The 112,088-nt window shown below is 67.2% G+C and carries 106 protein-coding genes, 2 tRNA genes, 7 pseudogenes and 1 riboswitch (2 of these 116 cut by a window edge); of the genes and pseudogenes, 50 read left to right on the top strand and 65 right to left on the bottom strand.

Features of this window, described 5'->3' with window-relative positions; translation table 11 throughout:
* The 3 genes from aspS to hisS all read right to left on the bottom strand — a co-directional run.
* Positions 1-663: the 5' portion of an aspartate--tRNA ligase gene (gene aspS / locus ACQCSX_RS05385; protein ID WP_427018040.1), read on the bottom strand. 1,113 nt of this gene lie to the left of the window's left edge; the window shows 663 of its 1,776 coding nt (coding positions 1-663); it begins with the start codon at positions 661-663; its stop codon lies off the left edge, out of view.
* Between the two features lie 171 nt (positions 664-834).
* Positions 835-1,923 (bottom strand): IS630 family transposase, encoded by a 1,089-nt coding sequence (locus ACQCSX_RS05390; RefSeq protein ID WP_427015746.1) that lies wholly within the window; start codon positions 1,921-1,923, stop codon positions 835-837.
* A gap of 47 nt (positions 1,924-1,970) precedes the next feature.
* Entirely contained in the window at positions 1,971-3,332 is a 1,362-nt protein-coding gene (gene hisS / locus ACQCSX_RS05395; RefSeq protein ID WP_427018041.1) for a histidine--tRNA ligase, read from the bottom strand.
* Positions 3,333-3,521: 189 nt separating this feature from the next.
* On the opposite strand from hisS, the gene ACQCSX_RS05400 reads away from it, so the two are divergent.
* From ACQCSX_RS05400 to ACQCSX_RS05415, 4 genes are all read left to right on the top strand, one after another.
* Positions 3,522-4,325 (top strand): peptidylprolyl isomerase, encoded by an 804-nt coding sequence (locus tag ACQCSX_RS05400; RefSeq protein ID WP_427018042.1) that lies wholly within the window; start codon positions 3,522-3,524, stop codon positions 4,323-4,325.
* Between the two features lie 112 nt (positions 4,326-4,437).
* Positions 4,438-5,838, top strand: a complete 1,401-nt coding sequence (locus tag ACQCSX_RS05405) for a DUF349 domain-containing protein (protein WP_427018043.1) — start codon at positions 4,438-4,440, stop codon at positions 5,836-5,838.
* 189 nt (positions 5,839-6,027) lie between these two features.
* Positions 6,028-6,864: an alpha/beta fold hydrolase gene (locus ACQCSX_RS05410; protein ID WP_427018044.1), complete on the top strand. Its 837-nt coding sequence runs from the start codon at positions 6,028-6,030 to the stop codon at positions 6,862-6,864.
* Positions 6,865-7,085: 221 nt separating this feature from the next.
* Positions 7,086-7,676, top strand: coding sequence for a hypothetical protein (locus ACQCSX_RS05415; protein WP_427018045.1), 591 nt, complete (start codon positions 7,086-7,088; stop codon positions 7,674-7,676).
* Positions 7,677-7,837: 161 nt separating this feature from the next.
* Here the strand turns inward: ACQCSX_RS05415 and ACQCSX_RS05420 are convergent, their stop codons facing one another.
* The 9 genes from ACQCSX_RS05420 to pdxT all read right to left on the bottom strand — a co-directional run bounded on the left by ACQCSX_RS05420 (position 7,838) and on the right by pdxT (position 17,881).
* Positions 7,838-10,114, bottom strand: coding sequence for a RelA/SpoT family protein (locus tag ACQCSX_RS05420; RefSeq protein WP_427018974.1), 2,277 nt, complete (start codon positions 10,112-10,114; stop codon positions 7,838-7,840).
* Positions 10,115-10,430: 316 nt separating this feature from the next.
* Positions 10,431-11,453, bottom strand: coding sequence for a protein translocase subunit SecF (gene secF / locus ACQCSX_RS05425; RefSeq protein ID WP_427018046.1), 1,023 nt, complete (start codon positions 11,451-11,453; stop codon positions 10,431-10,433).
* Complete coding sequence (secD, locus tag ACQCSX_RS05430; protein WP_427018047.1) at positions 11,453-13,225, bottom strand: protein translocase subunit SecD; 1,773 nt, start codon at positions 13,223-13,225, stop codon at positions 11,453-11,455. The genes secF and secD overlap by 1 nt, the downstream gene beginning before the upstream one ends.
* Positions 13,226-13,344: 119 nt before the next feature.
* Positions 13,345-13,737: a preprotein translocase subunit YajC gene (gene yajC, locus ACQCSX_RS05435; RefSeq protein WP_427018975.1), complete on the bottom strand. Its 393-nt coding sequence runs from the start codon at positions 13,735-13,737 to the stop codon at positions 13,345-13,347.
* 171 nt (positions 13,738-13,908) lie between these two features.
* Positions 13,909-14,973 (bottom strand): Holliday junction branch migration DNA helicase RuvB, encoded by a 1,065-nt coding sequence (gene ruvB / locus ACQCSX_RS05440; protein WP_427018976.1) that lies wholly within the window; start codon positions 14,971-14,973, stop codon positions 13,909-13,911.
* A 52-nt stretch (positions 14,974-15,025) separates the two neighbouring features.
* Positions 15,026-15,667, bottom strand: coding sequence for a Holliday junction branch migration protein RuvA (ruvA, locus tag ACQCSX_RS05445; protein WP_427018048.1), 642 nt, complete (start codon positions 15,665-15,667; stop codon positions 15,026-15,028).
* Between the two features lie 125 nt (positions 15,668-15,792).
* Positions 15,793-16,383, bottom strand: coding sequence for a crossover junction endodeoxyribonuclease RuvC (gene ruvC, locus ACQCSX_RS05450; protein WP_427018977.1), 591 nt, complete (start codon positions 16,381-16,383; stop codon positions 15,793-15,795).
* A complete protein-coding gene (locus tag ACQCSX_RS05455; protein WP_427018049.1) occupies positions 16,380-17,135 on the bottom strand; it encodes a YebC/PmpR family DNA-binding transcriptional regulator in 756 nt (251 codons plus the stop codon). The genes ruvC and ACQCSX_RS05455 overlap by 4 nt, the downstream gene beginning before the upstream one ends.
* 2 nt (positions 17,136-17,137) lie before the next feature.
* On the bottom strand, positions 17,138-17,881 hold the full coding sequence (gene pdxT, locus ACQCSX_RS05460) for a pyridoxal 5'-phosphate synthase glutaminase subunit PdxT (protein WP_427018050.1): 744 nt from the start codon (positions 17,879-17,881) through the stop codon (positions 17,138-17,140).
* A 144-nt stretch (positions 17,882-18,025) separates the two neighbouring features.
* Here pdxT and asnB point away from each other — a divergent pair, with 144 nt between their 5' ends.
* Complete coding sequence (gene asnB, locus ACQCSX_RS05465) at positions 18,026-20,707, top strand: asparagine synthase (glutamine-hydrolyzing) (protein WP_427018051.1); 2,682 nt, start codon at positions 18,026-18,028, stop codon at positions 20,705-20,707.
* A gap of 109 nt (positions 20,708-20,816) precedes the next feature.
* On the opposite strand, the gene ACQCSX_RS05470 is transcribed toward asnB, so the two are convergent.
* The 3 genes and pseudogenes from ACQCSX_RS05470 to ACQCSX_RS05480 form a co-directional block, all read right to left on the bottom strand.
* Positions 20,817-21,470, bottom strand: a complete 654-nt coding sequence (locus tag ACQCSX_RS05470) for a class I SAM-dependent DNA methyltransferase (RefSeq protein WP_427018052.1) — start codon at positions 21,468-21,470, stop codon at positions 20,817-20,819.
* Positions 21,471-21,527: 57 nt separating this feature from the next.
* The gene (locus ACQCSX_RS05475; protein ID WP_427018053.1) at positions 21,528-22,160 is read right to left on the bottom strand and encodes an FMN-binding negative transcriptional regulator; all 633 of its coding nucleotides are present in this window, start codon (positions 22,158-22,160) and stop codon (positions 21,528-21,530) included.
* Positions 22,161-22,191: 31 nt separating this feature from the next.
* Positions 22,192-22,969 (bottom strand): annotated as a pseudogene (locus ACQCSX_RS05480) (DMT family transporter).
* On the opposite strand from ACQCSX_RS05480, the pseudogene ACQCSX_RS05485 reads away from it, so the two are divergent.
* A pseudogene (locus tag ACQCSX_RS05485) lies at positions 22,968-24,379 on the top strand (PLP-dependent aminotransferase family protein). The pseudogenes ACQCSX_RS05480 and ACQCSX_RS05485 sit on opposite strands and share 2 nt — an antisense overlap.
* A 103-nt stretch (positions 24,380-24,482) precedes the next feature.
* Here the strand turns inward: ACQCSX_RS05485 and ACQCSX_RS05490 are convergent.
* Positions 24,483-25,499, bottom strand: a complete 1,017-nt coding sequence (locus ACQCSX_RS05490; RefSeq protein ID WP_427018054.1) for a phosphotransferase family protein — start codon at positions 25,497-25,499, stop codon at positions 24,483-24,485.
* Positions 25,500-25,599: 100 nt separating this feature from the next.
* Between ACQCSX_RS05490 and ACQCSX_RS05495 the strand changes: the two genes are divergently transcribed.
* Complete coding sequence (locus tag ACQCSX_RS05495; protein WP_427018055.1) at positions 25,600-26,286, top strand: phosphotransferase; 687 nt, start codon at positions 25,600-25,602, stop codon at positions 26,284-26,286.
* A gap of 291 nt (positions 26,287-26,577) precedes the next feature.
* Here ACQCSX_RS05495 and ACQCSX_RS05500 read toward each other — a convergent pair whose 3' ends face one another.
* A complete protein-coding gene (locus tag ACQCSX_RS05500; protein ID WP_427018056.1) occupies positions 26,578-27,231 on the bottom strand; it encodes a class I SAM-dependent methyltransferase in 654 nt (217 codons plus the stop codon).
* Positions 27,231-28,262 carry an NAD(P)/FAD-dependent oxidoreductase gene (locus ACQCSX_RS05505; protein ID WP_427018057.1) on the bottom strand — a complete coding sequence of 344 codons (1,032 nt, stop codon included), beginning with the start codon at positions 28,260-28,262 and terminating at the stop codon, positions 27,231-27,233. Before ACQCSX_RS05505 ends, ACQCSX_RS05500 begins: the two co-directional genes overlap by 1 nt.
* Before the next feature lie 82 nt (positions 28,263-28,344).
* Here ACQCSX_RS05505 and ACQCSX_RS05510 point away from each other — a divergent pair, with 82 nt between their 5' ends.
* Both ACQCSX_RS05510 and ACQCSX_RS05515 read left to right on the top strand, forming a co-directional pair.
* Complete coding sequence (locus tag ACQCSX_RS05510) at positions 28,345-28,947, top strand: helix-turn-helix domain-containing protein (protein ID WP_427018058.1); 603 nt, start codon at positions 28,345-28,347, stop codon at positions 28,945-28,947.
* Between the two features lie 61 nt (positions 28,948-29,008).
* Positions 29,009-31,033 (top strand): M3 family metallopeptidase, encoded by a 2,025-nt coding sequence (locus ACQCSX_RS05515; protein ID WP_427018059.1) that lies wholly within the window; start codon positions 29,009-29,011, stop codon positions 31,031-31,033.
* A 12-nt stretch (positions 31,034-31,045) separates the two neighbouring features.
* Here the strand turns inward: ACQCSX_RS05515 and ACQCSX_RS05520 are convergent, their stop codons facing one another.
* Both ACQCSX_RS05520 and ACQCSX_RS05525 read right to left on the bottom strand, forming a co-directional pair.
* Complete coding sequence (locus tag ACQCSX_RS05520; protein ID WP_427018060.1) at positions 31,046-31,900, bottom strand: ribokinase; 855 nt, start codon at positions 31,898-31,900, stop codon at positions 31,046-31,048.
* Positions 31,901-31,934: 34 nt separating this feature from the next.
* Positions 31,935-32,750, bottom strand: a complete 816-nt coding sequence (locus ACQCSX_RS05525; RefSeq protein ID WP_427018061.1) for a GntR family transcriptional regulator — start codon at positions 32,748-32,750, stop codon at positions 31,935-31,937.
* 76 nt (positions 32,751-32,826) lie between these two features.
* Between ACQCSX_RS05525 and ACQCSX_RS05530 the strand changes: the two genes are divergently transcribed.
* Entirely contained in the window at positions 32,827-33,792 is a 966-nt protein-coding gene (locus ACQCSX_RS05530; RefSeq protein WP_427018062.1) for a nucleoside hydrolase, read from the top strand.
* 95 nt (positions 33,793-33,887) lie between these two features.
* Here ACQCSX_RS05530 and ACQCSX_RS05535 read toward each other — a convergent pair whose 3' ends face one another.
* Together ACQCSX_RS05535 and ACQCSX_RS05540 are read right to left on the bottom strand one after the other, a co-directional pair.
* The gene (locus tag ACQCSX_RS05535) at positions 33,888-34,979 is read right to left on the bottom strand and encodes a cation diffusion facilitator family transporter (protein WP_427018063.1); all 1,092 of its coding nucleotides are present in this window, start codon (positions 34,977-34,979) and stop codon (positions 33,888-33,890) included.
* A complete protein-coding gene (locus ACQCSX_RS05540; RefSeq protein ID WP_427018064.1) occupies positions 34,976-35,341 on the bottom strand; it encodes an ArsR/SmtB family transcription factor in 366 nt (121 codons plus the stop codon). Before ACQCSX_RS05540 ends, ACQCSX_RS05535 begins: the two co-directional genes overlap by 4 nt.
* Before the next feature lie 203 nt (positions 35,342-35,544).
* On the opposite strand from ACQCSX_RS05540, the gene ACQCSX_RS05545 reads away from it, so the two are divergent.
* Both ACQCSX_RS05545 and ACQCSX_RS05550 read left to right on the top strand, forming a co-directional pair.
* Positions 35,545-35,859 (top strand): heavy-metal-associated domain-containing protein, encoded by a 315-nt coding sequence (locus ACQCSX_RS05545; protein WP_427018065.1) that lies wholly within the window; start codon positions 35,545-35,547, stop codon positions 35,857-35,859.
* A 132-nt stretch (positions 35,860-35,991) separates the two neighbouring features.
* Positions 35,992-36,468 carry a DUF6153 family protein gene (locus ACQCSX_RS05550; RefSeq protein ID WP_427018066.1) on the top strand — a complete coding sequence of 159 codons (477 nt, stop codon included), beginning with the start codon at positions 35,992-35,994 and terminating at the stop codon, positions 36,466-36,468.
* Between the two features lie 43 nt (positions 36,469-36,511).
* Here the strand turns inward: ACQCSX_RS05550 and ACQCSX_RS05555 are convergent.
* A pseudogene (locus ACQCSX_RS05555) lies at positions 36,512-37,434 on the bottom strand (IS982 family transposase).
* 159 nt (positions 37,435-37,593) lie between these two features.
* On the opposite strand from ACQCSX_RS05555, the pseudogene ACQCSX_RS05560 reads away from it, so the two are divergent.
* The 3 genes and pseudogenes from ACQCSX_RS05560 to ACQCSX_RS05570 all read left to right on the top strand — a co-directional run.
* Positions 37,594-37,863, top strand: a pseudogene (locus ACQCSX_RS05560) (helix-turn-helix domain-containing protein); the annotation flags it as partial.
* Between the two features lie 38 nt (positions 37,864-37,901).
* Positions 37,902-38,729: pseudogene (locus ACQCSX_RS05565) on the top strand (IS630 family transposase); the annotation flags it as partial.
* Between the two features lie 118 nt (positions 38,730-38,847).
* Positions 38,848-39,450 (top strand): DUF305 domain-containing protein, encoded by a 603-nt coding sequence (locus tag ACQCSX_RS05570; protein WP_427018067.1) that lies wholly within the window; start codon positions 38,848-38,850, stop codon positions 39,448-39,450.
* Between the two features lie 130 nt (positions 39,451-39,580).
* On the opposite strand, the gene ACQCSX_RS05575 is transcribed toward ACQCSX_RS05570, so the two are convergent.
* Entirely contained in the window at positions 39,581-39,736 is a 156-nt protein-coding gene (locus tag ACQCSX_RS05575) for a hypothetical protein (protein ID WP_427018068.1), read from the bottom strand.
* 376 nt (positions 39,737-40,112) lie between these two features.
* Here ACQCSX_RS05575 and ACQCSX_RS05580 point away from each other — a divergent pair, with 376 nt between their 5' ends.
* Positions 40,113-40,649 carry a LamG domain-containing protein gene (locus ACQCSX_RS05580; RefSeq protein WP_427018069.1) on the top strand — a complete coding sequence of 179 codons (537 nt, stop codon included), beginning with the start codon at positions 40,113-40,115 and terminating at the stop codon, positions 40,647-40,649.
* A gap of 165 nt (positions 40,650-40,814) precedes the next feature.
* On the opposite strand, the gene pdxS is transcribed toward ACQCSX_RS05580, so the two are convergent.
* The 6 genes from pdxS to ACQCSX_RS05610 all read right to left on the bottom strand — a co-directional run bounded on the left by pdxS (position 40,815) and on the right by ACQCSX_RS05610 (position 48,943).
* Positions 40,815-41,741, bottom strand: a complete 927-nt coding sequence (gene pdxS, locus ACQCSX_RS05585; RefSeq protein WP_427018070.1) for a pyridoxal 5'-phosphate synthase lyase subunit PdxS — start codon at positions 41,739-41,741, stop codon at positions 40,815-40,817.
* A gap of 91 nt (positions 41,742-41,832) precedes the next feature.
* Positions 41,833-42,459, bottom strand: a complete 627-nt coding sequence (gene pgsA, locus ACQCSX_RS05590) for a phosphatidylinositol phosphate synthase (RefSeq protein WP_427018071.1) — start codon at positions 42,457-42,459, stop codon at positions 41,833-41,835.
* Entirely contained in the window at positions 42,449-43,024 is a 576-nt protein-coding gene (locus ACQCSX_RS05595; protein WP_427018072.1) for an HIT family protein, read from the bottom strand. Before ACQCSX_RS05595 ends, pgsA begins: the two co-directional genes overlap by 11 nt.
* A gap of 25 nt (positions 43,025-43,049) precedes the next feature.
* Entirely contained in the window at positions 43,050-45,056 is a 2,007-nt protein-coding gene (gene thrS / locus ACQCSX_RS05600) for a threonine--tRNA ligase (RefSeq protein ID WP_427018073.1), read from the bottom strand.
* 112 nt (positions 45,057-45,168) lie between these two features.
* Complete coding sequence (locus tag ACQCSX_RS05605; RefSeq protein ID WP_427018074.1) at positions 45,169-48,612, bottom strand: DNA polymerase III subunit alpha; 3,444 nt, start codon at positions 48,610-48,612, stop codon at positions 45,169-45,171.
* A complete protein-coding gene (locus ACQCSX_RS05610; RefSeq protein WP_427018075.1) occupies positions 48,605-48,943 on the bottom strand; it encodes a DUF6504 family protein in 339 nt (112 codons plus the stop codon). The genes ACQCSX_RS05605 and ACQCSX_RS05610 overlap by 8 nt, the downstream gene beginning before the upstream one ends.
* 294 nt (positions 48,944-49,237) lie before the next feature.
* On the opposite strand from ACQCSX_RS05610, the gene ACQCSX_RS05615 reads away from it, so the two are divergent.
* Positions 49,238-49,750, top strand: a complete 513-nt coding sequence (locus ACQCSX_RS05615) for a GNAT family N-acetyltransferase (RefSeq protein ID WP_427018076.1) — start codon at positions 49,238-49,240, stop codon at positions 49,748-49,750.
* A 22-nt stretch (positions 49,751-49,772) separates the two neighbouring features.
* Positions 49,773-50,195: a VOC family protein gene (locus tag ACQCSX_RS05620; protein ID WP_427018077.1), complete on the top strand. Its 423-nt coding sequence runs from the start codon at positions 49,773-49,775 to the stop codon at positions 50,193-50,195.
* A 37-nt stretch (positions 50,196-50,232) separates the two neighbouring features.
* Here the strand turns inward: ACQCSX_RS05620 and ACQCSX_RS05625 are convergent, their stop codons facing one another.
* Positions 50,233-50,988: an SOS response-associated peptidase gene (locus ACQCSX_RS05625; protein WP_427018078.1), complete on the bottom strand. Its 756-nt coding sequence runs from the start codon at positions 50,986-50,988 to the stop codon at positions 50,233-50,235.
* A 118-nt stretch (positions 50,989-51,106) separates the two neighbouring features.
* Between ACQCSX_RS05625 and ACQCSX_RS05630 the strand changes: the two genes are divergently transcribed.
* The 3 genes from ACQCSX_RS05630 to ACQCSX_RS05640 all read left to right on the top strand — a co-directional run bounded on the left by ACQCSX_RS05630 (position 51,107) and on the right by ACQCSX_RS05640 (position 53,258).
* Positions 51,107-51,370 (top strand): mycoredoxin, encoded by a 264-nt coding sequence (locus ACQCSX_RS05630; RefSeq protein ID WP_427018079.1) that lies wholly within the window; start codon positions 51,107-51,109, stop codon positions 51,368-51,370.
* 179 nt (positions 51,371-51,549) lie between these two features.
* A complete protein-coding gene (locus ACQCSX_RS05635) occupies positions 51,550-52,635 on the top strand; it encodes an S-(hydroxymethyl)mycothiol dehydrogenase (RefSeq protein ID WP_427018080.1) in 1,086 nt (361 codons plus the stop codon).
* Positions 52,635-53,258 carry an MBL fold metallo-hydrolase gene (locus ACQCSX_RS05640; protein WP_427018081.1) on the top strand — a complete coding sequence of 208 codons (624 nt, stop codon included), beginning with the start codon at positions 52,635-52,637 and terminating at the stop codon, positions 53,256-53,258. Before ACQCSX_RS05635 ends, ACQCSX_RS05640 begins: the two co-directional genes overlap by 1 nt.
* Positions 53,259-53,298: 40 nt before the next feature.
* Here the strand turns inward: ACQCSX_RS05640 and ACQCSX_RS05645 are convergent, their stop codons facing one another.
* The 5 genes from ACQCSX_RS05645 to ACQCSX_RS05665 all read right to left on the bottom strand — a co-directional run bounded on the left by ACQCSX_RS05645 (position 53,299) and on the right by ACQCSX_RS05665 (position 57,021).
* Complete coding sequence (locus ACQCSX_RS05645) at positions 53,299-54,243, bottom strand: urea transporter (RefSeq protein ID WP_427018082.1); 945 nt, start codon at positions 54,241-54,243, stop codon at positions 53,299-53,301.
* Entirely contained in the window at positions 54,240-54,962 is a 723-nt protein-coding gene (locus tag ACQCSX_RS05650; RefSeq protein ID WP_427018083.1) for a lipoate--protein ligase family protein, read from the bottom strand. Before ACQCSX_RS05650 ends, ACQCSX_RS05645 begins: the two co-directional genes overlap by 4 nt.
* A gap of 29 nt (positions 54,963-54,991) precedes the next feature.
* Positions 54,992-55,801, bottom strand: coding sequence for a thioesterase family protein (locus ACQCSX_RS05655; protein WP_427018084.1), 810 nt, complete (start codon positions 55,799-55,801; stop codon positions 54,992-54,994).
* A 23-nt stretch (positions 55,802-55,824) separates the two neighbouring features.
* A complete protein-coding gene (locus ACQCSX_RS05660) occupies positions 55,825-56,328 on the bottom strand; it encodes a DedA family protein (RefSeq protein WP_427018085.1) in 504 nt (167 codons plus the stop codon).
* A 183-nt stretch (positions 56,329-56,511) separates the two neighbouring features.
* Positions 56,512-57,021, bottom strand: coding sequence for a nucleoside deaminase (locus ACQCSX_RS05665; RefSeq protein ID WP_427018086.1), 510 nt, complete (start codon positions 57,019-57,021; stop codon positions 56,512-56,514).
* Between the two features lie 217 nt (positions 57,022-57,238).
* Here ACQCSX_RS05665 and ACQCSX_RS05670 point away from each other — a divergent pair, with 217 nt between their 5' ends.
* The 14 genes and pseudogenes from ACQCSX_RS05670 to ACQCSX_RS05735 all read left to right on the top strand — a co-directional run bounded on the left by ACQCSX_RS05670 (position 57,239) and on the right by ACQCSX_RS05735 (position 70,183).
* Positions 57,239-58,663: an NAD-dependent malic enzyme gene (locus tag ACQCSX_RS05670; RefSeq protein WP_427018087.1), complete on the top strand. Its 1,425-nt coding sequence runs from the start codon at positions 57,239-57,241 to the stop codon at positions 58,661-58,663.
* Positions 58,664-58,801: 138 nt separating this feature from the next.
* Positions 58,802-60,443: pseudogene (locus ACQCSX_RS05675) on the top strand (AMP-binding protein).
* 95 nt (positions 60,444-60,538) lie between these two features.
* Positions 60,539-61,000 (top strand): hypothetical protein, encoded by a 462-nt coding sequence (locus ACQCSX_RS05680; RefSeq protein ID WP_427018088.1) that lies wholly within the window; start codon positions 60,539-60,541, stop codon positions 60,998-61,000.
* Positions 61,001-61,081: 81 nt separating this feature from the next.
* Positions 61,082-61,411, top strand: a complete 330-nt coding sequence (locus ACQCSX_RS05685) for a hydrogenase maturation nickel metallochaperone HypA (RefSeq protein WP_427018089.1) — start codon at positions 61,082-61,084, stop codon at positions 61,409-61,411.
* 2 nt (positions 61,412-61,413) lie between these two features.
* Entirely contained in the window at positions 61,414-62,307 is an 894-nt protein-coding gene (hypB, locus tag ACQCSX_RS05690; protein ID WP_427018090.1) for a hydrogenase nickel incorporation protein HypB, read from the top strand.
* 62 nt (positions 62,308-62,369) lie between these two features.
* Positions 62,370-63,428, top strand: a complete 1,059-nt coding sequence (locus tag ACQCSX_RS05695) for a hydrogenase expression protein HypE (protein ID WP_427018091.1) — start codon at positions 62,370-62,372, stop codon at positions 63,426-63,428.
* A 42-nt stretch (positions 63,429-63,470) separates the two neighbouring features.
* Positions 63,471-65,264, top strand: coding sequence for a nickel-dependent hydrogenase large subunit (locus ACQCSX_RS05700; protein WP_427018092.1), 1,794 nt, complete (start codon positions 63,471-63,473; stop codon positions 65,262-65,264).
* Between the two features lie 6 nt (positions 65,265-65,270).
* Positions 65,271-66,275 (top strand): NifU family protein, encoded by a 1,005-nt coding sequence (locus ACQCSX_RS05705; RefSeq protein WP_427018093.1) that lies wholly within the window; start codon positions 65,271-65,273, stop codon positions 66,273-66,275.
* Complete coding sequence (locus tag ACQCSX_RS05710; protein ID WP_427018094.1) at positions 66,275-67,051, top strand: DUF5947 family protein; 777 nt, start codon at positions 66,275-66,277, stop codon at positions 67,049-67,051. Before ACQCSX_RS05705 ends, ACQCSX_RS05710 begins: the two co-directional genes overlap by 1 nt.
* The gene (locus tag ACQCSX_RS05715) at positions 67,038-67,679 is read left to right on the top strand and encodes a DUF6084 family protein (RefSeq protein WP_427018095.1); all 642 of its coding nucleotides are present in this window, start codon (positions 67,038-67,040) and stop codon (positions 67,677-67,679) included. Before ACQCSX_RS05710 ends, ACQCSX_RS05715 begins: the two co-directional genes overlap by 14 nt.
* Positions 67,676-69,136, top strand: a complete 1,461-nt coding sequence (locus ACQCSX_RS05720) for a hypothetical protein (RefSeq protein ID WP_427018096.1) — start codon at positions 67,676-67,678, stop codon at positions 69,134-69,136. Before ACQCSX_RS05715 ends, ACQCSX_RS05720 begins: the two co-directional genes overlap by 4 nt.
* A complete protein-coding gene (locus tag ACQCSX_RS05725) occupies positions 69,133-69,252 on the top strand; it encodes a DUF6893 family small protein (protein WP_427018097.1) in 120 nt (39 codons plus the stop codon). The genes ACQCSX_RS05720 and ACQCSX_RS05725 overlap by 4 nt, the downstream gene beginning before the upstream one ends.
* Positions 69,249-69,941 carry a hydrogenase maturation protease gene (locus ACQCSX_RS05730; protein ID WP_427018098.1) on the top strand — a complete coding sequence of 231 codons (693 nt, stop codon included), beginning with the start codon at positions 69,249-69,251 and terminating at the stop codon, positions 69,939-69,941. The genes ACQCSX_RS05725 and ACQCSX_RS05730 overlap by 4 nt, the downstream gene beginning before the upstream one ends.
* 23 nt (positions 69,942-69,964) lie before the next feature.
* The gene (locus ACQCSX_RS05735; RefSeq protein ID WP_427018099.1) at positions 69,965-70,183 is read left to right on the top strand and encodes a HypC/HybG/HupF family hydrogenase formation chaperone; all 219 of its coding nucleotides are present in this window, start codon (positions 69,965-69,967) and stop codon (positions 70,181-70,183) included.
* Here the strand turns inward: ACQCSX_RS05735 and ACQCSX_RS05740 are convergent.
* Complete coding sequence (locus ACQCSX_RS05740; protein WP_427018100.1) at positions 70,180-70,956, bottom strand: DUF6390 family protein; 777 nt, start codon at positions 70,954-70,956, stop codon at positions 70,180-70,182. The genes ACQCSX_RS05735 and ACQCSX_RS05740 overlap by 4 nt on opposite strands.
* 209 nt (positions 70,957-71,165) lie before the next feature.
* On the opposite strand from ACQCSX_RS05740, the gene ACQCSX_RS05745 reads away from it, so the two are divergent.
* From ACQCSX_RS05745 to ACQCSX_RS05765, 5 genes are all read left to right on the top strand, one after another.
* Positions 71,166-72,290, top strand: a complete 1,125-nt coding sequence (locus tag ACQCSX_RS05745; RefSeq protein ID WP_427018101.1) for an ABC transporter substrate-binding protein — start codon at positions 71,166-71,168, stop codon at positions 72,288-72,290.
* Positions 72,280-73,356, top strand: a complete 1,077-nt coding sequence (locus tag ACQCSX_RS05750; RefSeq protein ID WP_427018102.1) for a FecCD family ABC transporter permease — start codon at positions 72,280-72,282, stop codon at positions 73,354-73,356. Before ACQCSX_RS05745 ends, ACQCSX_RS05750 begins: the two co-directional genes overlap by 11 nt.
* Positions 73,349-74,104 (top strand): ABC transporter ATP-binding protein, encoded by a 756-nt coding sequence (locus ACQCSX_RS05755; protein ID WP_427018103.1) that lies wholly within the window; start codon positions 73,349-73,351, stop codon positions 74,102-74,104. Before ACQCSX_RS05750 ends, ACQCSX_RS05755 begins: the two co-directional genes overlap by 8 nt.
* A 70-nt stretch (positions 74,105-74,174) precedes the next feature.
* Positions 74,175-74,396 carry a hypothetical protein gene (locus ACQCSX_RS05760; RefSeq protein WP_427018104.1) on the top strand — a complete coding sequence of 74 codons (222 nt, stop codon included), beginning with the start codon at positions 74,175-74,177 and terminating at the stop codon, positions 74,394-74,396.
* Positions 74,357-75,226: a DUF1206 domain-containing protein gene (locus ACQCSX_RS05765; RefSeq protein ID WP_427018105.1), complete on the top strand. Its 870-nt coding sequence runs from the start codon at positions 74,357-74,359 to the stop codon at positions 75,224-75,226. Before ACQCSX_RS05760 ends, ACQCSX_RS05765 begins: the two co-directional genes overlap by 40 nt.
* An 84-nt stretch (positions 75,227-75,310) precedes the next feature.
* Here ACQCSX_RS05765 and nrdF read toward each other — a convergent pair whose 3' ends face one another.
* From nrdF to nrdH, 5 genes are read right to left on the bottom strand one after another with little or no spacing between them, the layout of a single operon-like run.
* Positions 75,311-76,285, bottom strand: coding sequence for a class 1b ribonucleoside-diphosphate reductase subunit beta (gene nrdF / locus ACQCSX_RS05770; RefSeq protein WP_427018106.1), 975 nt, complete (start codon positions 76,283-76,285; stop codon positions 75,311-75,313).
* The gene (locus tag ACQCSX_RS05775; protein WP_427018107.1) at positions 76,285-77,079 is read right to left on the bottom strand and encodes an NUMOD3 domain-containing DNA-binding protein; all 795 of its coding nucleotides are present in this window, start codon (positions 77,077-77,079) and stop codon (positions 76,285-76,287) included. The genes nrdF and ACQCSX_RS05775 overlap by 1 nt, the downstream gene beginning before the upstream one ends.
* Before the next feature lie 16 nt (positions 77,080-77,095).
* Positions 77,096-79,216 (bottom strand): class 1b ribonucleoside-diphosphate reductase subunit alpha, encoded by a 2,121-nt coding sequence (gene nrdE, locus ACQCSX_RS05780; RefSeq protein WP_427018108.1) that lies wholly within the window; start codon positions 79,214-79,216, stop codon positions 77,096-77,098.
* A gap of 20 nt (positions 79,217-79,236) precedes the next feature.
* Positions 79,237-79,734 carry a class Ib ribonucleoside-diphosphate reductase assembly flavoprotein NrdI gene (nrdI, locus tag ACQCSX_RS05785; RefSeq protein WP_427018109.1) on the bottom strand — a complete coding sequence of 166 codons (498 nt, stop codon included), beginning with the start codon at positions 79,732-79,734 and terminating at the stop codon, positions 79,237-79,239.
* Between the two features lie 60 nt (positions 79,735-79,794).
* Complete coding sequence (gene nrdH, locus ACQCSX_RS05790; protein WP_427018110.1) at positions 79,795-80,040, bottom strand: glutaredoxin-like protein NrdH; 246 nt, start codon at positions 80,038-80,040, stop codon at positions 79,795-79,797.
* 568 nt (positions 80,041-80,608) lie between these two features.
* Between nrdH and ACQCSX_RS05795 the strand changes: the two genes are divergently transcribed.
* Positions 80,609-81,532 carry a LysR family transcriptional regulator gene (locus ACQCSX_RS05795; protein WP_427018111.1) on the top strand — a complete coding sequence of 308 codons (924 nt, stop codon included), beginning with the start codon at positions 80,609-80,611 and terminating at the stop codon, positions 81,530-81,532.
* A 188-nt stretch (positions 81,533-81,720) separates the two neighbouring features.
* On the opposite strand, the gene metE is transcribed toward ACQCSX_RS05795, so the two are convergent.
* Entirely contained in the window at positions 81,721-84,030 is a 2,310-nt protein-coding gene (gene metE, locus ACQCSX_RS05800) for a 5-methyltetrahydropteroyltriglutamate--homocysteine S-methyltransferase (RefSeq protein ID WP_427018112.1), read from the bottom strand.
* Positions 84,031-84,093: 63 nt separating this feature from the next.
* Positions 84,094-85,050, bottom strand: coding sequence for a methylenetetrahydrofolate reductase (locus ACQCSX_RS05805; RefSeq protein ID WP_427018113.1), 957 nt, complete (start codon positions 85,048-85,050; stop codon positions 84,094-84,096).
* A gap of 494 nt (positions 85,051-85,544) precedes the next feature.
* Here ACQCSX_RS05805 and ACQCSX_RS05810 point away from each other — a divergent pair, with 494 nt between their 5' ends.
* Complete coding sequence (locus ACQCSX_RS05810) at positions 85,545-85,742, top strand: hypothetical protein (RefSeq protein ID WP_427018114.1); 198 nt, start codon at positions 85,545-85,547, stop codon at positions 85,740-85,742.
* 233 nt (positions 85,743-85,975) lie between these two features.
* Here ACQCSX_RS05810 and ACQCSX_RS05815 read toward each other — a convergent pair whose 3' ends face one another.
* Positions 85,976-87,550: an IS1182 family transposase gene (locus tag ACQCSX_RS05815; RefSeq protein WP_427018115.1), complete on the bottom strand. Its 1,575-nt coding sequence runs from the start codon at positions 87,548-87,550 to the stop codon at positions 85,976-85,978.
* A 74-nt stretch (positions 87,551-87,624) separates the two neighbouring features.
* A complete protein-coding gene (locus ACQCSX_RS05820) occupies positions 87,625-88,824 on the bottom strand; it encodes an ROK family transcriptional regulator (protein WP_427018116.1) in 1,200 nt (399 codons plus the stop codon).
* Between the two features lie 152 nt (positions 88,825-88,976).
* Here ACQCSX_RS05820 and ACQCSX_RS05825 point away from each other — a divergent pair, with 152 nt between their 5' ends.
* On the top strand, positions 88,977-89,864 hold the full coding sequence (locus ACQCSX_RS05825; protein ID WP_427018117.1) for an aminoglycoside phosphotransferase family protein: 888 nt from the start codon (positions 88,977-88,979) through the stop codon (positions 89,862-89,864).
* Positions 89,865-89,866: 2 nt separating this feature from the next.
* Here the strand turns inward: ACQCSX_RS05825 and ACQCSX_RS05830 are convergent, their stop codons facing one another.
* Positions 89,867-91,036 carry a class I SAM-dependent methyltransferase gene (locus ACQCSX_RS05830; protein ID WP_427018118.1) on the bottom strand — a complete coding sequence of 390 codons (1,170 nt, stop codon included), beginning with the start codon at positions 91,034-91,036 and terminating at the stop codon, positions 89,867-89,869.
* Between the two features lie 44 nt (positions 91,037-91,080).
* Positions 91,081-91,503 (bottom strand): YchJ family protein, encoded by a 423-nt coding sequence (locus tag ACQCSX_RS05835; RefSeq protein WP_427018119.1) that lies wholly within the window; start codon positions 91,501-91,503, stop codon positions 91,081-91,083.
* 61 nt (positions 91,504-91,564) lie between these two features.
* Between ACQCSX_RS05835 and ACQCSX_RS05840 the strand changes: the two genes are divergently transcribed.
* The 5 genes from ACQCSX_RS05840 to ACQCSX_RS05860 all read left to right on the top strand — a co-directional run bounded on the left by ACQCSX_RS05840 (position 91,565) and on the right by ACQCSX_RS05860 (position 95,661).
* Positions 91,565-92,740, top strand: a complete 1,176-nt coding sequence (locus ACQCSX_RS05840; protein WP_427018120.1) for a type III polyketide synthase — start codon at positions 91,565-91,567, stop codon at positions 92,738-92,740.
* Entirely contained in the window at positions 92,737-93,462 is a 726-nt protein-coding gene (locus ACQCSX_RS05845; protein ID WP_427018121.1) for a class I SAM-dependent methyltransferase, read from the top strand. Before ACQCSX_RS05840 ends, ACQCSX_RS05845 begins: the two co-directional genes overlap by 4 nt.
* Positions 93,455-94,606 (top strand): FAD-dependent oxidoreductase, encoded by a 1,152-nt coding sequence (locus ACQCSX_RS05850; RefSeq protein ID WP_427018122.1) that lies wholly within the window; start codon positions 93,455-93,457, stop codon positions 94,604-94,606. The genes ACQCSX_RS05845 and ACQCSX_RS05850 overlap by 8 nt, the downstream gene beginning before the upstream one ends.
* Positions 94,607-94,783: 177 nt before the next feature.
* Complete coding sequence (locus tag ACQCSX_RS05855) at positions 94,784-94,987, top strand: cold-shock protein (protein WP_026555067.1); 204 nt, start codon at positions 94,784-94,786, stop codon at positions 94,985-94,987.
* A 113-nt stretch (positions 94,988-95,100) separates the two neighbouring features.
* On the top strand, positions 95,101-95,661 hold the full coding sequence (locus tag ACQCSX_RS05860) for a cysteine hydrolase family protein (protein WP_427018123.1): 561 nt from the start codon (positions 95,101-95,103) through the stop codon (positions 95,659-95,661).
* Between the two features lie 325 nt (positions 95,662-95,986).
* On the opposite strand, the gene ACQCSX_RS05865 is transcribed toward ACQCSX_RS05860, so the two are convergent.
* From ACQCSX_RS05865 to istA, 3 genes and pseudogenes are all read right to left on the bottom strand, one after another.
* A complete protein-coding gene (locus tag ACQCSX_RS05865) occupies positions 95,987-96,382 on the bottom strand; it encodes an ATP-binding protein (protein ID WP_427018124.1) in 396 nt (131 codons plus the stop codon).
* A gap of 64 nt (positions 96,383-96,446) precedes the next feature.
* Positions 96,447-96,719: pseudogene (locus ACQCSX_RS05870) on the bottom strand (ATP-binding protein); the annotation flags it as partial.
* On the bottom strand, positions 96,716-98,182 hold the full coding sequence (gene istA / locus ACQCSX_RS05875) for an IS21 family transposase (protein WP_427016398.1): 1,467 nt from the start codon (positions 98,180-98,182) through the stop codon (positions 96,716-96,718). The gene istA and the pseudogene ACQCSX_RS05870, both read right to left, overlap by 4 nt.
* A gap of 274 nt (positions 98,183-98,456) precedes the next feature.
* Between istA and ACQCSX_RS05880 the strand changes: the two genes are divergently transcribed.
* Both ACQCSX_RS05880 and ACQCSX_RS05885 read left to right on the top strand, forming a co-directional pair.
* Positions 98,457-98,993 carry a DUF6318 family protein gene (locus ACQCSX_RS05880; RefSeq protein ID WP_427018125.1) on the top strand — a complete coding sequence of 179 codons (537 nt, stop codon included), beginning with the start codon at positions 98,457-98,459 and terminating at the stop codon, positions 98,991-98,993.
* Between the two features lie 281 nt (positions 98,994-99,274).
* Complete coding sequence (locus ACQCSX_RS05885) at positions 99,275-99,898, top strand: PKD domain-containing protein (protein WP_427018126.1); 624 nt, start codon at positions 99,275-99,277, stop codon at positions 99,896-99,898.
* Between the two features lie 182 nt (positions 99,899-100,080).
* On the opposite strand, the gene ACQCSX_RS05890 is transcribed toward ACQCSX_RS05885, so the two are convergent.
* The 14 genes from ACQCSX_RS05890 to thiD form a co-directional block, all read right to left on the bottom strand.
* The gene (locus tag ACQCSX_RS05890) at positions 100,081-100,491 is read right to left on the bottom strand and encodes a very short patch repair endonuclease (protein ID WP_427018978.1); all 411 of its coding nucleotides are present in this window, start codon (positions 100,489-100,491) and stop codon (positions 100,081-100,083) included.
* Between the two features lie 99 nt (positions 100,492-100,590).
* Positions 100,591-100,666, bottom strand: a tRNA-Ala gene (locus ACQCSX_RS05895).
* Positions 100,667-100,737: 71 nt separating this feature from the next.
* Positions 100,738-100,813 (bottom strand) — tRNA-Ala (locus tag ACQCSX_RS05900).
* Between the two features lie 161 nt (positions 100,814-100,974).
* Positions 100,975-101,664: a histidine phosphatase family protein gene (locus tag ACQCSX_RS05905; protein WP_427018127.1), complete on the bottom strand. Its 690-nt coding sequence runs from the start codon at positions 101,662-101,664 to the stop codon at positions 100,975-100,977.
* 13 nt (positions 101,665-101,677) lie between these two features.
* Positions 101,678-102,097, bottom strand: a complete 420-nt coding sequence (gene rsfS / locus ACQCSX_RS05910) for a ribosome silencing factor (protein WP_427018128.1) — start codon at positions 102,095-102,097, stop codon at positions 101,678-101,680.
* 27 nt (positions 102,098-102,124) lie between these two features.
* Positions 102,125-104,038 (bottom strand): hypothetical protein, encoded by a 1,914-nt coding sequence (locus ACQCSX_RS05915; protein ID WP_427018129.1) that lies wholly within the window; start codon positions 104,036-104,038, stop codon positions 102,125-102,127.
* A gap of 7 nt (positions 104,039-104,045) precedes the next feature.
* Positions 104,046-104,750 carry a nicotinate-nucleotide adenylyltransferase gene (gene nadD / locus ACQCSX_RS05920; protein ID WP_427018130.1) on the bottom strand — a complete coding sequence of 235 codons (705 nt, stop codon included), beginning with the start codon at positions 104,748-104,750 and terminating at the stop codon, positions 104,046-104,048.
* Entirely contained in the window at positions 104,713-104,961 is a 249-nt protein-coding gene (locus tag ACQCSX_RS05925) for a hypothetical protein (RefSeq protein ID WP_427018979.1), read from the bottom strand. The genes nadD and ACQCSX_RS05925 overlap by 38 nt, the downstream gene beginning before the upstream one ends.
* Positions 104,962-105,121: 160 nt before the next feature.
* Positions 105,122-106,402 carry a glutamate-5-semialdehyde dehydrogenase gene (locus ACQCSX_RS05930; protein ID WP_427018131.1) on the bottom strand — a complete coding sequence of 427 codons (1,281 nt, stop codon included), beginning with the start codon at positions 106,400-106,402 and terminating at the stop codon, positions 105,122-105,124.
* A gap of 200 nt (positions 106,403-106,602) precedes the next feature.
* Positions 106,603-107,760 carry a glutamate 5-kinase gene (gene proB / locus ACQCSX_RS05935; RefSeq protein ID WP_427018132.1) on the bottom strand — a complete coding sequence of 386 codons (1,158 nt, stop codon included), beginning with the start codon at positions 107,758-107,760 and terminating at the stop codon, positions 106,603-106,605.
* Positions 107,750-109,357, bottom strand: a complete 1,608-nt coding sequence (obgE, locus tag ACQCSX_RS05940) for a GTPase ObgE (protein ID WP_427018133.1) — start codon at positions 109,355-109,357, stop codon at positions 107,750-107,752. The genes proB and obgE overlap by 11 nt, the downstream gene beginning before the upstream one ends.
* 132 nt (positions 109,358-109,489) lie before the next feature.
* Positions 109,490-109,753 (bottom strand): 50S ribosomal protein L27, encoded by a 264-nt coding sequence (gene rpmA / locus ACQCSX_RS05945; RefSeq protein ID WP_081709977.1) that lies wholly within the window; start codon positions 109,751-109,753, stop codon positions 109,490-109,492.
* A gap of 48 nt (positions 109,754-109,801) precedes the next feature.
* A complete protein-coding gene (gene rplU / locus ACQCSX_RS05950; protein WP_427018134.1) occupies positions 109,802-110,110 on the bottom strand; it encodes a 50S ribosomal protein L21 in 309 nt (102 codons plus the stop codon).
* Between the two features lie 373 nt (positions 110,111-110,483).
* Positions 110,484-112,007, bottom strand: a complete 1,524-nt coding sequence (gene thiD / locus ACQCSX_RS05955) for a bifunctional hydroxymethylpyrimidine kinase/phosphomethylpyrimidine kinase (RefSeq protein ID WP_427018135.1) — start codon at positions 112,005-112,007, stop codon at positions 110,484-110,486.
* Positions 111,997-112,088, bottom strand: a riboswitch (TPP riboswitch) (it continues 9 nt past the right edge of the window). (Overlaps the previous gene by 11 nt.)

A 112,088-nucleotide genomic window follows, 5' to 3' on the forward strand; every position in this document is an offset into this window, starting at 1 on the left:
CGCACGGAAGTCCTCGTCGCGGTAGCAGCGGGCGATCTGGTAGTACTTCTCGAAGCCGCCCACCTGCAGCAGCTGCTTGAACAGCTGCGGGGACTGCGGCAGGGCGTACCAGGAACCGGGGGCCAGCCGGGCCGGCACCAGGAAGTCGCGGGCACCTTCCGGGGTGGAGCGGGTCAGCGTGGGGGTCTCGATCTCGATGTAGCCCTGCCCGTGCAGCAGCTCGCGGGCCACACGGTTGGCCTCGCTGCGCAGGCGGATGTTGCGCTGCATGACCGGACGGCGCAGGTCCAGGTAGCGGTGCTTCAGGCGTGCCTCTTCGCCGACCTCCACGTGCTCGTCCACCTGGAACGGCAGCGGCGCGGCCTCGTTGAGGACCACCACGTTCTCGGCGATGACCTCGATTTCACCGGTGGCGAGGTGGGCGTTTTCGTTGCCCTCGGGGCGGCGCTCCACGGTGCCGGTGATCTGCAGCACGTACTCGTTGCGCAGGCCGTGGAACACGTCCTCCTCGCGCACCACAATCTGGGACACACCGGAGGCGTCGCGCAGGTCAAGGAAGGCCACACCACCGTGGTCACGGCGTCGGGCAACCCAACCGGAGAGGGTGACAGTTTGTCCGATGTGCTCGGCCCGCAGAGAGCCAAGGTCATGTGTGCGCAGCACAGCATTCCTTTCAAAGGTGATGGCGCCGGAGCAGGATGCGCTCCGGCGAAGGTATCTGCAGTCAAGTTTAGCCGGGCGGACTCCTACGCCGCCCCGGCCGCCCAACTGGGTGACAGTTATCGCACGTTCCGGGGCGCGGAACGTGCGATAAGTGTCACCTAGTGTAGTGTCTCAGTTTTGCTTGACGGCTTGGAGCGCAACCCGGCCACGAGCCACTTTTTCCAGGATCGACTCCGCATCCGCGGTCCACACCAAAGGCTTCGGGTCGGCATTGTTCACCTCGATGTATTCCTCGATCTTCGCAATCAAATCAGGCACTGAATGAAAGACCCCACGGCGTAGCGCCTTCTCCGTCAACTCCCTGAACCACCGCTCCACCAGGTTCAACCACGAGGATGAGGTCGGGGTGAAATGCAGGTGGAACCGTGGGTGTTTGGCCAGCCACGCCTTCACGTTCGCATGCTTGTGCGTCGCGTAGTTGTCGATGACCAGGTGGATCTGAAGGCCGGCCGGGACTTCCTTTTCAATGGTTTTCAGGAACACCAGGAATTCATCGTGGCGGTGCTTGGGAACGCAGGAGCCGATGACCTTTCCGGTTGCGACCTCCAGGGCCGCGAAGAGCGTGGTGGTTCCGTTGCGCTTGTAGTCGTGGGTCATCGTCCCGGCCCGCCCCCTGGTCATCGGCAACGACGGCTGGGAGCGGTCCAGGGCCTGGATGGAGGTCTTCTCGTCCATGCAGAACACGATCGCGTTCTCCGGTGGGTTCAAATACAGTCCGCACACGTCGATGAGCTTTTCCTCGAACTTCGGGTCCGTGGAGAGTTTGAAGGTCTTCACCAGATGCGGTTTCAACCCGCGGGCAGACCAGATGCGTTGCACCTGCGCCGGGGAGACCCCGGTCTTCGCGGCCATGGTGCGCACCGACCAATGCGTGTGTCCCTCAGGCTTTGAGTTCTGTGTCAGCTCAACGATTTCGTCGATCGTCGACTGCGGGATCACCGGTTTGCGTCCCCGCCCGCCACGCACCTTCCCGAGCTTGGTCAGGCCTTCCTCGGCGAAGCGGGTACGCCAGGAGCGCACCGTGCCCGGGGTGATGCCCACCACCCGGGCGATCCACTCGTTGGCCAGGCCCTCGGCGGCCATCAGCAGAACCTGCGCCCGCTGCACCTCCCGGTGGGAGGCCACCTGGGATGCGGCCAGCGCTTCCAGGACGGTGCGCTGGGCGTCGGTAAGGGCCAGGGCGGGTGCTGGATTCGACATGATCCCAGCCTAAACCCAAAGTCATTAACTATTTTGGAGACACACCACTAGTTGGGCGCGACGGTGATGGTGGGGTGCAGGTCGGCCGACGGCGGCATCCAGGCCGCGGGGTCGGCCGCCACCTGCTCGCCGGAACGGATGTCCTTGACCTGGTGGGCGCCGTCGTCGTCGGTGAACCAGACGAACGGGATGCCGCGGCGGTCCGCGTACTTGATCTGCTTGCCGAACTTGTCCGCCTTGGCCGCCACCTCGGCGGAGATGCCGCGGGCACGCAGCGCCGCGGCCACGTCCTGCGCCTGGATCCAGGCATCGTCGTTGGCCAGCGTGACCAGCACGGCGGTGGGCACGCTGCGCGAGGCGGTGGCCAGTTCCTGGCTGAGGATGCGCGAGACCAGACGGGTGACGCCAATGGAGAGGCCGACGCCGGGGAACGTGCGGTTGCCCTTGCTCGCCAGCGAGTCGTAGCGCCCGCCGGAGCAGATGGAGCCCAGCGCCTCGTGGCCCACCAGCACGGTTTCGTAGACGGTGCCGGTGTAGTAGTCCAGGCCGCGGGCAATGGAGAGGTCCGCGACGACGGAGCCCGGGGCGCGCAGCGAGGCGGCGGCGATGACCTGCTCCAGTTCGCCCAGGCCCTCCTCCAGCAGCTCGTCGGTGACGCCGAGCGCGCGCACCTGGGCCACGAAGGACGTGTCCTCGGTGCGGATGGAGGCCAGGGCCAGTGCGGCGGTGGCCTGCTCGTCGGTGGCGCCAAGCTCGCTCTTGAGCAGGCCGGCGACGGCGGCGGCACCGATCTTCTCCAGCTTGTCGATGCTGCGCAGCACGCCGGCGGTGTCCGTGAGGCCGATGCCGCGGTAGAAGCCCTCGGCCAGCTTGCGGTTGTTCACGCGCAGCTTGAAGGCCGGGATGGGCAGCGCGGAGAGCGCCTCGACAATGACCAGTGCCAGCTCCACGTCGTAGCGGAACGGCAGTTCGCCGTCGGCCACCACGTCGATGTCGGCCTGGGTGAACTCGCGGGCGCGGCCTTCCTGCGGACGCTCGCCGCGCCAGACCTTCTGGATCTGGTAGCGGCGGAACGGGAACGCCAGGTAGCCGGCGTTCTCCACGACGTAGCGGGCAAAGGGCACCGTCAGATCGAAGTGCAGGGCCAGCTGGTTGGGGTCCGTCTTGGCCGATTCACCCTTGCCGGCGGCGCTGTCGTCGTCGTCCTGAAGGCGGGAGAGGGCGTAGACCTCCTTGTCGATCTCACCCTTGCGCAGCAGCTGCCCCACTGTCTCCACGGCGCGCGTCTCCATCGAGGAGAAGCCGTGCAGTTCAAAGGTGCGGCGCAGCGTGTCCAGCACATGCAGCTCCACCAGCCGTTCCGAAGGCAGCCACTCGGGGAATCCGGACAGGGAGGCATTGCGTGCCATGGGTGGGGCTCTCCTTATTATTGCGGGGAAATCTCTGCAGCTTAGTGGCGCCAAACAAAGGGGAAGGCGACATGTAGCGGCTTCCCGGCGCACTTCTAAGGTTCTCACAGCAGTGCTGGGTACACTGTCTGCGGCTGCCATTTTATGCGGTACCGCGGCCTATCCCCCAACCATCGAGGAGAGAAGACGTTGGTGAGCACCAAACCAGATGCCCGCGAGGCCAAAAAGCGCGTGCAGCGCATGCAGGCAAACCAGGCATTGATGCAGAAGCAGGCCGGCCGCCGCAAGCGCGACAACCTCATCGCGGCCATCGCGATGGTTGCCGCCGTGGCCCTGGCCGTGGTGCTGCAGATCACCGTCTTCAGCCACAATCCCTCCGCCGCGGACCTCGCGAACGCCGAGTCCGGGCTTGACGCAACGCCCAGCGCGACCTCCGGCCCAACCTCCACCGCCCCCTCCACCAACGCCGCCAATATTCCGCTGCCGGCCACGGCGGCGGGCAAGACCTTCACCGGCTCGCTCAGCCTCAACGGCTCTCCGCTGGGCGTGGAGATCGACGGCAGCACCGCCCCGCAGGCGGCCGCCGTATTCAAGTCCCTGGCCGACGAGAAATTCTTCGACGGACTCAGCTGCCACCGGTTGACCACCGCCGACAAGTTCGGCGTCCTGCAGTGCGGCTCCAAGACCGGCGACGGCGCCAGCGATCCGTCCTACCAGTGGGGCCCGGTGGAGAACACCCCCGCCGACGGCATCTACCCGGCTGGGACCATCGCCGTCGCCCGCGGCGACAGCACCTACAGCAACGGCACGCAGTTCTTTATCGTCTACAAGGACACCTACCTGGACCAGGCCAGCGGCGGCTACACCATCATGGGCAAGGTCACCAGCGGCCTGGACGCCGTCACCGGCATTGCGGCCGGGGGCGTGTCCGGCGGCACCACCGATGGAGCCCCCGCCACACCGGTGACGATAGACTCATTTACGCTTAACTAATTGCGGCCGCTTCGGGACCGGGGATCCGGGTCCGGGCCGCAACAGCAGTTTCTTCAGATGTCCCTCCAGCGAAAGACTTGTAGCGGTGACAGATAGTCAGCAATCCGACGACATGGCAGTGGCAACGGCCACTGAGACTTCAACCACGACCGGCGCTCCGGCACCTGCCGCGCCAAAGGCTCCCTCACCGGCCGCCTTTGCCGCACGGCCCAAGGCCGCCGCGGCGGCACCGGCGCCGGTGGCGGCCGTGCCCCCCGTCGATCTGGTGGAGGCCGCCAAGTGGGGCCGCGCCGAAGAGGACGGCCACGTGGTTCTTCTGCTGGACGGTGCCGAACACCCGGTGGGCCAGTACCCCGGCGCTAGCAAGGACGAGGCCCTGGCCTACTTTGCCCGCAAGTTCGATGACATCGCCGCGCAGATCACCCTGCTGGAGCAGCGGGTGGAGGCCAAGTCCCCCACCGCCGACATGCACAAGACGGTCAAGCACCTGCGCGAGGCGCTCAACGAGCGCAACAGCGTGGGCGACATCAACTCCGCCCTGGCCCGCCTGGATGCCCTCGACGGCCACATCAAGGCCCTGGAGAGTGTCGAGCGCGCCGTGCATGACGCCGCCCGCAACATCGAGCTTGCTGCCCGCGAGGCCATCGTGGCCGAGGCGGAGCAGATTGCCGGCCAGGATCCTGCCACCATCCAGTGGAAGGTCGGCAGCGCCCGGATGAACGAGCTCTTCGAGACGTGGAAGACCGCGCAGAAGAATGGGCTCCGCCTGGGCCGCAACACCGAGGAGGCCCTGTGGAAGCGGTTCCGCAGCGCCCGCACGGTGTTCGACCGCCACCGCCGCGCCTACTTCTCCGCGCTGGACAGCAACAACTCCGCCGCCAAGTCGGCCAAGGAGGCCCTGATTACGGCCGCCGAGGAACTGGCGACCTCCACCGACTGGGGCTATGCCGCGGGCGAGTACCGCCGCTTGATGGACGCCTGGAAGGCCTCCCCGCGCGCCAGCCGCAAGGACGACGACGCCCTGTGGGCCCGCTTCCGCGGCGCGCAGGACAAGTTCTTCGCCGCCCGACAGAGCGCCAACGACGTCCTGGACGAGGAATTCGGCGCCAACCTGGTGGTCAAGGAAGCACTGGTGGCCGAGGCCGCCGCGCTGCTGCCGATCACCGACCTCGCCGCCGCCAAGAAGGCCCTGCAGTCCATCCGCGACCGCTGGGAAGAGGCCGGCAAGGTTCCCCGTGCCGACATGGGCCGGATCGAAGCCGGGCTGCGCCAGGTGGAGGATGCCATCCGCAAGGCCGAGGACGAGAACTGGCGCCGGACCGACCCGGAGGCCAAGGCGCGCACCAACAGCGCCCTGAGCCAGCTGGAAGCCACCATCGCCGGCCTCAAGGACGATCTGGCCGCCGCCGAGAAGGCCGGCAACCAGCGCAAGACCAAGGCAGCCCAGGAAGCCCTGGCAGCCCGTGAGGCATGGCTGGAGCAGATCCAGAAGGCCGCCGAGGACTTCGCCTAACCACGCACGCGCAAGGCCCCCGGAGCAGTGTTGTCCACCACTGCTCCGGGGGCCTTTTGCATGCCCTGGTTGCCGGACACGGACACCATCCGGGAAATAAGTTGTTCCATCCCAAAGACAGCATGCTTGTGATCTGGGTAGGGTGGCTCCATCTGGCGAGGCCCAGATACAAACATTGAAGGGTGAGCCATGACGGAAATTACTGCGCACCACGGACTGTTCAAGAACACCAACCTGCATGTTGATGACACCGGAGGTCCGGGCCGGGCCGTGGTTCTGATTCATGGGTGGCCGATGTCCGGGGAAGCCTTCAAGGCCCAGGTTCCGGCCCTTCAGGAAGCCGGATACCGGGTCATCACGTATGACCGGCGCGGCTTCGGCCGCAGCGACAAACCCCTGACGGGGTACAAATACGACACCCTGGCCGAGGACCTGCACGCCCTCCTGGAGGAGTTGGACCTGAACGATGCCACCTTGGTCGGCTTTTCCATGGGTGGCGGCGAAGTGGCCCGCTACTTCAGCCTCTTCGGCGCGGAGCGGCTGCACAGTGTGGTCTTCGCATCCGCGATCCCGCCGTACATGAAGCAGACCGAGGACAACCCCGAAGGGCCATTGACCGAGGCCGCTGCCGCGGATATGGCCGCCGGCCTCAGCAAGGATGAGGACCAGTTCTATGACGGATTCACCCGGCAGTTCTTCTCCGTCGACGGAGAACTCAAGGTCAGCGACCAGCAGCGCCAGGACGCCATCGCGTTGTGCAAGCAGGCGGACAAGAAGGCAGCCCTGGCATGCATGGCCGCCTTCGCCGGGACGGACTTCCGTGCGGACCTGCCAAAAGTGAGCGTACCCGCCCTCGTGCTCCACGGCGGCGGTGACGCCATCGTGCCCTTCGAAGGATCCGGCCAGCGCACCCACGCGACCCTGGTCGGCAGTGAACTGCACGTCATCGCCGGCGCTCCGCACGGATGCAACGTCAGCCACCCCGAGGAATGGAATGACGCACTGATCCAATTCCTGGCGAAATAGCCTTGCCTGGGCGAAGGCCCTTTAGCTTGGGTTGTGCCGTGATGGGAGTTAGGCCGCGAACTGAGGAACCATTATTCTCCCCGCTGCCCGCGGACTCGCGGCCGGGCCCTCGCACCTAAGGGCCCCGCCCCGCCGCTGGCGCATAGGGCCCCCGGAGCAGCGTTATCCACAACTGCTTCCGGGGCCTTTTGCCTGCCCTCCGGCGCCGCCATGCTTGGGGAATGCACTCGGTTCCCGCCCACCAACCCCCGCCGGACGGGCTGCTGCTCTCGGGCGGGCTCTTCACCGCAGTGGAACTGCGCGCGATGGCGTTGGACGGGCTCGTGGAACGCGTCTATGCGGAGGCCTACGCCGGGGTGGGTGCCGCGGCCACGCCGGCCCTGCGTGCCGCCGCGGCCGGCTCCGTGGTGCCGCCCGTGCTGGCAGGACGCGCCGTGGTGGGGCGCGACGCCGCGGCTTGGGTGTACGGCTGCGCCCCCGCACCGGAAAAGGTGGCGCTGCTGGTGCACCATGACCACCGCACCACCGAGCTCCCGCCGTTCAGCGGCTGCACCATCCATGAAGTGCCGCTTGGCCCGTTCGATGCGATTCGGCTGGGCGGGGTGCTGGTGGCGACGCCGCTGCGCACGGCCGTCGATGTGGCCCTCTCCTGCCCGCCGGCGGTGGCTCACCGGGTCCTGGCGGCCATGGCAGCGGCGGCAGCCCTGAACTGCCCACTCGGCCTCATCCGCAGTGCCGTGGCGGCCACGGCCCGCGCTCGCGGGCGACCGCAGGCCCTGGACTTGCTGGACGCAATGACAGGACGTAGCTAGCGCCGGTTGAGCCGCCGAAACCACCGAGGCCGCCGCACCTGGTCTCGGCTACGCTCGACCACCGAAACCGGTGATCGTCCCCAGCCCCTCCCATCGCTCGCAAGCTCGCGGCAGCGCGGAGATCCTGGCGACCGGCGCACCGGGTCTCGACCAGCGAAGCCCTACGCCCGGCGCTGTGCCCCGGTGGTGCGGTAGACGTCGAAGACCCCGTCGATCCGGCGGACGGAGTTGAGCACGTGGTGCAGGTACTTCGGATCCCCCATCTCGAACGCGAAGCGGCTCATGGCCACCCGGTCCCGGGAGGTGTGGACGCTCGCGGCGAGGATGTTCACGTGGTTCTCGCTGAGCACACGCGTGACGTCGGAGAGCAGGCTCTTGCGGTCCAGCGCCTCGACCTGGATTTCCACCAAGAACACCGACGTCTGCGTGGGGGCCCATTCCACCTCGACCATCCGCTCGGGCTCGTTGCGCAGGTTGGTCAGGTTCAGGCAATCCGAGCGGTGCACGGAGACGCCGGCGCCCTTGGTGACGAACCCGGTGATGGCGTCCGGCGGCACCGGAGTGCAGCAGCGGGCCAGCTTGACCAGCACATCGCCCACACCGTGGACGATGACGCCGGATTCGGAGAACCGTGGCCGGTTGGCGGCCGGGTGGGTCGGCAGTGCGGGGGCTTCCTCCTCCACGTCCTGGTTTCCGCCGAGCGAGTGCGCCAGCCGTTCGACGACGGACTGGGCCGAGACATGCCCGTCGCCGACGGCGGCATAGAGGCCGGAGATGTCCACGTAGCGGAAGTCCTGGGCCAGGGCCAGCAGGGCATCGTGGGTCATCAGCTTCTGCAGCGGCAGGTTCTGCTTGCGCATGGCCCGCGTGAGCAGGTCCTTGCCCTTTTCGATGGCCTCTTCGCGGCGTTCCTTGCTGAACCACTGGCGGATCTTGTTCCGCGCCCGCGGGCTCTTGACGAAGTTCTGCCAGTCCTGGCTGGGGCCGGCCCCCTCGGCCTTGGAGGTGAAGACCTCCACGGAATCGCCATGGCTCAGGACGCTGTTGAGCGGGACCAGCTTGCCGTTGACCCGGGCACCGATGGTCCGGTGGCCCACCTCCGTGTGCACGGCGTAGGCAAAGTCAACGGGGGTGGAGCCCGCCGGCAGGGCCATGACCTCGCCCTTGGGGGTGAAGACAAACACCTCCTGGGCGTTCATCTCGTACCGCAGCGAGTCAAGGAACTCGGCGGGGTCGCGGGTCTCCTGCTGCCAGTCCACCAGGGTCCGCAGCCAGTTCATGTCGTCATTGCCCATGGCCGCGGCCGGGCCGCCCTTGGGTGCCGTCTTGTACTTCCAGTGCGCGGCCACGCCGTATTCGGCCCGCTGGTGCATCTCCACGGTGCGGATCTGGATTTCCACGGGTTTGCCGCCGGGCCCGATCACAGTGGTGTGCAGCGATTGGTACATGTTGAACTTGGGCATGGCGATGTAGTCCTTGAACCGCCCCGGCAGGGGGTTCCAGCGAGCATGCATGGCGCCCAGCGCGGCATAGCAGTCGCGCACCGAGTCCACCAGCACGCGCACGCCCATCAGGTCGTTGATGTCGTCAAAGTCCTTCTCGCGGACGATCATCTTCTGGTAGATGGAGTAGTAGTGCTTGGGCCGGCCGGAGATGGTGGCCTTGATCTTGCCCGCGCGCAGGTCCTCGGCGATCTGGTTGCGCACCACGGCCAGGCTGCGTTCGCGCTCCGGGGTGCGGTCCCCCACCATGCGGACGATCTCGTCGTACACCTTGGGGTACAGTGCGGCGAAGGACAGGTCCTCCAGCTCCCACTTGATGGTGTTCATGCCCAGGCGGTGGGCCAGCGGGGCAAAGATTTCCAGGGTCTCACGGGCCTTCTTGCCGGAGGATTCGGCCGAGACGAAGCGCCAGGTGCGGGCGTTGTGCAGGCGGTCGGCCAGCTTGATGACCAGGACGCGGATGTCCTTGGCCATCGCCACCACCATCTTGCGGACGGTCTCGGCCTGGGCGGCCTCGCCGAAGGTGACCTTGTCCAGCTTGGTGACGCCGTCCACCAGCATCGCGATTTCCGGACCAAAGTCCGCCTTCAGCTGCTCCAGCGTGTAGTCCGTGTCCTCCACGGTGTCATGCAGCAGGGCAGCAGCCAGCGTGGGTCCGGTCATGCCCAGTTCGGCCAGGATCGTGGCCACGGCCACGGGGTGGGTGATGTAGGGATCGCCGCTCTTGCGCTTCTGGCCCTCGTGGGCCTTCTCCGCCACGGTGAAGGCGCGCTGGATCAGCTCGAAGTCCTCGCGCGGGTTGTTGGCCCGCACAATGCGCAGCAACGGCTCCAGAATGGGCGAATAGCTGCCCGTCGACCAGCCGGTGAGCCGGGCCAGCCGGGCGCGGGTCCGTTCGCGGCGGCCGGGGAACGTGGGGCGCAGGGGTGCGCGCACGACGGCGGCCGGCGGACTCTGCTGGGCACCGTTGGCGCTGGCTCCTTGGGCGGGTTCCGGCGCGCCGGATGCCACGGAGGCAACCTTTCCGGCTGTCGGTTTCTGCTCGTCCACTGCCACTGTCCTCACCTTGCGCCCAACGGATTCCACGCCGTATGCCCAGCGGGGAATTCCTCTAGTGTAAGCCCGCACCGGGACCCTCCCAATTCGTGTCGGCAGGCGCGCAGCCGGAGCGCGGACACAGGGAGTTAAACGCCCGCGGCCGGGTGCGTTCCCCACTCGGGGAACACACCCGGCCGCGGCCGTTGTGCCAGGATCAGGCGGTGGGCATGGCAGCGCCGTCGGACGCCACGGCAGCTGCCTCGTTGGCGCGGCGCGAGGCCACCTTCTTGGCCTGCTTGGCAAGCTCCGGCTCCTTGGCCCGCAGCGCCGCGTACAGCGGGGCGGCAATGAAGATGGTGGAGAAGGTGGAGACGATGATGCCGACAAACAGGGCCAGCGAGAGGTCGCGCAGGGTGCCGGCGCCCAGCAGCATTGCACCGATGAACAGGATGGCCGCCACCGGAAGGATGGCCACCATCATCGTGTTGATCGAGCGCACCAAGGTTTGGTTGATCGCCAGGTTGACCTCTTCGACGAAGGTGCGGCGGGTGGAGTTGGCAATCTCCGCCGTGTTCTCGCGGATCTTGTCGAACACCACCACCGTGTCGTAGAGCGAGTAGCTCAGGATGGTCAGGAAGCCGATGATGGCCGACGGCGTGACCTCAAAGTTGCTGGCCGCGTACACCCCGGCGGTCACGAACATGACCACCAGCAGGCCGGCGACGGCGGACAGGGACATCTTCCAGGTCCGGAAGTACAGCGCCATCAGCACGGTGGCCAGCAGGACAAAGACCACCAGGCCAAGCAATGCCTGGCGGGAGACATCCTGCCCCCAGGTCGGCCCGACGAACGTGGAGGTGACCTTGTCCGCGGTGACGCCGTAGGCCTTGATCAGGGCGTCCTTGACGGCCAGGGTCTCATCCTCGGAGAGCTTGTCCGTCTGGATCTGCATGGTATTGCCGGCAACGTTGGCCACGCGCGGAATGGATCCGGAGACGATGTCCGTGACGGCCCGCTCACCCTTCAGCGTGGAGGGATCGTTGACGTCGGAGACGGTGAACTGGGAGCCGCCGCGGAACTCGATGCCCAGGTTGAAGCCGCCGCGGACGATCGGGATCAGGATGGACAGCACCACCAGCGCGCCGGCGATGATGAACCACAGTTTGCGGCGGCCGACAAACTCATAGGAGCGCTTGCCGGTGTACAGCTCGTTACCAAAAGTGGCAAAGCTAGCCATTAGTTGCTCTCCTCGGTCTTCTCGTCGGTCTCGGACTTGGTGGCACCGGCGCCGCGGCTGCCGGCCATCTGCTCCTGCTTCGCGGCCAATCGGCGCTCGGCAATGGTCTGGCGGCGCTCGGCCTCGGCGGCCGCGCCGGCATTCTTGCCCTTGAGCTGGCCGTTGGCCACGCTCGGGCGGTCCTCGGGGGTGCGGATCCGGCCGGCGCCGCGGTACAGCGGGACGGCGCCCAGGCGGTCCGGGTCCAGGCCGGAGAACTTGTGGCCCTCGCCGAAGAACTTGGTGCGGGCCAGCAGCTGCAGGGTGGGGTGCGTGAACATGAAGACCACCAGGAGGTCGGCCAGGGCGGTCAGACCCAGGGTGAAGGCGAAACCACGCACGTTGCCGACGGCCACGAAGTACAGCACGACGGCGGCCAGCAGGTTCACGGCCTTGGAGGCAAGCACCGTGCGCTTGGCGCGGCGCCAGCCGTTCTCGACGGCGGCCACCAGGCCACGCCCGTCGCGGAGCTCATCACGGATGCGCTCGAAGTAAACGATGAAGGAGTCCGCCGTCTGGCCAATGGCCACGATGATACCGGCCACTCCGGCCAGCGACAGGCGGTAGTTCTCGGTCCAGCCCAGGATCGCGATGGCCAGGTAGGTCAGGGCACCGGCCACCACGAGGGAGAGCACCGTGACAAAGCCCAGGGCACGGTACTGGAAGAGCGAGTACACCACCACCAGGAGCAGGCCGATCAGACCGGCCAACAGACCCATCTGCAGCTGCTGGCCACCGAGTGTGGCCGAGATCTGCTCCTCGGACTGGATATCGAAGCTGATGGGCAGGGCACCAAACTTCAGCTTGTCCGCCAGGGACTTGGCCGTGGCCTCGGTGAAGTTTCCGGTGATGGAGGAGTTGCCGTCGGTGATGACAGCCTGCGACCGCGGGGCGGAAATGACCTCATTGTCCAGCACAATGGCGAACTGGGACTTGGGGTCGTTTTGGTTGGTGATGTAGAAGCCGTTCAGGCGCTGCGTGACGTCCTTGAACTTGGTGGCGCCTTCGGAGTTGAAGCTCAGGTTGACCGACCACTGGTTGGTGGTGACGCCCTGCGCGCCCTGCTGGAGGCCATAGCTGGCGTCCTTGATGTCCTTGCCGGGAACCTCCACCGGTCCAAGGATGTACTTCAGGCCGCTGCCGGGCTCGCACGCCACCATCGGCTTGGCCGGATCGGTGGACGTCGGCGCCGGGGTCAGCGGGGCGACGCAGCTGGTGTCTTCGAAGGTCCGGTACAGCGGGCCGTCGATCCAGTTGTCATCGCTGGCGGTGGCCGGTGCGGCCGTCGGCTTGGGCAGCTGGTCGTCCGGCAGCTTGCTCTCGGCGGGGATTGCCGCGCCGTTGGCCACCTGGATCACGGGGCGGAACACCATGTTCGCGGAGGCCTTGATGAGCTCGCGGGTCTCGGCGCTGGGCGTGCCCGGCATGGAGACCACCACGTTGCGCCCACCCTGGGTGGTGATCTCGGCCTCGGAGACACCGGAACCATCCACGCGCTGGCGGATGATCGCCACAGCCTGGTTCAGCTGCTCGTCATTGATGGCACCGCCGCCGTCCACCTTGGGCGCCAGGATCATCTGGGTTCCACCCTCGAGGTCCAGGGCAAGCTTGGGCACCCAGCTGGCGGCGTTGGAGAGCACGCCACCGCCCAGCAGAACGGTGCAGGCGATGAGGATTGCCCCGAGCCACAGCAGTGTCCTGCGGGCTGAGGTTGTCGGACCAGTACGTGCCATCAAAGGATCCTTCTAGTTGTTACAGGCAGTGGACACGGCGCAGCCGCCCCCGGCCAAGTGGCGGAAGCGGCGAGCCGGTGCTTGCATCCATGGCGAAGCCGTAGAGCTCCGTGCGGAGGCTAGCTTTCTTTGGAGTTGTCTTTGTTCAGGCGCAGCAGGGTTTCCTCAGCGGTCTCGTTCGCCGGAGCGGCGGAACCGGCAGCGGCGTCGACGTCCTCGGTGAGAGAGGAAGCATCGTCCGGAACCTCGGCGGCAGCCTCTTCCGGCGCGGTGATCTTGGTGATCGTCTGGCGGTGGACGGTGGCCAGGGTCCCGGGGGAAAGCTCCACGACGACTTTGTTGTTCTCCTCGTCCACTGACACGACGGTGCCGAACAGGCCGAAGTTGGTCATGATCTCCACGCCCGGGGCCATCTTGGCCTGCTGCTCGGCCTGGGCCGCCTTGGCCTTCTTCTGCTTGCGGAACATCATGAAGATGACGACGGCGAAGACGGCGAAGAGGATCAGCGTCATCGGGTCGAAGCCGCCGGTCGCGGCGGCGGGAGCGTCAGCGGCAAGAATGCTAGAGAACACAGGTAGTTCCGTTCATATACGTCTAGGGAAAGTCCTGGGCACTGCACGTGCTGGACGTCATACCAGTCTATGCGGTTTAGCTGGGAACTCCATGCTCTTTCGGCGTGAAGCTTAAGGTGTTGGCGAATCCGAAACCGGTTCATCGGATGTTTCGACCATTCCCGCGGCCACCGCGTTCGCAGGCATGCGCAGCCCCAAATGCTCCCAGGCGGCCGCCATGGCGATCCGGCCGCGCGGCGTGCGGCCCAGCAATCCCTCGCGGACCAGGAATGGCTCGGCCACGGTTTCCACGGTCTCCGGCTCCTCCCCCACGGCGATGGCCAGGGTGGACAATCCCACCGGGCCGCCATTGAATTTTTGCACCAGGCATTCCAGCACGGCACGGTCCAGCCGGTCCAGGCCGCGGACGTCGACCTCGTACATGTCCAGCGCCGCCCCCGCCGTGCGGGCATCGATGCTGTCCACGCCGTGCACCAGCGCCCAGTCGCGCACCCGGCGCAGCAGCCGGTTGGCAATGCGGGGCGTGCCGCGCGAACGGCCGGCAATCTCGGCGAAGCCGGCGCTGGTCAGCTTCAAATCCAGCAGGCCGGCGGAACGGCGGAGCACCAGTTCCAGCTCGGCCACGGAGTAGAACTCCAGGTGCCCGGTGAAGCCGAAACGGTCGCGCAGCGGTCCGGGCAAAAGGCCGGCCCGGGTGGTGGCACCCACCAGGGTGAAGGGCGGCAGTTCCAGCGGAATGGCCGTCGCGCCGGCGCCCTTGCCAACGATGATGTCCACCCGGAAATCCTCCATGGCCATGTAAAGCATTTCCTCCGCCGGGCGGGACATCCGGTGGATTTCGTCCAGGAACAGCACCTCCCCCTCGGACAGCGAGGACAGGATGGCCGCCAGATCGCCGGCATGCTGGATGGCGGGTCCGGAGCTGATCCGCAGCGGCGCGTTCATCTCGGCGGCAATGATCATGGCCAGCGTGGTCTTGCCCAGCCCCGGCGGGCCGGACATCAGGACGTGGTCCGCCGTGCGGCCGCGGATCTTGGAGGCCTCCAGCACCAGCGACAGCTGGCGGCGCACGCGGGCCTGGCCGACAAAATCGTCAAGGTTCTTGGGCCGGAGCGCTGCCTCCATGGCACGCTCCTCCGGCTCGGTGCCGGCGGAGACGAGGGCAGCGCCCTCCATGGCGGCCAGCTGGCCCGGCAGCAGCGCGCCGCCGTCGCCGGCCATCCGCCGCTCAGACACGGGACGCCAACCTGGCCGCGCCGCTGCGGGCGCCGTCCTGGCCCAGCCAGCGCAGCGTGGCCCGCAGGATCTGCGCCACATTGCCGGCGGCCACGAGATCGGGCTCGTCCGCCATGGCCTTGTCGATGCTGGCCGAGGCATCCTTCTCGCTCCAGCCAAGGCTGGTCATGGCCGCGATGACCTGCGGCTTCCACTCGGCGGCCACCGCCGGCGCGGGGCCGGACGGGATGCCGGTGGGGACCAGCTTGCCCTTGAGCTCGAGCACGATCCGGCCTGCCACCTTGGGGCCAATGCCGGGGACCTTGGTGAAGGCCTTGCCGTCGCCGCTGGCCACGCCCACGCGGATGGCCTCGGGGTCCAGCACGGCCAGCACGGCCAGGGCCAGCCGCGGGCCGATGCCGCTGACGCTGAGCAGGGTGTCGAACACCTCGCGTTCATGGGCGTCGGCAAATCCGAACAGCGTCATGGAGTCCTCGCGGACAATCATGGAGGTGGTGATCACGGCCTCCTGGCCCAGGCGCAGGGTACCGAGGGTCTTGGGGGTCGCGTGGACCAGCATGCCCATGCCGTTGACATCGATCACTGCCTGCGAGAGGCCAAGGTGGGCCACCGGGCCGCGTACAAAGCTGATCATGGTCTAGTTTCTCCCTGCATGAGCACTGCCGTCCGGGCGGATCCGCAGCATGCCGACCCGAAAAATCCGAACATATCTACGAATAGAGTAGACCCTTCCGGCGCATTTTCGGCAGTTGGCACGCACTAGCGCCAGCTTTGACCCGACTTTTCCTTGTTCTTCTTGGCCTTTGCCTCGGCGTCGCGCCAGAGCTGCTGGGCCGCCGTCGAGCCTCCCTGCGCGGAAACCCGCGAACCCGCGCCACTGCGCCAGGCGTGCGCAATGGCCAGCGCCAGTGCGTCGGCGGCGTCGGCGGGCTTGGGCGGGGCGGACAGGCGCAGGATTTTCGCGACCATGGTGGTCACGGCCGTCTTGTCCGCGCGGCCGCTTCCGGTGACGGCGGCCTTGACCTCCGACGGCGTGTGCAGGGCCACGGGAATGTTGCGCCGCGCGGCGGCGGCCATGACGATCCCCGAAACCTGCGCCACGCCCATGACGGTGCTCAGGTTGGTCTGCGCAAAGACGCGCTCGAGGGCCAGGACATCGGGGGTCCAGGCGTCCAGCCACTGGTCGATGGCATCGGCAATGACCAGCAGCCGGGCGGCCAGGGACAATTCATGTGAACTGCCCACCACCCCGACGGCCACCAGGGTGGCCGTCCGGTTGGGGGCAACGTCAACCACGCCCAGACCACAGCGGGTCAGGCCCGGGTCGACTCCGAGGACGCGCAGGATCAGTCTTCTTCCAGCTGCGCCAGGACCTCGGCGCTCATGTCGGCGTTGGAGTAGATGTTCTGGACGTCGTCCAGGTCTTCCAGCGCGTCGTAGAGCTTCATGAACTTGCGGGCGTGCTCCACATCCAGCTCCACCTGCATGGACGGTACGAAGCCGGCCTCATCGGTGTCGTACTCGATGCCGGCCTCGGCCAGCGCGGCGCGGATGGCGGGCAGGTCCTGGGGCTCGGAATGGATCTCAAACGTCTCGCCCTCGTCCTTGACCTCCTCGGCACCGGCGTCCAGCACGGCCATCAGGAGATCGTCCTCGGTGAGGCCGCTCTTGGGCAGCGTGACAATGCCCTTACGGGTGAACATGTAGGCCACTGACCCGGGATCGCCCATGTTGCCGCCGTTGCGGCCCACCGCGAGGCGGACCTCGGAGGCGGCACGGTTCTTGTTGTCCGTCAGACATTCAATGAGGATGGCGGTGCCCTGCGGTCCGTAGCCCTCGTACATGATGGTCTGGTAGTCGACGGCCTCGCCCAGCTGGCCGGAGCCGCGCTTGATGGCGCGGTCGATGTTGTCGCTGGGCACCGAGGTCTTCTTGGCCTTGGAGACGGCCAGTTCCAGCGCCGGGTTGCCGACGATGTCCGGGCCGCCGATGCGGGCGGCAACTTCAATGTTCTTGATCAGTTTGGCGAAGGACTTTGCACGGCGGCCATCGATGATGGCCTTCTTGTGCTTGGTGGTAGCCCATTTGGAGTGGCCTGACATAGTTACGCTTCCCCTCTAATCATTCGAATAAACAGTTCGTGGATGCTGCGCTCCCCCGTCACTTCCGGGTGGAAGGAGGTGGCAAGCAGATGCTGCGAACGCACAGCCACCGCACGGACATCTGTTTCAATTCTATCCGCCCCGGCGATTGGGGACCCCGATCCACCCGCAGGGCCGCCGGCGTAGGCGTGGCCGGTGGTGGGCAGGTGGACGGCGGCGAGCACCTCGACCGACTCCCCCACCCGCTCCACCCAGGGGGCGCGGATGAAGACGGCGTGGACGGGGGTTTCGGCCTCGCCAGGGGCTGCCAGCCCGGTGAAGGACAGGTCGGTTTCGAAGGAGTCACGCTGGCGGCCGAAGGCGTTGCGGCGCACCGTGATGTCCAAGCCACCCAGGGTCTGCTGGGCGTTGCCGGCCAGGTCCCGGGCGGGGTCGGCTATCTCGTTGGCCAGCAGGATCATGCCGGCACAGCTGCCGTAGACCGGCATGCCGGCGGCGATGCGCTCCTTGAGCGGCTCGGCCAGATCGAAAATGCGGGTCAGCTTGTCGATCGTGGTGGACTCGCCGCCGGGCAGGATCAAACCGTCGACGGCGGCCAGCTCGCTGGGGCGGCGGACGCTGACTGCCCGTCCGCCGCTGGCCTCGATGGCGCGCGCGTGCTCGCGGACGTCGCCCTGCAGGGCAAGGATGCCCACCAGGGGCTGGGCTGCTGCACTTGAATGATTGGGGCTTATGTGATTGGTCACCAAAACATCATAGTGGCCGCCCCACGGCGCTCTTGTTTCTGCGCGTGGTTTGTGGGATGGCCACGGTGCTGCGGAAAGAGCGCGGGGAAGCAAGCAAGTAGCATGGATCGAGGACTGACGAACTACAGATGAGGAACGTACAGTATGTGCGGAATCGCCGGATACTACGGTTACGGGGAAGACGAAAGTCTGCTCCAGGAGATGAACGCGTGCATTGTGCACCGCGGCCCCGACGGCGAGGGCATCTACACGGACGGCCATGTGGGCCTGGCCCACCGGCGCCTGTCCATCATCGATGTGGCCCACGGCCAGGAGCCGATGTTCAGCGCCGACGGACAGACCGCCCTGGTCTACAACGGCGAGGTCTACAACTACCTGGACCTGCGCGCCGAGCTCGAGGCCCTGGGCCGCACGTTCAGCACCGTCTCCGACACCGAGGTGGTGCTGCAGTCCTACGAGGAGTGGGGCGACGCCGCCTTCGACCGGTTCAATGGCATGTTTGGCTTTGCCATCCACGACAAGAAGAACAACCGCCTGGTGCTGGCCCGCGACCACTTCGGCATCAAGCCGCTGTACTATGCGAGCACCGGCACCGCCGAGGCGCCCAAGCTGCTCTTCGGCTCCGAGATCAAGCCGCTGCTGGCCGCCGGCAAGCTGGAGAAGAAGGTCAACGAGCGGATCCTGTACCGCTACCTCCAGTTCCGCATCCACGATGAGGAAGCCGAGACGTTCTTCGATGGCGTGCAGAAACTGATGCCGGGCGAGAAGCTGGTCCTGAGCACCGTGGACAACGCCGACGGCCCCGCCGGCACCATCACCATCAGCCCCTTCACTCGGCTGCAGGAAGAGCTGGCCGAGCTGGCCAAGATCGAGACGCCGTACAGCCAGGCCGTCATCGACGAGTACCGCGAACGCTTCACCGAGGGCGTGCGCCTGCGCCTGCAGTCCGAGGTCCCCGTGGGCACCGCCCTCTCCGGCGGCCTGGACTCCTCCGCCGTCGTCGCCACCATCAACAAGCTGATGCAGGAAAAGGCGGCGGCCACCGATTCCCTCGGTGCCACCCAGCAGACGTTCTCCGCGATCTTCCCCAACTCCATCAACGATGAGGAGAAGTACGCCGACGCCGTGCTGGCCCGGTGCGCGGGCAACGTCACCAGCCACAAGATCCTGCCCAAGGCCGCCGAATTCGCCGTCGATCTGGAGGACTTTGTCCGCACGATGGAGGAGCCCATCATCTCCTCCGGACCGTACGCCCAGTACCGGGTGATGCAGGAGGCATCCAAGCACGTCACGGTGCTGCTGGACGGCCAGGGTGCCGACGAAATGATGGCCGGGTACATCCCGTACTACTTCGCCTACCTGCGCCAGCTGAAGAAGAACGGCCAGCACGCCAAGCTGGTCAAGGAGCTGGCCTCCAGCGCCGACATCCTGTTCCGGCTGGGCCGCTTCCGCCTGCAGGGCATGCTGACGGTGAAGAAGGACATCACCATCTCCCCGCTGCTGGACAAGGCGTTCACCGCGCGCTTCAAGGGCGAGAAGTTCTCCAACATCCCGGACAACCTCAAGCTGCGCCTGATCGACGACCTCTTCCACAAGTCCCTGCCGGCCGTGCTGCGCTACGAGGACAAGAACACCATGCGCTTCTCCCTGGAGGGCCGCGTGCCGTTTCTGGACAAGGAAGTGGTGAAGTTCCTCTTCAGCCTGGACGACGAGTCCATCATCAAGGGCGGCTGGAACAAGCGGATCCTGCGCGATGCCACCCGCGGCCTGCTGCCGGAGATGATCTCCAACCGCCGCAACAAGATCGGCTTCACCACGCCCGAGGCCGAGTGGTTTGTGCTGATGAAGGAAAAGATCTACGAGATCTTCCTGTCCTCCTCGTTCGAGAACCGCCCGTATTGGAACCAGGACGCCATCATCTACGCCTTCGAGGAATACCTCACGGGCAAGAGCGCCGGCTCCACCATGGTCTTCTGGCGCCTGCTGAACACCGAGCTGTGGCTGCGCGAATTCTTCGACGAGCCCGAGGTCAAGGCCGGCATCATCGGCAAGAGCGACTACATCCCGAACGCGGACAAGAACCTGGACATCACCGTCCCGGCCGGCGGCACCTACCGCCGCTACCCGCTGCGCACCGAGGTCTTCTACAAGGAGACGGACTTCGAGCCGGCGGTCATGACGTATGTTGAGCGCTTCTTCGACGGCCTGCCCGCCGCCGGCACCGAACACGGCGAGGCCACAGCCAGTACGCCGTGGTACCTCTTCGTCTCGGAGAAGATCGTGGCGATGACCCAGGGCCGGTCCATCCCGGTCTGGGACATCAAGGTCTCCAACGCCGCCCGCTTCTTCTCCAAGTTCGTCACCCGCAACCCCGGCGGCATCGGCCTGGCCAGCCCCTGGTCCATGCAGCTGGCCATCGACGAGGTGGGCCTGCCCCGCATCGCCTACGCCTCCGCGCGCAGCGTTCTCGGCAAGCTCCAGGGCAAGTCCGGCGTCTTCTACGAGGTGGTGGGCCACAACATCAACGCGATCGACGGCGCCGCCGGCTACCAGGTGGGCACCTCCACGCATTCGGTGAAGTACGCGCCCAAGGACCCCGACGGCGTGGCGGCACGCCTGAGCGCGCTGGTCCGCAAGCACGTGCCGGCCGAATACGCCGCCAGCTTTGCCGGCACCGCAATCATGGATGCCAACGACCTCGGCGTGGTGGCCCTGGGCCACGACACCAAGCTCGCCAAGGACGTGCTGGAAGGCATCTTCAAGGACAACCCGCAGGGCCAGACCACCGAGACCACCCCGATGTCCCTGGTGTTCGCCCAGAAGTAGCCCGGGTCCGCGGGTAAAGCGGAGTTTGCAGAAATGACGACGATCCCCGTCGGGGAACATGCGTACGCGTGTTCCCCGACGGGGATCGTCGTCATTTCCGGGCCGATTTCTATTCCGCGCCCGGCCTCCTGGCAAGGAGCACCGCTTGGGGTGTCTTCTCGAGCGGCCCGGGGCCACGGACCAGCCGGGCGGCCACGTCGAACCCGACAGTTCTCAGGTGGCTGCTGACAAGCTCCGGGGCAAAGAGGTGCGCCCCCATCGATACGTCGTGCCCATAGGCATGCGGCAGCTGTCGGGGCCCCTCGCCGACCTGGAAACTGAGCATTGCGCAACCACCGGGCGCCAGGACGCGAAAGAACTCAGCGAAAATGCCGGGGAGGTCATTGGGTCGTGAATGGATGATCGAATACCAGGCGAAGACCCCACCCACCTGCATGTCGGCGTAGGGAAGATTCGACAGGTCACCGACATCGAAGTTGAGCCCTGGATAGGTCCGGCGAGCCACGTCCACCATCCCGGCGGACAGGTCAATCCCGGAGGCATTGAGTCCCAGTGAAGACAGCAGCCCCGTCATCCTGCCCGTACCGCAGCCCGCATCGACCACGAGTTGCGCACCGCCCTCCTTGACGGCGGCGGCAAATGCGTCAATCATCGCCAGATCCAGCGGTGCTTCGAAGCTCGCGTCCGGCAGCAGCCTCGCATAGCTCTCGGCGACCACGTCGTACGCCGAACGGACAAGGGCAAGGGGATCATCAACAGGCATCTGGAAAGGCTACCGCGGCCCGGATGACGCCGCGGAGTTACGATGCCGCGCCCGTGCCTAGCGGGGGCAGGATTGGCTGGCATGCTCCACTGCGGCGGCCATGTCGGTTTCGCCAGCGCAGCGAAGCCCATCGACGACGCCGGCGATGTCGCCGTCGGGCCGGTTCTGGCTGGGTTTTGCCTTCGCTTCGATCCGCGTGATGACCAGCTCGACGCCGACGATGGCCCGGAGCTGGCCGGCAATGAAGCGGTCCGGCGCGTCCTCCACGCTCCAGGGGTGCTCTGCGCCGGCTTCATGCAGCGCGGTCAGCGCCCTGACATGACTGCGCAGCCACACCGGGTCGTCATGGAGAACGAGCCTGCCGTAGACATGGGCCGTGGCGTGGTTCCAGGTGGGAACCACCCGTCCATGCTCGGCCTTGGACGCATACCAGAACGGCGAGATGTAGGCGTCCGGGCCCTGGATGATGGCCAGCGATTCCCCGATGGCGGGCTCCAGCCACTGTGTGTTGTTCCTGGCGAGGTGGGCGTGCAAAGCGCCATGTTTCCCGATTGCGGGCTCGTAGGTGAAGGGCAGCAGCGTGGCGAGCAGGCCCTTCGCCGTCATGGTGACCAGGTTGGCGGCGCCTGGTTTGCTGAGGAGGTCGTGGACGGCGCCAGTGCCGGCCGCGAAGTGGTCGGGAATGTACATGTGCTTGTTCCTTTGCTGGGCGGAGGGGGTGTCAGGGATTGTTCACTGGGCGTGGCGCACCGAGCCGGACACGGACCGCGGCAACGGCGCAGGCGACGACGGCGAGACCGCCAATGATCGTGGTCCAGGCCAACGCCTCACCGAGCAGGAGCCAGGCCCAGCAGATGCTGAGAATGGGCTGGACGAGCTGGACCTGGCTGACGTGGGCCATGGGGCCGATGGCCAGGCCGCGGCACCACGCAATAAAGCCCAGGAACATGCTCACGACGCCGAGGTAGGCAAGGGCTGCCCACTGCACCGGAGTGCCCGACGGCGGCTGGTGGACTGCGGAGACGGCGGCCAGGACGAGCATCAAGGGGGATGCCAGGACGAGCGCCCACGACGCTGGCGGCCCAGAAGCCTGCCGATGGACGCTCGTGCCCACGCAGGACGGCGGCCGCTGCCGTCGCGGCCGGAAGCAGTGCGATCACGATGGCGCTGTGGCTCGCCGGGACGGCCGTCAGGGCAAACGAGGTCAGCACGGGAAAACCTACGACGATCCCGGCCCCGACCACCGCGAGCCGGATCCACTGCCTCCCCTGCGGAAGGCGCTGCCGGGTAAGGCTGAGGGCCAATGCCGCCAGGATCGCCGCGACGACGGCGCGAACAGAGCCGATGAACAACGGCGACAGCCCTGCGACGGCCACCTTGGTCAGCGGCACCGTGAAGGAGAAGGCCGCTACACCGAGCAGCCCCCACCACAGACCGGTTGCTGAACGGGGCAGTATCACTGGGCGGACCAGGACAGTAGCGCTACTATTGTCTTTCATGTATGACGATAGCAGTTCACGTATTGCCGCGCGACTCAAGAAATTGATCGCGGGGTCGGCACCAGGCGCCAAACTGCCCTCGACCCGGGCCCTGGTCACTGAGTTCCAGGCTAGTCCCCTGACGGTGCAGAAGGCCCTGCAGACGCTCGCCGCGCAGGGTCTGATCGAGAGCCGGCCCGGGGTGGGGACCTTCGTGAGGGCCGCCCGGACCGCACGGCCGTCGGACTACGGCTGGCAGAGCGCCGCCCTGGGTTCGGCCCAGGCTCTTTTTCCCTCCGCCCCGTCCACGATGCGCGGCGTTGCGAATGACGCCATCGCCTTCCACTCCGGCTATCCGGACCGGGAGCTGCTGCCCGAGCGCCTCGTCCGTGCGGCCCTCATCCGTGCCGCCCGCGGTGACGCCGCCCTGTCCCGACCGCCCGCCGCAGGGCTTCCCGAGCTGCAATCCTGGTTTCGCGCGAACTGGGCGCCGCCACGCCTGCCGGCATCAACCCGCCCACGCCCAGCGACGTCGTCGTGCTTCCCGGCAGCCAAAGCGGACTCAGCTCCATCTTCAGCGCCCTGGTTGGCCGGGGACAGCCCCTGCTCCTCGAGTCTCCGACCTATTGGGGAGCCATCCTGGCCGCGAGGCAAGCGGGAGTCCGGCTCGTTCCCGTGCCCAGCGGGCCCGAGGGTCCCGATCCAGAGGCCCTGGCCCGGGCCTTTTCGGACACGGGCGCACGGGTGTTCTATGCACAACCCCACTACGCCAACCCCACAGGGTCGCAGTGGGCTCCGGGGCGGGGGGGGCAGGTCTTGGATGTGGTGCGCAGCAATGGCGCGTTCCTCGTCGAGGACGACTGGGCCCACGACTTCGGCATCAACACCAGCCCCACCCCGATCGCCGCGAGTGAGGATTCCGGCCACGTCATCTACATTCGTTCCCTGACCAAGAGCGTCTCTCCCGCCATCCGCATTGCCGCCGTCATTGCCCGCGGACCGGCGCGCGAACGCCTTCTGGCAGACAGGAGCGCAGAGTCCATGTACGTCAGCGGTTTGCTCCAGAGCGCAGCACTGGACGTTGTCACCCAGCCGGGCTGGCAGACGCACCTGCGCAGCCTCCGGCACCAGCTCCAATCGCGCCGGGACCTTCTGGTCGCCAGCCTGCGGGAGCACGCGCCGCAGGCCCACATAGAACACATCCCCAAGGGAGGGCTGAACCTCTGGCTGCGGCTGCCCGACGGGACAAACCTCGAAAGGCTGACCCGCGACTGCGAGAGTGCCGGAGTCATCATCGCCGCCGGCACCGAATGGTTCCCTGCCGAACCCGCCGGACCCTTCGTTCGGCTCAACTACGCAGGCGCCAACCCCGGCGCCTACCCGGAAGGTGCCCGGATCCTCGGCCAAGCGCTCAAAGACAACAACCGCTGACCACGACAGACGTGGGCGGCGCCTCCTTCGGCTCCAGCTATCGGTTTAGAGCCCACAAGTGATCAACCATCCACGGCGCCCGCCAAGTCATGTCGATTGCCCTTCAGGGGTCGGTCAACTCCGTAAGGACCTGTGCCATTTCCACGTAGGTCTGGGCGATGGACGATGAGTCGTGCAGGCGGTGGTACTCCAGCCGTGATTCACCAATGCTTCTTGCCCGATAGGCATGGGACCGGATACGCGCCCCCTCTGTGATTTCGGGGCGCCTGCCATAGCCATGCCAGAACGCCGCGGTCTCGTCTTGAGCGCGTCTGGCGATCAAGAACATCGTCCAATCCGCCATCGGGTCTCCCCACGAAGTCCTGTCACAATCAAAGACTCCGGAGATCCTCGGTTCAGTCGTGTCGGCCGCGAGCATGACGTTCCCAATCCACAAGTCGCCATGCAGAAGCACGGGTTGGCTGATTTCGTCCAGTGACCATCGCTGCGCCGCTACCAGCGCACCGACCTGCCGGACATCGTCGGCGACCAGCCCGGTTTCCTCCAGGTCCGCAGCAATGTCGTCCAAGGTGCTTTCAATGGCAGCGCTCCAGGTGCCGAAATGGGGGCCCTGGGTCCGTCCGAACCCTGGACCAGTCACTGAATGGACGCGGGCCAGGATCCGCCCCAAGTCTTCCCAAAAGGAGCCGTGCTTCTCGCGGGGGTAGGCAGCCAGGCCCTCCGGCGCAGGCACCCCCACCAAGTGGGTCTGGATCAGGTAGTCACGGTTGATCAAGTCATGGGTGAAGTCGACGGCAAGCGTCCGCGGCATGAAGTCCGCGATCGGGGCAAGGTAGGGGACGCTGGCGTGCTCATTGCGCATCAGGCCACGCTCAAGTCGAAACTGCCGATATGGTTCGGGGGCAATCAGCACAATGACCGGTCCCTCGCCCCGCAGATCCACCCGGTAGGTCGAGTTGTATTGGCCCCCGCCAAGCTCGACGGCGGACTCGACGTCGACCGATGCCCCGAACGCGCGCCGGCAGATCGCGATCATCTGCTCCCTGGACACCGGCTGCTGGAAGTCTCCGGCTGACCGCCCAATTGAATGGATGTCGGGCATGGACAGCGAATTGGGCATCTGGCCAGCCTAGACGAGCACCGAATTCATTGCTGGCGCACTGTGTGTCTACGACAGGGTGCCGCGTGGGAGACGGCAGAATGAAGAAATCCCCGATGGAATGACCGAAGAGCAAAACAGTCTATTGAATTCCTGGCTTGGCGACTTCGCCATCGTGCATGACCATTCCTGGCCTCTGCAGGACACCACCGTCCTCCATGTGTGGACAGCAGACGGTAGGGATTTCATCGTCAAGGCCAGCACGACAAGCCATCACGTCCGGCGCGAAATCACCGCCTACACTATGGGGTTCAACGGGCTCAGCGACGGCGTCCCCGTCCTGGTCCACGCCTCGCGGGAGGCTCGAATCCTGGTGACGCAGTTCCTGCCCGGGACCTTGGTTGAGGGCGCGGCAGCCGAAGCCGATCCGGAAACGTACCGCCAGGCAGGGGCCCTGCTGGGCAAAATTCACCAGCCCGCAGGCGTTTCATCCGACTATGCGAAAGCTCTGGCCGCGAAGACAAGGTCAGCCATAAATCGCGCTTACGGGCTGGTGCCGGAAAGCCACCGGATCCGCCTCGCCGAGGAGCTGGGCGTGCTGAATCCAGGCCCGGTGCAACTGGTCACCACGCACGGCGACTACCAGCCCAGGAACTGGCTGCAGGAGGACGGCCGCATCAAGGTCATCGACTTTGGCCGGGCGGACGCTCGTCCGTGGGTGCATGACCTCGTCAGGCTCACGCACCAGCAATTCCTTCGGCCCGGATCTCTCCGCTGCCTTCTACGCCGGGCTGGGAAAGAGAGTTGAAGCAGCAGAGTCAGAGATCTGGCGGCTCGAGAATCTGAACCAAGCGATATCGACAGTTGTTTGGGCGCATCAGATTGGAGATGCCGCATTTGAACGCTCGGGCGTGGAAATGGTCGAAAGAGTTCTGACCGGCTTCTAACCCGGCTCCGGCATCAGGAGCAGCTGCCTGTACCTACCCATCCATGGCCGGCACGGACCGGAAGGACGACGCGCACCATGCTGCTGCCCCTTCCCTGAGGCGAGTTGATCCGGACCAACCATGAACGGGCGTGGCGTGTTACCGCTTTTCGGTCAGTGGCTCCCCTTCAGGGCGCGGGTGGCCCTGACCACGACGTCGCGCATCGTGGCCTTGGCAGGGTCCTCTCCCGCGGCCTCCCGCGCACGCGACTCTGCGACCTCGATGCGCAGTGATTCGCCGTCAATCGCGGCGAGGACATCACCGACGTCGAACATCAGCTCTGCCAGGTGCGCCCGGTGCCCACCCGCGTCGAGATCGGAAACGTCGTGGCCGACGATGAGCAGCGTGCCGCCCGGTGCCACAGCCGCTGCCAGGGCGCGGAACAACGTGGTTCGGGCGGGCTCGGGCAGGTGCATGAACTGCGCGGAGACCAGATCGTACGAGAGTGGTTCCGGCGCCCAGACGGTGAGGTCGCGCTGCTTCCATTCGATGCGGTCCGCGGCCGCCTGGTCAACGGACTCCGCCCGGGCCCGCGCCTTCTCGAGCGCATTCACCGCAATGTCAACGCCCGTGACGAGCCACCCCCGTGCTGCAAGCCAGAGGGCGTCGGCACCCTCGCCGCTGCCAATGTCGAGGGCCCTGCCGGGTGCAAGCCCAGTGGCCTCGACCACCAGCACGGGGTTCGGGTCACCGCTCCACGCCAACCCCGGCGCGGCGTAGCGGTCCTCCCAGTAGGTGCGGTCGAAGAGTTGCTCGTCGGCGCCCATCAGCGCACCTCCGCAAGTCCATGGCGGCGGGCGGCTACTGCAGCGGCGGTTTCCTCGGCAATCAGGTCCGCATTGATGGCCACGCCCACCCCCACGCCGGAGGCGGCCGCCGTGACCACCTGCATCTTCATGTCGCCGACGTTCCCGGCCACCCACACGCCCGGCACGGCCGTCGCACCGGTTGCGGCGTCGTTCGGCACCGTCAGGCCGAAACCTGAGGGGTGCGCCGCAACGGCAATGCCCAGGGTTGCCAAGACGTCGGCGTTCGATCGCACCGGCGCACCAACGGCGAGGGCATCGACAGGCACCGTGGACCCGGAAGCGAGCACCACCCCCGTGAGCCGGTCCTCCTCCACCCGCAATCCGCGCACCGGACCGGAAACCACCGCGATGTCGCGGGCAGCTAGTTCCTCCATCTGGTCCTCGGTCAGCTCCGGCCCACTGTGCAGGAACATCGTGACATCGCTGCTCCACTGGCGGAAGAGCTGCGCCTGGTGCATCGCGAATGCGGTCGTCGCCAGTACGCCGATGGCCCGGTCCCGGATCTCCCAGCCGTGGCAGTAGGGGCAGTGCACGACATCGCGCCCCCACCGCTCGTTGAGGCCGGGGATCGGCGGAAGCTCGTCGGTGAGGCCCGAGGCGATGACGAGGCGCCGTGTATAGACCTCCTCGATCCGGCCGCCGGGAGTGGTGACCGTGATGGCGAAGCGGGCTGCGCCTCCGGCGGGTAGGGCCAGCGCATTCGACGCGGTGCCCGACAGGACCACGCCCCCGTACGACTCGACCTCGGCCCGGCCGAGCCTGGTCAGCTCAAGGGGTGAAATTCCCTCGCGGGTCAGAATGCCATGTACGCCGTCCGCGGGGGCATTGCGTGGATTCCCGGCATCCACAACGAGTACGTCGCGCCGGGCCCGCGCAAGGGTCAGTGCGGCACTCAAGCCGGCAGCTCCGCCACCGACCACGAGTACATCGAGTACTCGGTGCGGCTCGCGATTCCGGTGGGCGGGGGCTGCGATCTGGTCATTTGCCATGGGTTGTGACCTCCTGCTTAGATTCTGATCCCCAGCATCCTCTGATGGCAAAGTTTCTTGCCGGTATGGCAAAATTTCCGGCATGGACGACACGGTTCCCACGACTGACGCGATGCTGGCTGCAGTAGGGCCGCGATTGAAGGCCCTGCGCACCGGGAAGGGCGCCACCCTCGCCGAACTGTCAGCCATGACGGGCATTTCCGCCAGCACGCTGTCGCGGCTCGAATCGGGCCAGCGGCGCCCGGCGCTTGAACTGCTGCTGCCATTGGCCCGCGCCCATGGGGTGCCCCTGGACCAGTTGGTCGGTGCACCGGCGGTCGGCGACCCTCGCATCTACCTGAGGCCGATGCGCCGCCGCGACCAGATCATTGTGCCGCTGTCGCGAAGCGAAGGAGGGCTGCAGGCCTTCAAACACGTCATCCCCGCATCGGTGCCCGAACGCGACCCGGAAACGAAAATCCACGAGGGCTACGAATGGCTGTACGTGCTGCGTGGAAGCCTGCGGCTGGTGCTTGGCCCCCACGACCTCGTGCTGGCAGCCGGCGAGGCTGCAGAATTCGACACCCGCACGCCACACTGGTTTGGCCGTGTCGGGGCGGGGGACGTCGAATTCCTCTCCTTGTTCGGCCCCCAGGGCGAACGCATGCACGTCCGCGCCGCGCCTCCCGGCCGCCTGGCGGAGTGAGCCGCCCGCCTGCGGAGTGGCGGAGTGGCGGGCACCACATCCGCTGTGAAAGAGTCGTTTCATGACTGTTGACGCCACCGGCAACCCATTCATGGCCGCGAGCACGCTCCCCTATGGGCTGCCCGATTTCGCCGCGATCAAGGACGAACACTACCTGCCCGCGTTCGACGCCGGCATGGCGGCCCAATTGGCCGAGATCGAGGCCATTACCGCCAATCCCGAGCCGGCGACCTTCGCGAACACCGTGGTGGACATGGAACGCTCGGGCCAGCTGCTCAACCGTGTGGCCGCCGTCTTCTACAACGCCAGCAGCTCGCACGCCACGGAACCCATCCAGGCGATCGAAAAGGAGGTGGCGCCACGGCTGGCGGCGCACCAGGACGACATCTACCTCGACGCAGCCCTCTACCGGCGCTTCCTGGCCGTGCCGGCCGACGGGCTGGATGCGGAGTCCGCCCGGCTGCTCGCCGAATACCTGAAGGCCTTCACCCGTGCCGGCGCGCAGCTGGATGCCGCGGCACAGTCCCGGCTGCGCGGGCTCAATGCCGAGCTGTCCACGCTCAACACCGCCTATTCGCAGGCCCTGCTGAAGGAGACCAACGATTCCGCGCTGTGGGTGGCCGACGCCGCCGAGCTGGACGGCCTGGGCGAGGACGACCTTGCCACCGCTGCCGCGGCCGCCCGCACGGCCGGGCACGACGGCGGGTACCTGCTCACGCTGATCCTGCCCACGGCCCAACCGGCGCTGGAATCGCTCACCCACCGGGACACCCGCCGCCGCCTTTTCGAGGCCTCGGTGAACCGCGGCAGCCGGGGCAACGACGCCGGCCTGCTCGGCACCGCCGCGCGCATGGCGGCCCTGCGCGCCGAACGGGCCACGCTGCTCGGCTTCCCCACGCATGCCGCCTTTGCCACCGACGACCAGACGGCGCCGTCGTTGGCTGCCATCCACACCCTGCTGGCCGCGCTGGCCCCGGCCGCCGTCGCCAACGCCCGCCGCGAGGAGGAACTGCTGGCCGAGGCCGCTGGCCACCCGATCGAGGCCTGGGACTGGGCCTACTACTCGGAGCAGGTGCGCCGCGAGAAGTACAGCGTCGACCTGGCCGCGCTGCGCCCGTACTTTGAACTGGAGCGCGTGCTCACCCACGGCGTGTTCTACGCCGCCGAGCGCCTCTACGGCCTGACGTTCCTCGAACGCACGGACCTGCCCGGCTACCACCCGGAGGTGCGCGTCTGGGAGGTGCGCAACGCCGACGGCAGCCAGCTGGGGTTGTTCCTGGGCGACTACTACACCCGGGACACCAAGAATGGTGGTGCCTGGATGGACTCCCTCGTGGAACAGTCCACTCTTTTGGGGCGGAAGGCGGTGGTGGTCAACAACCTCAACATCCCCAAGCCGCCCGCCGGCGAGCCCACACTGCTCACCTACGACGAGGTGGTGACCTGCTTCCACGAGTTTGGCCATGCGCTGCATGGGTTGTTCTCCGACGTGCAGTACCCGCGGTTCTCCGGCACCAACGTGCCCCGCGATTTTGTCGAGTACCCCTCCCAGGTCAACGAGATGTGGCTCCTCTGGCCCGAAGTGGTGGCCAACTACGCCCGGCACCATGCCACCGGCGAGCCGCTCGCCGCGGCGGAGATCGAGAAGGTCAAGGCCGCCGCCCAATGGGGCCAGGGCTTTGCCACCACCGAATACCTCGGTGCCACCCTCCTGGACCTGGCCTGGCACGAGCTTGAGCCGGGCGCCAGCGTGGCGGACCCCGCCGCGTTCGAGGAGCGCGCGCTGGCCGCCGCGGGCGTGAAGCTGGCGCAGATTCCGCCGCGCTACCGCACCGGCTACTTCAGCCACATCTTTGCCGGCGGCTACTCGGCCGGCTACTACGCGTACATCTGGAGCGAGGTGTTGGATGCCGACACCGTGGAGTGGTTCAAGTCCAACGGCGGCCTGACCCGGGCCAACGGCAACCTCTTCCGCGGCACGGTGCTTGACCGCGGCAATGCCGCGGATCCGCTGGCGTCCTTCCGCAATTTCCGCGGCCGCGACGCCGAGCTGGCGCCGCTGCTGGCCCGCCGCGGCCTGGGCTAGCGGGAGCCTGGGCTAGCGGGAGCCGGCGGCCGGCATGTAGCGCTCCAGCGGCTCCAGGGCGGGCTGGGAGGCGGCGTCCCCCACCGCTGCGGCGCCGACGGCGTTGGCCGTCGCCAGCGCCGCGGCGTAGTCCAGTCCGGAGCGCAGGGCGAGCACCAGGGCGGCACAGAAGGCATCGCCGGCGCCGATGGTGTTGGCCACCGGCACTGACACGCCGGGCGCCTCGGCCACCTTCACGCCGCGCTCCAGGATGGCCGCGCCATCCTTGCCGTAGGTCACGGCCACCAGCTTGGCATCGGCCAATTCGGGGATCAGGGCATACTCGGTCTCATTCACGATCACCAGATCGCAGCGCTCCAGCAGCTCGGCGGGCAGGTGCATCGCGGGGGCGGCATTCAGGGCGAAGTAGCCGGACGTCCGGCGCGCGGCCTCGGCCACCACCGCCAGGTCGATTTCCAGCTGGCACAACACGGCCTCATCCGGCCCGAACTCGACGCCGTCCAGGGACACCGTCCCGTTGGCGCCCGGGCAGACCACAATCTGGTTTTCACCGTGGCTGTCCACATTGATCAGCGCGGTCCCGGTGGGCTCGCCGGAGCGCCCGACGCCGGTGGTGTCCACGCCGGCGGCGGCCATCGCGGCCACCAGGGCCTCGCCGTCGCCGTCGTTGCCCACGGCGCCCACCATCCGCACGTGCCCGCCCAGCCGGGCTCCCGCCACGGCCTGGTTGGCGCCCTTGCCGCCGGGCTGGCGGCGCAGCACCCCACCGCCCAGGGTCTCCCCCGGCGTGGGCAGCCGGTCGGTGGTGGCCGTAATGTCCAGGTTGATGCTGCCAACGATGGTCAGGGCCGGGTGCTGCTCGCTCATCGGGGTTCCTATTCTCTCAGGAGGTGTGCGCAGGTCAGGGCTGCAGGGATTGCATGACGGACAGATGGCCGGCCTTGGCTGTGACCACGCATTTGGCGAGGTAGAACGGCTGGCCGGACCGGCGCAGGGTCTGCGTGGCCACCAGCACGGGATCACCCGCGGCCACCAACAGCAGGGGGCCACGGCTCGGGCCGGCGGTGCTCAGGCCAATTTCGCACTCGCCGTCCATGGCGGCTCCGTCCGCAGCGCCGAGCGCGGCGAACAGCGTCCGCGCGCCGCCCTGGTCCGTCTCGCCGGCGAGTTCGGGAGACGTGCCGGCGGAGTGGACCGCGACGTGCTCCTGCAGATGCGCGATGGGCTCGCCGTCGCGCAATAGGACACTCTCCCAGAGCCAGGACCCGTCGCCGGGTTCGACGCCGACGCGCGGCGCGACGAATTCCGACGCCGGTTGCCGTGTGGCCTGGATGCGGCGCAGTTGGATCTGGTGTCCGGGGGCGCGGAAGAGTTCGTCGAAGGGCTGGATCCGCTCGATCCCGTGCCGGGGCAGGGCATCGGCGACAAAGCGCCCCACGCCGCGGCGGGCGCGCACCAGGCCGTCCTCCTCCAGCAGCATGAGGGCCTCGCGGACCACCGTGCGGCTGACCTTCATCCGGGTGCCCAGCTCCATCTCGGTGGGCAGCAGGGTGCCGGGGCGCAGGATCCCGGTCCTGATCGCCTGGGCGATCCTGGAGTAGGCGGCCACACGCAGTGGCAGCCCGGGCGCGGACACCAGGGGTTCGGAGAGGAAGGCCAATGCCGTCTCAACCATGTTGTCCTCGCTTCCGTGGGTGGTGCCTGGGCCATTCAACACTACTGTACGGCTTGTTCCCACTCGTCATACATGGTTGTATAACAACTACCCGATCCCGTGAGCACCAGGAGACACCATGACCAACCCGACCGCCGTGCCCCTCTACCTGGACTGCGACACGGGCATCGATGATGCACTGGCCGTGGGCTACCTGCTGGCCCACCCGGATGCCAACCTGCTCGGCATCGGTTCGGTGAGCGGCAACGTCAGCGCCGCGGTAGGGGCGGTCAACACGCTGGACCTCTTGGCCCTGGCCGGGCGGGAAGACATTCCCGTCGCATCCGGCGCCCACCACCCGCTGGCGGGAGAGTTTGCCGGCGGCGCCCCGCACGTGCACGGCGCCAACGGTATTGGCGGCGTCGACCTGGCCCCGGCGCAGGCGGAGACCACCGGCGAAACGGCCGCCGAGATGCTGGTCCGGCTGGCCCGTGAGAACCCGGGCACGCTGCACGTGCTGGCCATCGGCCCGCTTACCAACCTGGCCCTGGCGCTGCGGTTGGATCCAAACCTGCCGGCACTCGTGGACCACGTGACCATCATGGGTGGCGCGGCCATGGTACCGGGCAACATCACTCCGGTGGCGGAGGCGAACATTGCCAACGACGCCGAGGCAGCCGCCGCGGTGCTCGCCGCGGACTGGGACATCACCCTGGTGCCGCTGGACGTCACCATGGAGCACGTCTTCGAGGAGGAGCACCGCCAGCAGCTGCTCGCCGCCGGGCAGCCGATGGCAACCGCCCTGGGCGAGATGCTGGGCTACTACTTTGGCTTCTACGAGTCGCAGTACGGCCGCCCGTGCTCGGCTATGCACGACCCCCTGGCCGCGGCCATCGCCGTCGGCGGCATCGTCCCGGCCATCGCACCGCGCGTCAACGTCCAGGTGGACGCCACCGCGGGCCCCGGCCGCGGCCAGACCGTCTGCGACCTCCGCGGCCGCTTCCGCGGCTTCCCCGACCAGCCCGGCGCCCGCACCCGTGTGGTCCTGACCCTGGCCGAAGAGTTCTCCCCCCACCTGGTCGGCACCATCCTCGGCGCCAACTGACCGCACGCTAAACAGCAGAACGGCGCCGCACCCGCCAAGGGTGCGGCGCCGTTCTTCGTTGCGGACGCCGATGCAGTCCCGCGGGAACTTTGCCTTCAGCGCCGGGCGTGGGACGCGGTGCGGTCCTCGAGTGTTCCGCTGTCTCGCGAGGGGATAGTGGTAACGGCCTTGATGGACATGCCGTCCAGATTCGGGAGCGCATGTCCCAACCGGCGTTCGGCTGCCGCCACGACCTGTTCCACCACCGACAGGGCCGTGTCGGCGACGACGACGGTTGCCGCGCCCTGCAGGCGGTGGCCCACCCAGCGCAGCTGCAGCGTCGGCACAGCGAGAACGCCGGGCGTTCCAGCCAGGGCGGCCCGGGCGCGGTCCACAAGGCCGGGTTCGATGCCGTCCATCAGCCGGCGCCCGATGCTGCGCACCGTCCCCCACAGCAGCACGAGAATGGCTGCCGCGATGAGCAGCCCCACGATCGGGTCGGCCAACGGGAACCCGAGCCATACCCCAACCACCCCAAGCACCACGGCCAGGGAGGTGAACCCGTCCATGCGGGCGTGCACGCCGTCGGCGACCAGGGCCGCCGAGCCGATGCGTTGGCCGATGCGGATCCGGTAGATGGCCACGGCCTCGTTGCCGGCGAAACCGATCAGCCCCGCCGCGGCGACCCACCACAGGTTGTGCAGGGGTTGGGGGTGGATCAGCCGGTCGATGGACTGCCAGCCGGCCACGATGGCCGAGAGGGCGACGACGGCGACGATGAACAGCCCTGCCAGGTCTTCGGCCCGGCCAAACCCATAGGTGTAGCGGCGGGTCGCGGCACGGCGGGCGAGAATGAAAGCGATCCACAGCGGAACCGCCGTGAGCGCGTCGGAGAAGTTGTGGATGGTGTCCGCCAACAGGGCCACGGAACCGCTGATGAGGACCACGATGAACTGGGCGATGGTGGTGCCCAGCAGCATAAATAGGCTGATCTTTACCGCCCGCACGCCCTGCTCGCTGGCCTCCAGGGCGTTGTCGATGGAGTCCGCGGCATCATGGCTGTGGGGCATGAAGAGCCCGTACAGGAACCCCTTGATGCCTGTGGGGTGCCCATGGTCGTGCCCGTGGTCATCGTGACCGTGGGAATGCCCATCGTGTCCGTGGGCGTCCGCAGCTGTGTGGATGTGACCGGCCCGGGGGATGCTCATGGCTGCTCCGTGCTTTCGACGTGGTGGTGGCGGGGTGTGCCGCCCAGTGAGTGCTCGGCCTGGAAAATCGCGTCGGTGACCAGTTGGCGCGCGTGCTCGTTCTCAAGCCGGTAGAACACCCGAGTCCCATCCTGCCGGGTGGTGACCATACGCCCGAGGCGCATCTTTGCCAGGTGCTGGGACACGGCCGCCGGGGACTTTCCCACCAATTCCGCCAGCCGGTTGACCGGCAGCTCGCCCTCCCGCAGGGCGAGAATGATGCGCACCCGGGTTGCGTCGGCCAGCATCGAGAAGACCTCCACCGCCAGTTCGACGTACTGGCTGTCGGGCTCGCGTCCGCATATAACGTTATCTGCATCCATACGTAGATTCTTGCATAGTTCATCGGGCGCATCCACTCACGCCAGCGACCCCACTCCTGCATCCTCCTTGCAATACATACCCCCTGGGGGTATGTATTGAGTGTTGTCAGTGAAGCAGTTTGTCCCGGCCGATGACCTTTCCGGCCGCCACTGCCGTTCAATCCGCAACGCACACACCACCTCGGCCAAAAGAATTCCCTGACATGTGCGGAACCGACACCCCTGAACTCCTCACCCTGACCCCCGCCGCGGAGAGCCCCTGCGCCTGCTGCTCCACCGGGGCGTCGGCCGCCGCGCTGACCGACATATCCGGAACCACCTATGGACTTCAGGGGCTGACGTGTGGACATTGCGTCCAGACCGTGGAGACGGCCGTCTCGACCGTTGCCGGCGTGGAATCGGCCAGCATTGACCTGGCCACCGGCGGCACCTCAACGCTGACCGTCTCCGGCACGGCGGACCCGGCGGCGGTCCGCGCCGCGGTTGCCCTCGCCGGCTACGCCGTCACAGGAAACTAGAAACCCTCCAATCAACCCCGGCAGGGATGTGGCCATGGAATCGGCCGGCGTGCACTGACACTGATGCTTTGAGACCCCACAGGGTCCACCGGTACGATGCATGCCGACCCCACCCACGGAAAGGACCTCTCGATGCGCAGCATGACAGCCATGCCCGGCATCCGATACTTCCTGCGGTGGGGTGGACTCCTGGTGGCCGTGCTGGCCGTTGTCGGCGGGCTTCTGGGCATGCACGCCTTGGGCGGGGACCAGATGGCATCGATGGGAGCGGCGGTCATGGGCAGCCCGGCCGCCGCGTCCGACATGGCCATGTCCACACCCGTCGCTGCACACCAGGCACCGGCGGAAACCGCTGCCGCCGGCCAGGCCATGCCCGAGAAGACCATGTCGATGGACGGGTGCGGCTGCTCCGGCGCCTGCCCCGGTTCGATGGACCTGCACGGGGCCTGCGTCCCCTCGTTTGGGCCGGCCGCCCCGGTGGCCCCGCTCCCCGGCACATTAGCCCGCGCCTCCGCCTGGACGGCATTCACCGGCACGCCAGGCCCAAACACCCGGGGCCGTGTTCCCGACGGACCATCACTGGCCCAGCTCTCGATCAGCCGCACATAAACCGATGACCGCGCCCGCCGCCTAGATGAGTAATTCCAAGGGGTCAGTGGTCGTAGGCGGTCAGTGAGCGGCGGACGGCCTGCCCGGTGCGGTCGTTGTGCCAGATCGCCGCGGTCATGGCCATCAGGCGCTGGATGACGCGTGCGGCGACCCCGGCCGGGGTGCGCCCGCCGTGTTGTTCGAGATCGAGCTGGCCCTTGAGGGTGTCGTTGATGGATTCGATGACCTGGCGCAGGGGTTTGAAGAACCGGGCCCCGGGCCGGGGCTTTTCGCCCTTGCGGGCCGGGCGGAGCAGCTCGATCCCGGCCTCCTCCAGGACGGCCTCGAAGTCCCGGCCGTAGTAGTTCCTGTCCGCGATCACCGTCTGCCGGTGCCCGTCGGCCAGCACCCGGGCCATGGCGGGGGTGCCGGCGAGGATGTCCAGGAATGTTTGGCGTTCATCGGCCGTGGCCCCGGTCAGGGCATAGCCGGCCGGGAGGCCGTGGAGGGTGGCGACCAGGTGCAGGCGCAGCCCCAAAACCAGCGGGTGTGGGAGGGGCAGTACCCGTATTCGGCCCACCCCGCCAGCTCGGAGCGGCGGACCGTGTCCTTGGAGCGGGCGCATTCGACCGGGGTCGAATCAACCACCCACACGTCGTCGCAGCAGACGTCGCTGCGCTCCGCGATGACGCCGATGAGCCAGTTCATGGCCGGGACCAGGCGGCGCAGGCGCTTGTTGTACCCGGATTGGCCCGGCAGGTACGGGAACATCGGGCGCAGGGACGCGTGTGCGTACCGCAGCCACCTCGCCTCGGAGGTGTAGCCGAGCAGGGCCTGCATCAGCGCCAGCGTCATGAGTTCGGCATCGGTGATCTTCGGGCTGATGCCGATCCGGGGACGGTAGGGAATCCGTTCCGGATGGGCCTTCAACAGGTCGTCGGTGGCGGCAGAGAATGCCGTTGCAAGGGTGTCCAGATCGGCGTCCACGTGAGCCTCCAAGTTCGACGTTGGATGGATAACGCCGATTCTGGGCACCCTCGCATCATGCGTCAAGACGTGGCGACCTCCCGACACCCCTTGGAATTACTCATCTAGTGCGGTGACCGCAAAGGTTGACGGTGTTTAAAGTCGTGCCACGCTGGAAGTATGGCTGAACGTGTGAAGGTGCGCCGGCTCAGTCCGGCGGAGGGAGAGCGGCTGCTACGGATCGTGCGCCGGGGTGAGTCGAAGCAGGGCGGCAATGCGATCCGGTGGCGGCGTGCCACGATGATCCTGGCCTCGGCGGGAGGAAACACGGTGCCGGTGATCGCCCGCCTGGTTGCCGCGGACGAGGACACCGTGCGGGCGGTGATCCACCGCTTCAACGAGATCGGTTTGGACTGCCTGGACCCTGACTGGGCGGGAGGCCGTCCCCGCCTGCTCGATGATGGCCACACGAGGATCTCGTCGCCGCGACGGCCCTGTCCCGCCCGTGCGTGGCGGGCACGCCCATCACGCACTGGTCGGTGCGCAAGCTCGCCGGGTATCTGCGCGAAGATCCTGATCATCCGGTCCGGATCGGGAGGGAGGCGTTGCGGACCCTGCTGCACCGGCACCGGATCACCTTCCAACGCACCTCGACATGGAAGGACTCCACCGACCCCGATATCGAGGCGAAACTGGAGCGGATCGAGGAGGTGCTCGACCAGCACCCGGAACGCACCTTCGCCTTCGACGAATTCGGCCCGTTGGGGATCCGCCCCACCCCCGGCACCGGATGGGCCCCGGAGCGGCGGCCGGACCGGTTGCCGGCGACCTACCACCGCACCGAGGGCGTGACGTACTTCCACGGCTGCTACTCGGTCGGGGAGGACACCCTGTGGGGCATCAACCACCGGCGCAAGGGCGGGGTGAACAGCCTCACCGCGCTCCAGAGCATCCGGGTCCACCTCCCGGACGGGGAACCGGTGTACGTGATCTTGGACAACCTCTCTGCCCACGGAACCCCGCGGATCCGGCGCTGGGCCGCCCGCCACCGCGTGGAGCTGTGTTTCACACCGACCAACGCGTCCTGGGCCAACCCGATCGAGGCGCACTTCGGGGTGCTGCGCCAATTCACCCTGGCCAACTCGGTCCACCCCAACCACGTCGTGCAGACCCGGCGGCTGCACGAATACCTGCGCTGGCGCAACGCCCACGCCCGCCACCCCGACGTGCTGGAAGCCCAACGCCGCGAACGCGCCCGCATCCGCAGCGAGAAGGGCCACCGCTGGGGCCGCCACGACACCGCGAAAGCGGCATGAGAAAACACCCCCAACGTTTAAGGTCACCGCACTAGCGGCCCGCCCCCCCATCGACGCACACCCCGACCCGGTGTGACGGCTCTCCAGAGAACCCCTATTCCAGTGAAGGACCACCTCCATGAAGAAAATCCTGACCCTGTCCGCCACCCTCCTGGCCGCCGCCATCGCCCTGGCCGGCTGCTCCACGGACACCGGCACCGGTGGCATGTCCGGCATGAACCATGGCGCCAGCGCGAGCCCGGGCATGGGCGCATCGGCCGCGGTGGCGGACCACAATTCGGCCGACACCATGTTCGCCCAGGCCATGATCCCGCACCATGCCCAGGCTGTGGAGATGAGCACGACGATCCTCGCCAAACAGGGCATCGACCCGCGGGTGGGTGCCCTGGCGACCACGATCAAGGCCGCCCAGGCACCGGAGATCGAGAAGATGACCGAATGGCTCACCGGGTGGGGCGAGCCGACGGCCATGGCCGCAGGCCACAGCATGACCGGCATGATGAGTACCGACGACATGGCCAAGCTCGACGCCGCCCAGGGCACGGAAGCAGCAAAACTGTTCCTCTCCCAGATGGTCGCCCACCACGAAGGCGCCCTGGCCATGGCGCAAACCGAGACCGCTGACGGCAGGAATCCCGACGCCGTCGCCCTGGCCAAGAGCATCGTCTCCAGCCAGAAATCCGAAATCAAGGACATGAAGGACCTGCTGGCCACCCTCTAGCGGGCTGCCCCTTCGTCCCAATGAGGTGGTGGCCCGGACCGGTTCCGGGCCGCCACCGACCCGGTGGGGTTCACGCCCATGGCCGCCCTAAGCGTAAGCGTCTTCAACGTCTCAGGGCACCCGGAAATGCTCAGTCGGCGGACGGCAGGTGCTGCCGCGGCGTTGCGGCGTCCAGCGACCTCACAAATGCTTCGATGAACTCCGCCTGCGTCCCAAGGTCGCTGTTTGGGCTGGCGTGGAACGCGGCTGTCACGGCGCGCAGATACAGCTCATTGGTCCATTTCATGGCTTGCCTGCCACCGGGCGTAAGCGCCAGGAAGACGCTGCGCCGGTCGGTCGGATGCGGCGGCATCCGCCCTTCCGCGGGCTAATCGTGCTGCAGCAGCGCTAGTGGTCCTGTGCGGCGCCGCGGGCTTGGCTGGGGCACCATGGGCCGGGGCGCCCACCGCGCACGCAGGCTTCTCCGGCACCAGCCCCAACTCGGCCAGCACCTTGACGTCGGGCTATTTCTCCAGCTGCACGGCGGCGGTCCTGGCCGATTCGCCCTCCCTGTTTTTCGCCTTCGACGATTCCCCGAATCCTCCCAAAACGGTCACTGACAGTTCGGGCCATCACACCGACGGTGAGTTCCAGCAGGGTTGGGGCCTCAGTGCCGCCGCGCCATGCAGCTCCGACACGGGCCAGTTCCAGAGTGCGGACCCGAGGGGAAGCATTACATTTCCACCTCCGGGCCCGGCATCGCAGGGCCCGCGGTGTTCAGCTATGAAATGTGGTTCAGGACCAGTTCCAATGGAGGGAAATTGGCCGGATTCCAGGATTCCCAGACCAAAGCCACTGGCACGAACGACCGCATCCTGTACATGAATGACAACGGCAAGCTGATCTTCGCAGTCGCCCCCGGCGGGACCATGAAGACCATCATCTCCCCGGCCGCCTACAACGACGGCAGCTGGCACCACACCGCCGTGACCCTGTCTTCCACGGGCATGAACCTCTACGTCGACGGCGCCAAAGTAGCTGCCGCGGCCGACGTCACCACGCCCCGGACCATGGCCAAAGGATGGTGGCTCTTCGGCGACGGCGACCTCAACAACTGGCCTGATGCCGGCGCCTCGGCGTTCAACGGCCAACTGGACAACATCGCCGTGTACAACACCGTTGCCCTGACCCCAGCGCACTACCGGGCAGGAGCACCCTAAGGGTGCCACCCGCCTGAAATCTTCGTGCCCAGCCCTGCCCTCCCTGCCAGCCAGTCCGGTGCACATCAGGGAGGGGATGCTTGGCGCCAACGACAACGGCGGCACCCTTGCGGGTGCCGCCGTCTCGTATTCAGCTGGATCGCACAGCGGCGATGGCTGGAAGGATTACCAGCCGCGCTCGGCCAGGCGGTGCGGCTCGGGGATGTCGGCGACGTTGATGCCGACCATGGCCTCGCCCAGTCCGCGGGAGACCTTGGCGACGACGTCGGCGTCGTCGAAGAAGGTGGTGGCCTTCACGACGGCGGCCGCACGCTGTGCCGGGTTGCCGGACTTGAAGATGCCCGAGCCAACGAACACGCCGTCGGCGCCCAGCTGCATCATCATCGCGGCGTCGGCCGGGGTGGCGATGCCGCCGGCGGTGAACAGGACCACGGGAAGCTTGCCGGTGGCGGCAATCTCCTTGACCAGCTCGTACGGGGCGGCCAGTTCCTTGGCGGCCACGTAGAGCTCGTCCTCGGGCAGCGAGGACAGGCGCAGGATTTCGGCGCGGATCTTGCGCATGTGGCCCGTGGCGTTGGAGACGTCGCCGGTGCCGGCCTCGCCCTTGGAGCGGATCATGGCAGCACCCTCGTTGATGCGGCGCAAGGCCTCACCGAGGTTGGTGGCGCCGCAGACGAAGGGAACGGTGAAGTTCCACTTGTCGATGTGGTGCTCGTAGTCGGCCGGGGTCAGGACCTCGGACTCGTCGATGTAGTCCACGCCCAGGGATTCCAGGATCTGGGCCTCGACGAAGTGGCCGATGCGGGCCTTGGCCATGACGGGAATGGAGACGGCGTCGATGATCGCGTCGATCATGTCCGGGTCGGACATGCGGGACACGCCACCCTGGGCGCGGATGTCGGCCGGCACGCGCTCGAGGGCCATGACGGCAACGGCGCCGGCATCCTCTGCGATCTTGGCCTGCTCCACGTTGACGACGTCCATAATGACGCCGCCCTTGAGCATCTCGGCCATGCCGCGCTTGACGCGGCTGCTGCCCGTCACGTTGGCCGTGGTGGAACCGGCGACCGGCGTTACATCAGGTGTAGACACAAAAACCCCTATGGGAAGGTAGATTGAGGGCCCAAAGGCCTAGCTAGATACGGTCAATACTAGTCGCAGGCCACAGGGGCTTCGAACCGCGTTACGATTCCCCGCCGCAGGCAATTGCCATGCTTTGGCTGCGTACGGTAAGGACGCGTTGGAACACCGTGACCAGGCTGGCCAGGGCCAGCAGGACCAGCACCACGGCCAGGACGACGTCGGGCAGGCCAAGGCCCACCAGACCCGTCGCCACGAGCACGACGACGAGCCGTTCGGAGCGCTCGGCGATGCCCACGTTCGCGGTCATCCCCAGCCCCTCGGCGCGGGCCTTGGCGTAGGAGACCACGCTGCCCAGCAGCAGGCAGATGAGCGCCATCACGGCAATGAAATGGTTCTCTCCCCCGGTGAAGAACCAGATGACGATGCCCACAAAGACGGCACCATCGCCCACCCGGTCCAGGGTGGAATCCAGGAAGGCACCCCACTTGCCCGAACGGCCCAGCATGCGCGCCATCAGCCCGTCCAGGATGTCGGAGAAGACAAAGACGGTGATCACCACCGTGCCCCAGAACAGCTGGCCCAGCGGGTACCAGATGAGCGCGCCGGCGGCCACGCCCAGGGTGCCGGCAATGGTGATGGCGTCCGGAGAGATCCCCAGGCGCACCAGCAGCCGCGCCAACGGAGTGAAGATGTTGGCGAACAGCGTGCGCGCGTACTTATTCAGCATCTGCCCACGCCTTTGCCACCTGGTCGCGGACGTCGCCGAGCGTCTGGGTGATGGCCTTGGTCTGGGCAATGATGGGCAGGAAGTTTCCGTCCCCGCCCCAGCGCGGCACGATGTGCTGGTGCAGGTGGGCCGAGATCCCGGCCCCGCCGGTGACGCCCTGGTTCATGCCCAGGTTGAAGCCGGAGGGGTTGGAGACCTGGCGCAACACGCGCATGCCCTGCTGGGTGAGGGCGGCGTACTCCGCCGTTTCCTCCACCGTCAGGTCCGTGTAGTCCGGAATGTGGCGGTAGGGGCACACCAGCAGGTGGCCGGGGTTGTACGGGAACAGGTTGAGGACCACATAGTTCAGCTCGCCCCGGAAGACAATCAGCGATTCCTCGTCGCTGCGGTCCGGGGCCACGCAAAACGGGCACTCGTCCTTGAACTGGTCCTGGCCGCCCTTGATGTAGGCCAGGCGGTGCGGCGTCCAGAGCCGGGAAAAGGCGTCCGGAACGCCGGGCAGTGCAAAATCGTCCTGCACGCCCGGCGCCGGGGTGGCACCATCGTGCTGGGTTACGTCAGTCAAGATGGTTTACCTTTTCTTGTGTCGGCTAGGCAGTGCGGTTGCGGACTGCCTCGACGATGCGGGCCACTGCCTCGTCCACGGGCACACCGTTGTCGGTGCTGCCATCGCGGAAGCGGAAGGACACGGCGCCGGCCTCGGCGTCCTCGCCGCCGGCAATGAGGACAAACGGGATCTTGTCCTTGCTGGCGGTGCGGATCTTCTTCGGGAAGCGGTCGGAGGAAACGTCCGCCTCGGCGCGGATGCCCGCGGCCTTGAGCTTGTCGACGACGTCGAACATGTACTCGTTGAAGGCCTCGGCGACGGGGATGCCCACCACCTGGACCGGCGAGAGCCAGGCCGGGAAGGCGCCGGCGTAGTGCTCGGTCAGCACGCCCATGAAGCGCTCCACGGAGCCGAACAGGGCGCGGTGGATCATCACGGGGCGCTGGCGGGTGCCGTCGGCGGCCTGGTACTCCAGTTCAAAGCGCTCGGGCAGGTTGAAGTCCAGCTGGATGGTGGACATCTGCCAGGTGCGGCCGAGGGCGTCCTTGGCCTGGACGGAGATCTTGGGGCCGTAGAACGCGGCGCCACCCGGGTCCGGGACCAGTGCCAGGCCGGAGGCCTCGGCCACCTCCGCCAGCGTGCGGGTCGCTTCCTCCCAGACGTCGTCGTCGCCGACGAACTTGTCCTCGTTCTTGGTGGAGAGCTCCAGGTAGAAGTCGTCCAGCCCGTAGTCCTTCAGCAACCCCAGCACGAAGTTCAGCGTGCTGGTGAGCTCGTCCTTCATCTGCTCCTTGGTGCAGTAGATGTGGGCGTCGTCCTGGGTCATGCCGCGCACGCGGGTCAGGCCGTGCACCACGCCGGACTTCTCGTAGCGGTACACCGAGCCGAATTCGAACAGGCGCAGCGGCAGCTCGCGGTAGGACCGTCCACGGGAGCGGAAGATCAGGTTGTGCATGGGGCAGTTCATCGGCTTCAGGTAGTAGTCCTGGCCGGGCTTGCGCACGGTGCCGTCGGCGTTGAGCTCGGCGTCCACGTGCATCGCCGGGAACATGCCGTCCTTGTACCAGTCCAGGTGTCCGGAGACCTCGTAGAGGTGGCCCTTGGTGATGTGCGGGGTGTAGACAAACTCGTAGCCGGCATCCACGTGGCGCTGGCGCGAGTAGTCCTCCATCTCCTTGCGGATGATGCCGCCCTTGGGGTGGAACACCGGCAGGCCGGAGCCCAGCTCGTCGGGGAAGGAGAAGAGGTCCAGCTCCACACCGAGCTTGCGGTGGTCGCGGCGCTCGGCCTCGGCGATGCGCTCCTGGTAGGCCTTGAGGGCATCCTTGGTGGGCCAGGCGGTGCCGTAGATGCGCTGCAGCTGCTGGTTGTTCTGGTTGCCCAGCCAGTAGGCGGCCGAGGTGCGGGTCAGCGCGAAGGCGTTGGAGATCAGCTTGGTGTTGGGCAGGTGCGGGCCGCGGCACAGATCGCACCAGAGGGAATCGCCGCTCTTGCGGTCCACGTTGTCGTAGATGGTGATGTCGCCGGCGCCGACCTCCACATTGACGCCCTCGGCGGTGTCGCCGTCGTTCTTCTTGCCCAGCAGTTCCAGCTTGTAGGGCTCGTTGGCCATGGCCTCGCGTGCCTCGTCCTCGGAGACCACGCGGCGGACGAACTTCTGGTTCTGGTTGACAATCTTCAGCATCATCTTCTCAAGCGTCTTCAGGTCCTCCGGGGTGAAGGGCTCGGCGACGTCGAAGTCGAAGTAGAAGCCGTCGGTGATGTAGGGGCCGATGCCCAGCTTGGCGTCGGGGCGCAGCGCCTGCACGGCCTGGGCCATGACGTGGGCGGTGGAGTGGCGCAGGACGTTCAGTCCGTCGGGGGAATCGATGGTGACGGCCTCGACGACGGCGGCATCGCCGAGCGGCTGGTCAAGGTCCTTGAGCACGCCGTCAACCCGCATCACGACCACGTCGCGGCGCTCAAAGAAAAGCTCGGCACCGGTGGTGCCAGTCGCTACCGTGGTGGCCTCGCCGTCGACGCTGAGGTTGATTTCTGTATCCACTGGCACTGCTGGCTCCTAAATTCGATTGAATGGCTCCGTCTAAGCAACATACGGGGGTTGCTGTGAGCCTCTTTGATGGTATCGGTTCTGCAGAAGAGCACCCAATCTGGCGCACACCTCAGGGCGCAGGCAGCGGCAGTGTCTCCGTCCGGGCCAGATCCCAGGCCTGCAGTGCCTGCAGGCTGATGCCGCGCGGCCCCGTCCGGCGCGTCACCCCGCGGATCAGCAGCAACCGGGTGCCAAAGAGCAGCGGGCCGGACTGCTCCTGTGCCTCGGAGAAGAAGGTGGCATCCACGCAGCCGGTGCCGTCGTCGATGCTGATGAACACCACGCGCCGGCCACCGCGCATGGGCGGGGTCTGCGTGGCCACCCGGATGCCGGCCACCAGCACCTCGGTGTTGTTGCGCAGCCCCAGCAGCCGCTCCGCCGCAGTCACGCCCAGGCGCTCCAGCAGCGGCTGGTAGCTGGACATCAGGTGCTCGCTCACGTCCAGGGCCAGCAGGTCCAGCTCGGTGCGCACTTTCTCCGCCGCCGTCGGCTCCGGCAGCAGCGGCTTCAACGCCGACAGTTCCAGATCCCCCAGCGGCAGGGCCAGCTGGCCCTGGATCGGCTGGTGCCGGCGGGACGGTCCCCGGGCGGGCAGCGATTGCAGGTGGGCAACGAGGTCCGCCCGGCTGCCGCCAGCCCCGGAGGATTCCTTTACGGCCCCGTGCAGGGCATCGAAGGCACCCAGCTGGGCCAGCCGCTTCATGGTGGGGCGGCTGACCCTGGCCCGGCTGCGCAGGTCCGCCAGGGAATCGTAGGGCTGGTGGGCCACAATCCGATTCAGTTCCGTGCCGGAGAGTCCGTACACCCCGGCCAGGCTCATCCGGATGCCGAGTACGCCGTCGTCCGTCCGCTCCACCCGGTACTCCCCCGCGCTGGCATTGATGTCCAGGCCCAGGATCGGGATGCCCAGCCGGCGGGCCTCGGCCACCAGCAGCCGGCGCGGGTACATGCCGGGATCGTGCTCCCACAGCCCGGCCAGGAAGGCCTGAGGGTGGTGGGTCTTCAGCCACGCCGATTGGTAGGTGGGCACCGCGAAGGCCGCGCCGTGGGCCTTGCAGAACCCAAAGCTGCCAAAGGCCTTCAACGTCTCCCAGACCGCATCGATGACGTCCCAGGAGAAGCCCGCATCCCGCGCCTGCCGGCGGAAGTACCTCTCCACCACCGGCTCCTGCAGCTCATTGCCCAGGGCGCGGCGGAACTCGTCCGCCCGCGCCAGGGAGCAGCCGGTCATGATGTGGAACGTGCGCAGCACCTGCTCATGGAACACCGTGACGCCGTGGGTCTCTGCGAGCGCGGGCTTGAGCGCGAGGTGCGGGTACACCTCCGGAGCGAAGCCGTGCCTGTGTTCCAGGTAGGGCTTGACCATGTTGGATTTCATCGGTCCGGGGCGGAAGAGGGAGATGTCGATGATGAGGTCGTTGAAGTCGCGCGGGGCCATTTTGCCGATGAGTTCGCGCTGTCCCGGGGATTCGATCTGGAAGCAGCCCAGCGTGTGGGTGCTGCGGATCAGTTCGAAGGTGGGCTCGTCGTCCAGCGGGACGGCGTCGAGGTCGATGGTGCCGTCGGCGGCGATGTAGTCCGGTCCGTTGCCGTCCCCGTCCACCGGGTGGCGTCCGGCCGCGACGACGTCGGCCTTGCCGGAGTGGATGCGGATGACCTCGCGCAGGGCGTAGGCCATGGCGCTTTGCATCCGCACGCCCAGCACGTCCAGCTTGAGCATGCCCATGGGGTCCATGTCGTGTTTGTCGAACTGGCTCATGGGCAGTCCCAGGCCGCTGGGCTGGACGGGGGTGCGGTCCAGCAAGGTGGCATCGCCCAGGATGACTCCGCAGGGGTGCATGGAGATGTGCCGGGGCAGCCGGTCCAGCCGTTCGGTGATGTCCACCAGCAGGTCCAGCTGCTGGCTGGGCCCGGTGCCCCCACTGCGGGCGCCCTCTCCCCAGTGGCTGGCTTCCACCCGTTGGGCGAATTCGCGCAGTTCGGGCTTCTCTGCGAGCGCCTCGCGGAAGCTGCGGGCGGAGAATCGCCAAAGCTGTTTGGCGATGGTGTCGATCTCTTCCTCGTCCATGCCCAGGGCCAGCCCGGCGTCGCGGACGGCGCCGCGGGCGCGGTAGCCGTTCTGCATGCTCATCAGCGTGACCCGCCCGGGGCCGAAGCGTTCGAAGATGCGGTGGTAGACGGCGTGGCGTTGGGCGCTCTCGACGTCGATGTCGATGTCCGGCAGGGTGGAGCGGTCCCTGGAAAGGAAGCGTTCGAAGATCAGGTCGTGGCGCAGCGGGTCCACCTGGCTGATGTCCAGCAGGTAGTTGACCAGGCTGGAGGCGCCGGATCCGCGGGCGGCCCCGCGCACCCCCATGCCGTGGATCATGCTGGAGACCTCCGCCACGGTGAGGAAGTAGGCGGAGAAGCCCAGGTCCGCAATGGTGGACAGCTCCATGTCCAGGCGCTCGCGGACCCTTCTGTCGGTGTGGTCCGTGGCCTGGGGGAACCGGCGTCCGATCCCGGCCTGGCAGCGCTGCCTCAGTTCCCTGTCCGGGTCCCCGCCGATCCCCAGTACGACGGCCTCCGGGACGGTGGGGTTCTTCCAGCCCATGTCCGTGATGGGGTCCAGCCGGCAACGGTCCGCCAGCGCTGCGGTGTTGGCCAGCAGCTGGACCGTCCCCGCGGTGCCGTACCCCGCGGCGTGCATGATCTCCCTGGCCATCGATTCCATCTGGGCGGCGCTCTTCAGCCAGCCCTGCCCGGTGGGCTGGAGTCCGTCCGCCGGACCGGCGAGCGCGGTGAGGGGGCTCAGTGCACGGGCGGAGTCCAGCACATCAGCCGTCGCCGCCCCGTCCTCGGTGCAGTAGCGCACGGCGTTGCTGAGCACGGCGGGCACGCCGAACTCATCCGCCAGACGGAGCATCCGCACGGCGTGGGCGGTGCTGAGTGGCGTGCCCGGGGCGCTCAGATGCGAGACGATCTCCGCCACCAGCGTTCCGGCGGGCATCAGCCGGTGCCAGCGGGCAAAGTTGCGCCGGGGCAGCAGGTATTTGCGCCCGCCCATGGAGCGCCCGACGTCGGAGGCGGGGCCCACCAGAACGGTCAGGACCGGTGCCAGGGTGGAGGGGTCGACGGCGCGGGCGGCCAGCTGCTCGAGGCTGACCCCCACGGGGGCCTTGGGGTGGGCGTGGGCGTCGGAGACCAGCCGGCACAGGGCGCGGTAGCCGGCCGCGCTGCCGTGGGCCAGCACCACCACGCGGCCGGTTGGCCGCAGCCGGGAGGGCCCGCTGGGAATCCCTGCGGGTTCGGGGCTGGGTTCAAGGACGGCGAGGTCAACGCCCACGAGGGGGTCGATCCGGGCCGCCATGGCGGCCTTGACGTGTTTGACAGTGCCGTAGAGGCCGTCGCGGTCGGTGCAGGCGAGGGCATCGGCGCCTCCCGCCACGGCGGCCTGGACAAGCTCGTCCGGCCAGGAGACGCCATAGTGGGCGCTGAAGGCGGTGGCCACATGCAGATGGGTGAAGCTAGGCACGCTCCTCCTCCTTCTGCTTCTGCGTGGGGGCGCGCAGGGCGTCGTGGATGCGGATCATCCGCCACCGCCCGCTGGCCACATGCCGGGAGAGGTCAAAGGTGTAGAGCTCCCCCGCCCCGTCCAGCCGCGCCTGCACCCGCCAGATTTCGTGGTCCACCAGGCCCGGTCCGTGGCCCAGCGGGGCGCGCTGCTCCTGCGCCCACCAGGAGCGGCGCTCGTACCAGCGGACGGGGTCCGCACCGAGCACATAGCTGTTCCCTTGCCAGCTCAGGCGGAGGGGCAGGCCCTCGGTGGAGAGCACCGCCTCCACGGATTCGCTGAAGATGCCCATGCCCGCCCCTTCCCGCCGCGGACCCATCCACTGCTATCTCAACCACGCCATTGCAGGCCGGAACCACCGGCCGTCCAGGCCGCCAAATGCCCTTTTCGACCATTCGAACATATATTCGAACAGGCCCCACTGTACGCTCCCCCGGGCGCCGTCGGCAACGGAGCCGATCCCGGGTGCTGCGGGGCCCAGCGGAACGCGGAAAGCCATAGCTGGGGGCCCGTTTGCCCATTAGCATTGCCGTAAGGCATCGATGACGCTGCGCCACTGCACCACCAACAGCTAAAGGAGCGCTCCATGACTGACATGGTCACCCTTATTGCCCGGACCGCTCCCCTGGAGCGTGAGCTCAAGACAGCCTCCCGCACTGTGGAAGAGGGCGACATCACCCGCATTGGCGAGCTGTACTTCACCGCCTATGACCCCGGCCAGGCCAGCGACTCCCTCGAGGCCGCCATCGCCGACATGAGCGCATCCCTGGCCGGCAAGTACGGAAAGTTCATGCCCAAGGCCTCCCACGTCGCACTGGATGAGACCGGCACGATCATTGCCGCGGTCCTGGTGGTGGAACGGGCCATCGGCGACGACACGCCCGACAGCCCCTTCATTTTTGAACTTTTCACCGACCGCGAGTTCCGCCGCCGCGGCCTGGCCGAGGATCTGGTCCTGGCCACCATGGACACCCTGTTCAATCTGGGCCACGAGCAGGTGGCCCTGCGGGTGGACAGTAACAACGCCGCCGCAATCGCCCTCTACCTCTCCCTGGACTTCCACCGCTGGGCCAAGGAATGGTCCGCGGACGACGACTAGGAAGAGGAAGAGGAACGCCAGCATGGAACCGGCCGTTTCCTTCATCTCCCTGGGCGTGCGGGACATTGCCGCCGCCCGGCGCTTCTACGTCGACGGGCTGGGCTGGCCGGTCCACATGGAGGCGCCCGGCGAGGTCATCTTTCTCCAGGTCAACCACGGCCTGATGCTTTCACTCTGGGACCGGGCCGCCATGGCCGCCGATGCCGGCGTGGATCCCGACGGCGGCGTGCCCGCCGTCACGCTGAGCCAGAATCTCCCCTCGCCCGCCGCGGTGGACGGGGCGCTGGCGCAGGCGGCCGCGGCAGGCGCCGTCGTCGTGGCCCCCGGCAGGTCAAAGGAGTGGGGCGGCTATGTCGCCTATTTTGCCGATCCGGACGGCTTCCGCTGGGAGCTCGCCTACAACCCCACCTGGACGGTCGACGACGACGGCACCGTCACCGTCTGACCCCGCCGGCCTTCCGGGAAGGCCTTGGCGCAGCGGATCAGAGCAGCGGATCCTCGATCGGCGCCACCAGGAGCGGGGAGTCGTTGCGGACGTTGCCCACCGCGGCACCCACCGGGTCCAGCCGCCACCCTGACGCCACGCCGTCGGCCCCGGCCAGCACCATCGCCAGCAGGGCCTGGGGGTCACCGGCCTGCGGATCAAGCCAGGCCGCGAGCGCGCCGGCATCCATGGGCACCGGCAGCCTGTCATGCAGCCCGGCCAGCTCGGCCAGGACGGGGTCGGAGCTGTCGGCGGCGGGGGCGGCCTTGGTGATGATGGTGCAGGAGAGCAGCCACGCCTCTGGACTGCCCTCGGGCTGGGCCGGGTCCTTCCACCACTCGTAGAGCCCGGCAAAGGTGGTCAGCGAGCCATCGGTGCTGTGCACAAAGTACGGTTGCTTGGTCTTGCCGTCCGGGGACTTTTTCCATTCGTAATAGCCCTCCACCGGCACGGCGCAGCGGCGGGCCTTCAACGCGGCCCGGAAGGTGGGCTTCTCCGCCACCGTCTCGCTGCGGGCGTTGAAGGCCCGCACGGCCACGGACGGGTCCTTGGCCCAGCCGGGCACCAGCCCCCATTTGGCCACATGGAGCTGCCGGTGCACCTGCCCCTCGATGAGCCGTTCCAGCACGATGGGCACATCAGTGGTGGGGGCAACGTTCCACGATTGGCGCAGTTCCAGGGCCGCGTCGGCCTCCGCCTCCAGCTCCGCCACCAGGTCTCCCACTGCCCGCGCCATTACGTATCGTCCGCACATGCTCTCCACATTACGGCCGCGGCGCGGAATATCCACCGCATTCGGTAGCGTTGTGCCAAAGGAACCACTTCAGAGGGCGCGCGCACCATGGCGCACGTCCTGAACCAAAGGAGCACCCGTGAACTTCACCCCCGAGGCCGGCAGCATCACCATGTTTTCAACCACCTGGTGCGGCTACTGCCGCCGGCTGAAGACGCAGCTGGACGCCCAGGGCATTGGCTACACGGAGATCAACATTGAAGAGGTCCCGGGCACGGCCGAGCTGGTCGAGCGCCTCAACGGCGGCAACCAAACGGTTCCGACGGTGCTCTTCCCCGACGGCACCGCCGCCACCAACCCGTCGCTGAACGACGTCAAGGTCAGGCTGGCCGTCGCCGTCTAAGCCACGCCCGGGCCTGCCCGGGCGTGGCTTCACCTCCGCAACGGGCACACCATGTGGGGACATTGCTTCGACGCAATGTCCCCACATGGTGTGCCCGTTGCCCGTTGCCCGTTAAGGTGTCAATAGGCTGGCGGTCGTTGCCGGTCCGCGCAGAGCGCACAACAGCGAAGGAGAACAGCGTGGTTCACAAAGTACAAGGCGTGGTTGCCCGGTCCAAGGGTGCACCCGTCACCGTGGAGACCATTCTGGTCCCGGATCCCGGGCCGGGAGAGGCCCTGGTGGACATCCTGACCAGCGGCGTCTGCCACACCGACCTGCACTACAAACTCGGCGGCATCAGCGATGATTTCCCGTTCCTGCTGGGCCACGAGGCCACCGGGGTGGTCAGCGCCGTCGGACCGGGCGTGGCCAATGTGGCCCCCGGCGACCGCGTCATCCTGAACTGGCGGGCCGTGTGCGGGGAGTGCCGCGCCTGCGCCAAGGGCACGCCGCAGTACTGTTTCAACACCGCCAACGCCACCCAGAAGATGACCCTGGAGGACGGCACGGAGCTCAGCCCGGCGCTGGGCATCGGTGCCTTTGCCGAGAAGACGCTGGTGGCCGCGGGCCAGTGCACCAAGGTCGACCCCGACGCCGACGCCGCGGCCGTAGGCCTGCTCGGCTGCGGAGTCATGGCCGGTCTGGGTGCCGCCATCAACACCGGCGGCGTGAAGCGCGGGGACACGGTGGCAGTGATCGGCTGCGGCGGCGTGGGCACGGCGGCCATTGCCGGCGCCGCGCTGGCCGGAGCCACCACAGTGATCGCCGTGGACATCGATGCCAAGAAGCTTGAGCGCACCCGCACCCTGGGTGCCACCCACGTGGTGAACTCCTCCGAGCAGGACCCCATCGAGGCCATCCACGCCCTCACCGGCGGGTTCGGCGCGGACGTGGTGATCGACGCCGTCGGCCGCCCGGAAACCTACAAGCAGGCCTTCTACGCCCGCGACCTCGCCGGCACCGTGGTGCTGGTGGGCGTGCCGACGCCGGAGATGGTCCTGGATCTGCCGCTGCTGGACGTCTTTGGCCGCGGCGGCTCGCTCAAGTCCTCCTGGTACGGGGACTGCCTGCCCTCGCGGGACTTCCCGATGCTGGTGAGCCTGTACCGGCAGGGACGCCTGGACTTGGATGCCTTCGTCAGCGAGCGCATCGGCATCAACGACATCGAGGCGGCGTTTGAAAAGATGCACGAGGGGTCCGTGCTGCGCTCCGTGGTGGAGCTCTGATGGCGCTGCGCATTGAACGCCTGGTCACCGCCGGCACCTTTTCGCTGGATGGCGGCACCTGGGACGTGGATAACAACGTCTGGTTTGTGGGCAACGACGAGGAGTGCATCGTCATCGACGCCCCGCACGATCCCGCGGCCATCCTGGACCAGCTGGGCGGGCGCCAGCTGCTGGCCGTGCTGCTCACGCACGCGCACAACGACCACATCGGTGCCGTCCAGCGGCTGGCGCAGGAGACCGGCGCCCCGGTCCACCTGCACCCGGCGGACCGGATGCTGTGGGACGCCGTCTACCCGGACGCCGGCCCCGACCGGGAGGTGCACGACGGCGACACGTTCGCCGTCGCCGGCTCCGCGCTGCGGGCGCTGCACACCCCCGGACACTCGCCCGGCTCGGTCTGCTACTACCTCGAATCCGAGGGCACGGTGTTCACCGGCGACACGCTGTTCCAGGGCGGGCCCGGGGCCACTGGGCGCTCCTACAGCGACTACCCCACCATCCTGGCATCCATCGGCAGCCGGCTCATGACGCTCCCGCCGGAGACGGTGGTCCGGACCGGACATGGGGAGTCGACCACCATCGCCGCGGAAGCCGCGGGGATCGCCGAGGCGGCCGCACACTGACGTTCCGCGGTGCCGTCCCCGCCCCGGGGACGGCACCGCGTCAGTCCACCCCGGGCGTGGGCGGATCCCGCGTAATGCCCGGCAGGAAGTGCGCGGCCACCAGGAGCGTCCACGTGGTGAGAATGAAGGGCCAGGTGTACATCGGGCCCGCCAGGTGCCCGAACCCTAGCGTGGCGAACGCGGTGATGGCCGATCCCGCCACCGCCATCGCCCAGGGCTGCCAGGTGCCGCGCAGGAACACCACGGCCAGGGCGACGGAGGTCAATACGCCGGAATAACCAATGAGGCCGCTGCTGGCCTGCACGGGGTCCACGCGCAGGAGGAGGCCCAGCACGCTGTCCACCAGGCTGCCCAGCACCGCCGCAACACCCACCCGCCAGGACACGGCAAACAGTCCCAGCAGGACCAAGGCCCCCGCGGCGGGTCCGTTGATCAGGACCACCTCTGAGACATTGGCCAGGATGGAGTCGACGAAGCCCTCCACCCCCGATCCGGGCATGGTTGCTGCGGCGCCAGCCTGGTGGAAGGGGACGGTGGCCCAATACATGGCCGTGGCCACCAGGCAAAACGGTGCGGTGGTGGCCGGCAGCTGGAAGGCGCGCAGGCCCCCGTTGGCGAAGAACCCCAACAGGAACACCGCCACGGGGGCGCACAGCGCACCGCCCAGCACGGCGGCCGCATAGGCCAGCGGCTGCGCGCCCAGGGCCGTATAGGTGGCGGCACCCACCAACGCGCCGCAAAAGCCGAAGTGGCCGCCCAACACCTCGTCCCGTGGCACACGCAGCAGCCGCGCCGCTCCGGTGTTGGCCGCGGCCCCCAGCACCACCTGCAGGGCCATGGACCAGCTGGTCAGGGCAAAGGCGGCCAGCATCAACAGCCCGGTCCACGGGACCGAGTGGAAAAAGACCTGCGAAAGGCCCAACACGAGGGTCCGGCCCTGGTCAAGGACCGATTGCAGCATCCCCCGCGCCGGGGTGGGGCTCATTCCACCAGATCCGCATACGGCGCATAGGCATCGAGCACCGCCCGCTCGACGGCGTCGACGGTAACGCCGGGCACCAGGTCATCCGCCGCGCCGGCCGTGGCCGGATCCCAGTCCAGGCCCAGCGCCGCGTAGCAGTCGGTCAGGACGGCCCGCAGCGGGGCGGAGTCCTCCACCACCACCACCGAGCTGAAGAGCCAGGCCCCGGACACCACGCGCTGGGCCGTGCCCACCAGCTTCACCCGCGTGCCGGCCCCCGTGCCGTGCACGCTGTACTCGCCGGGGCAGTATTCCCCCGGGATTTCACCGACGGCGGCATCCACGCCCACCCCGGCCAGCGCCGCCGCCAGCAGTTCGCCGAAGAAGCCGAACCGGCCCTTGGCCTGCACCATCGCATCGGGCTGCGGCTGGATGTGGTCTAGAATCAGGCAGCCGTGGTGGTAGGCCGCCGCCCGGCCGCCGGCCTTGCGCACCAGCGGTTCGAAGCCATGCGCGGCGGCCGCCTGCGATGCGGCCGCGAAGCCGGGCAGGTGGGCATCGCGCTGGCCAAAGGCCACCGTCGGTTCGGGGCGGTACAGGCGCAGCAGGGCGCCCTGCCGACCGGCCTTCGCCTCGCCCAGCAGTTCCAGCCCCCGGGCGAGGTCGGCGGCGGCGCCCAGCGAGGCGGCCTGGCGCTCCACGCTGATGCGCGGGGCCAGAAAGGGTGAAATTGTCTCGGACACAACGGGCTCCTGGGGACGGATGGTGCGCGCTAGGACACGGCGCGGACGGTGAGGATCTGCTCGGCGCGGCCAAAGGGGCCGCGCACATCGTGCAGCACGGTGGAGGTGAGGCCGACGCCGTCGTCGGCAAAGGTGACGCTGTTGTCCAGGCCCAGCCACGCCCCCTCCGGCTCGCGGTACAGGTGCAGGGACAGGTCCACATTGGGGAACATGTAGCTGCCGTGCCCCGGCCTGACCCGGAAGGCAATGCCGTTGGAACTGTCCGCCAGTCCCAGCAGGCGCACCATGGGCTCGGTGGGTTCGCCCGCCACCATCTCCAGTGGGGAATGGATCCAGACCTTGCCGCGGCCGGCGCGGTGGCCGTCGATGATCCGGGCCTCGATGGAGGCGATGAAGCCGCCGGGCCAGCCCAGCATGCCATCCCAGGGGTGCGCGGCCTCCAGCGGCGGCATGTGCTTGTCCTCCAGGGCCGCGACGGCGGAGGTGTCGGAGGTCTGCAGGCGCCAGGCCGTGGCGCGCACGGCCACCCGGCCGGCGGCGGTGAGCTCGCATTGAATGAGTTCGATGGTGCGGCCCGGACGCAGCACAGTGGTTTCCAGGCTGAACTCGCCGCCGGGGATCTGGCCCAGGATGTCGAAGTTGATCCGGACCAGGCGCATGTCCGGGCGGGGCTGGAAGTGCAGCAGTGCGCGGACCATGATGCCGGTGACCGGGGCCATGTGCTGTTCGTTCGGGTCCCACGCCCCCTGGGCATGGAGGGTCGATTCAAAGCGGCCCTCGCCAAGATCGCGGTAGTAGGACGTGGCGTCAGCGCCGGCGGGCCCGGTGGTCTCACTCATGCACCCGACTTTACCGCCCCGGTTCACGCTCCGGAGACGGTGCTGCTTTCCGGTTCCGCCGCAGACGCCTTGGTCCGGCGCCGGCGCCACACCAGCAGGGCGGCAAGCGCGGCGGCGGCAACGGCAAGGATGGCAAGGGCCGCCGGGGATCCAGCGGCGGCGGCAACGGCAGCGTCAAAGGCGGCCAGCCCCACCGTGGCGTAGATGACGGCCCAACAGAGTCCGCCCACCAGCGTGGCCGGGATGTAGCGCCGCAGCGGCATCCGCCCCAAACCGGCGGCGGCATTCACGGCGGTCTGGAATCCGATGGTCAAAAAGCTCGCGGCCACCGCCGGGGCGCCCCAGTGGGCAATGACGGCCTCGGCCCTGGCCATGGTGGCGGAATCAAGATGCCGGGCGAACCGCGTCCTGCGCCCGCCGGCGGCCAGGCCGCGCCCGGCCCAGTAGGTGGCGTTGGAGCGCAGCAGGACGATCACAAAGAGGGTGGAAAAGGCCCACTCGAAGGGCAGGGAGGTGATCTGGTCCATTTACGCCCCGGCCGCCCGCCACGGACCGCGCACATCCGGCGCACCGGCACCGGACGGGTGGGTGGGGCTGGGGCGCATGCGAGCTCCTGGACGGCGGGGAATTTGGCAACGTGGATGTTGCGAAATTGGCTAAGGCAATCCTAACCTACCCCCGCTGCCCGGCGCCAAACAACGCCGGCCGCGCTAATACTCCGTCCGGCCCTCCAGTGCGGCCCAGGCACGGAATGGCGCCAGCGCCGAGGACTCTGGATCGTCCGCTCCGGCCGGAGCGCCGTCGACCGACAGCCTGGCCACCGGCATCGGACGCTCAGCCACCGGGGTGTCGAAGAACTCGTAGAACACCGCGTCGTCAAAGCCGGCCACCGCGGCATCATGCCTGTCCGCGGCAAAGTACACGGCATCAACCCGGGCCCACAGGGCCGAAGAGAGGCACATGGGGCAGGGTTCACAGCTGCTGTAGAGCACACAACCGGCCAGCGTGAACGTGCCCAGCGCCGCACAGGCGGCCCTGATGGCCGTCACCTCGGCGTGGGCGGTGGGATCGTTGGTCGCCGTCACCCGGTTGACGCCGCTGAAGGTGCGTCCGTCCGGTGCCACGATGATGGCGCCAAAGGGTCCACCGCCGTCGGCGACATTGTCGGTGGCCAAGTCAACGGCCGCTGCGAGGTGGCGGCCGTGCGTGTTGTTGTCCATGATCCCCTTGCGCCTTTCGCGGAGCCGCCCGACGGCGCAGGCCAGCCGCCCGCGGCAAACGTCCGCCCCACCACCCAATGTATCCGGATATGACGCATATTTTTGTTGGCCGCGTCACATCCACTTGGTTTCCCCATATTCGGGGCAATAGTGTCCTGCGTACGGAAGCCTGTGCATCAACGAAGATGCCGGCATGGCCGTTCCAGGAGGAATATCAATGGTAAGTCCCAGCCCCGGCAATTCGATCACCCTGCGCGTTGAAGCGCCCTCGAGTTTCACGGCCACCAGCGAAATCACCGCCGCCGTCGCCAACGCCGGCGCCCTGATCACCGCCCTGGACGTCACCGAGTCCCACCAGGACCGCATCGTCGTGGACGTCACCTGCAACACCTCCAGCGAGGCCCACGCGGAGACGATCAAGGACGCCCTGAACGCCCTGGCGGGCGTGCACGTGCGCAAGGTCTCCGACCGCACCTTCCTGATGCACCTGGGCGGCAAGCTCGAGGTCGTGCCCAAGGTCGCCCTGCGCAACCGCGACGACCTCTCCCGCGCCTACACCCCCGGCGTGGCCCGCGTCTGCATGGCCATCGCCGAAAACCCCGAGGACGCCCGCCGGCTGACCATCAAGCGCAACACCGTCGCCGTGGTCACCGACGGCTCCGCCGTGCTGGGCCTGGGCAACATCGGCCCGGCCGCGGCCCTGCCGGTGATGGAGGGCAAGGCGGCCCTGTTCAAGCAGTTCGCCAACGTCGACGCCTGGCCGGTCTGCCTGGACACCCAGGACACCGAGGAAATCATCATGATCGTCAAGGCCATCGCCCCGGTCTACGGCGGCATCAACCTCGAGGACATCGCCGCCCCGCGCTGCTTCGAGATCGAGGCCCGGCTGCGCGCCGAACTGGACATCCCGGTCTTCCACGACGACCAGCACGGCACCGCCATCGTCACCCTCGCCGCCCTGGTCAACGCCCTGCGCGTGGTCGAGAAGAAAATCGCCGACGTGAAGATCGTCGTCGCCGGGGTCGGCGCCGCCGGCAACGCCATCATCCAGCTCCTGCTCGCCCAGGGCGCCGTGAACGTCGTCGCCTGCGGGCGCACCGGGGCGATCAACCGCGACGAAACCTACACCGACGCGCACCGGACCTGGCTGGCCGAGCACACCAACCCGGAGAACTTCACCGGCTCCCTGCACGACGCCGTCGCCGGCGCTGACGTCTTCATCGGCGTTTCGGGCCCCAACGTGCTCGGCGAGGCGCAGGTCGCCTCGATGGCCAAGGACTCGATCATCTTCGCGATGGCCAACCCGACCCCCGAGGTCGACCCGGCGATCGCGGCCAAGTACGCCGCCGTCGTGGCCACCGGCCGCAGCGACTTCCCGAACCAGATCAACAACGTCCTGGCCTTCCCGGGCCTGTTCCGCGGCCTGCTCGACGCCGGCGTTTCGGACATCACCCCGGAAATGCTCGTCGCCGCGGCCGAGGCCATCGCCAACCGCGTCGGGGACGGGGAGCTCAACGCCTCCTTCATCATCCCCAGCGTCTTTGACCCGCACGTGGCCGGCGACGTCGCCGAGGCCATCATCGGCGTCGTCCACGCCGCCCGCGACGCCCACGCCAAGCTCCTGGACGGGGCCCACGTCTAACAGGCATGGTTGGCGGCACACGGCCGCCGGCGCGGACCGGGCCATCCTTCACCGGGTGGCCCGGGACCTGCCGGGCGGGTCCGCGCTGCCTGTTTCAGGCCCCTGTTTCCGGCCCGCGGCGAGGACTAGCATCGTGGCATGACCACCGAGGCCCCGGCCCAACCCTCCTACACATCCGGCACGTCAACGGTCCCGCTGCTGGGCGAGACCATCGGGGAAAACCTGTCCCGGCTGGCCCTGCGGTTCGCCGACCGCGAGGCACTGGTGGATGTGCCGTCCGGGCGGCGCTGGACCTATGCGGAACTGCGCCACGACGTCGGCGAGCTGGCCCGCGGCCTGCTGGCCGCCGGCGTCGGCAAGGGCGACCGGGTGGGCATCTGGGCACCCAACTGCCCCGAATGGGTGCTGGTGCAATACGCCACGGCCACGATCGGGGCCATCCTGGTCAACGTCAACCCGTCCTACCGCACCCATGAACTGACCCACGCCATCACGCAATCGGGCCTGCGGATGATCATTGCCCTGCCCGGTTTCAAGACCACCGACTACCGCGGCATGCTCCAGGAGGCGGCCCCCAACTGCCCCGGGCTGTCGCGGATCGTCTACATCGGCACACCGGACTGGGACGCCCTGGTGGCCGGAGGCGCCGGGCTCCCCGCCACCGCCGTGCCGGAGGCGATGTCGAAGCTGAGCGCGGACGATCCCATCAACATCCAGTACACCTCCGGCACCACGGGTTTTCCCAAGGGCGCCACGCTGAGCCACCACAACATCCTCAACAACGGCTACTTCGTCACGGAGACCATCGGCTTCACCGAGGCGGACCGGCTCTGCGTCCCGGTGCCGTTCTACCACTGCGTCGGCATGGTCATGGGCAACCTCGGCGCCACCTCGCACGGCGCCGCGATCGTCATCCCGGCCCCCTCCTTCGACGCCGCGGCCACGCTGGCGGCCGTGCACGACCAGCGGTGCACGGCACTGTACGGCGTGCCCACCATGTTCATCGCCGAGCTGGCGCTGCCCGGCTTCTCCGGCTACGACCTCTCCAGCCTGCGCACCGGCATCATGGCCGGCTCCCCGTGCCCGGTGGAAATCATGAAGCGCATTCTGGCGGAGATGCACATGGGCGCCGTCTCCATCGCCTACGGCATGACGGAGACCTCCCCGGTGTCCATGCAGACCCAGCCCGACGACGACGTCGACCACCGCACCGCGACGGTGGGCCGGGTGCACCCGCACCTGGAGGTCAAGATCGTGGATCCGGCCACCGGCCTGACGGTCCCGCGCGGGATGCCGGGCGAATTCTGCACCCGCGGCTATTCGGGCATGCTGGGCTACTGGAACGATCCGGAGAAGACCGCCGCGGCCATCCGACGCGGCCCGCTGGATGCACACCGGGGACCTGGCCGAAATGCGCGGCGACGGCTACGTCAACATTGTCGGCCGGATCAAGGACATGGTGATCCGCGGCGGGGAGAACCTGTATCCCCGGGAGATCGAGGAATTCCTATACGGCCACCCGGACGTGGCCGACGTCCAGGTGGTGGGCGTCCCGGACGCCACCTACGGCGAGGAACTGTGCGCCTGGCTGCGCATGCGGGAGGGCGCCACCCCGCTGGACCAGGCCGCCGTCGCCGCCTTCTGTGCCGGCAGGCTCTCCCGGCACAAGATCCCCCGCTACGTCCTGGTGGTGGACGAATTCCCGATGACCGTCACCGGCAAGGTGCGCAAGATGGACATGCGCGAACGCTCCATCGAACTGTTGGGCCTCACAGGATAGCCATCCCTGCCGCAGGGAAAATCCGTAGCCAGCGCACCGGTTCTGCGCTTTACTGAAGTTGTCCCATTGCGGCCATCAGAGAGAGGTCGGCGACCATGGATTCAGGGCAGCTGGCATGGACCATCATTGTGATCATTGTGCTTCTGGTGGTCATTGGTGCGGTGATTTTCTTTGGGCGGCGGTGGAAGAAGACCAAGGACCATGAGCGTGCGGACAATCTCCGCCAGTCGGCGGCAGCCGACGAGCTCGGTGCGCGGGAGAGCGAAGCCAAGGCCGCCAGGGCCGCGGCGGACGCACAACAGGCCGACGTGGATGCTGCGCACCTGCGCGACGAGGCCCACCAGCGCCAAGCCGACGCCGAGTCGGTCCGGTCCCGCTCCGAGGAACAGGCCAGAAAGGCCGAGGCGCTGGATCCGCTGGTCGACGACAGCGAGCCACCGCAGCCCGATCCGTCCGGAAGAGAGGCCGAGGAGGCCGCCGACATCCGGCCGCGCCATGCCGTGGACGGAGGCGCGGATGGAAAAGACACCCGTGGCGACGAGCGGACGGGCATCTGACCCGCCCACCCCCGGCGTCCGAAAATCTATTGCGATTCATGGCCCGCAAGCCTAGATTGGGTGGAACGAGGTGGTACGCCGATGCACGAACTCTCCATCACTCAAAGCTTGGTTGATGCGGTCCTTGACCGGACCGGTGATCGGCACGTGACCGGCGTGAACCTGCGGATCGGCCGTTTGAGTGGCGTCCTGCCGGATGCCGTCCGCTTCTGTTTTGAACTCGTCTCGGAGGGAACCCCGCTGGCCGGGGCGCAACTGCGCATCGACGAGCCTCCCGGCCGGGTCCGGTGCCGAAGCTGCCGCCAGGAATCCGTCCTGCCGGACATGTTTGCGCTGTGCACCTGCGGCAGCGCCGACGTCGAAGTCACAGGCGGGAGGGAACTCATGCTCGCCTCGGTGGAAGTGGGATAGCCATGTGCAGCACGTGCGGTTGCGGCGACGACGGCGGGACGCGTGTGTCGACGCTGTTGGGAACCCCCGTGGTCCACGACCATGGGCACGCTGCCGGCGCGGACCATGTCCACGACCACCCGCACGACGGCGGCCACGACCACGGGCACGACCATCCGCACACGCATGCGGGCCCGGCGGAGGACGGCCACGGCACCCCGGCCACCATCACCCTCGAGCAGAAGGTGCTGGCCAAAAACGATTTGTTGGCCGCTAGGAACCGCGGCTGGCTGGAGGGCCGGGGCATCCGGGCGCTGAATGTGATGAGCTCCCCCGGCGCCGGCAAAACCACCCTGTTGGTCCGCACCATCAGGGACCTCGGCGACCGGCTGACAATCGGCGTGGTCGAAGGGGACCAGGAAACCTCGCTGGACGCAGACCGGATCCGCGCCACCGGACGGAAGGTCATCCAGATCAACACCGGATCCGGGTGCCATCTGGATGCCGACATGCTCCAGCGCGGCCTCACAGCCCTCGACCCGGAGATGGGGTCGACGGTATTCATCGAAAACGTCGGCAACCTGGTCTGCCCGGCGCTCTTTGACTTGGGGGAAGCGGCAAAAGTGGTAGTAATTTCCGTTCCGGAGGGCGACGATAAACCGCAAAAATATCCCCATATGTTCATGGCGGCGGATCTGGTGATTGTCAACAAATCGGATCTGCTCCCGTACGTTGAATTCGACGTGGAGAAGTGCCGCCGCCAGGCGCGGCGGTTGAATCCCGGCGTCGAGTTCCTCACCGTTTCGGCCACCACCGGCGAAGGCCTGGCTGGCTGGTACGACTGGATTCTGAAGGATCCTGGATCGTCAACGGCGCATGGGGCCGCCACAACGCAACCACTGCGCGTCCGTGCCTGAGGTCCAGGCCAGCGCATAACGAGCCCGCGCTCCAGCCAGCGGGGCTCTCGAAGGAGGCAATGATGCCTACAGCAGCTGCGATCAAAGCCGAAGAGACCCTCATCCATGTTTTGTGGATCAATGCCGGACTCAGTTGCGACGGTGACTCGGTCGCCCTGACGGCGGCAACGCAGCCCAGCGTTGAGGAGATCGCGTTGGGTGCACTGCCCGGTCTGCCGAAGATCGCGATGCACTGGCCGCTGATTGATTTTGAATGCGGCCCGCAGGAAGGCGCCGATGATTTCCTCGAGTGGTTCCGCAAGGCGGACCGCGGGGAACTCGAGCCGTTTGTCCTGGTAGTTGAAGGATCCATCCCCAACGAAAAGCTCCATGCCGAAGGCGGCTATTGGTCCGGATTCGGCAACAACCTGGAAACCGGCCAGCCCATCACCACCAGCGAATGGCTGGACAAGCTGGCACCGAAAGCCACGGCCATCATCGCCGCCGGCACCTGCGCCGCCTACGGCGGCATCCATGCGATGGCGGGAAACCCCACCGGTGCCATGGGCGTCCCGGACTACCTCGGCTATGACTGGAAGTCCAAGGCGGGCATCCCCATTGTCTGCGTGCCCGGTTGCCCGATCCAGCCCGACAACCTCTCCGAAACCATCACCTATCTGCTGTACCTGGCCACTGGCCAGGCACCGATGATCCCCCTGGACGAATCGCTGCGGCCCACCTGGCTGTTCGGACGGACGGTGCATGAAGGATGCGACCGTGCGGGCTACTACGAACAGGGCGACTTCGCCACCGAATACGGCTCACCCAAGTGCATTGTGAAGCTGGGCTGCTGGGGTCCGGTGGTCAAGTGCAATGTCCCCAAGCGGGGCTGGATGAACGGCATCGGCGGCTGCCCCAACGTTGGTGGCATCTGCATCGGCTGCACCATGCCGGGCTTCCCCGACAAGTTCATGCCCTTCATGGACGAACCTCCCGGCGGCATTCTGTCCACGAACGCCGTCAAGCCCTACGGCGCGGCGGTGCGGGCCCTGCGGCACATCACCATGAACACACTGGACAAGGAACCGCGCTGGCGCAAGAACGGCCACGAACTGCTCACAGGCGCCATCCGCACCTGGTAGTCCTTCCGACCCGGCAATCGCCACAAGAAGAGAGGCGAGGCAATGACCTCGACGATTCCATCACACAACCAAGGCGGCGCCAACGGCAACGAGCTGGTGGAGATGGCGTGGGATCCCATCACCAGGATCGTGGGCAGCCTCGGCATCTACACCAAAATCGACTTCGCCAACCGTGAAGTGGTGGAATGCCACAGCACGTCGTCGATTTTCCGCGGCTATTCCATCTTCATGCGCGGGAAGGACCCCCGGGACGCCCACTTCATCACCAGCCGGATCTGCGGAATCTGCGGCGACAACCACGCCACGTGCTCCTGTTATGCCCAGAACATGGCCTACGGGGTCAAGCCGCCGCACCTTGGCGAGTGGATCGTGAATTTGGGCGAGGCCGCCGAGTACATGTTTGACCACAACATCTTCCAAGAGAATCTGGTGGGTGTGGACTACTGCGAAAGGATGGTCGCGGAGACCAACCCCGGGGTCCTGGCCAAGGCGGAGAACACCCGCGCCCCGCATGAGGGCGACCACGGCTACCGGACCATCGCGGACATCATGCGCTCACTCAACCCTTTCACCGGGGAGTTCTACCGCGAAGCTCTGCAGGTCAGCAGGCTCACCCGTGAAATGTTCTGCCTGATGGAGGGGCGCCACGTGCACCCCTCCACGCTCTACCCCGGCGGCGTGGGCACGGTGGCCACCATCCAGCTCATGACCGACTACATCACCCGGTTGATGCGCTATGTCGAGTTCATGAAGAAGGTCGTGCCGATGCATGATGACCTCTTCGACTTCTTCTACGACGCACTGCCGGGGTACGAGCAGGTGGGCCTGCGGCGCACCCTGCTCGGATGCTGGGGCTCGTTCCAGGATCCGGATTTCTGCAACTTTGCGTACAAGGACATGACGGAGTGGGGACGGAAAATGTTCGTCACCCCCGGCGTCGTCGTCGATGGGAAACTGGTAACCACGGACCTGGTGCGGATCAACCTCGGCATCCGGATCATGCTCGGCTCCTCCTACTACGAGGACTGGGGCGACCAGGAAATGTTCGTCACGCACGACCCGCTGGGAAATCCCGTGGACCGGCGCCACCCCTGGAACCAGCACACCAACCCCAAGCCGCAGCGGCGGGACCTCGACGACAAGTACAGCTGGGTGATGTCGCCGCGCTGGAATGACGGCCAGGACAATCTGGCACTGGACACCGGGGGCGGGCCCCTGGCCCGGCTGTGGTCCACGGCGCTGGCGGGGTTGGTGGACATCGGCTACATCAAGTCCACCGGACACAGCGTGGAGATCAACCTTCCCAAGACCGCGCTCAAGGGCCCGGTGTCGATGGAATGGAAGATTCCGCAGTGGAGCAACACGCTGGAACGCAACCGCGCCCGGACCTACTTCCAGGCGTACGCCGCGGCCGCGGCCCTGCACTTCGCGGAGAAGGCGCTGGAGGAAATCCGCGCCGGGCGGACCAAGACCTGGGAGTCGTTCGAGGTCCCGGATGAGGCCGTGAGCTGCGGATTCACCGAGGCCGTCCGCGGCGTCCTGTCGCACCACATGGTGATCCGCGACGGCAAGATTGCGAACTACCACCCCTACCCGCCCACCCCATGGAACGCCAGCCCGCGCGACGCCTCCGGCACGCCGGGACCCTACGAGGACGCCGTCCAGGGCCAGCCCATCTTTGAGGAGAACGACCGGGAGCATTTCAAGGGCATCGACATCATGCGCACGGTGCGCAGTTTCGATCCGTGCCTGCCCTGCGGCGTGCACATGTACCTAGGTGACGGCAAGAGCCTGGACGTCCTGCACTCCCCGACGCAGTCGCTCACCGGCGAGTAGCCGGCCATGATCGCGCACACCGGCCAGGCCGGTTCCAGTGTCCCGGCTGCGGCCACCGCAGCCGGACCCGGGGCTGCCCGGTCCGGCGGTGACCAGCTCCGGGTGGCCGGCGAGCGGATCGGTACCCTCCTGGACGGCCTGTCCTCCGGCGGGGCCGTGGCCCGGGACCGGGCCGAGGAGCTGGTGCGCCAGGTGACGGATCTGTACGGCGCGGGGCTGGAGCGCATCCTGGACCTGCTCTCCGCCCGGGGGCTGCTCGACGGCGGCACCCTGGACGCCTTGCTGTCCGATGAATTGGTCTCCGGCCTGCTGCTGGTCAACGGCCTGCATCCCCACGATGTGGCCACCCGGGTTGCCGCCGCCCTGGACAGCGTGCGGCCGTACCTGGGTTCGCACGGCGGCGATGTCGAGCTGTTGGGGATCAGCGACGACGGCGTGGTGCGGCTGCGGCTGCTGGGCAGCTGCCATGGCTGCCCGTCGTCGTCGGTCACGTTGAAATTGGCCGTGGAAGACGCCATCGAAACCGCGGCGCCCGAAGTCACAGCCATTGAGGTGGCCGAGGAAGAGCCGGCCGGCGCCGGCGGCGCCGTCATTCCGATCAATGCGCTGCGGATGCGGCTGGACCAACAGGCCGCGGAGTCCTTCGCCGGCGCCGTTGGCGGCCAGTGGGAGCCTGCGGCGGAGCTGGGCGGGCTGGCGGACGGCGAAGTGGCGGGCTTCCTGATCGCCGGCACAGCCGTGCTTGCCTGCCGCCTCGGCGAAGACATTTTCGCCTACCGGGACTACTGTCCGCGCTGCACCAAGTCCTTGACCGGCGCCTCGCTGCAGCGTGCCCTGGCGTCCCCTACCGGCGGGGCCCTGCTGCGCTGCCCCACCTGCCGCGGCCACTTTGATGTCCGGAAGGCCGGTGCCTGCCTCGAGGACAAGGCCCAGCATCTGGAGCCGCTGCCGCTGCTGGTGCGCGGCGGCGTGACCTCCGTGGCCATTCCCGCCACCGCCGGGCACATGTGATGTCCATCGGCCAGGAGCGCAATGCCGGCACCATGGCGCCATGGGCCGCCGGCACTCCCCTCCAGAACGGTGCGGACGGCGGCACCGGCGCCACGGGATCGCCGCCGCTGGCCCTGCTTCGGCGCATCGCGGGCAGCCGCCCCGCTGCGGCTGCCGGCGAGCGCTGTGAGATGTGTGCCGAACCCCTGGCCGAGAAGCACCAGCATGTGGTGGACACGGAAAGCCGCGCGCTCCTGTGCACCTGCCGCCCGTGCTACCTGCTGTTCACGGACTCGGGGGCGACTCTGCGTTACCGGTCCGTACCCGAACGGTATGTCTCCTTCCCTGGCTTTGAGCTGGGCGCCGGCCAATGGGACGAGCTGGAGATCCCGATTGGCTTGGCCTTCTTTTTCTTCAACACCGGGATGGGGCGCACTGTGGCGTTCTATCCGGGCCCTGCCGGGGCGACGGAGTCCGAGCTTCCCTTGGGTGCCTGGGACGCGGTGCTGGCCGCCAATCCTGCCGTCTCCATCGCGGCCCCGGACACGGAGGCCCTCCTGATCCGCGCGCCGGGCCCCGAGCGGTTGGGTGCGGATTGCCATCTGGTGCCCATCGACGCCTGCTACGAGCTGGTGGGCCGGCTGCGCAAGGTGTGGCGGGGGTTTGACGGCGGCCAGGACGCCAGGGAGGCATTGTCCGGTTTCTTTGACCACGTGGTCCGCAGCAGCAAGCCTGCTCCCGCGATGGTCTCCCCCGGGGCCCGGCCGGTGGAGGGGGGCAGCGATGGCCCAGCTTGAGTTCAGCGTTCTGGACATCATTGCGGAGCCCTTTGCCGCGGCCCCGCAGCTCACGGCCCGGCTCCGCGTCACCGAGTCGACGGGTGCCGTCATCCACGCGATGGCCCTGCGCTGCCAGGTCCGGATCCAGCCGCAGCGCCGTGGCTACACGCCGGCGGAAGAGGAGGGGCTGCTGGACCTCTTTGGCGCCCGGCTCCGTTGGCCGTCCACGCTGAAGCCCTTCCTGTGGATGCAGTGCTCCACCCTGGTCCAGGGCTTCACCGGCGAGACCGAGGCCGACCTCCCGCTCCCCTGCACCTATGACTTTGACGTCGCGGCCGCCAAATACCTGCATGCACTCCGCGAGCGCAGCATCCCGGTGGAATTCCTCTTCTCCGGCACCGTCTTCACCCAGGGCCTGGCCGGCTTTGGCGTCGAACAGGTGCCGTGGGACCGTGAAGCCTCCTTCCAGCTGCCGGTGGCAACCTGGACGGGGCTCATGGAGCAGCACTTCCCGCACTCCGGCTGGATCCGGGTGGACAAGGATGTTCTGGCCGCCCTGGCACACTACAAATCGGCGCTCGGGCTGACCTCCTGGGAAGCGGCCATCGAAGGCCTGCTCGCCGGAGCTGGTGACCCGGCGCAATGAGGAGTCCAAGCCTGAGCCTGGCACGGGCCATTGCCGACGCCGTGCTCTACGAGGGCTACCTGCTCTACCCCTACCGGGCGTCGTCGCAGAAGAACCAGGCCCGCTGGCAGTTCGGCATTCTTGGCCCGCCGGGGGCCGCGGAGTCCGGGGCCGGCGAGGAATCCGGCCTGTTCGCCGATGCCCTGTTGCGTGCCGGTCCGCTGGCCGAAGTGGCGGTCCACCTGCGTTTCCTGCAATTGCAGACGCGCACCGTGGAGCGGGCGGACGCGACGGGGTTCATCCCCGTGCCCGAGCTGTCCGCTGGCTCCGCCCGCTGGCTGACCTGGGATGAAGCGATCGAGCATGAGGTGCCGCTGGGCCCGTTCAGCTTGGCCCAGCTCCGGGAGGGGCCATCGGTGGCCGTCGAGATCCCCGACGGGGAGGATGCCGAGCTGCTTCGTGACCCCTCGGGATCCGCCGTGGGGCGGCTGGTGCGCCGGCGCAGGGCATTGCGGGCCACGGTCACGCTCACCATGGACAGCGCGGGCACTGATTACACGGGGGCGGATCAAGCGGGGGCGGCGGGCGCCGGGGATGCACCCCTGCTGCGGCTGCGTGTGGCCGTGGACAACACGGCCGCCGGGCAGACGCGGGACAAGCACGATGCCATCGCCCAATCGTTCATCGGCACGCACGTGCTGCTCAGCCTTGTCGACGGTGACTTCATCTCGCTGCTGGATCCCCCGGATGGGGCCCGGGCTGCTGCCCAGGCATGCACCCAGCACCGTGGCTGGCCCGTCCTCGCCGGACCGCCCGGCCAAAGCGACGTCCTGCTCATCTCCCCCATCATTCTCTACGACCACCCCGCGGTGGCCCCGGAAAGTTCGGTGGCCCTCTACGATTCCACCGAAATCGACGAGATCCTCACGCTGCGGGTGCTCACGCTGACCGAGGAGGAAAAGGCCGAAGCCCGTGCCACCGATCCGCGTGCCGCCGAGATCATCGACCGCTGCGAGGCCATGACCGAGACCGAGCTCCAGGCCCTGCACGGCATCCTGCGCAACCCGCATGCCGGCGAGGACCTCGGCAGCCAGGCCACCGCCCCGCCCTTTGAGGTGCTGGCGGAGGAACCGCCGGCGGGAACACCCTGGTGGGATCCGGCCGCGGATTCGTCCGTCCGGCCGGAGTCCGACGTCGTGGTGATCAAGGGGGTGCCGGTGGCACGGGGCAGCCGGGTGGTTGTCATGCCGAGCAGGCGGGCGGATGCCCAGGATCTGTTCTCCGCCGGGCAGCCGGCCCGCGTCACGGGCGTCCACTTTGACGTCGACGGCAGCACCCATGTCGCCGTCGTCATAGAAGCCGACCCCGCGGCGGAACTCCAGGAATGGTACGGCCGGTACCTGTACTTCTCCCCGGAGGAACTGGAGCCCCTCGATCCACTGCCGGCCGCAGACGACGGAAGGAAAGGCCCACAATGAGGACACTTGGCAAAATATCCGCGGTGGGGCTGCTGGTGGTGGCCCTGGCCGGGGTGGTGGTTGCGTTGCGCTCCATCCCGGACATTGCCCGCTACCTGAGGATCAGCCGGATGTGAGCGGCACCCACCCCGGCACCCCGATGGCCGTCGGCACCACCCGCCCGCGGCAGCCGGCCGGCCGCGGCCCCGCGCCCGGTCCGGTGTCCGCGCCTGCCCGCATTTTGGTGGCGGGGGTGGGCAACATCTTCCTCGGCGACGACGGGTTCGGGCCGGAGGTGGCCCGCCGGATCGCCGTCGGCACCGGTGTCGCCGGCACCGGTGCCGGGGGCGGCGCGGAACCCGGAGCCGATGGGGATCTCGGCCGCCGGGGTGTCCGGGTGGTGGACTATGGCATCCGCGGGATCCATTTGGCTTACGACCTGCTGGCGGGCGTCGATGCGCTGATCCTGGTGGATGCCGTCCCGGCCGCACCCTTGGACACGACGAGCTCCGGGACGGGGAACAGGCCCGGGGATGTCCGCGTCTTCCAGGTCTCCGCCCAGGACCTTTCCGGCGGCAGCACCGGCGGCGGTCTCCCGCCCCTGGATCCGCACGGGATGGACCCGCTGACCGTGTTGGCCAGGCTCCAAACCCTCGGCGGAGAACTTCCCCTGACGTTTGTCGTGGGCTGCGTCCCCGAGACAACCGCCGAGGGGATCGGCCTGTCGGCGGCCGTCGCGGGAGCGGTACCCGAAGCCATCGAGACGATCATGGCCCTGGTGGCGGAACATGGCCCCGGGGCACGAAGGGACGAACCATGTGTCTAGGAATACCCGGCCAGGTGGTCCGGATGCTCGATGGCTACGGCAATCAGCTGGCTCTGGTGGACGTTGCCGGCGTGGAACGGAAAATCAACATCGGGCTCCTGGACGAGGGGCCGCTGGAACCGGGCAGCTGGGTCCTGATCCACATGGGCTTCGCACTGGAGCGGGTGGACTCCGCCGGGGCCCAGCGGGCCATGAGCGGCCTGAAGATGATGGGCTCCGGGGAGGACAACGACGGCGCCTAGCCGCGTTCCAGCGCGATGGCCGCCCCCCTATGCTCCACCCCGGTGTTGGCGATCTTCAGGTGCCTTTCCGTGAAGTGCCTGAGCCTGTGCAGCTGCCCGGCAGTGAGCTTGTCGCAGATCCAGTCCCAATGCAGCGATACGGCGTCGCCAACGGCAAGGCCTGAGACAAAGCCGGCTCCGGCGACAGCAAATTTTGCCGTCTCCAGAATGGGATCGGCCAGGTGCAGGGCCACTCCGTCCCACGCCAGGGGGCGGGAACGGACCACTGCCTCATCGCCCGCGATGGCCACCACCTCCCCCCACCTGATGCGGCACTGGTCCAGGACGTGCAGCGCTGTGGCAAACCGTCTGTCGTCCCGCAGCAGGCCCAGCCACGGGTAGACCTCGAAGACATGGAAGCTGTGGTGCGGTACGCCACCGGCCAGCACCCCCTCGACCAGGTGCGGGAATTGCATCCCGGTCCGGGCGCGGAAGCGGTCCTCCATTGAGTTCCCGATGTTGTTTGTACCCACCGCGTCCAGCAGCGGGCTGCCCACCCAATAGGCCTCCACCACCCGGTAGTCGAGCGGATCGGGGATGCCCGTGGCGCCGGCAATCAGTTCAAGGTATGGCCAGGCGCCCGCAAATCCCTTGGCCAGCTCGCGCAATCCGGGATCGGTGACCCCCGTCTGGCCGTACTGGAACAGGGCATCGCTGTCCTCCGGCCCGCAACTGCCTCTGGCGTTGGGTGGATAGGCGTAGCGAACAAAGAGTTGGGCACCGTCGATAACCATGGTCCGGCCTCGTTCCGCAAAGGATATGTCGACGCTAGCACCGTGGCGTGGTTGCCACAAGGAATGCGCGGAGCATCGCCGGGCAGACCTTCCGGCCGTGGCGGCGGCCCTCCCGCAAGTCATTGACAGTGCTGGGATTCGGGCAGAAGCTGTGACCAATCGAAGAATTGAGTGGTCCGCCAGTCTTTGGCAACGAAGGAGCCCAGCCGATGGCTAGTCCCGCTGTAAACCGGCGCGCCGTGCTCTCCATGATCCTCGCCGGCGGCGGAGCGGCAGCGCTTGCCGCATGCGGGCCGCCAAACGCCGGATCCCCACCGGCAACCGGCGGGCCCATCACCCTGACGGACCAGCGGGGCAAGACCCTCACGTTCGACAAACCGGTCATCCGCGTGGTGACCATTCCCATGCCCAGCGCATCTCTGCTGGTGGCCGTTGACCAAGGGGCCGACCACTTGGCCGCCATGCACAACGCCTCCTGGGTCGCCATGCGCGACGGCACCATGGGCCAAATGTTTCCGGCGGTGCTGGAGATCCCCCACGACATTGCCACCGATGACTTCACACCCAATGTGGAGAGCATCCGGGCGCTGAACCCGGACGTTGTGGTGCAGTGGAGTGATTCCCGGCTCACGGAACCATTGGAGAACGCGGGCTTGAAAGTCATTGGACTGACCAATACCGGCCAGCAGCAGGACGTGGACGCATGGGCCGCCCTCTTCGCCACCATGCTGGGCAAGCCGGACCGTGCCGTGCAAATGAAGGCGCGCAGCGACGGGAAACTGAAGGCAATCCAGGCCCTGGCTGCCACCCGTGCGGCCGGCTCCAGCATCCTGTATATCAACCGGTTCACCGGCGGGCTGAAGGTCGCCGGCACCGGCAGCTACAACGATTTCTACATCAAGCTGGTGGGCGGCAGCAATCCAGCCACGGGCCCCCACGGCGTCGCCGGCAAAGGCATGGTCGGGGTTGACGTGGAGCAGGTGCTCAGCTGGGACCCCGAAGTGATCCTGCTGGGCAATTTCGACAATGCCCTGCCCAAGGACGTCTACTCTGACCCGGTGCTGGCGAGCACGTCGGCAGCGCGGAACAAACGGGTCTACAAGGTCCCGCTGGGCGGCTACCGGTGGGATCCCCCCGGGCAGGAGTCCCCCCTCATGTGGCAGTGGCTCTTGGACATCAGTTTCCCGGTGCCGTCATCCAGCTTGCGAGCGACAATTCCGGAGTACTACGGGTTCCTCTACGGGCGCACACCAACCCCCGCAGAGATCGACACCATGCTGTGGCTGGATGCCAACGGTGGATCCGCAAACTACCAGCAGTTCCATGGCGCATGAGGTCGGGGAACGCCAGGCGCCCAGACTGAAACGGCCGGCCCAGCGGCCGTACCCCGGAGTGCTCCGTCCGATCGCCGGCACCGCCGCCCTGCTGTTGGCCGTGGTGCTGGTGTCGCTGGCCCTGGGCCGGTATTACGTCCCGTTCTGGCATGTCGTCCAGGCGCTGGCGTCCCACGTGGTGCCGCTGGGAACCCCGGTTCCCAGCGCCGAGGACAGTGTGGTGGTTCTGGTGCGGCTGCCCCGGATCATCCTTGCCCTGCTGGTCGGCGGCGGGCTCGCCGTCGGCGGGGCCGCGCTCCAGGCCATCTTCAGGAATCCGCTGGTGAGTCCGGAAATCATCGGTGTCTCAGCAGGTGCATCCTTTGGCGGCGCGCTGGCCCTGCTGCTCGGCGCCGGTTCCCTCGCACTGGTCGGTGGATCCTTTGTGTTCGGCCTGGCGGCCCTGTGCCTGCTCTTTCTCATTGCGTCGGGGCGCGGCGGCGCACCCATGCTGATGATCGTCCTGGGCGGCGTGGTGGTCGGATCCTTCTTCTCCGCGCTCGTCTCGCTGACCACCTACATCGCCGACCCGTTCACCACCCTGCCGGCCATCGTCTTCTGGCTGCTGGGCAGCGTGGCCGCCGCCAGCTACGCAAAGGTCCTGATCGCCGTCGTGCCCATCCTTGCCGGCACCGGCATCCTGCTGGCACTGCGCTGGCGCATCAACGTCCTTTCGCTCGGTGATGAAGACGCCGCCGCGCTGGGTCTGCGCCCGCGCACCCTGCGCTGGGTGGTGCTGGTCTCGGTCGCACTGATCGTGGCAGGGGCGGTGGCTGTCAGTGGCGTCATCAGCTGGGTGGGGCTGGTGATCCCCCATCTGGCCCGCATGTGGGTGGGGCCGGACCACCGGGTGCTGCTGCCGGTGTCCTTCCTGCTGGGCGGCGCCTACCTCATCGCCGTCGACACCATTGCCCGCACCGTGACGGCCGGTGAAATCCCGCTGGGCGTGCTCACCGCCCTGATCGGCGCACCCGTATTCTTCGCCCTGCTCCGGCACAACCGGGACAGGATCTGGGACAGTGCTTGAGCTCGCAGGCGTTGGCTTTGGCTATGGCGGGCCCGAGTGGGTATTCCGGAACGTGAGTTTCCGGGTTGCCGCGGGTTCGGCGACGGCTGTCCTCGGACCCAACGGCAGTGGCAAAACCACCCTGATCCGCTGCGTCGCAGGTCTCCTGGACCCTGTCGAGGGGTCAGTCCACCGGGCGGACACCGTGGGCTACGTGCCACAGGCGCACGGCAGCGCGTTCGCCTACCACGCGCTGGATATGGTGCTCATGGGCCGGGCCCGGCAGATCCGCGTATTCCGCTCCCCCGGCGCCGCCGACCGGCTGGCCGCGATGTCCGCCATGGAACGGGTCGGCATCGGTGCCCTGGCGGACCGGCCGTTTCCCACGCTCAGCGGCGGTGAACAACAGCTGGTGCTCATCGCCCGTGCCATTGCCGCCGAGTCCCCCATCCTGGTGCTGGACGAGCCCTCCACCGGCCTCGATCTGAAGAACCAGGTCCGCATCATGGCGCTGTTGCGTGACTTGATGCAGGACGGCATGGCGCTGCTGCTGAGCACCCACCATCCCGACCACGCCCTGTACCTTGCGGATTCGGTGGTGCTGATGGGGCGTGGCAGCGTTCAAACGGGGCGGACGGACACGCTGCTGACGGATGCGGCCCTCTCGGCGCTGTACGGCGTGGGCGTCAACACGATTTCTTACGACGACGGCGGAACGGCCCGCCGCGCCGTCGTTACCCGCTTCGACCAGCCCACAGACAGCAGCTGAAACACCAGCGGGCAGAGTTCCACGGCTGTGGCGGTTCCCCCGGCGGCTGCGGAGGTGAAGAATGGCGGATATGGGCGCAACATATTCAGCCTCGGGCCGGATCACCGCCGATTCCCCGGAAGCGATAGCCTCCGCGGTACGGGCGGCCACGGAAGAACTCCACGGCATTTTGCAAAACCACGGCATTGACGCCTCCTTCGATGACATAGCCCTGCTCGGACACTCAGAGTCGTGGGACGGCGAGGGCCAGCGATGGATCCACGTCTACTGGCCGGTGGACAAGGCCGGGTAAAGGATCAAGCCATCAAGAAAGAGCTGAAGGACGCAGCGAACACGGTCGAGGATGCATCGAACTCCCGGGCCTTTGTTGTTGCGGCCAGGGCCGGTTTCGCGGTCAGCGGGCTGCTGCACGTGCTGGTCGGGATTGTGGCCATCCGGCTGGCTTTCGGCAAGGCTGGCGAAGCGGACCAGGGTGGCGCGGTCGCGCAACTTGCGGCCCAGCCACTGGGGACGCTGCTGCTCTGGACGGCGTTCGCCGCCTGCGTGGCGTTGGCGCTGTGGCAGTTCAGCGAGGCCCTCTTCAGCTACCGCGGCCTCCCTGCCCGGAAGAAGCTGGGCATGAAGTTGTCCGCGGCCGGACAGGGGGCGGTTTTTGCCGTCATTGCCCTGACGTTTGCCACCTTCGCTGTGGGCCAGGGCAAGAACAGCGGCGAGTCCACCAAGGACTGGACCACGACGCTTCTGAGCGCGCCCCTGGGGTCACTGCTGCTGTATGCCATCGGAGCCGCCGTGGCCATCACCGGCATTGTCTTCGCGGTGCGTGGGTGCATGGCATCCTTCACCAAGATGCTGGTGTTGCCGTCCTCGCCAGCGGCCCGCTCCACCGTCACGGTGCTCGGCGTCATCGGCTACATCGCCAAGGGCATCGTGCTGGTGCTGACGGGTGTGTTGGTCATCATCGCCACGGCACATGCTCGGCCGCAGGAATCCACGGGCCTCGACGGCGGCTTGAAGGCCCTGCGCGAGCAGCCCTACGGCGTCTACCTGCTAGCGCTGGTCGGTGCCGGGCTGGTCGTCTATGGACTGTATCTGGCGGCCAAGTCCCGGTACGCGCGGATGTAGCGGAGCACTGCGGCACGTGGACGCAAAAACGCCCGGCCCCTCCCCTTGAAAAGGGGTGGGGCCGGGCGTTTTGAAACAGTTGGACTAGAAGTCCCAGTCGTCGTCCTCGGTGTTCACGGCCTTGCCGATCACGTAGGAGGAACCGGAGCCGGAGAAGAAGTCGTGGTTCTCATCGGCGTTGGGGCTGAGCGCGGACAGGATGGCCGGGTTCACGTCCGTCACGGAGGACGGGAACATGGCCTCGTAGCCCAGGTTCATCAGCGCCTTGTTGGCGTTGTAGTGCAGGAACTTCTTGACGTCCTCGGCCAGGCCCACGGAGTCGTAGAGATCGTGGGTGTACTGGACCTCGTTCTCGTACAGCTCGAAGAGCAGCTCGAACGTGTAGTCCTTCAGTTCCTGGCGGCGCTCCTCGGAAACCTTTTCCAGACCGCGCTGGAACTTGTAGCCGATGTAGTAGCCGTGCACGGCCTCGTCGCGGATGATCAGGCGGATCAGGTCGGCCGTGTTTGTCAGCTTGGCCCGGGAGGACCAGTACATCGGCAGGTAGAAGCCCGAGTAGAACAGGAAGGACTCCAGCAGCGTGGAGGCAATCTTGCGCTTGAGGGGGTCATCGCCGGCGTAGTAGTCCATGACGATCTGAGCTTTGCGCTGCAGGTTCTCGTTCTCGGTGGACCAGCGGAACGCCTCGTCGATCTCCTTGGTGGAGCAGAGGGTGGAGAAGATCGAGGAGTAGCTCTTGGCGTGCACGGACTCCATGAAGGAGATGTTCGTGTACACGGCCTCCTCATGGGGGGTGATCGCGTCCGGGATCAGCGAGACGGCGCCCACGGTGCCCTGGATGGTGTCCAGCAGGGTCAGGCCAGTGAATACGCGCATGGTCAGCTGCTGCTCTTCAGGGGTCAGCGTGGCCCACGACTGGACGTCGTTGGACAGCGGCACCTTCTCAGGCAGCCAGAAGTTGTTGACCAGGCGGTTCCAGACTTCTACGTCCTTCTCGTCCTGGATGCGGTTCCAGTTGATGGCCTCAACATGGCTCATCAGTTTGACCTTAGGCGTCATCACTCTTCTTCACTTTCTGAGGGGCGGCTGAGCTTCGCTGCATCTTCTACGCAGTGCTTACAGCCCGGATTCATTATGCCTTTATTTGTGTGGTGTCGCGTGTGCGCATTCCGCTGGCTCGACGGCCGGGGGATGCCTTTCATCGCTGCCGAGAGTTTGGCCCTCGTTTCCGGAGAGACCGTCTTGCCAAAGTTCGGATTGCTGGCTCCCTTGCGCATCTCGGAGAGCGCCTGCTTTGACTCCTCGGACATCACGTGGCCGAATCCAGGATGTTCTGGACCAAACTTGCCGAAGTTCGGGTTGTCTTCGCCAGAGTGGCTGCCTTTCCTGTCTCTGGACCATTTTTCCCGTTGCACCAGGCTGTGATTCTTGCCGTGGAAAGGATTCTCGGCGCCTGGGCGGCTCAAACCTTTGCGACCGGTAGAGCGGATTCTGGCTGCTTCACGCTGCTCCGCCGTCCACACCACGCCCGTCGGTCCGAGTCCGCCGTCGGAGATGTTCAGCAGATCATCACCCTGGCTGCGCAGATACGCAATCCATTCGATCTCCGCCTGGCCCAGATCCGGCAACTCGTCCAACACATCAAGCACCTCGGCGACGACATCGCCCTCGAGGTGCTTGCGCATCCAATCATAGAGCGGCGTCTTGCGCCCTTCCCTGGCATTGCGCTGGTGCTGGTGGAACCGGCGCGACAGGGTCTTGGTCGTAATACCGACATACCGGTATTCGCCTGACGTTCTCAGGCGAATACCGTAGACGATCCCTGTCGCGCCTTCGGTCCCAAACAGGTCCATGGCTAGCTATGCACCCTTAAAGCTGACAGGAAACACAATTTTCCACCTCCGTCCCTTCCAGCGCGAGCTGGCGGAGACGGATGTAGTAGATGGTCTTGATGCCCTTGCGCCAGGCGTAGATCTGCGCCTTGTTGATGTCACGCGTGGTGGCGGTGTCCTTGAAGAACAGCGTCAGGGACAGGCCCTGGTCCACGTGCTGGGTGGCAGCGGCGTAGGTGTCGATGATCTTCTCGTAGCCAATCTCATACGCATCCTGGTAGTACTCCAGGTTGTCGTTGGTCAGGTACGGGGCCGGGTAGTACACGCGGCCGATCTTGCCTTCCTTGCGGATCTCGATCTTCGAGGCAACCGGGTGGATGGAGGAGGTGGAGTTGTTGATGTAGCTGATGGAACCGGTGGGCGGCACGGCCTGCAGGTTCTGGTTGTAGATGCCGTGCTCCATGACGGAGGCCTTCAGCTCGCGCCAGTCATCCTGCGTGGGGATGTGGATGCCCTCGAAGAGCTCCACCACGCGGGCCGTCTGCGGAACCCATTCGCGGTCCGTGTACTTGTCGAAGAACTCGCCGGTGGCGTACTTAGACTTCTCGAAGCCGCCGAACGTGGAGTTGGTCTCGATGGCCAGCAGGTTCGAGGAGCGCAGGGCGTGGAACAGGACCGTGTAGAAGTAGATGTTGGTGAAGTCCAGGCCCTCTGCGGAGCCGTAGTGGACCCGCTCGCGGGCCAGGTAGCCGTGCAGGTTCATCTGGCCCAGGCCGATGGCGTGCGACTGGTCGTTGCCCTTGGCGATGGAGGGCACCGAGGTGATGTTGGACATGTCAGAGACCGCGGAGAGCGCCCGGATGGACGTCTCGATGGTGGCGCCGAAGTTGGGCGAATCCATGGTCTTGGCGATGTTCAGCGAGCCCAGGTTGCAGGAGATGTCCTTGCCGGTCTCGTCGTAGGACAGGTCGTCCAGGTACGTGGTGGGCTGGGAAACCTGCAGGATCTCCGAGCACAGGTTGGACATGATGATCTTGCCCTCGATCGGGTTTTCCCGGTTCACCGTGTCCTCGAACATGATGTACGGGTAGCCGGACTCGAACTGGATCTCGGCGAGGGTCTGGAAGAACTCGCGGGCCTTGATCTTGGTCTTCTTGATCCGGGAGTCGTCCACCATCTCGTAGTACTTCTCGGTGACCGAGATGTCGGAGAACGGCATGCCGTAGACCTTTTCGACGTCGTACGGGGAGAACAGGTACATGTCCTCGTCGCGCTTGGCCAGCTCAAAGGTGATGTCCGGAACCACAACGCCCAGCGAGAGGGTCTTGATGCGGATCTTCTCATCGGCGTTCTCGCGCTTGGTGTCCAGGAAGCGGTTGATGTCCGGGTGGTGGGCGTGCAGGTACACCGCACCGGCACCCTGGCGGGCACCGAGCTGGTTGGCGTAGGAGAAGCTGTCCTCGAGGAGCTTCATCACGGGGATGACGCCGGAGGACTGGTTCTCGATCTGCTTGATCGGCGCGCCGACCTCGCGGATGTTGGTCAGGGCGAAGGCCACGCCGCCGCCGCGCTTGGAGAGCTGCAGCGCGGAGTTGATGGAGCGCCCGATGGACTCCATGTTGTCCTCGATGCGCAGCAGGAAGCAGGAGACGAGCTCGCCGCGCTGGGCCTTGCCGGCGTTCAGGAACGTCGGGGTGGCGGGCTGGAAACGTCCCTCGATGACCTCATCCACCATGTTAATGGCGAGCTGCTCGTTGCCGCGGGCCAGGTGCAGGGCCACCATGCACACGCGGTCCTCGTAGCGCTCCAGGAAGCGCTTGCCGTCGAAGGTCTTGAGCGTGTACGAGGTGTAGAACTTGAACGCGCCCAGGAAGGTCTCGAAGCGGAACTTCTTCTTGTACGCCCGGCTGAACAGGTCGCGGATGAAGTTCATCGTGTACTGGTCAAGCGTCTCGCGCTCGTAGTACTCGTTCTTGACCAGGTATTCCAGCTTCTCTTCCAGGTCATGGAAGAAGACGGTGTTGTTGTTCACGTGCTGGAGGAAGTACTGGTGCGCGGCCTCGCGGTCGGCATCGAACTGGATCTCGCCGTTGGGACCGTAGAGGTTCAGCATGGCGTTGAGCTCATGGTAGCCAAGTCCCTTGTATGCCTCGGGCATAGCAGCTTCCTTGCTCTGGGTTACAGCCGATTCTGTAAGCGTTGCGTCCAAAATATGTCCAATCCCTGGTGTACACGGTCAACGTCCTCGGACGTGCCCATGAGCTCAAAACGGTAAAGAAGGGGGACCTTGCACTTGGCGGCGATGATGTCGCCGGCCAGGCAGTAGGTTTCCCCGAAGTTCGTGTTTCCGGCGGCTATGACGCCGGCAATAAGGCTGCGGTTCTGCTCCACGTTGAGGAACTTGATGACCTGTTTGGGAACGGCCCCATGCCCGGTCTCCCCACCATAGGTGGGAAGGACCAGCACGAAGGGTTCCAAAGCCAACAGCGTGTCATCACGGGTGAGCAGTGGCAGCCGGGCAGCATCCATCCCCAGCTTTTGGACAAAACGGTGGGTGTTGTCCGAGATGGAGGAGAAGTAGATGAGCCTGCTGCGGGTGGGGAGCAGACCGGCGACGGCGGCAGCTCCGGTTCCGGCGCTGGTGCCGTGCTGATGGATATCTGCAATGGCAGTCATTGGTATCGCTTCCCACGATGTGCCCGGTGGATGTGCTGGCCCGGGCGGCCGGCTCCGTGCCTAGGCGACGGAGGCGGCGGCCGCGACGGCCAGTTCTTCGATCTTGTCGGGACGGAACCCGGACCAGTGGTCCTGGTCGGTCACGACAACGGGGGCCTGCATGTAGCCGAGGGACCGCAGACGCTCCAGGGCCTCGGGGTCCTGGGAGATGTCCACGCTCTGGTACGTGATGCCCTTCTTGTCCAACGCCCGGTAAGTGGCGGTGCACTGGACGCACGCTGGCTTGGTGTAAACCGTAACGGTCATGATCCGTTCCCCTTCTTGGAAGCACCTTCTCTGGTGGCTTCTGGCTCTTTTGCTGCCGGCTTGAGCCTATGAAGCGCGCCCCCTCGCCTTGCGGCATTCCCGGTTTTGGAGGTGCTCTTCGCACGTGCTCTTGACCTGGGCGGATTCGGCGTCTAATACGGCCTCGCCAGCGTTCCGGGAGTGATTCCCGTACTGCTCGATTTCTGTAGTTCGATACTACATGTAGTGCAAGCTCCTGGAGTTGACCCCAACATGATGTATTACAAGTATGTCATTTTATGCACCGGCCGTCCACAGGCGGGGCCGGGAAAATTGCCGGAAACGTCGCCTTTTAAGCCGGGCTATCCACAGGCTGTGGAGTACTTAATCACTTAATTCGGGGCGGCGTGTCTCCTTCCTCGGCGTGTCGCGCCCTGGTGTCCGGGCACTCCCCCACCACAAGACGCCCCGGCCCCGCGCGAGCCGTCATTTGTGGGCAGTGTTCGGCCTGCGGACCCACCACAAGTGACGGTTCGCGCGGGGTCCATGGCGGCTAGGCTTGGGCTTGAAAACTTGAAAGGTGGTGGGCGTGGTCAATCCGGTGCATTTGCGCACATTGGTGGAGGTGACCCGGTTGGGGTCCTTCGCGGCGGCGGCTACCCGGCTGGGGTACACGGCGTCGGCGGTCTCGCAGCAGATGTCGGCCCTGGAGCGGGACACGGGTGTGGTGCTGTTCCAGCGCTCGGCCCGCAGCGTCCAGCCCACCGATGCGGCCCAGGTCATGACCCGCCACGCCAGCAAGGTGCTCACGGACATTGACGCCCTGCTGGCGGCCAGCTCGCGGACCCACGCGGCCACCAGCCAGGAGTTGCGGCTGGGCATCTTCCCCTCGCTGGCCACCTATGTGCTCCCCCGCCTGCTGCGCAGCCCCAGCTGGCCGGACCTGGGCATCAATCTGAAGGTCTCGGTGGCCGAACCCGGGCAGACCATCCAGGGCCTGCGCACCGGCGGCGAGCTGGACGTGGCACTGGTCTACCAGGTGGGCCAGAGCGGCCTGGCCTGGCCGCACACGGTGAGCCGGCAGTGGATCGGCGACGACAACTTCCGCGTGGTCCTGCCCAAGTCCTGGGGCATCCAGGCCAACGCCGAGGTGAACGCAGCCCAGCTGAACGACGTGCCGTGGATCATGCACCACCCCGGCACCCCGGACGCCATGGTGATCGAGCGCCTTTTCGCCAGCTGCAATCTGCACCCGCAGGTGGCCGTCCACAGCGACGACTTCAACGCCAGCCTGCAGCTCGCCTCGGTGGGCCTGGGTGCCGCGCTGGTGCCGGAACTGGCCCTGCAAAACCGGCCCGACGGCGTCGTCGTACTGGATGTGCCGGAGATCCGGCTGGCCCGCAACATCTTTGCCCTACTCATCAATGACAAGGCCACCGCCCAGGTGGGCGTGTTTGTGGACCGGCTCTCGGGCATCCTCAACGAGCTCTCCCGCGATACGCGCCTGGGCTAGCGACGCATCCACCCATGACGCACAACTGCACTGGAGGACGCCGTTTCCCGCTGATGACATGACCACGCCGCCATCCTGAACGGGATCCGACGTCGGAGACCGCACAAACAAAACCGCCGCCGCTCCCGGAAGGGGAACGACGGCGGTTTGGTTTCGGCAGGCTCAACCAGCCAGACCGGCGGGTCAGGCTAGACCAGCTGGGCGCGGACTTCCTTGGTGGCGTTGACCAGGTTGCGCAGGGACTCCTCGGTCTCCTTGTAGCCGCGGGTCTTCAGGCCGCAGTCCGGGTTGACCCAGAGCTGGCGGGCCGGCACGTGCTTGACGGCGGTGCCCAGCAGCTCGGAGACCTCGGCCTGGCCGGGGACGCGCGGGGAGTGGATGTCGTAGACGCCCGGACCCACGCCGCGGCCGAAGCCGTGGCTCTCCAGATCGTGCACCACGTCCATGCGGGAGCGGGCGGCCTCAATGGAGGTCACGTCTGCATCCAGGCCGTCGATGGCGTCGATGATGACGCCGAACTCGGAGTAGCACAGGTGGGTGTGGATCTGGGTGCCGTCCACCGCACCGGCGGTGGAGAGGCGGAAGGAGTTCACGGACCAGTCCAGGTAGGAGGCCTGGTCGGCCTTGCGCAGCGGCAGCAGCTCGCGCAGGGCGGGCTCGTCCACCTGGATGACCTTGATGCCAGCGGCCTCGAGGTCGGCGATCTCGTCGCGCAGGGCCAGGGCAACCTGGTTGGCGGTCTCGCCCAGGGGCTGGTCGTCGCGGACGAAGCTCCAGGCCAGGATCGTGACCGGGCCCGTCAGCATGCCCTTCATCGGCTTGCTGGTCAGCGACTGGGCGTACTCGGCCCAGGCCACGGTGATGGCCTTGGCGCGGGTGACATCGCCCCACAGGATGGACGGGCGGGTGCAGCGGCTGCCGTAGGACTGGACCCAGCCGTGGACGGTGACGTCGAAGCCTTCCAGGTTCTCGGCGAAGTACTGGACCATGTCGTTGCGCTCGGGCTCGCCGTGGACCAGGACGTCGAAGCCCAGCTCCTCCTGCAGGTCCACCACGCGCTTGATCTCTTCCTTCATCAGCGTCTCGTACTGCTCGCCGGTGAGCTCGCCCTTGTTGGCGCGGGCACGGGCTGAGCGGATTTCGCCGGTCTGCGGGAAGGAACCGATGGTGGTGGTGGGCAGCGGCGGGAGGTTCAGCTCGGCATCCTGGGCGGCGGCGCGCACGGAGTACTCGGAGCGGTTGAAGTCCGCCGGGGTCAGTGCGGCCAGGCGGGCGCGGACCTCGGGGCGCTGGACGCCGGTGGCGGTGGCGCGGGCGGTGATGATGGCACCGGCCTCGTCGATGGCGCCCTGGACTGCTGCGCGGTCGGTCAGGACGGCGGCCAGGGTGACAACCTCGGTGGCCTTCTGGTCGGCGAAGGCCAACCAGCTGCGCAGTTCCGCGGAGAGCTTGACCTCTTCGGCAACATCGTGCGGGACGTGCTGGGTGGAGGTGGAGGTGGAGACGGCCACGGTCAGGCCGGCAGCCTTGAGGGCCTCCAGCTTGTCGGCGGCGACGGCAAGGTCGTTGCGCCAGATGTTGTGGCCGTCGACGACGCCGGCAACCAGGGTCTTGCCGGCCAGCAGGGCCAGGTCCTCGGTGGAGGGGACGGCACCCTTGAACAGGTCCAGGTGGATGGCCTCAACGTTGGTGGCGGCCAGGGTCGGCAGCAGCTCGTTGATGGCGCCGTACGGGGTGCTGACCAGGATGGCCGGGCGGGCCGTGGCGGCGGCGAGGACCTCGTAGGTGCGGGCCACGGCGGCCTTGACCCCGGCGACGTCGATGTCCTGGTCGACGGCCAGGGCGGGCTCGTCCAGCTGGATCCAGGTGGCGCCGGCGGCGGCCAGCTTGGCCAGCAGCTCAACGTAGACCGGCAGCACGTCTTCCAGGCGGGACAGCGGGGAGAAACCGGCCGGCGCGTTGTCGGAGGCCTTGCTCAGCAGCAGGTAGGTCACCGGGCCCACCAGGTACGGGCGGGTCTCGACGCCGTTGGCCAGCGCGTACTCGAACTGCTCCACGATGCGGGTGGAGGTCAGCGAGAAGTTGGTCTCCGGGCCGATTTCCGGCACCAGGTAGTGGTAGTTGGTGTCGAACCACTTGGTCATTTCCAGCGGCTGCTGCTCGGCGGTGCCGCGGGCCAGGGTGAAGTAGGCGTTGATGTCCAGCTGGCCCTCGGCATTGAGGAGGTTGCCGAAGCGGGCCGGAACGGCGCCGATGTGGGTGGTGGCATCCAGCACCTGGTCGTAGTAGGAGAACGTGCCCGGAACGGCGGCGGGCTCGGTCAGGCCCAGCTCGGTCAGGCGCTTGGCGGTGCCCAGCTGGATCTCCTTGGCGGCGGCGTCCAGCGCGGTGGCGTCGATCTTGCCGGCCCAGAAGGACTCGATGGCCTTCTTCAGCTCGCGGCGGCGGCCGATGCGGGGGTAGCCCAGCAGGGAGGCGGAGGGGAATGCGGTGGTCATGTTCTGTCCTTGTGTCTCGTGGTGCTCAAGTGTGAAGGGGTACTGCAAACGAATGGGGGTGTCTTAGGCCTGGGCCAGCACGCGGCGGGCCAAGGCCGGGCGGCTGGGCCGCAGGAGTTCGAGCCGGTCCAGCACATCCAGCGCTGCGCCGTGCTCGTTGAACGTGTACAGGTGGATGCCGGGGGCGCCGGCGTCCAGGGCCGCCCGGGCCAGGTCCACGGTGGCGCGGACACCGATCCGGCGGCGTTCTCCGTCGTCGTCCGCCCGCCCCAACGCCTCCAGCAGCGCGGGGGCTGGTTCGACGCCGGTCAGCGTGGCCAGCCGGTTGAGCCGGCGGACGCTGGTCAGCGGCATGACGCCGGGGATGATCGGGATGGTCACGCCGGCACGGCGGGCACGGGAGAGGAGGTCCGCATACTGCTCCGGGTGGAAGAAGACCTGGGTGATGGCGAAGTCCGCGCCGGAACGCTGCTTGGCCAGCAACACCTCGATGTCGTGCTGGATGCTGGGCGATTCCGGGTGCTTGGCCGGGTAGGCCGCGACACCGATGGCCACCTTGCCGGCACACAGCAGGGCGGTGCGGCGCTGCTCCACGCGGCGGATCAGTTCAATCAAATCCTGGGCGTAGTTCAGCGAGCCGGGCTGTGGCTGGGCCGGGGCATCCTGGGGGTGGTCGCCGCGCAGGGCCAGAATGCCGCGCACACCATGGTCCAGCAGCTCCGAGATGATCTCCGCCAGCTCCTCCGGCGAATTGCCCACGCACGTCAGGTGCGCCAGCGGGCGGAGGCTGGTTTCGGTCAGCAACCGGTTGAGCAGCTCGACGGCGGTGCTCCGGTTGGAGCCGGAGGCGCCGTAGGTGACGGAGACGTAGTCGGGGTTGGTGCTCTCCAGCTCCCGGATGGTGTCCCACAGGCTCGCCTCGGCGGCGGCATTGCGGGGCGGGAAGAGCTCGTAGGACAGGGCGATGGGTGCCGTGCCCGTGAGTTTTGGATGCGTCTGTATCAGACTTGGTGGTGACATTTGCTGTCCTTGGCTTGGGGGCCACGTCCCGCCTGTGCACTTTTTCTAGAACAGTGCCCGGCGCTGGTGGGATCAGGTAAGGGAATCGCAGTCCTCTCCGCACCCACCGCGCTGGGCGGCATGGCACACCCTTGCGGGTGCACACCTGATGCAGACGTCCTGCGGCAAATGTCAGGCCCACATGGGGGCACCCACACCCTTGGCTGATGGATCCGTGGATACGGACCTGCAAGGATCGCTGACACGCTACGTTCGGTAACTTGGCATTGACTTTACCGACCCGTGCGGGAGACGCGCAAAAAGCATTCCGAATTAAGACGCCGTTTTACGTGATGTGACATCCAGATATGCGGCCAGAGCGGCGGGCGAGGCCTCCGTGCCGAATTAGTGGACCGCCGGCGGAGGGCGGGGCGGCCGCATGGATCGGCAGCGTGCGCCGCCGACCGGGCCGGCAGCCTCTTCCGCGCCCTCCATGCCGGGTCTAGGCTGTGGCCATGAATGAACTACCTGCGGCATACAAGGCATACCTAGAGGGCAAGTCCGAGGACTTCGTGGACACCATCTCGCCCATCCTCAAGCAGTCCGCGGCCGACCAGCGCCACGGCGTGCGGGTGGTGGTGAACCCGCACGTGCTGCAGGCCCATCTGGACGACAGGGTTCCCTATGGGTCCATCGTCGAGGACATCGATTAACCCGACGTCCACGACGGCGGCGGGGCGCTAGCTAGGAGTGCGCTGAACAAGGGGCAATTCGGGCCGCGGGTTTCGCTTTCGCATCCTTTCCGGAGCCTTTAGCGGCCCGCTCGGGGTCTCCTTTCTGGGCGCCGGAAATCTGGTGCTTGGATTTCGCGGGGCTTGTACGTCCATCCGGGGCTCGCCGCGGCTTGGATTTGGGCGGGGACGGTGGCTGGGTCCCTTTCCGGGTCTTATCCCAGGGCCCAGGCCCCGGTTTCGCGGGTGAGGCCCATGTTCAGGAGTCGCCGGAGGTTCAGCGCGGCGGTGCGGACCTGCAGCCAGGCGTTGTTCTTTTCCACGCCCCGGTATCTCAGGGCCCGGTTGCCTCCGGCGACCAGCCAGCCGATGGACCGTTCCACCAGGGGCCGGTAGGCCCGGTAGTCGTGCCGGAACCCGGGCTCGAGGGCGGCGGCCCGGTGGGCGCGCTGCCGTGCGTGGTGCTTGGTGATGACGACCTTGCGCCCGCCCTTGGCCGTGGTGCATTGCTCACGCAGCGGGCAGGCCTTGCAGGCGGTGCCGAAGTTCACGTTGCCTCTGGCGCTGATGGTTCGCACCTCACCTTTGGGGCAGGTGAGCGTGTTCTTGTCTTCGTCGTGGGTGAAGTCGTCCAGGTCGTAGCCGCCGGGCACTGCCGGGCGCAGCGGCCTGGGCTTGACCAGCCCCTGGTGCCCGGCCCCGTCGAGGTGTTCGAGCATGGCCCCGGAGCCGTAGGCCGAGTCCCCAAGCACCTGGTAATCCGTGCCATCGTCCTTCATGCTCGGGTCGCTGCCCAGCAGCTCGATCCCGGCTTCCGCGTCGCTGGAACCGGGGCCGGCGGCCCGGGTCATCACGGCGCTGGTGTAGAGCCCGGTTTCCGGTTCGGCAATGATGTGTCCCTTGAACCCGTCCATCATCACCGAGCGGGACTTGTGCGCGTGCCTGGCCTCGGGATCCACGATGGAGACCATCCGGTCCCGGGCGACCTTCCGGGCGATCCGCCACCGCCCGTCGGTGCCGTCGGAACCCTCGGCCGGCTCCACGTCCTGGCCCGAAACCAACGCCAGCAGCACGTAGGCCTGCGCCTGCGGCGAGTCTTCTTCCAGGGTGTCGGGATCCACCGCGCCAAGCAGGGCCAGGGCGTCGGTGACCAGCCCCGAGACCAGGGCGTCCTTCGCTTCCTTGTCGTCCCAGGCGATGTCCGGCTTGCCCACGTGCGAGTAATCGTAGGAGGTGGCATGGACCGCCATGAGCGTGGCCCCGTGCTCCATGGCCCTGCCGAAACGGCGGATCACGGCAATCAGCTGGGTGATGGTGTCCTGCCGGGCCACCGCATCGGCGAACACGGTCGAATCCACCGCCCGGCGGTGCCGGCCGGTGAGGACACCGGTCGCGGTGATGACCTGGGCGACGGCTTCGGTGATGCGGTGCGGGTTGCTGCTCTCGCGCAGGCGGTTGCGCCAATGCACCAGCGCCGTGGGATGGAACGCGGTCTCGGTCAGCCCGTACCCGCAGGCGGCCTTCCACCGCAGGTCAAAGGTCAAGGCTTCGGCCGTGGCCCGGTCCGACAAACCCTCCAGGGCCTGCAGGACCAGGACGGTGCCGATGACGCCGGCCGGGATCGAGGGCCTGCCCCGCTTGGAGGGAAACAGGTCCTCCATCATCGAGTCCGGGAAAAGCTCCGAGCGGTGCCCGGCCAGAAACGCGTAGGCACTGCCCGGGGCCAACAGCTCCCCGGCCAGTGCCTCCACATCCAAATACCCGCGCTGGGCCTCTTCAATTCCTTGCATGCATCCAGTCTTAAGGACCAGGACCCGAAGTCCAGCAGGCGCGCCTTAAACCATCCAAATTGTTCAGCAGTGTCCTAGGGCGCCAGCAGCAGCTTGGCCGCGTGCGGGCTCAGTGTCCCCTCCAGGACCAGGGCCGCGGCCCCAATGGCACCGCCGTCGTGCCCGGAACTGGCGCCCGTCACGGCAATGGCGTGGACATCAGTGGTGACCGACAGGGACTGAAGCAAAGGCGGCACGATGCGCAGGTACGTCGATTCCAGATACGGCCAGAACGGGCCGCCAAACACCACGCGCTCCACATCCAGCAGATTGGTCAGCACCGAGACCGCATCGGCCACCCGCCGGGCCGAGGCGTCCAGAATGTCCTGGGCGGCATCGTTGCCATGGTGTGCCGCGGCCGCCAGTGCCGCCATCTGCTCGTGCAGGGAATGCGGCTCGGCGGGGTCGGAGACGGGCAGCACGCCGCGGTCCTGGGCTTGCGCGACCAGCGTTTCGGGCATGCAGGTGACCTTGAGGCAACCGCGCCGTCCGCAATCGCACAGCGGGCCAGCCGGATCCGCGATGATGTGGCCGATCTCCCCGGAGTTGCCGGAGCTGCCGCGCATCACCTCATCGTTGAACACCAGCCCGGCTCCGAGGCCGGTGCCGATGTACAGGAAGACGAAGGAACCTGCCCCGTTGGCACCACCGGCCCACATCTCGGACACGGCGGCAGCCGTGACGTCCTTGTCCATGACCACTGGCATGCCCGTGCCCCGTGCCAGGCCGTCGCGCAGCGCCACCCGGGTCCAGCCCGGCATATGCGGTGGGTTGACCACCAGGCCGGCCCCGGCGTCCACCGGACCCGGGGTGGCCACGCCAACGCCGGCCACGCGTTCCGGATCGACGCCCGAGTCGGCGACAAGGCGCAGGACCTCGGCGGCCATGACCGCGACAAAATTCTCGGGGGCAATGCCGACATCGGTGTCCAGCTGCGAAAACAGCACCACATTGCCCACCACGTCCAATAGCGCGAAGGACGTCACCGCCGGGTCGATGTGCACACCCACGGCATACATGCCGGCGGGGTTGAGCTGGAGAATCGTCCGTGGTTTGCCCGGACCGGTGCCTTCCTTGCCCGTCTCGCGGATGAGGCCCTGGTCAAGCAGCCGGCGGCAAATGTTCGACACCGTCTGCGGCGCCAGGCCCACAGCAGCGGACAATTCCACCCGGCTCAGACCGCCGTCGGCCCTTCGGATGGCGTCCAGGATGACCGTAAGATTAAAGTCCCCCATGCGGGGCAGATTTGTTCCGCGCCGGGGGGCGGGAGTGCGTACATTGGGCACTGGTGGATCATCCCCTCCGGAGTTGAAAGTCATAGTCTATGGCCAGCCGCTGCCAGCCGGCTGTGCCACCGGAACGAAAGGCAACATCGTTCATGCCAGACATGCCGCCCGCCGAAGTGGACATCGCCGAACCCCTGGTCCAGCAGCTGTTGGACCAGCAACATCCCGACCTGGCCCACCTTCACATTGTCCCGCTGGCCCATGGGTGGGACAACGTCATGTTCCGGCTGGGCAGCCACTACACCCTTAGGTTCCCCCGGCGGGCAACCGCCGTGCCCCTGATCCTCAACGAGCACCGCTGGCTGGGGCAGTTGGCCCGGTCCACGGCGGTGCCCGTACCCGCACCGCTGCGCTATGGCGCGCCGTCGCCGGCGTTCCAGTGGCCCTGGAGCATCGGCCCCTGGCTCGACGGCGTGGCGCTACTGGGCATCCCGGTCGCGGACCGCGGTGCGGTGGCAGTGGAGCTGGCCGATTTTGTTGCCGACATCCACCACGAGGCGCCGGCGGATGCGCCGCGCAACCCGGTCCGGGGAACGCCGCTGCAGGCCAGGGACCGGGCGTTTCGTGACAGGCTGCGCCTGCCCGGCATGCCCAAACCGGCGGCCGTGCTGGCCTTTTGGGAGCAGAGCCTGGCGGCCGAGGTCTTCTCCGGCCCGGCCCAGTGGCTCCACGGCGACCTGCATCCGGGCAACATCCTCGTCCACGACGGCCACCTCAGCGCCGTCGTCGACTTTGGCGACATGGGCCGCGGGGACCCGGCCACGGATCTGGCCGCGGCCTGGCTGGCCTTCGACGCCCCGGCCCGGAAGGTCTTCATGGACCAGGTCACGGCACGCTGCGGCACGGACGCCGCCAGCTGGCTGCGGGCCCGCGGGTGGGCGCTGAACATGGCCACCGCGCTGCTGGCCCAGTCGGACAACCATCCACCCCTGCGGGCACTGGGCGAGCACACCGTGGCCCAGATCGTCTCCGGTGCCAGGGTTCCCTAAGGCTAGGGTTCCCTGACGCTCAGCGCCACAGTGAACTTGGCGTTCTTGCCCTGGATCCAGGTGGGGCCGATGCGTCGTTCCAGCTGGCTGCGGTAGTCCAGATGGTTGTTGTAGACCGTCCACAGCTCTCCGCCCGGGGCCAGGACACGCGCGGCGGCGTCGAAAAGCTTGAGCGCGGCGCCGGCATGCACCGCACCGCCCACATGGAACGGCGGGTTGAGCACCATGAGCTCCGCACTGGCCGCCGGGAAGCCGGCCATCGCATCATCCTGCACGGCGGTGATCCGTTCGGCGAGTCCGTTGGCGTCCGCCGTGGCGGCGGCGCTGGCGACGGCGGCCGCGGACTGGTCGGTCGCCGTCACCGCAAGCTCGGGCCGGTTGGCCGCAAGGTACGCCGCGATCACGCCGGAGCCGCAGCCCAGGTCGATGGCCCGCGTGGCGCCCGGCTTCATCTGCTGCACAAACGTCAGCAGGAAGCGCGTGCCGATGTCCAGCTTGGTCCCGCCAAAGGTGGCGCCGTGGGCGCACAGCCACAGGTCCAGCTCGGTGTTGAATTCCTTCGCGGGAAACTTCGACGGCGCTGCCGGGCGCAGCGGGTGCACGGCCGTGAGCAGGCGGGACTTGCGCTGGGCCAGCGATGGCTGCACCGAGCCGAAGAAGGTGCCCAGCACGGCATTCATGGCAATCGCCATGTGCTTGATCCGGCCGCCGGCCACCACCTGCACGTCATCGGGCGCATGCCTGGCGATGAGCTCGGCCACCTCGGCCAGCTCCTCCAGGCTGCGCGGAAGCTGCCAGAGCACGGTTTGGGCCCCCTCGAAGAGCGCGGGCCCGAGCGGCAGGGCGGTAAACCGGCCGGCAAGCCCTGCGGCGTCGGCGTTGGCTGCGAGCGCCAGTTCCCCGGAGCGCCCGTCCTGGTGGATGCGCAGTTCGCTGCTGGAGGACAGGCTGGCGGCCCCGAGGGCGAGCGCACCGTATCTGTCCCCCACGATGGCCACCGTCCCGTCGCCGGCGAGCCGTTCCGCGGCGGCGGCGAGGATCAGTTCGTCGGTGGCGTCGTAGGCAAAGAGGTTCTCCGCCTCCACGTCCGGGTGCCGGCGCAGCGTGCCGAAATCAAAGGACACCGCAGACGGTGTGCCAGTGTCCGGTCCGGTCTTCTTGTTTTGGCTCATGGTGCCTTTCCACGCCTGCGCCCCGGATTCGGGGCCTTTCGAGTCTAGTCCAGTGCGAGGGCGTCCACGTAGAACCAGCGTCCGCCCTCGCGCAGGAAGCGGCTGGTTTCCTGCTGCGAGCCGGCTCCGTCGGGGTGGCGGAAGTAGGCGCGGAACGTGACCACGCCATCGTCGTCGTGCACCGAGCCGCGCACCGTGTCCAGGATGTCCAGCCGGTACCAGCGCATGTCCGCATCCAGCTCCAGCTCCGCGGGCCGCGTGGTGGGGTGCCAGCTGCGTTGCAGGTAGGCGGCGTCCCCGGTGGCGAAGGCGGTGAACCGCGAGCGCATCAGGGATTCCGCGGTGGGCGCGGGGGTGGCGGTGGCCAGGTAGCGGCCGCAGCATGCCCCGTAGGTTTCCCCGCTCAGGCAGGGGCAGCGGTCGTCCGGGGCGGGGGCCGGCCAAGCCGGAAGAGGTGCGGAAGTCATGGCTCAATTATGGCCGGTGGGCCCTTCGGTGCGTGTCTGTACCCGCGTGCAACAATGAACCATGACGGCGACTCTGGTGTCTCTTCAAACGGCGGTTCCACCCACCATTTTGGTGCAATCCCAGGTGCGGGACGTGTTTGCCGCCCAACCGGGATTGACCCGGCTGGGCTCGCGCCTGATCCAGACGTGTTTTGATTCCGCCGCCATCGACACCCGCCACACCGCGCTGGCCGAGCTGTCCCTTGACTCCGAGGTGGCGGATCCTGCGTTCTACGACGCTGCCAGCGGCCTGCTGGCCAGTCCGACCACCAAGGACCGCAACGACATCTTTGTGCGCGAGGCCACGCCGCTGTTCGTCGAGGCGGCGCAGAAGGCGCTGGATGCCTGTGCGGGCATCGGCCCGGCGGACGTCACCCATGTCATCACCGTCTCCTGCACCGGCTTCTTCAACCCCGGCCCCGACTACAAGGTAGTCCGCGCCCTGGGGCTCAAACCCTCCGTGCAGCGCTACCATCTGGGTTTCATGGGCTGCTACGCCGCGTTCCCGGCACTGCGGGCGGCCGCCGCGTTCTGCGCGGCGGACCCGGCGGCCGTGGTGCTGGTGGCCACCGTGGAGCTGTGCACTCTGCATGTGCGCACCTCCAGCGATCCCGACACCATCATGGGCTCGGCGCTGTTTGCCGACGGCGCGGCGGCGGCCATCGTCAGTGCACGTGACCTCCCCCAGACCCACGCCGTTGCCACGCTGGACGCCTTTGAAACGGTGCTCACCCCGGTGGGCGAGGATGCCATGGCCTGGAACATCGGCGACCAGGGCTTTGAGATGGTGCTGGGCTCCTATGTCCCGCACATCATTGATGACCACATCGTGGGGGCGCTGGCTCCCCTGCTGGCCACGGAACCCGCGCTGGTGGATGCCCCGTATGCCCAGATCCGGCATTGGGCCATCCACCCGGGCGGGCGCTCCATCCTGGACAAGGTCGAGGCCAAACTGGGGTTGACCGAGGACCAGCTGGTCCCCGCCCGGGAGATCCTGCGCACCTACGGCAACATGAGCTCGGCCACCGTATTGTTTGTGCTCAAGCACATTCTGGAGAACGACGACGGCACCACTGGCGCTTCCGGGCCTGCCCACACTTCCGGGCCCGGGGCCGGCGAGCGCATCTGCTCGATGGCGTTCGGCCCGGGGCTGACCGTCGAGACGGCCCTGATGACCAAGGTGGCCCCGGCCCGATGACCACCATCCGCCCACCAGCCTTCCCCCCGCTCGGCTTCCTGCGCCAGCGGGCCACGGAGCTGCGGGAGGAAATGGACAGTCCGGACTGCGACCCCGCCATGCTGGAGGCAACCTACGGGCACTTCGCGCAGGTCAACTCCCTCGTCGCGGGCTGGCGCAGCATCTACATGCGGGAGGTCCGCCCGCTGCTCAGTGCCGGCAAGCGGACCACCATGCTGGACATCGGCAGCGGGGCCGGGGACATTGCGGCCGCCCTGGCGCGCTGGGCCCGGGAGGACGGCCTGCGCCTGCACGTCACGGCGCTGGACCCCGACCCCCGGGCGCACAACTACGCCACCCGCCATCCCTCGGCCATGGGGGTCAGCTACATCCAGGGCCACTCGTCCCAGCTGGTGGCCGCCGGGTACCACTTTGACCTGGTCATCTCCAACCATGTGCTGCACCACCTCAGCGCCGGCGAGCTGCAGGGGCTGCTTGCCGATTCCGTCCGGCTGTCGCGCCGCCTGGCCATCCACAGCGACATCCGCCGCCACCTCGGGGCCTACGCCCTCTTTTCCGCCGCCACCTTCCCCTTCTTCCGCGGCTCCTACATCCGCCGCGACGGCCTGGCCTCCATCCGGCGCAGCTACACCGCCGCCGAACTCGCCGCCGTCGCCCCGCACGGCTGGACGGTGGAAGCCCAACGCCCCTTCCGGAACCTGCTCATCCGCCGCCATGGCTGAGCGGCTCCCGCTGGACGTCGCGATCGTGGGCGGCGGACCCGTGGGACTCGCCTTGGCATCGCTGCTGGCCCTGCGGGGCATCAACGTCGCGGTGTTTGAACAGCGGCGCAGCACCGGAACCCACACCCGGGCCATCGGCATCCATCCCCCAGGGCTGCGGGTGCTGGAGCGCATCGGGGTTGCCGCGGACCTCACGGCGCGGGGCGTGCGCATTCAGCGCGGGGAAGCCGTCTCCGGCGGCCGCCGCATTGCCAGCCTCTCCTTCTCAACCCTGCCGGGCGCCTACCCGTATGTGCTGGCCGTCCCGCAACCCGTCACCCAGGGGGTGCTGGAGGACCGCCTGGAGCGTTTGGCGCCTGGGGCGCTGCACCGCAGCGCCCGCATCACCGGCGTCGACGCCGGCAGCCATTGCGTGACGCTCACCGGGATGGACGACGGTGGCCCGCTCACCGTGCACTCTCGGCTGCTCGTGGGCGCGGATGGCCCGCAGTCCACCGTGCGGGAGCTGGCAGGCATCGGCTTCCGCAGCCGTGGCTACCCGGACCACTATCTGATGGGCGATTTCCCCGACGGCACAGGTTCCGACGCGGCCGTCCTGCACCTCTCCCCCGCCGGCATCGTGGAGTCCTTCCCGCTGCCCGGGGCCACCCGGCGCTGGGTGGCGCGCATGCCGGGCCCGGTGCCCCGGCCCAGCGCCGCGCAACTGGCCGGGATCATCGCCACCCGCACCGGCGTCGCCGTCGACCACCATCGGCACACCATGCTCAGCAGTTTTGGCGTGGAAGCACGGCTGGCCAACGCCATGGTCAGCGGGCGCGTGGCGCTGATCGGCGACGCCGCCCACCAGATCAGCCCCATTGGCGGCCTCGGCATGAATCTGGGCTGGCTGGACGCAGAATCCCTGGCGCCCATCATTGGCGCAGCCCTGGCCGGCGAGCCAACGGGCGCCGCGCTGGCCGCGTTCCAGCGCTCCCGGTTGGCTGCCGCCCGGCGGGCCATGCGTCATTCAGAGCTCAATATGAGGTTGGGACGGCCGATGCCGGGGCCAGTTTTGGACGCCCGAAACGCCGTCGTTTCGGCTCTGATGGGCCTCCCGGCGGTCCATCAGAGCCTCGCCCGACGGTTCACTATGGCCACCCACTAGGTTTTCCGGCCATTCCCATGTAGACTGGAACGCAGTTGTAGTGTTGCGCATTTTGAATTTCAAGCGGCGAAACCCAATAGGGCTAGCCGCTTTTGTTGTAAAAGCGGAAAATGAACGCCGCAGCTGAGCGTCTCCGACAGTCGGAGGCACCTCACACTGATTAAGGAAATATTCAAAATGGCAAAAGGTACCGTGAAGTGGTTCAACGCTGAAAAGGGCTTCGGCTTTATCGCTCCGGAAGACGGCAGCGCCGATGTCTTCGCTCACTACTCCGCAATCAACGCCGGCGGCTACCGCTCCCTCGAGGAGAACCAGGTTGTCACCTTCGAGACCGAGCAGGGCCCCAAGGGTCCCCAGGCCGTCAACATCCAGGTTGCATAGTCTTTAGATTTTACTAACAGCAGGGCGGGAGATTTTCTCCCGCCCTGCTGTTGTTTAACCCACCCGGCTGTCGAGCCCGTCGAGACCCCGCCCCAACTGGCAGACTGGAAGCCATGGCGATAATTCCCGGGCGGCCAAACACCGCCGTCCTGATCATTGACATGCAGGTGGACGTCCTCGAGGGCTGCTTCGACCGCGACGGCGTCGTGGCCAGGACCGCGGCCCTCGTCGAACGTGCCCGCGCTGAAGGCTCCCACGTCATCTGGGTCCAGCACGACGACGAGGACCTGGCCCATGGCTCCGCGGGCTGGCAGATTGCGCCGGAGCTCGCGCCGGTGGTCTCCGAGGGCCGGGTCTTCAAGAACTACCGGGACTCGTTTGTCGGGACCACGCTGGCTTTGCTGCTCGAGGACGCCAAGGCCTCCCGGCTGGTCATCGCCGGCGCCCAAAGCGACTATTGCGTCCGGACCACGGCACGGCGTGCCGCCGCAGAGGGCTACGACGTTGCCCTGGTCCGTGACTGCCACACCACCACCGATGCAGAGTTCGACGGCGTCCCTGTCACCGGCGAACAGGTTGTGGCGCACACCAACCAATATTTCAGCGGTTTCAGCTACCCCGGGCAGGCCATTGGGCTGGCAACGCACGACGCCGTCGAATTGAGCGGGCAATAACCCTGTGGAAAACCTTGGACGGGTTCGGCCCAGGTGAGCTAGCTTTAAGCCACCACGGACTCGGACCCATTGGGGGATCACATGGCCACGCGATCTCGAAACACCTCCACGGCACGCCCCGCCACCCCGCCATGGCCCTGGGTGGTTGGCTTCGCGCTCACCCTGGTCCTCCCGGTGGCCGGCTGCAACGGCCCCGCGGAGGCCGGCGGCACACCCAGCACTTCCTCGTCAGCGACCATGTTGTGTTTCGTCAAGTCTAAGTAGGCCGTTTCAGCGCTAAGAATTAGGCCACCTCGGCCCGTTTCTGGTCCATTTCAGCGGTTGGCTATTTCATGAGGGCATTTTTGACCCGGTAGGACTCGCCGCGGAATTGCAGAAGCCGTCCGTGGTGGACCAGCCGGTCGATGACGGCGGCGGCCATGTTGTCGTCCCCGAACACTGTTCCCCAGCGGGAAAACTCCAAATTTGTGGTGATGATCAGGCTGCGTTTTTCATACCCGTCAGCGATCACCTGGAAGAGAAGCCTGGCCCCTTCGGTATCGATCGGCAGGTAGCCCAGTTCGTCAATCGCCAGGAGCTGGTTCTTGGCCAGGGCGGCCAGTTCCTTGTCGAGGCGGTCTTCGTCCTTGGCGCGGCGCAGCATCATGACCAGGGCGGAGGTCGTGAAGAACCTGGCCTGGATGCCCTGCCGGCAGGCTGCGGCCACCAGGGCGGTGGCCATGTGGGGTCTTGCCCGTGCCGACGTCCCCGTAGAGGACCAGGTCCTGGGCCCGGTTGATGAAATCCAGGGATTCGAGGGGTTCGCGGCCGTAGTCCTCCGGGAACCGGACACTGCCGTAGTCGAACCCGGTGAGTGTTTTCATGGCCGGCAGCCTCGCTGCCTTCAGCAATCGTTGGCGGCGTGACTCCTGCCGGGATTCGTGCTCGGCCAGCAGGACCTCGTGGAGGTATTCGCGTTGTTTCGGGGTGCCCTTCTCGGCCCATTCGGTCAACACGCTGCCGGTCAGCGAGGCATGCTTGCCCGCTTCGAGGATGTCTTGGACGGTGATCGGGTTCATGCGACTTCTCCGGTGGTGGTGTTCAGGGTGGTGAAGGTGTCATAGACACTCAGATCCACGTTGGCTGCCGGCGGTTCGGTGCCGTCAGCCAGACGGCGGGCCAGCATGCCCAGCATGGCCATGTCCGGTGCATCCCCGCGCTGGATCAGGGTGTCGGCAGCGGCCACCGCGGCATCGAATCCCGCCGCCGACGAGGCGGCGTCCACGGCGTTGAACAGGCGGCGCCGCCCGGTGGCGGTGGCTTTGTCCAGCCAGTCACGCACGGGGTCGGTGACCAGGGCCCGCAGCGGGGAATGGGACCACGCCCCGGGCTTCGTCACGAGCAGCGGCACCAGGGAAGCCGGGTCGAAGACCGTCTCGGCCTGCTTCCCGAAGACGCGTGGGAACGTGCGGACGGGTTCGGAATGCTCGTCAAGGATCTGCACCACGTCGTGTCCCAACCCCACCGTGAGCATCCGCCCGTGGAAGACGGGCCCGGCGGCGTACGTGTTCCCGTCAATGAGCAGGTTCCCGGTCTTGTCGGCCTTGCGCGATTCGTAGCGCACGGCATCGAAACCGATCCCCGGCAGTTCCATGGAGGCGGCCACGTCCTGGGCGAACAGCTCACCCAGGGGCAGGCCCTTGCGGTAGTGCACTGTGGTGGCCAACGCATCGCAGCGCGCCATGAGGACCTTGTTGAGCCCCTCCAAGGTGGCGGCCTCCGGCTCGGGGACCATGAAGTTCCGGCGCAGGAACCCCACCGCGTTCTCCACGTTGCCCTTCTCGTGGCCCGAGTATGGATTGCAATAGCGGGACTGGGACCGGTAATGGAGTTTGAAGGCGCCAAACAGCTTCGTCTCGGTCACCCTGGTTCCCACCCGGTTTCCGATGCCCGTCGCGTTGTCAAAGACCATGTGCCGCGGCGCAGCCCGAATGTGCTCGAACACGGTCCGCAGCCCGTGGGCAACGCATTCAGCGGTCTCGCCGCGGTATGCCTGGACGAAGCGCATGTTCGAGAACGGGAAGGTCACCACGAGGATGTGCAGGACCTGCCGGATCCCGGCAATGATGGCCTCGGCCTGACCGAAGTCGACCTGCACGGTGCCGGCAGGCCAGACCAGTTCGGTGAACCCCTCGCCGGGCTGCCGGTTGGCGGCCAACCATTTCTTCACGTGCCGCTGGACCGGTGAATAGGTGCCGGTGAACCCATGCTCTTCCACGAGCCTGTCAAAGATCCGCTTGACCGTGTGCCGCTGCTTGCGGTTCCGGCGCGCATCCTCGATGAGCCACCGCTCAATGATGTGCTCGAACCCGGCCAGGACCGAGGCACCCGGCCTGGCCAGCGGTGCCGGCGGCGCCGGGGAGAAGTCCTGCTGCTCGGCGTACTTGGCCGCCGAGGTCCGGCTGACTCCCAGCCTGCGGGCGATCTCCCGCACGGGGACTCCCTGGGAGTCGAGTCGTCTGATATTTTCTTGTACGGACATGGGTACCGTCATCTGCTTTCCAGCCCTTCCGGCGCATACGCTTCGCAATGGCAGCGCCGTAAGGAACCTATCTGGGGGTGGCGGGCCCATGTCCCTGACACTCAAGGCGGGGCCCGAACCACCGGGTGATCTCTATCTCCAAACCAGCCCCCGAAACCTGATTCCGGGATGAAATGACTGGCCTGATTCTTACCGCTCTTTTGGCCTGAAACGAGCCACCAACGTGGCCCATATTCTCGGCTGAAACGGCCTACAGATAGTCGATCACACACACATGTCCTCCACCGGCGCCTTGCCCACTCCTTCCGGCACCGCGACACCGACAGCCGCACCCGTCTACAAGCCCGCCGATGCCACCGGCCCCGCCCAGAACGTTCCGGTGCCCGTCAAAGCCGCCCTGGCCGACGAATTCTCCAAGGCAGGGATAGAGGAATTCTCGAAGTATTGGTATGAAACCTTGTCGTACGCCTACGAGACCGGCGACATGTCGCCGATGGAAGCGATTACCGACCCTGGATGCAGCACCTGTGCCAACGTCAAGGAAGTCGTCACCGGCTGGCACTCCGAAGGTCGATGGCTGGTCGGGGGCAAAATGACGGTTATCGATTCTCAAAGCAAGTTTCTGAGAACACCTGGTGGCACTTATCAATCTCTTGCTTTCGTTTCTCAAGAGCCACTCACTTACTACAACGGTGATGGCACGCTCAACGAAGCAACAAGCCCCCGGCCTCCGGTGGCTGACATCTTTGTCGCCAGTTTCAAAGACGGAACCTGGACCGCTTTGACCGTCGAACATGTTGCGAACGGCTGATCGTGCGACATTCAACATTGCTGTCGCAATGTGCGGGCTGGTTCATCTGTACCCTTGCGTTGATCACATTTAGTCCTACCTCCGCCACCGCATACGATGGCCCCGTCAAGAATGATTGGAACGGCTCGGGAGTAGGGAGCAACTCGTGGTATTTAGTACCGGGCGCTGACTACTGGGCAAATGTCCCCGTAAACGTTGCTGACGATCCATACGCGTACAAGCTCGAACTGTTATGTGTACTAGGAGACAGCACTCTCGACCGCGATTGCCTTCTCGCAACCGTGTCTTGCACCGAGGCACCAGGCGGCCATCCAGTTGTTTGGTACAGATCTCCCAAAGAATTTTCGCCACCAAGCTGGGGACTATTTAAGGGACCAACGTGCATCTATGCCGAAAAGCCCCGTGACGTCCTCGCTGAGATCGCCGCCCAAATCCAGCACGAGTTCGAACACTCACCCGTCACCCCCGCCACCCTGGCCAGCCAACCAGGACCCCACACCCTCCGCGGCGCCGAAACCAACTTCTACGCCCACGCCACCGAACAAACCTTCGACATCACCCTCCTGGACCAACACGTCCACATCACCGCAACCCCGGTGAACTACACCTGGAACTACGGCGACGGCACACTGCTGGGCCCCACACCCCACCCCGGCGCACCCCTGCCCGAAGAGCGCTGGGGCGAAACCACCCAGACCAGCCACATCTACACCCAAACCGGCGACTACCCCGCCACCGTCACCACCCACTTCCGCGGCACCTACAGCGTCAACGGCGGCCCACCCCTGCCCATCCCCGGCCAGGGAGACTTCACCTCCCCGGCACTGCCCGTCAGCGTCTGGCGCACCATCACCCGAAACTACGCCGACAACTGCCTCCAAAACCCCCACGGCCAAGGCTGCTGACGGTCGTGACCGTACACAGGGATGAACTGGTCGACTTGCTGAAACCCTTGCCAGCCAAAGCTTCCGCGTTTGGCTGGTCTCCCTGTGGGACGGATTCCAAATCCGGTGGTCGTACGCCCCGAAGGCCGTCGACGCCGCCACGCTGTTCAACGGCTTCCCGGTCCAGCTCGTGGCCCGAGCCGTCAATGCCGCGGCGTTTCGCCCAGGAAATCGCGCAGCCGGACACCCAGTGCCGCGGAGTCCTTCATTTCGCATTCCCAGACGGTCAGCACGCCCCACCCCGCATCAATCAGGAGCCTGTTGTCTTCCGTGTCCCGTTGGACCGTGCGTTGGCGCTTGCCGGCCCAGAACAGGGCATTGTCGGCCGGCGCATGCTGGCCGGCTGGGCAGCTATGGGAGTGCCAGAAGCAGCCATTGACGAAGATCACTTTACGGCGGCCCCTGAAGACGATGTCGGGCTTGCCGGGGAGGTCCTTGGCATGCAGTCGGTAGCCGTAGCCGGAGGTGTGCAAGATGCGCCGCACCAGCATTTCCGGCTTCGTGTCCTTGCCGCGAATCCGGCTCATGGTGCGGTGCCGTTGCTCCGGCGTCATGGTGTCCACAGTGCCGATAATTTTACGCCCGCCGGCCACGAAAGTACCTGGGCATGCAAAAACACCCCGATCCGAAGACCGGGGTGTTTTCCACCTCTATGGTGGAGCTGAGGGGACTCGAACCCCTGACCCCCTGCATGCCATGCAGGTGCGCTACCAGCTGCGCCACAGCCCCAGAAACAAAACAATTGTTTTGTCTCTGCAAACAAAAGCCACATAAACATATCACAGTTTTTATGACCCGTTTGGTGGAGCTGAGGGGACTCGAACCCCTGACCCCCTGCATGCCATGCAGGTGCGCTACCAGCTGCGCCACAGCCCCAAACGGTTGTTATTTCCTCCGGGTTTCTCTCCCGGCCGAAGCAACTCGTCTATCTTAGAACATGATTTCTGTAAGTGCCAAATCGAGTGAAATGGCGGCCCTATTTGGCGAAAATTCGGGCCTCAACCAGCCGTCCAACCCCACCACCAGGGCACGCGATCTCAGTCCTCCACAGGCTCCACCGGTTCGGGCAAGGTGCCGGCGTTGTACTCGCTCAGCTTCCACCGCGCGGCCGATGGCTCCACGGTTGGCTGCACCTCTTCCAGCACGGACCACTGGCAATTGGCCAGACCAGACAGCACCCCCCAATGCTCCTCGGGCAGACCCAACAGATGTGCGATGCCCACGCGGGCGGCTCCGCCGTGCGTGGCCAGCACCATCGTTTCGCCCGCGGGCAGCATCAGCAGCGACTCCTGGACGGCTGCTGCGAGCCGGTGGGCCACCTCCACCCTGGTCTCGCCTCCACCGACGCGCATGGTCGTGTCGTCGCCTTTCCAGCGGAGCGCGTCCGCCGGGAAGGCGGCTTCAATTTCGCCAAACGTCATCCCCTGCCAGACACCGGCGAATATCTCGCGCAGACGTGGATCCACGGACACGGTGAGTCCGCTCAGCCTGGCCAGGTACCCGGCGGTGTCCCGCGCCCGTTCCAAATCGGAAGAGACGATGCGGCTGGGCTCCAACCCGGCAAGCAGCGTGGCGGCACGGAGCGCCTGGGCGTGGCCGACGGCGTCCAGCGGGATGTCCGTCTGCCCCTGGAAGCGCTGTGCCGCATTCCAGGCTGTGCGCCCGTGGCGCCAAAAAACAACCCGCCGGCAAAGGCCGGCGGGTTGAGTTGAAACGTGCGTTTCCATAAGGCGGGAAAAGCTACTCGGCCGAAACGGCGTCGTCGGACTTCTCGTCGCTGCTCTTGAGCGAAGGATCGGAGGCATCCAGCTTCAGGTCCACCGTGGGGCAGTCCTTCCACAGGCGCTCCAGCGCGTAGAAAACGCGGTCTTCCTCGTGCTGGACGTGGACGATGACGTCCGCGTAGTCCAGCAGGACCCAGCGGCCCTCGGAGCGGCCCTCGCGGCGCACGGGACGCAGGCCTCCCTTCAGCAGCTCCTCCTCGATGCCGTCAACGATGGCGTTGACCTGGCGCTCGGTGGGAGCCGAGGCGATGAAGAAGATGTCCGTGATGGCCAGGTGTTCGCTCACATCGAGGGCAATGACATCCTGGGCAAGCTTTTCCGAGGCTGCGCGGGCGGCCACTCGTACCAGGTCGATGGAGCTTTGAGTTGCGGTCACTGTATTCCTTTTGTTTGGTGCAATGGCTTAGTGCGCCAGAGACGTGATGATCATGGCAAATCCTGCAATGAGGGCTGCGGCGCCTGCCACAACACTGCCCCATTGGATGAGGCGGTTCCGCTGGGTGCGGGCCAGTCCCGCGGTCAGCGCGTCCAGCGGCTCCAGGCCGTGGGCGCTGTCGGCGGGCAGCGGCGGCATTTCCGTCCGCGACGCCGATTCCCTGGCCGCACCGCGCATCTTGGAGCTGCGGGCCACGGCCTCCGCCAGCTTGAGCGTGCGGGTGTGCCCCGTGGGCGGCCGACGGTTGGTTCCCGGCAGCGGATTCCCGGCCAAGGCCGAATCCACCACAGGATCTACTCCCCCGGTCAGGGCCGGCGGCGTGGCCACGGCCTTGGCAGGAGCGGCAGCTGTCTTGGGCCCGGACTTCGCGGCCGGCTTTGCGGCCGGTTTCGCACCCAGCGGGCTGTGGGCCTTCTGCACCGGCAGGCCGGTGGTGGCCGGCCGGGATTGCTTCGTGTTGGACCGTGTGATGACGGGAACGTGCGATGTGCTGGGCGGGCGCAGCACGGGATTCTCCACGCCCGGGACGCGGATGAATTCCAGCGGGGTCACCATGGCCAGGTTGTGGGCGGCCGTGGGATCGTTGACCGGCGGGCGGCTGTTGGCGCTCTCCTGGGCAAGCCGTTCCCTGTCCTGGGCACGGCGGTTCAGGATCGCGGCGCGCTCGGCCAGAGCACGCTGCTGCGCCAAGACCTCGAGGTCGACGTGCAACGGATCCGCACCGGCGGTTGCGGCCAAGGCATCCACCTGGGTGGACACGTCCTCAACAAGGGCGTTTCGGGCCGCCAAGGCGTCTTCCACGGTCATTGCCGCCCCCGCGCGCGCGGCGTTCTTGGTGGCCCCCTGAGAGCCCTGCCCGCCCGAGGATGTTTCGGGTGCGACGGCGGATGTGGTGGCCGGGTATGTCGCGCCTGAGCGGCCCGGTGCCAGCGGTGCGGAGCGGCGGCCGGTGCGGGTGCCCGGACGGCGTGCCGCAGCGGACGAGGAGAGCGCTGCCGCGCCGACATTGGAAGGGACCGCCGAACCGCCAGCTGGCGTCAGGACAGCCTGGGCCTGGGTCTTGGGACCGCCAGCGGTCTTGGGAACACTCTGGATCTTGGAGGTGCCCGGGGCCGGCGCGGGGGCGGCTGCGGACGGCGCGGCCTTCTCCGGGCGCTGGCCCGCAGAGCCGGCACCGGCGGCCGGGGCAGGCTGCGGGGCTGCCGGGGCAGGCTGCGGGGCTGCCGGGGCAGCGACAGCCGGAGCGGTTGCAGAAGCCGGCTTGGCTGCCGGAACAGCGGCTGCGGGGACAATCTGGTTGACGCTCGTAATGGGCGCGCGATCGGCCTCGAGCTGGGCCATGCGCATGGCGCGCCGGGACGGCAGCGATGCGGTGGCGGCCGGGTCGGACAATTCCTTGTAGGCGCGCAAGGTGGCCCGGTCCCGGGCACGGGTCTGCGAGGACCGCTCGCGCGGACCTCCAGCAGCGGGACTGGCGGGGGCCGCGGCCGGGGCACCGGCAGCGGGCCCCTTCGCCGACGCTGGGCGCACGGGTGCCGCTGCGGCCTTGGCGGCAGGGGCGCTGCCACCGGCAGGCTGCCCGGGCACAGGTTTGGCCGGAGTCGGCGCAGCGGGGACGGCCGGCGTTGCCGCCGTCGGGCCCTGGAAAACCGTCTGGACCAGGCCGGGTGCAGGCCCTCCCGCGGCGGGCACTGCCGCACGCCGGCTGCGGCGTACGGCGCCCGCATCCTGCTCGGCCGGCTCGGCAGCGGAAGGTGGAATCTCCGGGGCGCGCATCAACGGCACCGCGGGGTATCCCCCAGCGGCGCTTGGCTGCTCCTGTTGGCCGGTATCGCGCCGTAGATCCCTACGGCTGCGGATGGGCTCGGATTCCTTGCTCATTCACTACTCATTCAGTACTGGAACTCACCTGCAGATGGTCCCCCAGGGTGCGGCCGTCCGGATCGATGTACAGCCGATGTTTTGCGATGTACTGCACCACGCCATCCGGCACGAGGTACCAGACGGGATCGTGCTCCTGGACCCGCCGCCGGCAATCCGTGGAGGATATGGCCATGGCGGGAACCTCCAACAAACTTACGTCCGACCGGCCCATATCGTCGAGAACGTGGCCCGGGCGCGTCACGCCCACAAAATGGGCCAGCGACCAGAGCTCGTCCGAATCCTTCCACGAGAGGATCTGCGACATGGCGTCGGCCCCCGTGATGAAGTACAGGTCCGCGTCCGGGCGCATGCGGTGCAAATCACGCAACGTGTCGATGGTGAACGTCGGACCGGGCCGGTCAATGTCCACCCGGCTCACGGTGAACCGCGGATTGGCCGCCGTTGCGATCACCGTCATCAGGTAGCGGTGTTCGGCCGGGCTGACCTGGCGCTTGGCCTTCTGCCACGGCTCGCCCGTGGGGACGAAGATGACCTCGTCCAGACCAAATTTGGCAGCCACTTCACTGGCCGCCACCAGGTGGCCGTGATGGATGGGATCAAAGGTTCCACCCATCACGCCCACGCGGAAACGCTTTCGGGAACCCTCGGGCGAGGGTTCCCGAACAATCGTCTTAGTGATGGGAGGCCGCTTCGCCCTGGCCGTGGTCATGCTTGTTGGTGTGCTGGCGGTGCGGATCGGAGTGCTCGTCCTTGGCCTCGTGGCGGTTGCCGAGGTTGGTGAAGGACACGGTGATGAACATCAGCAGGAACAGGAAGCCCAGCATGACACCGCCAATGACAAACGGCGGCGCGATCAGCGGTGCCGCTTCTTCGTGTTCGGCGGCAGCAAGGACGACGCCGGCAAGCTGGGTCAGCATGATTCTCCCCTAAGTGGTTGGCCGGGCATTCAAATGGGACCGATGCCTGGCTGTTGATGGTTTGGACTCCCCTCCATGGTACGCGGTGTGCGGGGGCGCTGGCACGCTGGCCGCGCCGATGCCGCTGCCGCACCGGTTCCGGAAGGGGTTGTGTAGGGTGTTCCTACCCCCGGATCTGGCCCTCGCCCTGCACAATCCACTTGGTGGTGGTGAGCTCTGCCAGCCCCATGGGCCCGCGGGCATGGAGCTTCTGGGTGGAGATGCCGACCTCGGCGCCCAACCCCATTTCGCCGCCGTCGGTGAACCGGGTGGATGCGTTGACAATCACGGCGGCGGAATCGATCTCGGCCACGAAGCGCTCGGCATTGGCCAGGTCGTTGGTGATGATGGCCTCCGTGTGGCCGGTGCTCCAGCGGCGGATATGCGCCACGGCGTCGTCGAGGCTGTCCACCATGGCCACGGCCAGGTCCAGGTCCATGTACTCGCGCCCCCAGTCATCGTCCGAGGCGGCCGTGGCAGCCACTCCGGCCGGCAGCAGCTCCATGATCCGCTCGTCCACATGCAGCCGGACGCCCGCGGCCGCCAGGGCCGAGAGCACAGGGGCAAGCACCGTCGCGTCCTTGTTGACCAGCAGCGTCTCCACGGTGTTGCAGACGCTGGGCCGCTGGGTCTTGGCGTTGAGCAGGATGTCCACGCTCATCTGCGCACCGGCGCTTGTGTCCAGGTAGATGTGGACGTTGCCCTCGCCGGTTTCGATGACGGGGACGGAGGAGTTGTTCAGCACAGTCTGGATCAGGTCGCGGCCACCGCGGGGAATCAGCACATCCACGCGTCCGCGGGCGCGCATGAGCACGTTGGCGCCGTCGCGGCCGTACTGGTCAACGCTCTGCACGGCGTCGGCGGGCAGGCCCACCGTTTCCAGGGCATCGCGCAGGATGCCCAGCAGCGCCTGGTTGGTGTTGGCCGCGGCGGTGCCGCCACGCAGGATGACGGCGTTGCCGCTCTTGAGCGCAAGGCCGGCAATGTCCACGGTGACGTTGGGGCGGGCCTCGTAGATGGCGGCCACCACACCCAAGGGCACGTTGATCTGGCGCATCCGCAGGCCGTTGGGCAAGGTCTGGCCGCGGACGACGTTGCCCACGGGGTCCGGCAGGGAGGCCAGGTTCTCCAGGGCGGCGGCCAATGCGGCCACGCGCTCCGGCGTGAGCGTGAGGCGGTCCAGCATCGCCGCGGAGGTTCCATTGGCCCGGCCGGCCGCCAAGTCCAGGGCGTTGGCCGCAATCACGGCGTCCCGGTTGGCGACGAGGGCATCGGCGATGGCCCGCAGACCCTTGTCCTTCAGGGCACGGTTGGCGCGGGCCATCTCGCGCGCCGCGGTCCGGGCGCGGTCGGCAATCGCGAAGACGGCCTCGGTCACATCCTGTTCAACAATCTGCTCACTCATGGCACCAGTTTAGGCCAGCGCGCCCGTGGGCGCTCCTGGCCGGTCAAACTGTGACACAGCGGAAACAACTAAGGCGCAGCAACTGTCGAAATCCCGCGGGTTTTCGACAGTTGCTGCGCCCCAGATACTCCCGCAGCTCGCAAGCTCCCGGCGGGACCCTCGCATCCGGGGGCCCACCCAGTTGGGTTAGACCAGTTGGGTCAGACCAGCACCAGATCGTCGGTGTGGATGACCTCGCGCTCGTACTCGCGGCCGAATTCCTCGCCCAGGTCCTTGGTGCCGCGCCCCAGCATCTGGGGAAGTTCGTCCGAGGAAAAGTTGACCAGTCCACGGGCCAGCACGCCGCCGTTCCTGTCGGTCAGCTCTACGGCGTCGCCCGCCTCAAACTGGCCCACGACGGCAGTGATGCCGGCCGGCAGCAGGGACTTGTGGCGGTCGCGCACGGCCTTCACCGCGCCGTCGTCGAGCACCACGGAGCCGCGGATGTCTGCGAGGTGGGCCAACCAGAGCATCCGCACGGGACGCCGCTGCCCGGTGATGCTGAACCAGGTGCCCACGTCTTCCCCCGCCAGCGCCGCGGCGGCATTGGCCGTCGAGGTGACCAGGGCGGAAATGCCGGTGTCGGCCACAATGCTGGCGGCCTGGACCTTGGTGGCCATGCCACCGGTGCCCACGCCGGCCTTGCCCGCCCTGCCGATGACGACGCCGGCCAGGTCCTCCGGGCCGCGGACCAGCGGGATTCGCTTGGCACCGTCCTGGGGCGGACCGTCGTAGACGGCATCGACGTCGGAAAGCAGCACCAGGGCGTCGGCATGGACCAGGTGGGCCACCAGGGCAGCCAGCCGGTCGTTGTCGCCAAAGCGGATCTCGTGGGTGGCCACGGTGTCGTTTTCGTTCACAATCGGCACCACGCCCAGGTTCAACAGGCGTTCCAAGGCCCGGTGGGCGTTGACGTGCTGTGTGCGCCGGGTCAGGTCCTCGGCGGTGAGCAGCACCTGGCTGACCGTGACGCCATGGTCGCCAAAGGCCTGGTTGTAGCGGGCCATCAGCAGCCCCTGCCCCACGCTGGCGGCGGCCTGCTGGGTGGCAAGGTCCTTCGGACGCCGCGCCAGCCCCAGCGGGGCCAGACCGGCGGCGATCGCGCCCGAGGAGACCAGGATGACCTCGGTGCCGGCGTTGCGCCGGGCCGCCAGGACATCCACCAGCGCGGTCAGCGCCTCATCGGAAATCCCGCCGGCCACCGACGTCAGCGACGACGAGCCCACCTTCACCACAATGCGCGCGGCGGTGGCAATGCTCCGCGGCCCCATGGCGTGGTCCACTGCGGGGGCAGCGGCTACGGCCGAGTCAGCTGTCATCGCTGTCGTCTCCGAGCAGGTCCCCCAGCTGGCTCTCGCGCACCAAATTGACATCCTTGCGGCGGCGGCTGGTGGACTCGGTCCAGATGCCTGCCTTGCGCTCGGTTTCGAGCTCGTGGCGGGCCGCGGCGCGGGCGTCGCTGCGCTCTGCCTGCTCTTCCTTCTTCTGCGCACGGGTCGGGCGGTCGCCCATCTCGGCGATGCGCAGGTCGGTGCCGCGCGGGGAGGCTAGGTGCTCGGCGCCGCCCATCATGGTCGGCTCCCAGTCGAAGACCATGCCGTCGCCCTCACCGATGACCACCGTGTCGCCGGGCTTGGCGCCGCTCTTGAAGAGCTGGGTTTCCACGCCCAGCTTGGCCAGGCGGTCGGCCAGGTAGCCGATGGCTTCCTCGTTGGTGAAGTCCGTCTGCATGACCCACTTCTCCGGCTTGTCGCCGATGACGCGGAACAGCGGCTCAAGGTTCTTCTCTTCGCGGCGGATGCGGAAGCCGGCCTCGTTGACGGCGCGCGGGCGCAGCACGGTGGGCTTGACCTTGGGCGGCGCCGCCTTCACCTCGTTGCGGGCATGCTGGACGATCTCGGCCATCGCGAAGCCGAGCTGGCGCAGGCCCTCGTGGCTGGCGGCGGAGATCTCAAAGACACGGTAGCCGCGGGATTCCAGATCCCCGCGGACAAACTCGGCCATGTCGCGGCCGTCGGGGGTGTCGATCTTGTTCAGCGCCACCAGCTTGGGGCGCTCGTTCAGGGGCACGACGTCACCGTCGGCACCGGCAAAGCTCATGTCCACCGCGTAGCGGTCCAGCTCCTGCTCGATGATCGCCAGGTCGGAAAGCGGGTCGCGGTCAGATTCCAGCGTGGCGCAGTCCAACACATGCACCAGGGCGGCGCAGCGCTCCACGTGGCGCAGGAAGTAGTGGCCCAGGCCCTTGCCCTCGCTGGCGCCCTCGATCAGGCCGGGGACATCGGCAATGGTGAAGCGGACATCGCCGGCTTCCACCACGCCCAGGTTCGGGATCAGGGTGGTGAAGGGGTAGTCGGCAATCTTGGGGCGTGCCGCGGACATGGCGGCAATCAGGGACGACTTGCCGGCGGACGGGAAGCCCACCAGGGCGATGTCGGCAATGGACTTCAGTTCCAGGACAACGTCGCGGCCCTCGCCGGGGACGCCCAACAGGGCAAAACCGGGGGCCTTGCGCTTCTGCGAGGACAGCGAGGAGTTGCCCAGGCCGCCCTGGCCGCCGGCGGCCGCGATGTACTCGGTGCCTTCGCCCACGAGGTCGGCCAGAACCTGGCCGTCCTTGGTCTTGACCACCGTGCCGTCCGGCACAGTGAGGATCAGCGTTTCGCCGGTCTTGCCGTTGCGCCAGTCGCCCATGCCGGGGCCGCCATTGCTGGCGTGGCGGTGCGGGGCGTGGTGGTAGTCCAGCAGGGTGGTGGTCTGGTCGGAGACGCGCAGGATGACGTCGCCGCCATCGCCGCCGTTGCCGCCGTCGGGCCCACCCAGGGGCTTGAACTTTTCACGCTTCACGGAGACGCAGCCATGGCCACCTGTCCCGCCGGATACGTGCAATACAACCCGGTCAACAAAGCTGGCCAATGGAGTCTCCTTTATTTTTCTGCGTTCCAGCCAAGTTTAGCTGTCGCAGGGTGGTGCCTGTTAAGGCGAACGTACTGTTAAAAGCCAGTGGAGCGAGCCATGCGGCCCGCTCCACTGGGAAAAGCGTGTGTATTACTCTGCAGCAGCAGCTGCGACGATGTTCACAACGCGACGGCCACGGGCCGTGCCGAACTCGACCGCACCGGCAGCCAGAGCGAACAGCGTGTCATCTCCACCGCGGCCAACGCCTGCGCCGGGGTGGAAGTGTGTTCCACGCTGGCGGACGATGATCTCGCCAGCCTTGACAACCTGACCGCCGAAGCGCTTCACACCCAAGTACTGAGCGTTGGAGTCACGACCGTTGCGAGTGGAGCTCGCACCCTTTTTATGTGCCATTTAAAATGCCTACCTTTTCGACTAAGACTTTTAGTTCTTCAACCGCAATTAAGCGATCGAGGTGATCTTGACCTTGGTCAGTTCCTGACGGTGGCCCTGACGCTTCTTGTAGCCGGTCTTGTTCTTGAACTTCTGGATGACGATCTTCGGGCCACGAAGATCCTCCAGCTTCTCAGCCGTAACCTTTACTTTAGCCAGGTCCGTAGCGGCCGTGGTGATCTTCTCACCATCAACCAGGAGCAAAGCGGGCAGCTCAAGTGTGCTGCCAACTCCACCGGGGACGCGGTTCATGGTCACGAAGTCTCCGACGGAAACCTTCTCTTGGCGGCCGCCTGCGCGGACAATCGCGTACACCACTGGGGAACTCACTTCTCTCGACGTTATTACAAAGTTTCGCGCTGGACCGGCAGCTATTCTGCCTGGTGCCAACCGTGCGCAACCCGCATTGCTTTGTAGACATTGCGTGCCGTGCACTATGTGCCTCAACGCCGAGGACCTCACATGAATTAACCCATGGAGTGATTGCCCTGTAGTTGGCGTAAGCACCGAAGATCAAGAATACGCTAATTCCGCCCTCGGCCGCAAATGAGACCGGTACCGGACTGGGAGCTGTGATGCGGCGCATATGCTGCGCTGACTTCAGCCCTGTCACGGAACCTTGCTGCACCATCCTAGCGTTAAAGCGGAGCACTTAAGGGCAACGACACTCGCTGCCCCGGGTGTGTCCTGCTCAGGCGTGCAATCGCGGGGCGTCAAAGAAGTCCCGCTCGTAGCGGGCCGAGGCCACAAAGGCGGTGCGCATCCGGGCCCGTTCGGCCGCGGATCCGGCCCGGGCCGCGGCATCCGTGTACGCGATGGCCACCCGGGTTGCCTCGGCAAATTCCGGGTCGGCATAGGTTTCAAGCCAGGATCCGTACGGGTGGGCGGGCGCCTGGCCGGCGCCGCCGTCGCCCTTCTGGACGCCTTGGAGGTAGTTGCCGTGCAGCACAGCACCCACCTCGGCGTAGAGCCAGTAGCAGGGCAGCAGAGCCGCCACAAGCTCGCCGTAGCTGCCCTGGGCGGAGACGGATGTGAGATGGTCCACATAGGACTTGGTGACGGGCCCCAGCTCGACCTCGGTGGGATGCTGGCTCAGCCAGGTGCGGTGCAGCTCCAGCTCCACGGCCAGGCATTGCTGGGCGCCCCTGGCCCAGAAACGCTGTTCGTCCTCGGTGGGGGCAAGCCCGCTGGCCCGGGCGAGCACGCGCGAATAGCTGTTCAGATAGAGGGCGTCCTGCGCCAGGTAGTAGGCAAAGTGTCGCTCCTTCAGGCTGCCGTCCCCCAGCGCCCCGATGAACTCCAGGTCAAAAATCTCAGCGCGCAGCCCGGCGGTGTCCTCCCACAGCTGGAGGGTGAACTCATCCGCGGCCGGGGCCGCCGTCGACCACAGCCGGTGGAAATGGTTCACCGGTCCGGCGCCGGAGCCCACCTGCAGCTCATCGGCGTGGACCAGCGCATCGTGCAGCCACCCCTTGGCCTGGCGCAGCGCTGCATGCCACTCCCCCGTCCGGGCCATCGCCGTGGCCAGTGCCGCGGAGAGCGAGCAGCCGGTCCCATGGGTGTTGGCGGTGTCCACGCGCGGCAGGCGCTCCTCCAGGACGGATCCGTCCGGGGCCACGAGGGCATCCGGGCATTCGTCGCCGTCGAGGTGGCCGCCCTTGACCAAAACACGCACGCCGGACTCCACGGCCAGCAGCTTGCCCTGGTCCAGGGCATCGGCCCAGGTGGCCGCCTCCGGCTGGTCCACCAGCACGGCCAGCTCGGGGAGATTGGGCGTGACCAAATGCGCCTTGCGCACCAGCGCCCGCAGCGCGGTGGCCGCTTCGGGGCCCAGGAGCTTGTCCCCGCTGGTGGCCACCATGACGGGGTCCAGCACCACGACGGCGGGCCGCTGGGCATCGAGCCAGTCGGCGACGACGTTAATCACCTCGGTGTTGCCCAGCATGCCGATCTTGACGGCGTCGATGGCGATGTCCGCGGACACGGCGTCCAGCTGGGCGGTGAGGAAGTCCGCGGGCGGCACGTGGACGGCCACCACCCCGTGGGTGTTCTGGGCCGTCAGCGCGGTGATGGCGGCCATGCCGTACCCGCCATTGGCGGCAATGGATTTCAGGTCCGCCTGGATGCCGGCACCGCCGGACGGGTCGGAACCGGCGATGCTGAGGACCCGCACCACGGCGGGATCGGTGGAGGCGGAGGCAACAGTAGAAGTCACAGGACATCCCTTCGCCGGTGCTAACCGGACAGGTTCAACGGGTCTGGATCTCAGCCAGGGCCCGTTGCCCCGGCACCCCGT

Source organism: Pseudarthrobacter sp. P1, from assembly GCF_050156935.1.
Lineage (GTDB): Bacteria > Actinomycetota > Actinomycetes > Actinomycetales > Micrococcaceae > Specibacter.

Bases quoted from the DNA above. Each gene is read 5' to 3' on its own strand.
- ACQCSX_RS05390 (WP_427015746.1), bottom strand. From the start codon at position 1,923: ATGTCGAATCCAGCACCCGCCCTGGCCCTTACCGACGCCCAGCGCACC.
- hisS (WP_427018041.1), bottom strand. From the start codon at position 3,332: ATGGCACGCAATGCCTCCCTGTCCGGATTCCCCGAGTGGCTGCCTTCG.
- ACQCSX_RS05405 (WP_427018043.1), top strand. From the start codon at position 4,438: ATGGCAGTGGCAACGGCCACTGAGACTTCAACCACGACCGGCGCTCCG.
- ACQCSX_RS05410 (WP_427018044.1), top strand. From the start codon at position 6,028: ATGACGGAAATTACTGCGCACCACGGACTGTTCAAGAACACCAACCTG.
- ACQCSX_RS05415 (WP_427018045.1), top strand. From the start codon at position 7,086: ATGCACTCGGTTCCCGCCCACCAACCCCCGCCGGACGGGCTGCTGCTC.
- secF (WP_427018046.1), bottom strand. From the start codon at position 11,453: ATGGCTAGCTTTGCCACTTTTGGTAACGAGCTGTACACCGGCAAGCGC.
- secD (WP_427018047.1), bottom strand. From the start codon at position 13,225: ATGGCACGTACTGGTCCGACAACCTCAGCCCGCAGGACACTGCTGTGG.
- yajC (WP_427018975.1), bottom strand. From the start codon at position 13,737: ATGACGCTGATCCTCTTCGCCGTCTTCGCCGTCGTCATCTTCATGATG.
- ruvB (WP_427018976.1), bottom strand. From the start codon at position 14,973: ATGGAGGGCGCTGCCCTCGTCTCCGCCGGCACCGAGCCGGAGGAGCGT.
- ruvA (WP_427018048.1), bottom strand. From the start codon at position 15,667: ATGATCAGCTTTGTACGCGGCCCGGTGGCCCACCTTGGCCTCTCGCAG.
- ACQCSX_RS05455 (WP_427018049.1), bottom strand. From the start codon at position 17,135: ATGTCAGGCCACTCCAAATGGGCTACCACCAAGCACAAGAAGGCCATC.
- asnB (WP_427018051.1), top strand. From the start codon at position 18,026: ATGTGCGGAATCGCCGGATACTACGGTTACGGGGAAGACGAAAGTCTG.
- ACQCSX_RS05470 (WP_427018052.1), bottom strand. From the start codon at position 21,470: ATGCCTGTTGATGATCCCCTTGCCCTTGTCCGTTCGGCGTACGACGTG.
- ACQCSX_RS05475 (WP_427018053.1), bottom strand. From the start codon at position 22,160: ATGTACATTCCCGACCACTTCGCGGCCGGCACTGGCGCCGTCCACGAC.
- ACQCSX_RS05490 (WP_427018054.1), bottom strand. From the start codon at position 25,499: ATGCCCAATTCGCTGTCCATGCCCGACATCCATTCAATTGGGCGGTCA.
- ACQCSX_RS05495 (WP_427018055.1), top strand. From the start codon at position 25,600: ATGACCGAAGAGCAAAACAGTCTATTGAATTCCTGGCTTGGCGACTTC.
- ACQCSX_RS05500 (WP_427018056.1), bottom strand. From the start codon at position 27,231: ATGGGCGCCGACGAGCAACTCTTCGACCGCACCTACTGGGAGGACCGC.
- ACQCSX_RS05505 (WP_427018057.1), bottom strand. From the start codon at position 28,262: ATGGCAAATGACCAGATCGCAGCCCCCGCCCACCGGAATCGCGAGCCG.
- ACQCSX_RS05510 (WP_427018058.1), top strand. From the start codon at position 28,345: ATGGACGACACGGTTCCCACGACTGACGCGATGCTGGCTGCAGTAGGG.
- ACQCSX_RS05515 (WP_427018059.1), top strand. From the start codon at position 29,009: ATGACTGTTGACGCCACCGGCAACCCATTCATGGCCGCGAGCACGCTC.
- ACQCSX_RS05520 (WP_427018060.1), bottom strand. From the start codon at position 31,900: ATGAGCGAGCAGCACCCGGCCCTGACCATCGTTGGCAGCATCAACCTG.
- ACQCSX_RS05530 (WP_427018062.1), top strand. From the start codon at position 32,827: ATGACCAACCCGACCGCCGTGCCCCTCTACCTGGACTGCGACACGGGC.
- ACQCSX_RS05535 (WP_427018063.1), bottom strand. From the start codon at position 34,979: ATGAGCATCCCCCGGGCCGGTCACATCCACACAGCTGCGGACGCCCAC.
- ACQCSX_RS05540 (WP_427018064.1), bottom strand. From the start codon at position 35,341: ATGGATGCAGATAACGTTATATGCGGACGCGAGCCCGACAGCCAGTAC.
- ACQCSX_RS05545 (WP_427018065.1), top strand. From the start codon at position 35,545: ATGTGCGGAACCGACACCCCTGAACTCCTCACCCTGACCCCCGCCGCG.
- ACQCSX_RS05550 (WP_427018066.1), top strand. From the start codon at position 35,992: ATGCGCAGCATGACAGCCATGCCCGGCATCCGATACTTCCTGCGGTGG.
- ACQCSX_RS05570 (WP_427018067.1), top strand. From the start codon at position 38,848: ATGAAGAAAATCCTGACCCTGTCCGCCACCCTCCTGGCCGCCGCCATC.
- ACQCSX_RS05575 (WP_427018068.1), bottom strand. From the start codon at position 39,736: ATGAAATGGACCAATGAGCTGTATCTGCGCGCCGTGACAGCCGCGTTC.
- ACQCSX_RS05580 (WP_427018069.1), top strand. From the start codon at position 40,113: ATGCAGCTCCGACACGGGCCAGTTCCAGAGTGCGGACCCGAGGGGAAG.
- pgsA (WP_427018071.1), bottom strand. From the start codon at position 42,459: ATGCTGAATAAGTACGCGCGCACGCTGTTCGCCAACATCTTCACTCCG.
- ACQCSX_RS05610 (WP_427018075.1), bottom strand. From the start codon at position 48,943: ATGGGCATCTTCAGCGAATCCGTGGAGGCGGTGCTCTCCACCGAGGGC.
- ACQCSX_RS05615 (WP_427018076.1), top strand. From the start codon at position 49,238: ATGACTGACATGGTCACCCTTATTGCCCGGACCGCTCCCCTGGAGCGT.
- ACQCSX_RS05620 (WP_427018077.1), top strand. From the start codon at position 49,773: ATGGAACCGGCCGTTTCCTTCATCTCCCTGGGCGTGCGGGACATTGCC.
- ACQCSX_RS05625 (WP_427018078.1), bottom strand. From the start codon at position 50,988: ATGTGCGGACGATACGTAATGGCGCGGGCAGTGGGAGACCTGGTGGCG.
- ACQCSX_RS05640 (WP_427018081.1), top strand. From the start codon at position 52,635: ATGGCGCTGCGCATTGAACGCCTGGTCACCGCCGGCACCTTTTCGCTG.
- ACQCSX_RS05645 (WP_427018082.1), bottom strand. From the start codon at position 54,243: ATGAGCCCCACCCCGGCGCGGGGGATGCTGCAATCGGTCCTTGACCAG.
- ACQCSX_RS05655 (WP_427018084.1), bottom strand. From the start codon at position 55,801: ATGAGTGAGACCACCGGGCCCGCCGGCGCTGACGCCACGTCCTACTAC.
- ACQCSX_RS05660 (WP_427018085.1), bottom strand. From the start codon at position 56,328: ATGGACCAGATCACCTCCCTGCCCTTCGAGTGGGCCTTTTCCACCCTC.
- ACQCSX_RS05665 (WP_427018086.1), bottom strand. From the start codon at position 57,021: ATGGACAACAACACGCACGGCCGCCACCTCGCAGCGGCCGTTGACTTG.
- ACQCSX_RS05670 (WP_427018087.1), top strand. From the start codon at position 57,239: ATGGTAAGTCCCAGCCCCGGCAATTCGATCACCCTGCGCGTTGAAGCG.
- ACQCSX_RS05680 (WP_427018088.1), top strand. From the start codon at position 60,539: ATGGATTCAGGGCAGCTGGCATGGACCATCATTGTGATCATTGTGCTT.
- ACQCSX_RS05685 (WP_427018089.1), top strand. From the start codon at position 61,082: ATGCACGAACTCTCCATCACTCAAAGCTTGGTTGATGCGGTCCTTGAC.
- hypB (WP_427018090.1), top strand. From the start codon at position 61,414: ATGTGCAGCACGTGCGGTTGCGGCGACGACGGCGGGACGCGTGTGTCG.
- ACQCSX_RS05695 (WP_427018091.1), top strand. From the start codon at position 62,370: ATGCCTACAGCAGCTGCGATCAAAGCCGAAGAGACCCTCATCCATGTT.
- ACQCSX_RS05700 (WP_427018092.1), top strand. From the start codon at position 63,471: ATGACCTCGACGATTCCATCACACAACCAAGGCGGCGCCAACGGCAAC.
- ACQCSX_RS05705 (WP_427018093.1), top strand. From the start codon at position 65,271: ATGATCGCGCACACCGGCCAGGCCGGTTCCAGTGTCCCGGCTGCGGCC.
- ACQCSX_RS05710 (WP_427018094.1), top strand. From the start codon at position 66,275: ATGTCCATCGGCCAGGAGCGCAATGCCGGCACCATGGCGCCATGGGCC.
- ACQCSX_RS05715 (WP_427018095.1), top strand. From the start codon at position 67,038: ATGGCCCAGCTTGAGTTCAGCGTTCTGGACATCATTGCGGAGCCCTTT.
- ACQCSX_RS05720 (WP_427018096.1), top strand. From the start codon at position 67,676: ATGAGGAGTCCAAGCCTGAGCCTGGCACGGGCCATTGCCGACGCCGTG.
- ACQCSX_RS05725 (WP_427018097.1), top strand. From the start codon at position 69,133: ATGAGGACACTTGGCAAAATATCCGCGGTGGGGCTGCTGGTGGTGGCC.
- ACQCSX_RS05735 (WP_427018099.1), top strand. From the start codon at position 69,965: ATGCTCGATGGCTACGGCAATCAGCTGGCTCTGGTGGACGTTGCCGGC.
- ACQCSX_RS05740 (WP_427018100.1), bottom strand. From the start codon at position 70,956: ATGGTTATCGACGGTGCCCAACTCTTTGTTCGCTACGCCTATCCACCC.
- ACQCSX_RS05745 (WP_427018101.1), top strand. From the start codon at position 71,166: ATGGCTAGTCCCGCTGTAAACCGGCGCGCCGTGCTCTCCATGATCCTC.
- ACQCSX_RS05750 (WP_427018102.1), top strand. From the start codon at position 72,280: ATGGCGCATGAGGTCGGGGAACGCCAGGCGCCCAGACTGAAACGGCCG.
- ACQCSX_RS05760 (WP_427018104.1), top strand. From the start codon at position 74,175: ATGGGCGCAACATATTCAGCCTCGGGCCGGATCACCGCCGATTCCCCG.
- ACQCSX_RS05765 (WP_427018105.1), top strand. From the start codon at position 74,357: ATGGATCCACGTCTACTGGCCGGTGGACAAGGCCGGGTAAAGGATCAA.
- nrdF (WP_427018106.1), bottom strand. From the start codon at position 76,285: ATGACGCCTAAGGTCAAACTGATGAGCCATGTTGAGGCCATCAACTGG.
- ACQCSX_RS05775 (WP_427018107.1), bottom strand. From the start codon at position 77,079: ATGGACCTGTTTGGGACCGAAGGCGCGACAGGGATCGTCTACGGTATT.
- nrdE (WP_427018108.1), bottom strand. From the start codon at position 79,216: ATGCCCGAGGCATACAAGGGACTTGGCTACCATGAGCTCAACGCCATG.
- nrdI (WP_427018109.1), bottom strand. From the start codon at position 79,734: ATGACTGCCATTGCAGATATCCATCAGCACGGCACCAGCGCCGGAACC.
- nrdH (WP_427018110.1), bottom strand. From the start codon at position 80,040: ATGACCGTTACGGTTTACACCAAGCCAGCGTGCGTCCAGTGCACCGCC.
- metE (WP_427018112.1), bottom strand. From the start codon at position 84,030: ATGACCACCGCATTCCCCTCCGCCTCCCTGCTGGGCTACCCCCGCATC.
- ACQCSX_RS05805 (WP_427018113.1), bottom strand. From the start codon at position 85,050: ATGTCACCACCAAGTCTGATACAGACGCATCCAAAACTCACGGGCACG.
- ACQCSX_RS05810 (WP_427018114.1), top strand. From the start codon at position 85,545: ATGAATGAACTACCTGCGGCATACAAGGCATACCTAGAGGGCAAGTCC.
- ACQCSX_RS05815 (WP_427018115.1), bottom strand. From the start codon at position 87,550: ATGCAAGGAATTGAAGAGGCCCAGCGCGGGTATTTGGATGTGGAGGCA.
- ACQCSX_RS05820 (WP_427018116.1), bottom strand. From the start codon at position 88,824: ATGGGGGACTTTAATCTTACGGTCATCCTGGACGCCATCCGAAGGGCC.
- ACQCSX_RS05825 (WP_427018117.1), top strand. From the start codon at position 88,977: ATGCCGCCCGCCGAAGTGGACATCGCCGAACCCCTGGTCCAGCAGCTG.
- ACQCSX_RS05830 (WP_427018118.1), bottom strand. From the start codon at position 91,036: ATGAGCCAAAACAAGAAGACCGGACCGGACACTGGCACACCGTCTGCG.
- ACQCSX_RS05835 (WP_427018119.1), bottom strand. From the start codon at position 91,503: ATGACTTCCGCACCTCTTCCGGCTTGGCCGGCCCCCGCCCCGGACGAC.
- ACQCSX_RS05840 (WP_427018120.1), top strand. From the start codon at position 91,565: ATGACGGCGACTCTGGTGTCTCTTCAAACGGCGGTTCCACCCACCATT.
- ACQCSX_RS05845 (WP_427018121.1), top strand. From the start codon at position 92,737: ATGACCACCATCCGCCCACCAGCCTTCCCCCCGCTCGGCTTCCTGCGC.
- ACQCSX_RS05850 (WP_427018122.1), top strand. From the start codon at position 93,455: ATGGCTGAGCGGCTCCCGCTGGACGTCGCGATCGTGGGCGGCGGACCC.
- ACQCSX_RS05855 (WP_026555067.1), top strand. From the start codon at position 94,784: ATGGCAAAAGGTACCGTGAAGTGGTTCAACGCTGAAAAGGGCTTCGGC.
- ACQCSX_RS05860 (WP_427018123.1), top strand. From the start codon at position 95,101: ATGGCGATAATTCCCGGGCGGCCAAACACCGCCGTCCTGATCATTGAC.
- ACQCSX_RS05865 (WP_427018124.1), bottom strand. From the start codon at position 96,382: ATGGCCACCGCCCTGGTGGCCGCAGCCTGCCGGCAGGGCATCCAGGCC.
- istA (WP_427016398.1), bottom strand. From the start codon at position 98,182: ATGTCCGTACAAGAAAATATCAGACGACTCGACTCCCAGGGAGTCCCC.
- ACQCSX_RS05880 (WP_427018125.1), top strand. From the start codon at position 98,457: ATGTCCTCCACCGGCGCCTTGCCCACTCCTTCCGGCACCGCGACACCG.
- ACQCSX_RS05890 (WP_427018978.1), bottom strand. From the start codon at position 100,491: ATGACGCCGGAGCAACGGCACCGCACCATGAGCCGGATTCGCGGCAAG.
- ACQCSX_RS05905 (WP_427018127.1), bottom strand. From the start codon at position 101,664: ATGGAAACGCACGTTTCAACTCAACCCGCCGGCCTTTGCCGGCGGGTT.
- ACQCSX_RS05915 (WP_427018129.1), bottom strand. From the start codon at position 104,038: ATGAGCAAGGAATCCGAGCCCATCCGCAGCCGTAGGGATCTACGGCGC.
- nadD (WP_427018130.1), bottom strand. From the start codon at position 104,750: ATGACCACGGCCAGGGCGAAGCGGCCTCCCATCACTAAGACGATTGTT.
- ACQCSX_RS05930 (WP_427018131.1), bottom strand. From the start codon at position 106,402: ATGAGTGAGCAGATTGTTGAACAGGATGTGACCGAGGCCGTCTTCGCG.
- proB (WP_427018132.1), bottom strand. From the start codon at position 107,760: ATGACAGCTGACTCGGCCGTAGCCGCTGCCCCCGCAGTGGACCACGCC.
- rpmA (WP_081709977.1), bottom strand. From the start codon at position 109,753: ATGGCACATAAAAAGGGTGCGAGCTCCACTCGCAACGGTCGTGACTCC.